The sequence below is a fragment of the Vibrio zhugei genome (assembly GCF_003716875.1).
Taxonomy (GTDB): Bacteria; Pseudomonadota; Gammaproteobacteria; order Enterobacterales; family Vibrionaceae; genus Vibrio; species Vibrio zhugei.
The window spans coordinates 1,903,160-2,018,502 of sequence record NZ_CP033078.1 but is presented as its reverse complement, the minus strand read 5'-3'; the positions used below and the strand labels follow the sequence as shown (position 1 = coordinate 2,018,502).

Annotated in this window: 103 protein-coding genes and 4 tRNA genes (2 of these 107 running past the window's edge); 42 read left to right on the top strand and 65 right to left on the bottom strand. The window is 46.3% G+C overall.

Annotated elements, in window-relative coordinates:
* The 3 genes from bamE to nadK all read right to left on the bottom strand — a co-directional run.
* On the bottom strand, window positions 1-280 hold the 5' portion of the coding sequence (gene bamE, locus EAE30_RS14630) for an outer membrane protein assembly factor BamE (RefSeq protein ID WP_123016587.1). The gene continues 80 nt to the left of window position 1, outside the view; 280 of the gene's 360 nt are visible here — the first part of the coding sequence; the start codon lies at window positions 278-280; its stop codon lies off the left edge, out of view.
* Between the two features lie 207 nt (window positions 281-487).
* Window positions 488-2,155 carry a DNA repair protein RecN gene (gene recN, locus EAE30_RS14625; RefSeq protein ID WP_123016586.1) on the bottom strand — a complete coding sequence of 556 codons (1,668 nt, stop codon included), beginning with the start codon at window positions 2,153-2,155 and terminating at the stop codon, window positions 488-490.
* Between the two features lie 118 nt (window positions 2,156-2,273).
* Window positions 2,274-3,158, bottom strand: coding sequence for an NAD(+) kinase (nadK, locus tag EAE30_RS14620; RefSeq protein ID WP_123016585.1), 885 nt, complete (start codon window positions 3,156-3,158; stop codon window positions 2,274-2,276).
* Window positions 3,159-3,302: 144 nt separating this feature from the next.
* On the opposite strand from nadK, the gene grpE reads away from it, so the two are divergent.
* The 3 genes from grpE to dnaJ all read left to right on the top strand — a co-directional run bounded on the left by grpE (window position 3,303) and on the right by dnaJ (window position 7,587).
* A complete protein-coding gene (grpE, locus tag EAE30_RS14615) occupies window positions 3,303-3,932 on the top strand; it encodes a nucleotide exchange factor GrpE (protein ID WP_123016584.1) in 630 nt (209 codons plus the stop codon).
* A 307-nt stretch (window positions 3,933-4,239) separates the two neighbouring features.
* Window positions 4,240-6,153 (top strand): molecular chaperone DnaK, encoded by a 1,914-nt coding sequence (gene dnaK / locus EAE30_RS14610; RefSeq protein ID WP_123016583.1) that lies wholly within the window; start codon window positions 4,240-4,242, stop codon window positions 6,151-6,153.
* A 279-nt stretch (window positions 6,154-6,432) separates the two neighbouring features.
* Window positions 6,433-7,587, top strand: a complete 1,155-nt coding sequence (gene dnaJ, locus EAE30_RS14600) for a molecular chaperone DnaJ (RefSeq protein WP_123016581.1) — start codon at window positions 6,433-6,435, stop codon at window positions 7,585-7,587.
* A gap of 94 nt (window positions 7,588-7,681) precedes the next feature.
* Here dnaJ and EAE30_RS14595 read toward each other — a convergent pair whose 3' ends face one another.
* Window positions 7,682-8,107, bottom strand: coding sequence for a type IV pilin protein (locus tag EAE30_RS14595; protein WP_123017391.1), 426 nt, complete (start codon window positions 8,105-8,107; stop codon window positions 7,682-7,684).
* An 82-nt stretch (window positions 8,108-8,189) separates the two neighbouring features.
* Between EAE30_RS14595 and EAE30_RS14590 the strand changes: the two genes are divergently transcribed.
* Genes EAE30_RS14590 through EAE30_RS14575 form a run of 4 tightly spaced genes read left to right on the top strand, consistent with a single transcriptional unit; the run spans window position 8,190 to window position 10,223 of the window.
* Complete coding sequence (locus EAE30_RS14590; protein WP_123016580.1) at window positions 8,190-8,702, top strand: pilus assembly FimT family protein; 513 nt, start codon at window positions 8,190-8,192, stop codon at window positions 8,700-8,702.
* Window positions 8,683-9,336 carry a prepilin-type N-terminal cleavage/methylation domain-containing protein gene (locus EAE30_RS14585; protein ID WP_123016579.1) on the top strand — a complete coding sequence of 218 codons (654 nt, stop codon included), beginning with the start codon at window positions 8,683-8,685 and terminating at the stop codon, window positions 9,334-9,336. The genes EAE30_RS14590 and EAE30_RS14585 overlap by 20 nt, the downstream gene beginning before the upstream one ends.
* Window positions 9,326-9,748, top strand: a complete 423-nt coding sequence (locus EAE30_RS14580) for a hypothetical protein (RefSeq protein WP_123016578.1) — start codon at window positions 9,326-9,328, stop codon at window positions 9,746-9,748. Before EAE30_RS14585 ends, EAE30_RS14580 begins: the two co-directional genes overlap by 11 nt.
* On the top strand, window positions 9,738-10,223 hold the full coding sequence (locus EAE30_RS14575; protein ID WP_123016577.1) for a type IV pilus modification PilV family protein: 486 nt from the start codon (window positions 9,738-9,740) through the stop codon (window positions 10,221-10,223). Before EAE30_RS14580 ends, EAE30_RS14575 begins: the two co-directional genes overlap by 11 nt.
* Here the strand turns inward: EAE30_RS14575 and fghA are convergent.
* Window positions 10,213-11,061, bottom strand: coding sequence for an S-formylglutathione hydrolase (gene fghA, locus EAE30_RS14570; RefSeq protein WP_123016576.1), 849 nt, complete (start codon window positions 11,059-11,061; stop codon window positions 10,213-10,215). The two genes, EAE30_RS14575 and fghA, sit on opposite strands and share 11 nt — an antisense overlap.
* A 46-nt stretch (window positions 11,062-11,107) precedes the next feature.
* Entirely contained in the window at window positions 11,108-12,235 is a 1,128-nt protein-coding gene (locus EAE30_RS14565; RefSeq protein WP_123016575.1) for an S-(hydroxymethyl)glutathione dehydrogenase/class III alcohol dehydrogenase, read from the bottom strand.
* Between the two features lie 127 nt (window positions 12,236-12,362).
* Here EAE30_RS14565 and EAE30_RS14560 point away from each other — a divergent pair, with 127 nt between their 5' ends.
* Both EAE30_RS14560 and tadA read left to right on the top strand, forming a co-directional pair.
* Window positions 12,363-13,235: a LysR family transcriptional regulator gene (locus EAE30_RS14560; protein ID WP_123016574.1), complete on the top strand. Its 873-nt coding sequence runs from the start codon at window positions 12,363-12,365 to the stop codon at window positions 13,233-13,235.
* Window positions 13,236-13,289: 54 nt separating this feature from the next.
* Window positions 13,290-13,835 carry a tRNA adenosine(34) deaminase TadA gene (gene tadA, locus EAE30_RS14555; RefSeq protein WP_123017390.1) on the top strand — a complete coding sequence of 182 codons (546 nt, stop codon included), beginning with the start codon at window positions 13,290-13,292 and terminating at the stop codon, window positions 13,833-13,835.
* 539 nt (window positions 13,836-14,374) lie between these two features.
* Here the strand turns inward: tadA and mltF are convergent.
* Window positions 14,375-15,928 (bottom strand): membrane-bound lytic murein transglycosylase MltF, encoded by a 1,554-nt coding sequence (gene mltF, locus EAE30_RS14550; RefSeq protein WP_123016573.1) that lies wholly within the window; start codon window positions 15,926-15,928, stop codon window positions 14,375-14,377.
* A gap of 471 nt (window positions 15,929-16,399) precedes the next feature.
* On the opposite strand from mltF, the gene purL reads away from it, so the two are divergent.
* Window positions 16,400-20,293, top strand: a complete 3,894-nt coding sequence (gene purL, locus EAE30_RS14545) for a phosphoribosylformylglycinamidine synthase (RefSeq protein ID WP_123016572.1) — start codon at window positions 16,400-16,402, stop codon at window positions 20,291-20,293.
* Window positions 20,294-20,665: 372 nt separating this feature from the next.
* Here the strand turns inward: purL and EAE30_RS14540 are convergent, their stop codons facing one another.
* From EAE30_RS14540 to EAE30_RS14515, 6 genes are all read right to left on the bottom strand, one after another.
* Window positions 20,666-20,857 carry a DUF4250 domain-containing protein gene (locus EAE30_RS14540; protein ID WP_123016571.1) on the bottom strand — a complete coding sequence of 64 codons (192 nt, stop codon included), beginning with the start codon at window positions 20,855-20,857 and terminating at the stop codon, window positions 20,666-20,668.
* Window positions 20,854-21,063: a YaeP family protein gene (locus tag EAE30_RS14535; RefSeq protein WP_123016570.1), complete on the bottom strand. Its 210-nt coding sequence runs from the start codon at window positions 21,061-21,063 to the stop codon at window positions 20,854-20,856. The genes EAE30_RS14540 and EAE30_RS14535 overlap by 4 nt, the downstream gene beginning before the upstream one ends.
* Before the next feature lie 187 nt (window positions 21,064-21,250).
* Window positions 21,251-22,966, bottom strand: a complete 1,716-nt coding sequence (locus tag EAE30_RS14530; protein WP_123016569.1) for a proline--tRNA ligase — start codon at window positions 22,964-22,966, stop codon at window positions 21,251-21,253.
* Window positions 22,967-23,067: 101 nt separating this feature from the next.
* The gene (tsaA, locus tag EAE30_RS14525; protein ID WP_123016568.1) at window positions 23,068-23,763 is read right to left on the bottom strand and encodes a tRNA (N6-threonylcarbamoyladenosine(37)-N6)-methyltransferase TrmO; all 696 of its coding nucleotides are present in this window, start codon (window positions 23,761-23,763) and stop codon (window positions 23,068-23,070) included.
* A gap of 151 nt (window positions 23,764-23,914) precedes the next feature.
* Entirely contained in the window at window positions 23,915-24,364 is a 450-nt protein-coding gene (locus EAE30_RS14520) for a YaiI/YqxD family protein (protein WP_123016567.1), read from the bottom strand.
* Window positions 24,361-24,651 carry a hypothetical protein gene (locus tag EAE30_RS14515; protein WP_123016566.1) on the bottom strand — a complete coding sequence of 97 codons (291 nt, stop codon included), beginning with the start codon at window positions 24,649-24,651 and terminating at the stop codon, window positions 24,361-24,363. The genes EAE30_RS14520 and EAE30_RS14515 overlap by 4 nt, the downstream gene beginning before the upstream one ends.
* Before the next feature lie 757 nt (window positions 24,652-25,408).
* On the opposite strand from EAE30_RS14515, the gene EAE30_RS14510 reads away from it, so the two are divergent.
* Window positions 25,409-25,957, top strand: a complete 549-nt coding sequence (locus tag EAE30_RS14510; RefSeq protein ID WP_164711870.1) for a GNAT family N-acetyltransferase — start codon at window positions 25,409-25,411, stop codon at window positions 25,955-25,957.
* Here the strand turns inward: EAE30_RS14510 and EAE30_RS14505 are convergent.
* Window positions 25,893-26,204: a DUF3301 domain-containing protein gene (locus EAE30_RS14505; RefSeq protein ID WP_123016564.1), complete on the bottom strand. Its 312-nt coding sequence runs from the start codon at window positions 26,202-26,204 to the stop codon at window positions 25,893-25,895. The genes EAE30_RS14510 and EAE30_RS14505 overlap by 65 nt on opposite strands.
* Before the next feature lie 19 nt (window positions 26,205-26,223).
* Window positions 26,224-27,261, bottom strand: a complete 1,038-nt coding sequence (locus EAE30_RS14500; protein ID WP_123016563.1) for a DUF3549 family protein — start codon at window positions 27,259-27,261, stop codon at window positions 26,224-26,226.
* A gap of 176 nt (window positions 27,262-27,437) precedes the next feature.
* Here EAE30_RS14500 and EAE30_RS14495 point away from each other — a divergent pair, with 176 nt between their 5' ends.
* Entirely contained in the window at window positions 27,438-27,752 is a 315-nt protein-coding gene (locus EAE30_RS14495; protein ID WP_123016562.1) for a YqcC family protein, read from the top strand.
* A 1-nt stretch (window position 27,753) separates the two neighbouring features.
* Entirely contained in the window at window positions 27,754-28,479 is a 726-nt protein-coding gene (truC, locus tag EAE30_RS14490; RefSeq protein WP_123016561.1) for a tRNA pseudouridine(65) synthase TruC, read from the top strand.
* A gap of 95 nt (window positions 28,480-28,574) precedes the next feature.
* Here the strand turns inward: truC and dxs are convergent, their stop codons facing one another.
* The 4 genes from dxs to EAE30_RS19195 all read right to left on the bottom strand — a co-directional run bounded on the left by dxs (window position 28,575) and on the right by EAE30_RS19195 (window position 32,205).
* On the bottom strand, window positions 28,575-30,440 hold the full coding sequence (dxs, locus tag EAE30_RS14485; protein ID WP_123016560.1) for a 1-deoxy-D-xylulose-5-phosphate synthase: 1,866 nt from the start codon (window positions 30,438-30,440) through the stop codon (window positions 28,575-28,577).
* 20 nt (window positions 30,441-30,460) lie between these two features.
* Window positions 30,461-31,345 (bottom strand): (2E,6E)-farnesyl diphosphate synthase, encoded by an 885-nt coding sequence (ispA, locus tag EAE30_RS14480; protein WP_123017389.1) that lies wholly within the window; start codon window positions 31,343-31,345, stop codon window positions 30,461-30,463.
* A gap of 17 nt (window positions 31,346-31,362) precedes the next feature.
* Window positions 31,363-31,605, bottom strand: a complete 243-nt coding sequence (xseB, locus tag EAE30_RS14475; protein ID WP_123016559.1) for an exodeoxyribonuclease VII small subunit — start codon at window positions 31,603-31,605, stop codon at window positions 31,363-31,365.
* 387 nt (window positions 31,606-31,992) lie between these two features.
* A complete protein-coding gene (locus EAE30_RS19195) occupies window positions 31,993-32,205 on the bottom strand; it encodes a hypothetical protein (protein ID WP_390258080.1) in 213 nt (70 codons plus the stop codon).
* Here EAE30_RS19195 and pomA point away from each other — a divergent pair.
* The 7 genes from pomA to rlmM all read left to right on the top strand — a co-directional run bounded on the left by pomA (window position 32,117) and on the right by rlmM (window position 38,893).
* Window positions 32,117-32,830: a flagellar motor protein PomA gene (pomA, locus tag EAE30_RS14470; protein WP_315972109.1), complete on the top strand. Its 714-nt coding sequence runs from the start codon at window positions 32,117-32,119 to the stop codon at window positions 32,828-32,830. The genes EAE30_RS19195 and pomA overlap by 89 nt on opposite strands.
* Before the next feature lie 11 nt (window positions 32,831-32,841).
* Window positions 32,842-33,819, top strand: coding sequence for a flagellar motor protein MotB (locus tag EAE30_RS14465; RefSeq protein ID WP_123016557.1), 978 nt, complete (start codon window positions 32,842-32,844; stop codon window positions 33,817-33,819).
* A gap of 185 nt (window positions 33,820-34,004) precedes the next feature.
* A complete protein-coding gene (gene thiI, locus EAE30_RS14460) occupies window positions 34,005-35,453 on the top strand; it encodes a tRNA uracil 4-sulfurtransferase ThiI (RefSeq protein WP_123016556.1) in 1,449 nt (482 codons plus the stop codon).
* A 433-nt stretch (window positions 35,454-35,886) separates the two neighbouring features.
* Entirely contained in the window at window positions 35,887-36,795 is a 909-nt protein-coding gene (locus EAE30_RS14455; RefSeq protein ID WP_123016555.1) for a transcriptional regulator GcvA, read from the top strand.
* Window positions 36,788-37,414, top strand: coding sequence for an alpha/beta fold hydrolase (locus EAE30_RS14450; protein WP_123016554.1), 627 nt, complete (start codon window positions 36,788-36,790; stop codon window positions 37,412-37,414). Before EAE30_RS14455 ends, EAE30_RS14450 begins: the two co-directional genes overlap by 8 nt.
* A complete protein-coding gene (locus EAE30_RS14445; RefSeq protein WP_123016553.1) occupies window positions 37,404-37,805 on the top strand; it encodes a DUF423 domain-containing protein in 402 nt (133 codons plus the stop codon). The genes EAE30_RS14450 and EAE30_RS14445 overlap by 11 nt, the downstream gene beginning before the upstream one ends.
* Window positions 37,802-38,893 (top strand): 23S rRNA (cytidine(2498)-2'-O)-methyltransferase RlmM, encoded by a 1,092-nt coding sequence (gene rlmM, locus EAE30_RS14440; protein ID WP_123016552.1) that lies wholly within the window; start codon window positions 37,802-37,804, stop codon window positions 38,891-38,893. The genes EAE30_RS14445 and rlmM overlap by 4 nt, the downstream gene beginning before the upstream one ends.
* Before the next feature lie 75 nt (window positions 38,894-38,968).
* Here the strand turns inward: rlmM and xni are convergent, their stop codons facing one another.
* The 5 genes from xni to queF form a co-directional block, all read right to left on the bottom strand.
* On the bottom strand, window positions 38,969-39,742 hold the full coding sequence (gene xni / locus EAE30_RS14435) for a flap endonuclease Xni (RefSeq protein WP_123016551.1): 774 nt from the start codon (window positions 39,740-39,742) through the stop codon (window positions 38,969-38,971).
* Between the two features lie 81 nt (window positions 39,743-39,823).
* Window positions 39,824-41,182: a nucleotide 5'-monophosphate nucleosidase PpnN gene (ppnN, locus tag EAE30_RS14430; RefSeq protein ID WP_123016550.1), complete on the bottom strand. Its 1,359-nt coding sequence runs from the start codon at window positions 41,180-41,182 to the stop codon at window positions 39,824-39,826.
* Between the two features lie 224 nt (window positions 41,183-41,406).
* Window positions 41,407-42,714, bottom strand: coding sequence for a GGDEF domain-containing protein (locus EAE30_RS14425; RefSeq protein ID WP_123016549.1), 1,308 nt, complete (start codon window positions 42,712-42,714; stop codon window positions 41,407-41,409).
* A 259-nt stretch (window positions 42,715-42,973) separates the two neighbouring features.
* A complete protein-coding gene (locus EAE30_RS14420; RefSeq protein WP_123016548.1) occupies window positions 42,974-45,238 on the bottom strand; it encodes a tetratricopeptide repeat protein in 2,265 nt (754 codons plus the stop codon).
* An 18-nt stretch (window positions 45,239-45,256) separates the two neighbouring features.
* Window positions 45,257-46,102, bottom strand: coding sequence for an NADPH-dependent 7-cyano-7-deazaguanine reductase QueF (queF, locus tag EAE30_RS14415; protein ID WP_123016547.1), 846 nt, complete (start codon window positions 46,100-46,102; stop codon window positions 45,257-45,259).
* 85 nt (window positions 46,103-46,187) lie between these two features.
* Between queF and syd the strand changes: the two genes are divergently transcribed.
* Both syd and EAE30_RS14405 read left to right on the top strand, forming a co-directional pair.
* A complete protein-coding gene (syd, locus tag EAE30_RS14410; protein WP_164711869.1) occupies window positions 46,188-46,742 on the top strand; it encodes a SecY-interacting protein in 555 nt (184 codons plus the stop codon).
* Between the two features lie 6 nt (window positions 46,743-46,748).
* Window positions 46,749-47,528, top strand: a complete 780-nt coding sequence (locus EAE30_RS14405) for a Zn-ribbon-containing protein (protein ID WP_123016545.1) — start codon at window positions 46,749-46,751, stop codon at window positions 47,526-47,528.
* Window positions 47,529-47,614: 86 nt separating this feature from the next.
* Here EAE30_RS14405 and EAE30_RS14400 read toward each other — a convergent pair whose 3' ends face one another.
* The 3 genes from EAE30_RS14400 to metN are packed head-to-tail and all read right to left on the bottom strand — an operon-like array spanning window position 47,615 to window position 50,162.
* On the bottom strand, window positions 47,615-48,424 hold the full coding sequence (locus tag EAE30_RS14400; protein ID WP_123016544.1) for a MetQ/NlpA family lipoprotein: 810 nt from the start codon (window positions 48,422-48,424) through the stop codon (window positions 47,615-47,617).
* A 36-nt stretch (window positions 48,425-48,460) separates the two neighbouring features.
* Entirely contained in the window at window positions 48,461-49,132 is a 672-nt protein-coding gene (locus tag EAE30_RS14395) for a methionine ABC transporter permease (protein ID WP_123016543.1), read from the bottom strand.
* On the bottom strand, window positions 49,125-50,162 hold the full coding sequence (gene metN / locus EAE30_RS14390) for a methionine ABC transporter ATP-binding protein MetN (RefSeq protein WP_123016542.1): 1,038 nt from the start codon (window positions 50,160-50,162) through the stop codon (window positions 49,125-49,127). Before metN ends, EAE30_RS14395 begins: the two co-directional genes overlap by 8 nt.
* 246 nt (window positions 50,163-50,408) lie before the next feature.
* Between metN and gmhB the strand changes: the two genes are divergently transcribed.
* On the top strand, window positions 50,409-50,960 hold the full coding sequence (gmhB, locus tag EAE30_RS14385; RefSeq protein WP_123016541.1) for a D-glycero-beta-D-manno-heptose 1,7-bisphosphate 7-phosphatase: 552 nt from the start codon (window positions 50,409-50,411) through the stop codon (window positions 50,958-50,960).
* A 118-nt stretch (window positions 50,961-51,078) separates the two neighbouring features.
* On the opposite strand, the gene EAE30_RS14380 is transcribed toward gmhB, so the two are convergent.
* The 4 genes from EAE30_RS14380 to EAE30_RS14365 all read right to left on the bottom strand — a co-directional run bounded on the left by EAE30_RS14380 (window position 51,079) and on the right by EAE30_RS14365 (window position 51,627).
* A tRNA-Tyr gene (locus tag EAE30_RS14380) sits at window positions 51,079-51,163 on the bottom strand.
* Window positions 51,164-51,233: 70 nt separating this feature from the next.
* Window positions 51,234-51,318: transfer RNA gene (locus tag EAE30_RS14375), tRNA-Tyr, on the bottom strand.
* A 69-nt stretch (window positions 51,319-51,387) separates the two neighbouring features.
* Window positions 51,388-51,472: transfer RNA gene (locus EAE30_RS14370), tRNA-Tyr, on the bottom strand.
* A gap of 70 nt (window positions 51,473-51,542) precedes the next feature.
* Window positions 51,543-51,627 (bottom strand) — tRNA-Tyr (locus EAE30_RS14365).
* Between the two features lie 599 nt (window positions 51,628-52,226).
* Between EAE30_RS14365 and glyA the strand changes: the two genes are divergently transcribed.
* Entirely contained in the window at window positions 52,227-53,477 is a 1,251-nt protein-coding gene (gene glyA / locus EAE30_RS14360) for a serine hydroxymethyltransferase (protein WP_123016540.1), read from the top strand.
* 50 nt (window positions 53,478-53,527) lie between these two features.
* Here the strand turns inward: glyA and EAE30_RS14355 are convergent, their stop codons facing one another.
* The 14 genes from EAE30_RS14355 to leuS form a co-directional block, all read right to left on the bottom strand.
* Entirely contained in the window at window positions 53,528-54,718 is a 1,191-nt protein-coding gene (locus EAE30_RS14355) for an ISL3 family transposase (RefSeq protein ID WP_123016684.1), read from the bottom strand.
* 137 nt (window positions 54,719-54,855) lie between these two features.
* On the bottom strand, window positions 54,856-55,185 hold the full coding sequence (locus EAE30_RS14350; RefSeq protein ID WP_123017388.1) for a hypothetical protein: 330 nt from the start codon (window positions 55,183-55,185) through the stop codon (window positions 54,856-54,858).
* A 151-nt stretch (window positions 55,186-55,336) separates the two neighbouring features.
* The gene (gene lipA, locus EAE30_RS14345) at window positions 55,337-56,302 is read right to left on the bottom strand and encodes a lipoyl synthase (protein WP_123016539.1); all 966 of its coding nucleotides are present in this window, start codon (window positions 56,300-56,302) and stop codon (window positions 55,337-55,339) included.
* The gene (gene lipB / locus EAE30_RS14340; RefSeq protein ID WP_123016538.1) at window positions 56,295-56,948 is read right to left on the bottom strand and encodes a lipoyl(octanoyl) transferase LipB; all 654 of its coding nucleotides are present in this window, start codon (window positions 56,946-56,948) and stop codon (window positions 56,295-56,297) included. Before lipB ends, lipA begins: the two co-directional genes overlap by 8 nt.
* A 181-nt stretch (window positions 56,949-57,129) precedes the next feature.
* Window positions 57,130-57,408, bottom strand: a complete 279-nt coding sequence (ybeD, locus tag EAE30_RS14335; RefSeq protein WP_123016537.1) for a DUF493 family protein YbeD — start codon at window positions 57,406-57,408, stop codon at window positions 57,130-57,132.
* A gap of 117 nt (window positions 57,409-57,525) precedes the next feature.
* A complete protein-coding gene (locus EAE30_RS14330) occupies window positions 57,526-58,701 on the bottom strand; it encodes a serine hydrolase (RefSeq protein WP_123016536.1) in 1,176 nt (391 codons plus the stop codon).
* A gap of 97 nt (window positions 58,702-58,798) precedes the next feature.
* A complete protein-coding gene (locus EAE30_RS14325; protein ID WP_123016535.1) occupies window positions 58,799-59,587 on the bottom strand; it encodes a septal ring lytic transglycosylase RlpA family protein in 789 nt (262 codons plus the stop codon).
* On the bottom strand, window positions 59,587-60,705 hold the full coding sequence (rodA, locus tag EAE30_RS14320) for a rod shape-determining protein RodA (protein WP_123016534.1): 1,119 nt from the start codon (window positions 60,703-60,705) through the stop codon (window positions 59,587-59,589). Before rodA ends, EAE30_RS14325 begins: the two co-directional genes overlap by 1 nt.
* Entirely contained in the window at window positions 60,705-62,588 is a 1,884-nt protein-coding gene (mrdA, locus tag EAE30_RS14315) for a penicillin-binding protein 2 (RefSeq protein WP_123016533.1), read from the bottom strand. Before mrdA ends, rodA begins: the two co-directional genes overlap by 1 nt.
* A gap of 6 nt (window positions 62,589-62,594) precedes the next feature.
* Entirely contained in the window at window positions 62,595-63,065 is a 471-nt protein-coding gene (gene rlmH, locus EAE30_RS14310; RefSeq protein WP_123016532.1) for a 23S rRNA (pseudouridine(1915)-N(3))-methyltransferase RlmH, read from the bottom strand.
* A gap of 4 nt (window positions 63,066-63,069) precedes the next feature.
* Window positions 63,070-63,387 carry a ribosome silencing factor gene (gene rsfS, locus EAE30_RS14305; protein ID WP_199287056.1) on the bottom strand — a complete coding sequence of 106 codons (318 nt, stop codon included), beginning with the start codon at window positions 63,385-63,387 and terminating at the stop codon, window positions 63,070-63,072.
* A 62-nt stretch (window positions 63,388-63,449) separates the two neighbouring features.
* The gene (gene holA, locus EAE30_RS14300) at window positions 63,450-64,469 is read right to left on the bottom strand and encodes a DNA polymerase III subunit delta (protein WP_123016530.1); all 1,020 of its coding nucleotides are present in this window, start codon (window positions 64,467-64,469) and stop codon (window positions 63,450-63,452) included.
* A 21-nt stretch (window positions 64,470-64,490) separates the two neighbouring features.
* The gene (locus EAE30_RS14295) at window positions 64,491-65,126 is read right to left on the bottom strand and encodes an LPS-assembly lipoprotein LptE (protein ID WP_123016529.1); all 636 of its coding nucleotides are present in this window, start codon (window positions 65,124-65,126) and stop codon (window positions 64,491-64,493) included.
* 150 nt (window positions 65,127-65,276) lie between these two features.
* Window positions 65,277-67,853, bottom strand: a complete 2,577-nt coding sequence (leuS, locus tag EAE30_RS14290) for a leucine--tRNA ligase (RefSeq protein ID WP_123016528.1) — start codon at window positions 67,851-67,853, stop codon at window positions 65,277-65,279.
* A gap of 122 nt (window positions 67,854-67,975) precedes the next feature.
* Here leuS and EAE30_RS14285 point away from each other — a divergent pair, with 122 nt between their 5' ends.
* Complete coding sequence (locus EAE30_RS14285) at window positions 67,976-68,449, top strand: zinc ribbon-containing protein (RefSeq protein ID WP_123016527.1); 474 nt, start codon at window positions 67,976-67,978, stop codon at window positions 68,447-68,449.
* 40 nt (window positions 68,450-68,489) lie between these two features.
* Here EAE30_RS14285 and lnt read toward each other — a convergent pair whose 3' ends face one another.
* The 5 genes from lnt to miaB all read right to left on the bottom strand — a co-directional run bounded on the left by lnt (window position 68,490) and on the right by miaB (window position 74,090).
* Window positions 68,490-70,031, bottom strand: coding sequence for an apolipoprotein N-acyltransferase (gene lnt / locus EAE30_RS14280; RefSeq protein ID WP_123016526.1), 1,542 nt, complete (start codon window positions 70,029-70,031; stop codon window positions 68,490-68,492).
* A 39-nt stretch (window positions 70,032-70,070) separates the two neighbouring features.
* The gene (gene corC, locus EAE30_RS14275) at window positions 70,071-70,946 is read right to left on the bottom strand and encodes a CNNM family magnesium/cobalt transport protein CorC (protein ID WP_123016525.1); all 876 of its coding nucleotides are present in this window, start codon (window positions 70,944-70,946) and stop codon (window positions 70,071-70,073) included.
* A gap of 57 nt (window positions 70,947-71,003) precedes the next feature.
* A complete protein-coding gene (gene ybeY / locus EAE30_RS14270) occupies window positions 71,004-71,480 on the bottom strand; it encodes an rRNA maturation RNase YbeY (protein ID WP_123016524.1) in 477 nt (158 codons plus the stop codon).
* Window positions 71,477-72,595: a PhoH family protein gene (locus tag EAE30_RS14265; protein ID WP_123016523.1), complete on the bottom strand. Its 1,119-nt coding sequence runs from the start codon at window positions 72,593-72,595 to the stop codon at window positions 71,477-71,479. Before EAE30_RS14265 ends, ybeY begins: the two co-directional genes overlap by 4 nt.
* Window positions 72,596-72,665: 70 nt before the next feature.
* A complete protein-coding gene (gene miaB, locus EAE30_RS14260) occupies window positions 72,666-74,090 on the bottom strand; it encodes a tRNA (N6-isopentenyl adenosine(37)-C2)-methylthiotransferase MiaB (protein ID WP_123016522.1) in 1,425 nt (474 codons plus the stop codon).
* A gap of 298 nt (window positions 74,091-74,388) precedes the next feature.
* On the opposite strand from miaB, the gene EAE30_RS14255 reads away from it, so the two are divergent.
* The gene (locus EAE30_RS14255; RefSeq protein ID WP_123016521.1) at window positions 74,389-75,558 is read left to right on the top strand and encodes a 2-octaprenyl-3-methyl-6-methoxy-1,4-benzoquinol hydroxylase; all 1,170 of its coding nucleotides are present in this window, start codon (window positions 74,389-74,391) and stop codon (window positions 75,556-75,558) included.
* 81 nt (window positions 75,559-75,639) lie between these two features.
* On the opposite strand, the gene crr is transcribed toward EAE30_RS14255, so the two are convergent.
* The 5 genes from crr to cysZ all read right to left on the bottom strand — a co-directional run bounded on the left by crr (window position 75,640) and on the right by cysZ (window position 80,521).
* Window positions 75,640-76,149, bottom strand: coding sequence for a PTS glucose transporter subunit IIA (gene crr, locus EAE30_RS14250; RefSeq protein ID WP_123016520.1), 510 nt, complete (start codon window positions 76,147-76,149; stop codon window positions 75,640-75,642).
* Between the two features lie 110 nt (window positions 76,150-76,259).
* Complete coding sequence (gene ptsI / locus EAE30_RS14245) at window positions 76,260-77,984, bottom strand: phosphoenolpyruvate-protein phosphotransferase PtsI (RefSeq protein WP_123016519.1); 1,725 nt, start codon at window positions 77,982-77,984, stop codon at window positions 76,260-76,262.
* A 133-nt stretch (window positions 77,985-78,117) separates the two neighbouring features.
* A complete protein-coding gene (locus tag EAE30_RS14240; protein WP_123016518.1) occupies window positions 78,118-78,375 on the bottom strand; it encodes an HPr family phosphocarrier protein in 258 nt (85 codons plus the stop codon).
* Window positions 78,376-78,663: 288 nt separating this feature from the next.
* Window positions 78,664-79,629 (bottom strand): cysteine synthase A, encoded by a 966-nt coding sequence (gene cysK, locus EAE30_RS14235; RefSeq protein WP_123016517.1) that lies wholly within the window; start codon window positions 79,627-79,629, stop codon window positions 78,664-78,666.
* Between the two features lie 136 nt (window positions 79,630-79,765).
* Window positions 79,766-80,521, bottom strand: a complete 756-nt coding sequence (gene cysZ, locus EAE30_RS14230; protein WP_123016516.1) for a sulfate transporter CysZ — start codon at window positions 80,519-80,521, stop codon at window positions 79,766-79,768.
* Window positions 80,522-80,763: 242 nt separating this feature from the next.
* On the opposite strand from cysZ, the gene zipA reads away from it, so the two are divergent.
* The 3 genes from zipA (at window position 80,764) to cueR (ending at window position 84,141) form a co-directional block, all read left to right on the top strand.
* Window positions 80,764-81,627, top strand: a complete 864-nt coding sequence (gene zipA / locus EAE30_RS14225; RefSeq protein WP_123016515.1) for a cell division protein ZipA — start codon at window positions 80,764-80,766, stop codon at window positions 81,625-81,627.
* A 64-nt stretch (window positions 81,628-81,691) separates the two neighbouring features.
* Window positions 81,692-83,704, top strand: a complete 2,013-nt coding sequence (ligA, locus tag EAE30_RS14220; RefSeq protein WP_123016514.1) for an NAD-dependent DNA ligase LigA — start codon at window positions 81,692-81,694, stop codon at window positions 83,702-83,704.
* 47 nt (window positions 83,705-83,751) lie between these two features.
* Window positions 83,752-84,141, top strand: coding sequence for a Cu(I)-responsive transcriptional regulator (cueR, locus tag EAE30_RS14215; RefSeq protein ID WP_123016513.1), 390 nt, complete (start codon window positions 83,752-83,754; stop codon window positions 84,139-84,141).
* Window positions 84,142-84,231: 90 nt separating this feature from the next.
* On the opposite strand, the gene EAE30_RS14210 is transcribed toward cueR, so the two are convergent.
* The 5 genes from EAE30_RS14210 to EAE30_RS14190 all read right to left on the bottom strand — a co-directional run bounded on the left by EAE30_RS14210 (window position 84,232) and on the right by EAE30_RS14190 (window position 88,866).
* Window positions 84,232-85,086, bottom strand: a complete 855-nt coding sequence (locus tag EAE30_RS14210; protein ID WP_123016512.1) for a co-chaperone YbbN — start codon at window positions 85,084-85,086, stop codon at window positions 84,232-84,234.
* A gap of 308 nt (window positions 85,087-85,394) precedes the next feature.
* On the bottom strand, window positions 85,395-86,222 hold the full coding sequence (locus EAE30_RS14205) for an SDR family oxidoreductase (RefSeq protein WP_123016511.1): 828 nt from the start codon (window positions 86,220-86,222) through the stop codon (window positions 85,395-85,397).
* A gap of 25 nt (window positions 86,223-86,247) precedes the next feature.
* Entirely contained in the window at window positions 86,248-87,162 is a 915-nt protein-coding gene (locus EAE30_RS14200; protein WP_123016510.1) for a TIGR01777 family oxidoreductase, read from the bottom strand.
* A 266-nt stretch (window positions 87,163-87,428) separates the two neighbouring features.
* A complete protein-coding gene (locus tag EAE30_RS14195) occupies window positions 87,429-87,938 on the bottom strand; it encodes a regulatory protein ToxS (protein WP_123016509.1) in 510 nt (169 codons plus the stop codon).
* A 16-nt stretch (window positions 87,939-87,954) separates the two neighbouring features.
* Window positions 87,955-88,866 carry a winged helix-turn-helix domain-containing protein gene (locus EAE30_RS14190; RefSeq protein WP_123016508.1) on the bottom strand — a complete coding sequence of 304 codons (912 nt, stop codon included), beginning with the start codon at window positions 88,864-88,866 and terminating at the stop codon, window positions 87,955-87,957.
* Between the two features lie 273 nt (window positions 88,867-89,139).
* Here EAE30_RS14190 and htpG point away from each other — a divergent pair, with 273 nt between their 5' ends.
* The 3 genes from htpG (at window position 89,140) to hemH (ending at window position 93,043) form a co-directional block, all read left to right on the top strand.
* Window positions 89,140-91,041, top strand: a complete 1,902-nt coding sequence (gene htpG / locus EAE30_RS14185; RefSeq protein ID WP_123016507.1) for a molecular chaperone HtpG — start codon at window positions 89,140-89,142, stop codon at window positions 91,039-91,041.
* Window positions 91,042-91,315: 274 nt separating this feature from the next.
* Entirely contained in the window at window positions 91,316-91,960 is a 645-nt protein-coding gene (adk, locus tag EAE30_RS14180) for an adenylate kinase (RefSeq protein WP_123016506.1), read from the top strand.
* 111 nt (window positions 91,961-92,071) lie between these two features.
* Window positions 92,072-93,043 (top strand): ferrochelatase, encoded by a 972-nt coding sequence (gene hemH / locus EAE30_RS14175; RefSeq protein ID WP_123016505.1) that lies wholly within the window; start codon window positions 92,072-92,074, stop codon window positions 93,041-93,043.
* An 87-nt stretch (window positions 93,044-93,130) separates the two neighbouring features.
* On the opposite strand, the gene dtpA is transcribed toward hemH, so the two are convergent.
* Complete coding sequence (dtpA, locus tag EAE30_RS14170; protein ID WP_123016504.1) at window positions 93,131-94,618, bottom strand: dipeptide/tripeptide permease DtpA; 1,488 nt, start codon at window positions 94,616-94,618, stop codon at window positions 93,131-93,133.
* Window positions 94,619-95,042: 424 nt separating this feature from the next.
* Between dtpA and rfaH the strand changes: the two genes are divergently transcribed.
* Complete coding sequence (rfaH, locus tag EAE30_RS14165; protein WP_123016503.1) at window positions 95,043-95,549, top strand: transcription/translation regulatory transformer protein RfaH; 507 nt, start codon at window positions 95,043-95,045, stop codon at window positions 95,547-95,549.
* A 71-nt stretch (window positions 95,550-95,620) separates the two neighbouring features.
* On the opposite strand, the gene asnB is transcribed toward rfaH, so the two are convergent.
* From asnB to nagA, 4 genes are all read right to left on the bottom strand, one after another.
* Complete coding sequence (asnB, locus tag EAE30_RS14160; protein WP_123016502.1) at window positions 95,621-97,285, bottom strand: asparagine synthase B; 1,665 nt, start codon at window positions 97,283-97,285, stop codon at window positions 95,621-95,623.
* A 266-nt stretch (window positions 97,286-97,551) separates the two neighbouring features.
* Window positions 97,552-99,141 (bottom strand): cation:proton antiporter family protein, encoded by a 1,590-nt coding sequence (locus EAE30_RS14155; protein ID WP_123016501.1) that lies wholly within the window; start codon window positions 99,139-99,141, stop codon window positions 97,552-97,554.
* Between the two features lie 103 nt (window positions 99,142-99,244).
* Entirely contained in the window at window positions 99,245-100,462 is a 1,218-nt protein-coding gene (locus tag EAE30_RS14150; RefSeq protein WP_123016500.1) for an ROK family protein, read from the bottom strand.
* 2 nt (window positions 100,463-100,464) lie between these two features.
* A complete protein-coding gene (gene nagA, locus EAE30_RS14145) occupies window positions 100,465-101,604 on the bottom strand; it encodes an N-acetylglucosamine-6-phosphate deacetylase (protein ID WP_123016499.1) in 1,140 nt (379 codons plus the stop codon).
* Between the two features lie 382 nt (window positions 101,605-101,986).
* Here nagA and nagE point away from each other — a divergent pair, with 382 nt between their 5' ends.
* From nagE to purF, 9 genes are all read left to right on the top strand, one after another.
* Window positions 101,987-103,576 carry an N-acetylglucosamine-specific PTS transporter subunit IIBC gene (gene nagE / locus EAE30_RS14140; protein WP_123016498.1) on the top strand — a complete coding sequence of 530 codons (1,590 nt, stop codon included), beginning with the start codon at window positions 101,987-101,989 and terminating at the stop codon, window positions 103,574-103,576.
* 239 nt (window positions 103,577-103,815) lie between these two features.
* Window positions 103,816-105,486 carry a glutamine--tRNA ligase gene (glnS, locus tag EAE30_RS14135; protein WP_123016497.1) on the top strand — a complete coding sequence of 557 codons (1,671 nt, stop codon included), beginning with the start codon at window positions 103,816-103,818 and terminating at the stop codon, window positions 105,484-105,486.
* Window positions 105,487-105,717: 231 nt separating this feature from the next.
* The gene (locus EAE30_RS14130; protein WP_123016496.1) at window positions 105,718-110,415 is read left to right on the top strand and encodes a FimV/HubP family polar landmark protein; all 4,698 of its coding nucleotides are present in this window, start codon (window positions 105,718-105,720) and stop codon (window positions 110,413-110,415) included.
* 100 nt (window positions 110,416-110,515) lie between these two features.
* A complete protein-coding gene (truA, locus tag EAE30_RS14125) occupies window positions 110,516-111,316 on the top strand; it encodes a tRNA pseudouridine(38-40) synthase TruA (RefSeq protein WP_123016495.1) in 801 nt (266 codons plus the stop codon).
* A gap of 173 nt (window positions 111,317-111,489) precedes the next feature.
* Window positions 111,490-112,410, top strand: a complete 921-nt coding sequence (gene accD, locus EAE30_RS14120; protein WP_123016494.1) for an acetyl-CoA carboxylase, carboxyltransferase subunit beta — start codon at window positions 111,490-111,492, stop codon at window positions 112,408-112,410.
* A gap of 44 nt (window positions 112,411-112,454) precedes the next feature.
* Window positions 112,455-113,732, top strand: a complete 1,278-nt coding sequence (gene folC / locus EAE30_RS14115; RefSeq protein WP_123016493.1) for a bifunctional tetrahydrofolate synthase/dihydrofolate synthase — start codon at window positions 112,455-112,457, stop codon at window positions 113,730-113,732.
* On the top strand, window positions 113,733-114,317 hold the full coding sequence (locus EAE30_RS14110; RefSeq protein ID WP_123016492.1) for an SPOR domain-containing protein: 585 nt from the start codon (window positions 113,733-113,735) through the stop codon (window positions 114,315-114,317).
* A 63-nt stretch (window positions 114,318-114,380) separates the two neighbouring features.
* On the top strand, window positions 114,381-114,872 hold the full coding sequence (locus EAE30_RS14105; RefSeq protein WP_123016491.1) for a CvpA family protein: 492 nt from the start codon (window positions 114,381-114,383) through the stop codon (window positions 114,870-114,872).
* A gap of 33 nt (window positions 114,873-114,905) precedes the next feature.
* On the top strand, window positions 114,906-115,343 hold the beginning of the coding sequence (gene purF, locus EAE30_RS14100; protein WP_123016490.1) for an amidophosphoribosyltransferase. The gene runs 1,074 nt beyond the window's last position; only the first 438 of its 1,512 coding nucleotides appear in the window; its start codon is at window positions 114,906-114,908; the stop codon falls past the right edge of the window.

The following is a 115,343-nucleotide window of genomic DNA, read 5'->3' as shown; positions in this document are numbered from 1 at the left end:
TCACGATTAAGTCTTTCTGTATGTTTTTTTCGTGCCCATGGGTATGAGAATAGATGTAGTACCAAGTATTGGGATAGCCATTTTCGACGAGCATAGGAGTGCCTAGCACATAGCGGACTTGGTCTTTAGACATACCAAACTTGAGTTGGTTGATGTCTTTTTGGTCGATATAGTTTCCTTGATTAATATCTATTCTATATACCAAACGTTCAACAACGGAGCAGCCTGAGAGGACTGTTAGGGCTAAGGGGAGGGCGATCAGCCACTTGGTTAACTGCATATTCAAATATTCTGTACTTATATAGTAATGGGCTCAAAAACTCGACTGATAATAAACAAGCTCAGAGCAGAAGTAAAAACATCATCTTCTTCCTGAGCTTATTAAGACTACGAATTTTGAATTTGGTTGCAAACTTACGCTAAAAAATCATTTCCTAGCGTAAGTGATACGCGATTCTCATCCATTCGCGCGCGCTTCGCAACTCATTTATGCCGCAATTAATAGCTCTTTTGCATTTGCCAATGTGGTTGAGGTGATTTCACTGCCGCCAAGCAGGCGTGCTAATTCTTCAATGCGCTCGTCATGAGAGAGCTTGACCATCTGTGTCTCGGTCATACCTGATTTGGTTTGTTTGGCCACGAACATTTGGTTGTGGCCACAGCCTGCGACTTGCGGTAAATGGGTAACACACAGCACCTGTGTGGACTCTCCCAATTTGCGTAACATTTTACCGACCACGGCCGCAGTTGGACCGGAAATTCCCACATCCACTTCATCGAAGATCAGGCTTGGCGTGTCCACTTTCTGTGCGGTGATCACTTGAATGGCCAGTGACATACGGGACAGTTCACCGCCAGAGGCGACTTTAGCAATCGGCTGTAAAGGTTGCCCTGGGTTGGTTGAAACCAAGAAAGTCACGGCATCAAAGCCCAGTGGCGATGGGTGCTCTTGAGCGTTGATTTCAATTTTGAATTGCGCTTTTTCCATGCTGAGTTCATGCATGCTTTGTGAGATCAGTTTATCGAGCTCTTTTGCGTAGCGATGGCGTGATTTCCGCAGTTTTTCTGCAATGGTTACTAAACGTTGATATTTTTCGGCCACATCTGCTTCGTATTCCGCCATTTTTTCATCTGAGCAATCGAGTTGTTCAATTTGCAGCAACAAACCTTGGTGATGGCTATACAGCTCATCGGGTTGAACTTGGTGTTTGCGTGCTAATGACATGATTTTGGAATAACGAGATTCGACATACGCCATGCGCTCAGGATCCACATCGATGCCATCCAAATAGGCGCGTAATTCACTGTTCGCTTCTTCAAGCTGAATCATCGCATCGGCGATCATATTCGGTAAGCTGGCGAGTTTTTCATCCAACTCGGCTAAATCGACCAGAGTATTACTGGCGGTTTGTAGCATGCCGATAGCATTGACTTCGTCCCCTTCATACAGAATGTCGATGGCTTTTTGACAATTGATCGCTAACTCACCGCTGTTGGATAAGCGTTTGAATTCATTTTCGAGATCCGCAAATTCGTCTTCACCAATCGCCAGTTCATTCAGTTCTTTAATTTGGTATTCAAGCAACTGAAGCTGGGCTTGGTTGTGTTGGCTGTTTTCTTGCAGTTGGCGTAATTGATTGTTGGCTTGGCGCCAGTTTTGATAGGCAATACGCGTTTTTTTCAAAAGCTCAGAGTGGCCGGCATACTGATCCAGCATCGCCAGTTGATGCTCGTTTTTCATTAGCTGTTGATGAGCATGTTGGCCGTGAATGTTAATCAGCAGTTGGCCTAGTGATTTGAGCTGGGAAAGAGGGACAGGACTGCCGTTAATAAAGGCGCGTGAACGGCCTTCTTTGGTAATCGTGCGGCGCAATATACAGTCTTTATCATTGCCATCCATAAGATCGTTGTCTTCCAACCACCGGATTGCATTGACGTTGTTGTCCAAAATGAATGTGGCACAGACTTCGGTTTTTTGCTCGCCTTGACGGACAATGCCCGCTTCAGAACGCCCACCTAAACAAAGACTTAATGCATCAATGGCAATGGATTTACCTGCGCCAGTTTCACCGGTAATGGTGGTCATGCCAGCGGCAAGATCGAGTTGAAGGGATTTAACAATAGCAAAATTATTGATACTTAAATTAGCCAGCATATTCCTGCACCTGTATAAACAAACAACACTGTATAGGTGAACAGTATATACTGTTCACCTATACAGTAAAGTTATACAGGCATTTTCTTTTTAAAAGACGACAAATTGTGATCGATCTCTAAAAGAGTTTGCTGGACCAACCGAGTTTATTTCGCAAAATACGGTAGTAGTTGTAATCCTTGGGGTGAATCAGTTTCAGTGCGTTAGGGCTTTGATAGATGTGCACTTCATCTCCGGGGCTGACGGGGAGGGTGACTTGACCGTCACAGCTGACTTCCTGATTTTGCATATTATTCGGAGAGACGACTAACTTTATGCGCCGTTTGCTGTCTACCACTAAAGGACGGCTAGATAAGGTGTGCGGAAACATCGGGACGAGCGTAATGGCATCGAGCCCCGGTGATAAAATCGGCCCACCCCCGGATAATGAATAGGCGGTAGAACCGGTCGGAGTTGAGACGATTAAGCCATCAGAGCGCTGTGAAAACGCGAAGTTATCGTCGATGTACACTTCAAATTCGGTCATGCGTGCCACTTGACCAGGATGAAGCACGGCTTCATTCAATGCCGAATTGTGACTTTTTATTTGTCCATGGCGGTGCACTTCGGCTTGCAGAAGGAAGCGTTGTTCTTCGATGTAGTTGCCTTCAAGCACTTGTGTTAACCCTTCACACACCTCGTCCGGTTTTAAATCGGTCAGAAAGCCGAGGTTGCCGCGGTTAACACCGATGACGGAAATATCAAAGCGAGAAAGAACGCGTGCCGCGCCGAGCATGTTACCGTCACCGCCGACGACAATGGCAAGGTCGGCTTTTTGGCCTAATTCGAGTAATGAGGCAAACTGTGTGTCGGGAATATCGGGTAAAATCTCAGCAAGGCGTTCATCCACGAACACTGGATAGTTGAGTGAAGTAAGCCAATAGTAAAGCTCGTTATGAGTTTGAATGGCATGTTTGTCACGAGGTTTACCTATGATAGCGATCACTTCAAATGGTTTTTTCATATGCTTTCCAACCGAATAGGGCTTGAATCAGAAATCTTCATCCCCATAATAAAGGCAAGTCATACTTTTATGCGAATTTTTGTGTCACGAAACAGACGAGAATTCGATTCCTAACCACATAGAGAGTGGAATTCTGGAGATATCATGAGCAACGAAGAAAACAAAATCCAAGAAGAAGAGCTACAACAAGAAACGACCGTTGAAAATGTTGAAGCTGAAGCGGTTGGCACAGACGCCGATGTTGATTGGAATGAAACCGTCATCAATGAAGATGGTGAGGTTCTGGAAGAAGAAAGCCAAGAAACCAAAATTGCTCAGCTAGAAGCGGCGTTGCACGCGAGCCAAGAGCAATTAAAAGAGCAGAAAGATGCGGTACTGCGTGCGAAAGCCGATGTTGAAAACATGCGTCGTCGCTCTGAGCAAGAAGTCGACAAAGCGCGTAAATATGCGTTGAGTCGTTTTGCCGAAGAGTTGTTACCCGTCATTGATAATCTTGAGCGCACCATGCAAGCGGCCGATGCTGAGAACGAAGCGGTCAAACCTTTGTTTGAAGGTGTTGAGCTGACTCATAAAACCTTCGTTGATACGATTGAAAAATTCGGTTTAACCCCAATTAATCCAGAAGGCGAAGCATTTAATCCTGAATTACATCAGGCGATGTCCATTCAAGAAAGCCCCGATCATGAACCGAATATGGTGATGTTTGTGATGCAAAAAGGCTACTTGTTGAATGGTCGTGTGGTACGTCCTGCCATGGTTATGGTGTCGAAATAAGTGCCTCGTTCACTCTTTGAGTGAAGACAGTTGAAGTAAAAAGTCGGTCGGTACCGGCTTTTTTTATTGGTATTTCTGGGTTTCGTTCAGTTAAGGCCTTGAATCGGTCTTAAGAACTGAAAAAAATCGAGAAATTTGAATTTTTTTTCTGTGGTTCCCTTGAAAAGGATATTTACGCCCTTATCTATGGGTCATAGAGAAGCAAACTTGATACGTTTAGTTTGTGAATCGGGTGAAAAACCCATTCTCAGTTCCCCCACTTTGGGGATATAACCAAACGAACATAGAATTATTCGGAGATAGCTCGATGGGTAAAATCATTGGTATTGACTTAGGTACTACAAACTCTTGTCTTGCAGTGCTAGATGGTGATCAACCACGCGTCATTGAAAACGCAGAAGGTGAACGTACAACTCCTTCCATTGTCGCTTATACAGACGGCGAAACATTGGTTGGTCAACCGGCTAAACGTCAAGCGGTTACTAACCCTGAAAACACGCTATTTGCTATTAAGCGTCTAATCGGTCGTCGTTTCGAAGACGAAGAAGTTCAGCGCGATATTTCAATCATGCCTTACAAAATCGTGAAAGCGGATAACGGCGACGCATGGGTTGAAGCGCGTGGCGAGAAAATGGCGGCACCGCAAGTTTCTGCTGAAATTCTGAAGAAAATGAAGAAAACAGCAGAAGATTACCTAGGCGAAGAAGTGACTGGCGCAGTTATCACTGTTCCTGCTTACTTTAACGACTCTCAACGTCAAGCAACAAAAGATGCTGGTCGTATCGCAGGTCTAGATGTAAAACGTATTATCAACGAACCAACAGCAGCAGCATTGGCGTACGGCCTTGATAAAAAAGGCGGCGACCGCACTATCGCTGTGTATGACCTTGGTGGTGGTACGTTCGATATTTCTATCATCGAAATTGATGAAGTTGATGGCGAAAAAACTTTCGAAGTATTGTCAACCAACGGTGACACTCACTTAGGTGGTGAAGACTTCGATACTCGTCTAATCAACTACTTGGTTGAGCAGTTCCAAAACGAACAAGGCATCAACTTAAAACAAGATCCGCTTGCCATGCAGCGTCTAAAAGAAGCCGCAGAAAAAGCGAAAATCGAACTGTCTTCAGCGACTCAAACTGACGTAAACCTACCTTACGTTACGGCTGATGCGACAGGTCCTAAACACATGAACATCAAAGTGACTCGTGCGAAACTTGAGTCATTGGTTGAAGACCTAGTACAACGTTCACTTGAGCCAATGAAAGTGGCTCTAGCGGATGCTGACCTATCGGTAAGCGAAGTGACTGACGTTATCCTTGTGGGTGGTCAAACACGTATGCCAATGGTAAGCAAAGCGGTTGCAGACTTCTTTGGTAAAGAAGCGCGTCGTGACGTGAACCCAGATGAAGCGGTTGCGATTGGTGCAGCAGTTCAAGGTGGTGTTCTTGCGGGTGATGTGAAAGACGTTCTTCTTCTTGACGTGACTCCTCTGTCATTTGGTATCGAAACCATGGGCGGTGTGATGACGAAATTGATCGAGAAGAACACAACGATCCCAACAAAAGCGAACCAAGTGTTCTCAACAGCGGAAGATAACCAAAGCGCAGTAACCATTCACGTACTGCAAGGTGAACGTAAGCAAGCGACATACAACAAGTCTCTTGGTCAGTTCAACCTAGAAGGTATCAACCCTGCGCCACGTGGTGTGCCACAAATTGATGTGACTTTCGATTTGGACGCGGACGGTATTCTTAATGTGTCAGCGAAAGACAAGACCACAGGTAAAGAACAGAAGATTACTATCCAAGCTTCTGGTGGTCTAAGCGACGAAGAAATCGAGAAAATGGTTCAAGAAGCAGAAGCGAACAAAGAAGCGGACAAAAAGTTCGAAGAGTTAGCGACTGCACGTAACCAAGCGGACCAAATGATCCACGGTACTCGTAAGCAAATGGAAGAAGCAGGTGATGCACTTCCAGCAGACGACAAAGAAAAAATTGAAGCGGCAATCAAAGAACTAGAAACAGCACGTAACGGCGAAGATAAAGCTGAAATTGATGCAAAAGTTCAAGCGCTTATGACAGCATCTCAAAAACTGATGGAAATTGCTCAACAGAAAGCTCAAGCACAACAAGGTGCTGAAGACGGCGAGCAAGCTCAATCAGCAGACGATGACGTTGTTGATGCAGAATTCGAAGAAGTGAACGACGATAAAAAATAATCGTTGGTAAACGCTAGATTCAATTGAGGATGTGTCGACGCAGACTGGATTGAATGAAAGCTTCGAATTGGCTTACGATTCCCTTTAACGAGGGAATCATAAGTAAGATACGGGCGTTTGAGGTGACTCTAACGCCCGTATGCTGTCCACATAGTGTGGCTATAGATAAGGCGAAAGGATACGGTGAGCAAGCTCTTTTCAGAGTTTCGAGCTTTATCTATATCGATACAAACACCAAGCGGGTTTACCCGTTTGTAGTAACAATTGGTGATCAAGAACATGTCAAAACGTGATTTTTACGAAGTATTAGGCGTGAGCCGCGATGCCTCAGAGCGCGACCTGAAGAAGGCTTATAAGCGCCTTGCAATGAAATACCACCCAGACCGTAATCCTGGTGATGATGAGTCTGCCGTGAAGTTTAAAGAAGTAAAAGAAGCGTACGAAATCTTGACGGATCCGCAGAAAAAAGCGGCGTATGATCAATACGGTCATGCGGCCTTTGAACAAGGCGGTGGCGCAGGTGGATTCGGCGGCGGCTTTGGCGGCGGCGGTGCTGACTTTGGCGATATTTTCGGTGATGTGTTTGGTGACATTTTTGGTGGCGGTCGTCGTGGCGGCGGTGGTGGCTACCGACCTCAACGTGGTTCGGATTTACGTTACAACATGGAACTGACGCTTGAAGAAGCGGTTCGTGGTTGTGATAAAGAAATTGAAATTCCAACGCTGGTTGATTGTGAAGTCTGTGATGGTTCTGGCGCGAAGAAAGGGTCTAAACCTGAAACGTGTTCAACCTGTCATGGCCACGGTCAAGTACAGATGCGTCAAGGTTTCTTTGCGGTACAACAAACCTGTCCTACCTGTGGTGGTAAAGGGTCAATTATTAAAGATCCTTGTCACTCTTGTCATGGTGAAGGCCGTAAGCAGAAAACAAAATCACTGCACGTGAAGATCCCTGCCGGTGTTGATACGGGTGACCGTATTCGTCTTTCTGGTGAAGGGGAAGCGGGTGAGCACGGTGCGCCAGCCGGTGACTTGTATGTTCAAGTTCAAATTAGAGATCATGCTATTTTTGAACGTGACGGCAATAACCTACGTTGCGAAGTGCCAATTAGCTTTGGATTAGCCGCACTGGGTGGTGAAGTCGAAGTCCCCACACTGGATGGTCGCTTGAATCTGAAAGTGCCGGAAGAAACGCAAACTGGCCGTATGTTCCGTTTACGCGGTAAAGGTGTGAAAGGCGTTCGTGGTGGCCCAGTGGGTGACTTGATCGTTAAACTGGTTGTTGAAACGCCAGTCAAACTAGGCGCTGAGCAAAAAGCGTTACTGCGTCAACTAGAAGAATCGTTTGGTGGCGAAACTGGCACGAAACACAAGCCTAAATCTGATGGCTTCTTCAAAGGCGTGAAAAAGTTCTTTGATGACCTAACCAGCTAAGCAGATTGAACATGCTGATTGATGAAAAACCAACGCCTTGGCGTTGGTTTTTTTATGCCTGTTATCTTGGCCAAAAGCCGTGTTGTGTGATGAATTACCAACAGGATTTGGGCTCATGCTCTCCATTACTTCGTACGATCAGAGCGTCATAGTCATCAGCATGACAGGTATCGTGTCGCTGGCGACCTTGCGGGGAGGCGGTAATCGAGTAGCTAGACGGGTGCGCGGTAATGTGGATGATATACTGGCTGCTCGGCGTATTGCAGAATTTGGTGCATTGCCCTTGTTCGGTAATGCTCGCAATGGCTTGTGATACAGACGCGTGACCATCAATGTATAACTGAATTCTGGCCATATCGAGCAGCGCTTGGCGGCGATGGCTGCTTAACACATGCTCTTGATACGTTGGATAGGCCAGCGCACTGAGCAGCGCAATGATGCTCAGCACTATCAGAATTTCGATCAACGTCATACCATGGCGATGATGATAAGCACGCTGACGTTTTATATTTCGATGCATTTCCCACCTCCCGGCTCAGACTCAGCGATGTCCCGCTTGTACTTGCTATTCTCGTGACTTTACGGAGTTTGAGGAAAGGCCTATGCGTTTTTTTCGGGAGTTATCTCGCGGAATGACCTTGATTGAAGTCGCGATCGTCTTAGCGATTATGGGCGGGACATTGTGTTTGTGTTTTCCCTCCATACAGCAAAGTAAACAATCACTGAGTGCCTCCGCTCTGGCGGATGAGTTGGTGATGTTTATTTCTTCAGCGCAGCAGCTTGCTAACCAGCGACACCAGGATTTAGTGATACAGAAATTACCAGTAAACGGCGCAGGCTCATCCACTTGGCAATTGCAAGTGAGTCCTCAAACGCCCTCAATGGACACGCCTTTACTAGTGCTCGAAGGGGATCTGTTTCAGGGTGTGGAGGTATCACTGCACTACAGCGCGCAGCAATTATGGGTAGACGGTTTTCGCCATAAGCTCAGTAACGGGCATATTCGTATTGTCGACCGAGAGGGACGCTCCCTATTACGAGTGGTGACCTCCTACGCAACCGGAAGGATTCGCGTTTGCGCACAGGAGGCGAGCCGTGCTTATCCGCAGTGTTAACTGTCATGGTTTCACGTTACTTGAACTCATGATTGCATTGGCGTTAGGCAGTATGGTCATCGGCAGTCTTGGTGCTTTTTTCGTTCAGTTAGAACGTAGCACTCAGTCACAGCAACGACAGTTACAGCTTCATCAACAAACCCAGTCTATTTTGACCACCATCAGTCAGGAGTTAGGACGTGCTGGTTATCAAAGACATACCGGGGGAGTGGCGACATTTCTCGGATCTCAACGCAGTGTTAAGGTGAGCTCGCAGGGCGACGAGTTAGGTATCGTATATCAGTTACCTAACTCGCAATCGAGTCCAGACTATGTGCACTTGGTTTATCGTTATCAAGCCTCTGATCAGCAATTGGTCTTGTGTGATCATCTGGCTTCCTCAAGACTGTCGTTTCGTGATGTGCGGCGTTCGACGCGCTCAACCCCTTGTTATCAGGTTGTTGATACCCAGCAATATCGAATTACGCACTGGCAGGTCACCAGTCAGTTGTATCGCTCAGCGGTGGGGAGCGTCATACAACAAGTGGCGATCGAGACTACGCTTCAGGAGTCAGGCGATGATGGACGAACGGAATCGCAGCGTATGACTCGGCTGGTAATTAATGGAGGCAATGGAGGCAGCGATGAGCCGTAACGTGACACAGCAAGGGGCGGCGTTGCTGTTGATGGTGCTGGTCATCTTGGCACTGATGCTGCTGGTCAGTTTGGCGCACTACCGCGCCTTGTGGTATCACATTCAGCAGATACACAAACAGGTCGCCACTAGCCAGCAACGCTGGCAAGCGAGAGCAGGAGTCGAATGTGTCACCACGGCTGTGCTTAGGCGTTCCCAAGCAAGCGCAATGATCGCTAAGCAGGGGAAGAACGGGATGTCATCGGCTGACATTACGCGCTGTCAGTCTATCACTGGAAGTCGCATCACGGTGGAGTATGGCGCTGATCGCTGGCGGATCAGAAGTCAATCTGGCCAACAGCAGGTGATCAATAGTGTGGTCTTCGATGAGGTGCAAGCGCAGCGCTTAGCGGGCAGTTATTATGAAAGGTAATCATTCCTGTGCTGGGGTGACGTTACTGGAAGTGCTGATGGTGATGGCATTGATGACGACAGCAACATTGGGGTTACTCTCGCTGCATCAACAGATGAAGGTACAAGCGCATTTAGCGCAGCAATGGCAACAGGCAGAGCAACTGGCGAGTGAGCAGTTGACCTTATGGCAAAAAGACGCGCTGCTCCAAGGTACGGAGTTCGTCCAGCATTGGCACGATGGTGAGCAACATAATGGGGTATTTTCTTTATCTTGGACAATGACCGAGCCGCTAGTGCAGGGCATTTATGTCGTGCAGCTTGATGTGCGCTGGCAGGACAGTCAGCAGCAGCCTCATTTGTTGACATTTCGCATGGTGTACAGTGTTGCAGACTCGCCAGGACCGCCGCCGATAACGCGCATCAGAGGGGCAGAGATAAAAAAAAGCCTGCTTAGACCAAGCAGGCTAAAAAACAAACCATCAATTAATCTTTAAACAGTTGGCAGGCATGGAAAGCCAAATGCTCGTTGATAAAGGTTTGAATAAAAAAGTAACTGTGGTCGTAACCAGATTGCATTCGCAATTCCAGCGGGACATGATGCTCTCGTGCAGCGTGTTGTAATGCTTCTGGTTTAAGCTGCTCTTCCAAGAACCCATCTGCATCGCCTTGATCCACTAGAATCGGTGTGGTGACCTGATGAGTTTTGATGAGTTCAACCGCATCGTATTCTTGCCACGTTGTCTTATCTTCACCGAGATAGTGACGGAACGCTTTTTCGCCCCAAGGCACCACCGTTGGATGGCAAATCGGACTGAATGCAGAAATGGATACGTATTTGTCTGGGTTTTTGATACCAATGGTCAGCGCGCCATGTCCACCCATACTATGACCGGCAATCGAGCGCTGGCTCGTCACGGGGAAGTTTGCTTCCACAAGTTGCGGAAGTTCTTCAACAACGTACGAATACATTTGGTAATGCGTTTTCCAAGGCTCTTGTGTGGCATTGAGATAAAACCCAGCGCCTAAGCCAAAGTCATAACTTTTCTCTGCATCATCAGGGACTGATTCACCGCGAGGGCTGGTGTCGGGAGCGACAATCGCTATCCCCAGCTCTGCGGCTTTTTCAAATGCCGCCGCTTTTTGCATGAAATTTTCATCCGTGCAGGTTAACCCTGACAACCAATACAACACCGGTACGGGGTTCGCCGCAGATGCCGATGGCGGAAGAAAAATGGCAAAACGCATCTCGCAGTTTAATACTGAGGACGTATGCTGATATTGCTTGTGCCAACCGTCGTAGACTTTGGCTTGGCTTACATTAGTCAAATCCATGATAATTCCTCAGACGGCGCGCGAGGCGCCGCCGTGATGTGCACGATTAAAAGTGGACAACAGAACGAATGCTTTCGCCTTTATGCATCAGTTCAAAGGCGTCGTTGATGTCTTCGAGTTTCATGGTGTGGGTAATGAATTCTTGTAAGCCGAATTCACCCGCTAGATAGCGTTCCACAATGTCTGGTAGCTCAGAGCGGCCTTTGACGCCACCAAATGCGGAGCCACGCCATACTCGGCCAGTAACCAATTGGAATGGACGGGTGGAAATTTCTTTACCGTGCCCTGCAACACCAATGATGACCGATTCGCCCCAGCCTTTGTGGCAACATTCCAGCGCTTGACGCATGACGTCGACGTTACCGATACATTCAAAAGAGAATTCCACACCGCCGTCAGTCATCTCGACAATGACGTCTTGAATTGGCTTATCGAAGTTTTGTGGATTGATGCAGTCAGTGGCACCCAGTTTTTTCGCTAGGTCAAATTTACGTTCGTTAATATCGATGCCGATAATTTGTTTTGCGCCCGCCATACGAGCGCCAATGATGGCAGACAAGCCAATGCCGCCAAGACCAAAGATCGCCACGTTGTCACCTTTTTGCACGTTCGCGGTCTTCGTTACCGCGCCCATACCGGTGGTTACACCACAACCTAACAAGCAGACTTCTTCTAGTGGGGCCTCTTTACTGACTTTGGCCAGTGAAATTTCTGGTAGCACGGTGTACTCAGAGAAGGTTGAGCATCCCATGTAGTGGAAAATTGGCTCGCCGTCTTTGTAAAAACGCGTGGTACCATCAGGCATCAAGCCTTTACCTTGAGTCTCACGGACTGCTGAACATAGGTTGGTTTTGCCAGATAAACACATCTTACACTCACCACATTCTGCGGTGTAAAGAGGAATGACATGATCGCCCACTTCGACGTGAGTGACGCCTTCACCGACCATTTCAACAATACCGCCACCTTCATGACCGAGAATTGCTGGGAAAACACCTTCTGGATCGTCACCTGATAGGGTGAATGCATCAGTATGACAAACACCTGTCGCGACGATTTTAACCAATACCTCGCCTTTGCGTGGCAACATAACATCCACTTCTTCCATCTTAAGTGGCTGGTTTGGACCCCACGCAACCGCGGCGCGAGATTTAATAAATTTATCCTGTGACATTGATGTTTTCCTTATGAAGTAATGGTACTTAATCGGCTTTCACAATAGTAAAACAGTATAGTGGATTTCATTTAAAAGATAATTAGGGCAAAATAAGAATAACTTTTACAAAATTGTAATAATAAAAATGGCAAATTGGGAAGGGGTTAATGAATTTGTGACGGTGGCAGACACGGGAAGCTTTACTCAGGCCGCCTTGCGTCAATCGACCTCCGTGGCGAACATTAGTCGGCGTGTCAATGCATTAGAGCAGCGTTTAGGCGTCAAACTGTTATTAAGAACCACACGACGAGTGTCATTAACCGAAGCTGGGCAGTTGTATTATCAGCATTGCCGCTCATTGGTTGAAGGGCTGGCTGAAGCCGAATTAGCGGTGACACAAATGCAGGCCACGCCGAAAGGCAAAGTTAAGGTGACCGCGCCTGTTACCTTTGGTGAATGGAAAATTGCCTTACTGCTGCAGGATTTTTTGCAGTTGTATCCGGATCTGGAATTGGAACTGGTATTGACTAATCGTAAGTTAGATTTAGTCGCAGAACACGTCGATGTGGCGATTCGCTTGGGGCAGTTGGAAGACTCGAGTTTTATTGCGCGTAAATTGTGTGAACGGCAATTGTTTGTCTGCGCCACCCCAGACTATCTAGGACGTATGGGCGTGCCGCACACCTTATCCGAGCTGCAACATCATCAGTGCTTAGTCGGCACCCACGATCATTGGCGGTTTAACGTTAAAGGCAGTGATCGTACGATGAAAGTCAGTGGACGCTTGTCGTGTAATAGCGGCTTTGTGTTATTGAATGCGGCATTAAAAGGTATGGGCTTGGTGCAATTGCCGGATTACTATGTTCGCCCATATTTACGCTCGGGAGAGCTGGTGGAAGTGCTGGATGGTTTGAAAACCGACAGAGAAGGGGTATGGGCCCTGTATCCAGAAAACCGGCTGTTATCGCCGAAAGTGCGCTTGTTGATTGATTATCTCGCTGAGCATCTGGAGGTGTAGCTTTGTTGGAAATTGTTTATAATACGCGCCCCAATGATCAAGGCATTTTTCGACATGACTGACTCGCACGCCACATTTAGTCCACAAGATCACGTGTATATGCAACGTGCGATCGAGCTGGCTCATCAAGCTGAACTGGCTGGCGAAGTGCCGGTAGGAGCGGTATTGGTCAAAGACGGGACGATCATTGCTGAAGGGTGGAACCGCTCGATTGGCGATCACGATGCGACGGCGCATGCGGAAATTCAAGTGATCCGCAAAGCGGGGCAGGCGCTGAATAACTATCGGTTATTGGATACCACATTATATGTCACGTTGGAGCCTTGTCCGATGTGTGCCGGCGCGCTGCTGCATAGCCGCGTCAAACGGATTGTCTTTGGTGCGCCGGATTTAAAAGCGGGCGCAGCAGGAACCGTATTGAATTTGTTTGAGAATGAAGCCGCGTATCACTATGCGACCATTGAGTCTGGCTTATTAGCCGAGGAGTGCCGAGCCCAGTTACAGGCCTTCTTTAAACGTCGTCGCAAAGAAATTAAAGCGCGGAAACGCGAAGAGCGAGCCGCGTTTGTTGAGCCGCCTATCAATGGACAAGACAAATAACATAGGTGTGAAGTCTGGCTGAAGAGGGAAGCAAACGCCCACTGATGTGGGGGTTTGCTCTATGGAATTAACAGCTCATTTGTACATAAGAGTGGTGGCGCGCGAAGATTTTCCGTTTATTGTTGGTTTGCATTCTTCGGCGTCTGTTTGCTGCAATTGTCTGTTTTTTAAATAAATTTGATTGTTTACGTTTTAACATAAAACAACCTCCTGTACGTCTAATTCCAGTATGATTGTAATCTCGTCTTTCGTCATTGCGTGGCGCGATTGATGGGATCGGCTGAACAACCCCACCATGAGCGAATTGCTGACCGCATCACGGACTTAAGAGGTATAGGTTGGAACAACATATACCTTTGTCACATGAGTATGCGGCCATGCAAGCCTATCGATAAGATAAGAATTGAGATAAAGATTATCTGCGGTTAATCGTGTGTTCTTAGAAGGGGACAAACGCCCAATCATCACGAGAACTTCCTACTGTTTTAGGGTTTTTTAGTAGAAAGATCAAGTGATAATTTAATGACTGAAAGTCAGTCTCATGGTTTCTCTGTTGGGCTCACAGTTTCATTGGATGGCGTATCGTCGCTTTGGTCTACATCCGCACTGTCATCGTCCAGATCATCGGGCAATGGGGCCACATTAATGACTTTCAAATCATCGGTATTGCTGTCGCTTGGCGCGCTAGGGTGTTGCTCGAGATGACCGGCAATACTTTGATAATAGCGACGGATATTTTCAACGTAGGCAAGCGCCTCATCGCCGCGCGCATAACCATAGGTAGTATTGGCGAAATATTTTTTCTGGCGCAGCTGTGGTAAACGGTCTTTGACATCTCCCCATGAGTTTGGATCGCCACCTTGTTCACGCGTTAAGCGCCGTGCATCCATCATATGCCCATAGCCCACATTATACGAGGCGAGAGCAAACCAAATTTTTTCATGGCGCGATATGGAATCAGGGATACGACTGACCATGCGGTCAAGGTATTTGACGCCACCACGAATCGACTGCTCGGGGCTCAGACGATTGCGCACGCCCACGCTGCGCGCTGTTGGTAATGTCAGCATCATCATACCACGTACGCCAGTGGGGGATTTGGCTCGTGGGTTCCAGTGTGACTCTTGATAGGCCACCGCGGCAATTAAGCGCCAATCAAAATCGCCGGAATATTTCTTAAACAGGGGCGCCCATTTGGGAAGCCGACTGTCTAAAGCACGAATGAACGCACGGGTATCGACATAATCAAATGTGCCAATGTGACCGATATATTTCTCTTCTATCGATGCCAGATAGCCTGATTGTTTCAGATCCCCAAAAAATTCAATCATTAACGCATACAAACTTTCATCATCAGAGCGGCGCATAAACCATGATATCGGTTGATCTTCGGTCATTTCAAAGGCTACGGCGAGATCAGGATAAATACGTTGAGCAAGCGAGACTTGCACTGAATCTGCGACGGTAAAGGCCAAGCTGCCTTTTGACACTTGACGAAGTAAATCATTAATATCGTTATTATTATCGACTTTATAGTGAAAGTTAGGATAACGCTGCTGAATATCCGCTAATGTTTTTTCGAAGTGAGAATCTTTCACCACATGAATCAGCGATGCGGCTTGTTGGGCGCTATCAAGCTGGGTTTGATGGCTAATCAGTTGTTTGATATTGCGTGGGCGCCATTCCCCTTTTTGGTAGATCAACTGCTGGGACACATAATAGTAGGCGGGGCCGGCACGGAAGTGCTTTAAGCGTTGTTCCGATTGACTTAACCCCGCGGCAATAATATCGATTTCACCATTTTTCAGCGCAGGGAATAGGCTCGCCAGACGATAGGCGGGTTTGATTTCCAGTTTGACACCCAATTCGCGCGCAAACTCACGGGTGAGTTCATAGTCGAGTCCTGCGGGGCCATCGGTCCCGATATAGTAAGACAATTGATTGTTTAAGGTGCCGACACGTAATACGCCGCGTTCACGGATTTGATCCAATTCGCTTTTGGGTTCTGAGTCGATTTGGCAACCCGATAACGTGACTGCAACAAGAATTAAAGTGAGGCAGCGGGTGAAAGTGTCAGGGAAAAGCGTTGTCATGAATTTGAGATCTCTCGCAGCGGATAGGGACTTTATAGCAAAGTCGGCTCATTTGGCAAAGTTCTGACAATCCAATACGCCAGATATGTTCCCCATTATACCAATTCACTAAAATTTTTGTGATTTTCTCAAAGATTTTGTGCCAAGCCCCGTGAATAGGTAGCCTAACGCGTGATAACACGGGGTGTATTGCGTCACTGATGCTGTATTGCGCGAGGGAAAACCAAGTAGAAGACGTCAATTCTCAGTAAGAGAGAGCGTCACATCAACATGGGCGACATTCAAAATTCGAAAAAAAATGACGCAAACGGTTGCTTTTGGTGTTACGTCACAAAAAAAAATCCTCTATAATGCACTGCAATCAACGAGATGAAATCGGTTCTCAGTTTAATAAAAAGCAACAACCAACTGTTTTTTATTGAATTTATTAAAATTTCTATCACACTCACTAGTCAATAGAGACCTAAGCACATGAGAATTTTGCGTGGTTCCCCAGCTCTTTCTGAGTTTCGTGTACAAAAGTTACTTGAAACGTGTCGTGAATATCAACTCCCTGTCACCGATATTTATGCCGAGTTTATGCACTTTGCTGAGCTTAATATTGAGCTTGATGAACAAGAAGTTGAAAAATTAGCTCAGTTACTCACTTACGGCCCAACCATTCAAGAGCATGAACCACAAGGCTTATGCCTGCTTGTCACGCCTCGTCCCGGCACCATCTCTCCTTGGTCTTCTAAAGCTACTGATATTGCACACAACTGTGGATTGCAGGCGGTTGAACGTCTTGAGCGAGGCACGGCATACTATGTGACTTGTGACGCTGAGTTATCGGACGAGCAGTTGATGACGCTGCAAGGCTTACTGCATGATCGCATGATGGAAGTGGTGTTTACCGATTTCTCGCAAGCTGAAGCCTTGTTCGGTCACGCTGAACCGGCGCCAATGACCGCGGTTGATATCTTAAATGGCGGACGTCGTGCACTTGAAAAAGCAAACGTTTCCCTTGGTTTGGCGTTGGCGGAAGATGAAATTGACTACTTGGTCGAGAGCTTTACCAAGCTAGAGCGTAATCCCAACGATATTGAATTAATGATGTTCGCTCAGGCCAACTCGGAGCATTGCCGCCATAAGATTTTTAATGCCGATTGGACGATTGACGGTGAGAAGCAAGATAAGTCCTTGTTTAAAATGATTAAGAACACCATGGAGATGCATCCTGAATACGTGTTATCGGCTTACAAAGATAATGCGGCCGTGATGGAAGGCTCCAAGGTAGGGCGCTTTTTTGCCGACTCTACAACCGGTCAGTACGGATACCATCACGAAGACGCTCACATTTTGATGAAAGTCGAAACCCATAACCATCCAACAGCCATTTCACCGTGGCCTGGGGCATCAACTGGCTCCGGTGGCGAGATTCGTGATGAAGGTGCTACCGGAATTGGTGGGAAACCGAAAGCGGGATTGGTCGGTTTTACTGTGTCTAACTTACGCATTCCTAACTTTGAGCAGCCTTGGGAAAGTGACTTTGGTAAGCCAGGTCGCATCGTCAATGCTCTGGATATCATGTTAGAAGGGCCTTTGGGTGGTGCCGCCTTCAATAATGAATTCGGTCGTCCTAATCTATTAGGTTACTTTCGAACTTATGAAGAAAAAGTGACGTCTCATGCTGGCGAAGAAATACGCGGTTATCATAAACCTATTATGATCGCGGGTGGGATGGGCAACATTCGCGATGAGCATGTCCAAAAGAAAGAGATTCCTGTCGGTGCGAAACTGATCGTGCTTGGCGGACCTGCCATGAACATTGGCCTTGGTGGGGGCGCGGCCTCTTCGATGGCTTCGGGGCAATCGGCAGAAGATTTGGATTTTGCCTCGGTACAGCGTGAAAACCCAGAGATGGAACGTCGTTGTCAGGAAGTCATCGACCGTTGCTGGCAGATGGGTGAAGACAACCCCATTGCCTTTATTCACGATGTTGGTGCTGGTGGCATTTCGAATGCCTTACCGGAGTTAGTGGATGACGGCAACCGTGGTGGTCGTTTCCAATTGCGTGATGTCCCCAATGATGAGCCGGGTATGACACCACTTGAAATCTGGTGTAATGAATCTCAAGAACGTTATGTGATGGCGGTCGCGCCAGAGCACATGGCGTGTTTTGATGCCATCTGTAAGCGTGAACGTGCCCCTTATGCCGTGGTGGGTGAAGCGACGCAAGAGCGTCATTTGACGTTACAAGATACGCATTTTGACAATACCCCGATTGATATGCCTATGGACATTCTGTTGGGTAAAGCACCAAAAATGTCGCGTGATGTGACAACATTGAAAGTCACCAGTCCAGCCCTCAACCGAGATGGCATTGCGATGAATGACGCCATTGATCGCATTTTACGTTTACCTGCAGTCGCCGAGAAAACCTTCTTGATCACCATAGGTGACCGATCAGTGACTGGGTTGGTCGCTCGCGACCAAATGGTTGGGCCTTGGCAGGTGCCAGTCGCGAACTGTGCCGTGACTGCAGGAAGTTACGATACTTACCATGGTGAAGCAATGTCGATGGGAGAACGTACTCCAGTCGCACTGCTTGATTTTGGGGCTTCTGCGCGTTTGGCTGTCGGGGAATCACTCACAAACATCGCTGCGACCGCCATCGGTGATATCAAGCGTATTAAATTGTCGGCAAACTGGATGTCTCCGGCCGGACACCCCGGTGAAGACGCTGGCTTGTACGAAGCCGTGAAAGCCGTTGGTGAAGAACTCTGTCCGGCTTTGGGCTTGACGATCCCTGTTGGTAAAGACTCGATGTCGATGAAAACCACTTGGGAAGACAATGGTGAGAAAAAAGAAGTGACCTCGCCGTTATCGTTGGTGATGACCGCTTTCGCTCGCGTGGAAGATGTTCGTCAAACCGTTACTCCTCAGTTACGCACCGACAAAGGGGATTCGCACCTCATTGCCATCGATTTGGGGAATGGGAAAAACCGCTTAGGGGCGACAGCTCTTGCGCAAGTGTATAAACAGCTTGGGGATACGCCTGCGGATGTCGACAGCGCGGAACAATTGAAGGGCTTCTTTAACGCGATACAAGAGCTGGTCATTAACGAGCGTGTGGTCGCGTATCACGATAAGGGTGATGGCGGTTTATTTGTGACGTTAGCGGAGATGGCTTTCGCTGGACACTGCGGTATCAATGCAGATATTAGCGCATTGGGAGAGGATGCACTCGCAGCGTTATTTAACGAAGAGCTTGGCGCGGTGATTCAGGTTCTCGATACGCAATTGGATGAGGTGCGCGCCGTATTGGCACGCCATGGTCTGAGCGAATGTACGCACGTTATCGGTACGGTCAATGCATCGGATGATTTTGTCATTACCCAAGGTCATCACGTTGTGGTGGAACGTTCACGCACTGAACTGCGTAGCATCTGGGGCGAAACAACCTATGAGATGCAAGCGCTGCGTGATAATCCTGCCTGTGCGAAGCAAGAGTTTGACGCGAAGAAAGACAACTCGGATCCGGGACTGAATGTTGCGTTAACCTTTGATGTCAACGAGGATATTGCTGCCCCTTATATCGCTAAAGGCGCGAAGCCGCGGATGGCGGTACTACGTGAGCAAGGCGTTAACTCTCATGTAGAAATGGCTGCCGCGTTTGATCGTGCTGGGTTTGAGGCTCAGGATATCCACATGAGTGATATTTTAACTGGTCGTGCCGTGCTTGAGGACTATCAAGGCTTGGTTGCATGTGGCGGTTTCTCTTACGGTGACGTGTTGGGCGCTGGCGAAGGTTGGGCGAAGTCGGTATTATTCAATGCGCAAGCTCGTGAACAGTTCGAACGTTTCTTCCAGCGCGATGACACTCTGTCCTTAGGGGTATGTAATGGCTGTCAAATGCTGTCGAACCTGAAAGACTTGATCCCAGGTGCGCAGTTATGGCCACGCTTTGTGCGCAATGAGTCGGAGCGTTTTGAAGCCCGCTTCTCATTGGTGGAAGTTCAAAAATCCGATTCGATTTTCTTTGATGGTATGGCGGGATCACGTATGCCAATTGCGGTTTCCCACGGTGAAGGCCGAGTGGAAGTGCGCGATGCAGATCACCTGCAGGCGATTGAGCAATCGGGGACGGTTGCGTTGCGGTTTGTCGATAATTTAGGTAATGCGACACAGCAATATCCGAATAACCCGAATGGCTCACCTAATGCGATGACCGGTTTAACGACGCAAGATGGTCGCGTCACCATTATGATGCCACACCCAGAGCGCGTATTCCGTACTGTAGCGAACTCATGGCATCCTGATGACTGGGGTGAAAATAGTGCTTGGATGCGCATGTTCCAGAACGCTCGTAAGCAGCTGGGGTAATAGCACCGCGCCGATAAGAATGACAAAGCCCTGCCTGTGAAGCAGGGCTTTTTATTATAAACCGCGAATATCTTGGATGGACGGTGTGGCGATACGCCCAAAAAGGCCGGATGACAGCCAAGCATCAAGATAAAAAGCGGAGGCGATGTAGCATGTTATGACACGTATCAATGTTTATCGAGAAAGAAAGAGACACAATTGATTGAAGCACAGGGTAAATCCATAGAATGATAAACTGTGCACCATCTACCTATCCTAAGATGGGGGAGGCTCCGCCTGATGCTTAAGTAACGTATCAGGCGGTTTTTTTATGTGAGGCACGAAGAAGGTTCTCATTTCCCGTTATAGGGAAAAGCCCGCTGTGATACGGGGTTAGCGAAATTGCCCAACATCTGGTAGGTATTCAAACCCCGCACTGGAGAGCTTATCGAGTAAACGCTGGCGATCCATATCGTAAAAAGTGATGAGCTTTTCTAGGTCGCCATCAAAATCGTCACGTAGCTTAGTATTGACGAGACTGAAAAGCATGATTGGATCCATATTGGCATAGTTGTCTAGATTCATGACGCATCCTCAAAATCAGAAATGAGTAAATTGGCCGCAGCAAATGCCGCGCGCTCACGAGTGGCCTGATCCAGTGTCTCATCCGCTGCAATATCATTCAATGCCTTGAGGGCACAACCAATGGCTTGAGACACATAGCCTTGGTCACCACTACCGATTTGCGCGTAAAGCGCTCGAACTAAATCACAACAATCATACACTTGCATAAATTTTCTTCCTTAAAGGATAACCTATCTCGACTATACCTAAGCGTACGTTGAAGACAAGCCCAGTATATTGCGCTATCACAAACAATGACGTATTTGCATGAGCTCGCAAGCAAGTATGCTCTATTGGCAAAAGAATACAGACGAAAAAAAAGCCGACCATGTCGGCTTTTTATCACAATCACGGTTAGGCGATAACGGAGTGAATGTGTTCGATGATGCTGTCCATTGCCACGGGAGTTTTTTCTCCGGTGCGGCGGTGTTTATATTCGAAGTTACCCTCGTCCATACTACGATCACCGATGATAATGGTATGGGGAATACCAATCAGTTCCATATCTGAGAACATCACGCCAGGACGCTCTTTACGATCATCAAACAGGACGTCGATGCCGGCTGCGGTCAACTCCGCATACAGTTTCTCAGCGGCGGCTTTTACGCGTTCCGATTTATGCATGTTCATTGGCACGATAGCCACTTGGAAAGGCGCAATCGCATCTGGCCAGATGATGCCAAATTTATCGTGGTTTTGTTCGATAGCAGCAGCCACAACGCGTGTGATACCAATACCGTAACAACCCATTTGCATCACTTGGCTCTTACCATCAGGACCGAGCACGGTCGCTTTCATTTTCTCTGAGTAGTTGTCACCCAATTGGAAAATATGACCGACTTCGATACCACGTGTCAGTTGTAGCGTTCCGTGACCACATGGACTTGGATCGCCTTCCACCACATTACGGATATCGGCAACTTGTCCTAATTCAACATCACGGCCCCAGTTGATACCGAAGTAATGCTGACCATCGATATTGGCGCCAGCGCCAAAGTCACTCATGACCGCGACCGCGCGGTCAACGATTAATGGAACAGTCAAACCAATCGGTCCTAGTGAGCCTGGGCCTGCACCGACAATCGCACGAATTTCTTCTTCTTCCGCCATTTCAAGAGGGGAAGCAATTTCAGGTAAGTGTTCGGCTTTGACTTCGTTTAGTTCATGGTCACCACGAACCATTAACGCAACGATTGGCGCTTCCACTGCATCAGAGGCTTTGAAGAATAAGGTTTTTACCGTTTTCTCGATAGCGATACCGTGTTGGCTGACCAAGTCTGCAATGGTTTTAGCATTTGGCGTAGCGACTTGCGTCATTGTTTGTGTCGGAGCATCAGCTTGCGCTTGCGGGGCAACCGCTTCGGCTTTTTCGATGTTGGCCGCGTAGTCAGAGTCGGTGGAAGACGCGATCAAATCTTCGCCGCTTTGTGCCAATACATGGAACTCGTGAGAGCCGCTACCACCGATTGAGCCTGTATCAGCCAACACGGGACGGAAATCCAAGCCCATGCGGTTAAAGACGTTACAGTAAGCCTTGTGCATTTCTGCGTAGGTTTCTTGTAGGCTGGCTTTATCAAGGTGGAATGAGTACGCATCTTTCATGATGAATTCACGAGAGCGCATAACCCCAAAACGAGGACGAACTTCATCGCGGAATTTGGTTTGAATCTGAAACAGGTTCATTGGCAGCTGTTTGTACGATTTGACTTCGTTACGCACCATGTCTGTGATGACTTCTTCGTGCGTTGGACCCAGTACAAACGAGCGATCATGACGGTCAGCAATACGGAGAAGTTCGGGACCGAACTTATCCCAGCGTCCAGTTTCTTGCCATAGTTCAGAGGGCTGAACCACGGGCATCAGCGTTTCAACAGAGCCTGCATGGTTCATTTCTTCACGAACAATGTTTTCGACTTTACGCAAAACGCGCAGACCAGTAGGAAGCCAAGTATAAAGACCTGAAGCTAACTTACGGATCATACCTGCACGTAACATGAGCTGGTGGCTCGTGATCTCTGCGTCGTTTGGAGTCTCCTTCAGGGTAGAAAGAAGATATTTACTGGTACGCATTTATGGTATCCGTTTTTCAAAGTGGAATGGAATTGCCGCGATATGCATCGCCACAACAAATACAATTATTTTCCCCTAATAATATCAGTCAAATGCCATTGTCAAAAGGGCTCTATTGCGGTTACACGCACTAAGTTGTCGATAACCGTGAATTTAACATTAAAATTGTACAAATTTACCGCATATTCTTTGGCATCCGGTTTGTTTTTCTTATAAGCCGGCCTTGGATCTTGTGCGAGCACTTGTTCAATCACGTTTTGCACGACGTGTTTATCGGGGATCGATTGCAGCATCATCTGTGCACAATCACTGAACAACACTGGGAGTGTGTGGGGAGCTGAATCCGCGTAGCCACCTTGTGCATCAGGGATGGCATCGGAATAGGGAATGTAGGGTTTAATATCAATCACCGGCGTCGCATCGACAAGATCGACACTACCGACATCAAGATAATATTGATCGCCAATTTGGCTGATGCCTCTGAATTCAACGGCTGACATACCAATGCCATTCGGGCGAAATGTCGAACGTGACGCCAAGACACCAATCCGTTCATTGCCGCCTAGGCGCGGCGGCCGCACGGTAGGTTTCCAACCTTTTGCCAAATTTTGATCAAATAAAAACAGTAGCCAGAGATGACTAAATTGTTCGATACCACGAATGGCTTCTGCGCAATTGGTCTCGCCCAATAAACGAATACGCGCGGTTGCCGCGGGCACCAGACGGGGCTGGCGAGGCACGGCAAATTTTTCTTGGTATGGGCTTTCAACGAGACCGATAGGGGAGATAGTGTGCATACAGTTAGAATAACGACGTGATCAACAAGCGCTTAAAATAGCACAGTTGCGACAAGAGATCCTTGGCCTAAATAGTCAAAGCGTGGCGACCCGTGTCAGCAAGCAACCACGTCATACTATGCCTTTCATCGCAACACAGCCTTTAGCCGCATTAACGGTGGTGTTTGGCGAGAAAACGGTCCAGCTGGTTAGCGAATTCTCGCCGTTCGGTTTGCGAGAGGCCCGCTGGGCCACCTGTTTGGATACCACTTGAGCGCATGGTATCCATAAAATCACGGATATTGAGGCGCGCGCCAATGGTATCTTTCGTGTATAACTCGCCACGTGGGTTTAAGGCGTGGGCTCCCTTGGCCAATACTTCGGCGGCAAGCGGAATATCAGCGGTGATCACCAAGTCGCCGACGTCGCAGCGTTGCACAATTTCATCATCTGCGACGTCAAAGCCACTTTGCACTTGAAGCCGCTGAATATTATGTCGGTTGGGAAGTGGAATGGCATGGTTGGCGACAAAAGTGCAGACAACACCTGTCCGCTCCGCCGCACGAATTAACGTCTCGCGAATCACTTTAGGGCAGGCATCGGCGTCGATCCAAATTTTCATGATGAGTGTTCCATTTGTTGTTCTAGCTGGCTAAGACGCTGTGTTAAATCCGCCACTTGTTGTTCTAATTGGGTAATACGGGCATCGTCACTCGTAGGTTGTGCGCGCACCTCTACTTTTGGGAGGCTCGCGCTGCTCTTCCAGCGACGAACGGCGCTGATCAAGGCTGGCATCGGGACTGACGTGGTTAAGCGTGCCTTAAGTAATGCAACACTGGGCGTTTTTCCTTCTTGCTCTAATTGCGTAAAGACCTGTTGTAACTCGTCTGATACGTCTTTGGTCAGCATGAGAATTCCTTATGGTGATGAGACACCCTATGATAAATACAAATTGCGGCTAGCAAAAGTAGATTCTCATTGTAAGAGATCTCTCACTTTGCTTGTAAGAAAATAAGAATATAAACAGCTAGAGTAAAGACACGATAACATTATCCTTATGATTTATATTAGTATTTTTTTAGTCGTTGTAAAATAATCATAAAATAACGTTTCTACCCAGTTGTATCTATATCCTAAAGGGGTAAATTGGTTGCGTCGCAAGGGATTACGACATAAGACTGAACGCTTTGGATGAGCGGTTTTAGGATAAAGCGACAATGACGGAGCTCATTGTGCAAGGACATTTAGGAAAGGCGTACGGATTCGTTGATGGAGCAGGATGCCTCATCATAAAGGATTGAATCAGGACGATATGCAGGATGCTCGGACACCATCAGGATGATGGCAAGGACACCGCTCAAGGAACAAGTGATGGACGCGTCTCAGGAACGAGCCGCATGAAGGATTCTTAGGACACCGCTAAGCTGGCGATGTAGGGATTAGGCAAAGGGATAAGCCACTATTATGGATGATGCATGGAGCAATACATGCGGCCGGAATGCTGCGAGTGAGAATAAGGCCCCGATACGGTTGTGTCGGGGCTTTTCTTGATTATAAAAAAGGATGAAGCGAGCGTCAGTTACGCACGATTCATAGTAAAAACAACACTATAATGATGTGTTCGATAGGCTTTTGATGCCATCGTATTGAAGAACAAGGATTGTCCGTGACGGTAGTAACCCGCAGAATGCTTTTAGTGCCTTATATTGAGGCGTTAGAATCTGAGTTTCTATTATTAAATTGCTCTGAAAAAAATCGTGCGTTTATGAATGGGCCACTTACGGTCTCATTAGCACGGCAAGCCTTCCAACGGCTACTGTATGAAGTTGATACTCAAGCAATGGCTGTGCTCAATAACGTGACTCGCGAATACATGGGGCATATCGGCTTAGATATGGTCGATGATGAGGTCGCAAGATTAACGATTTTGTTTGATCATTCCCATTGGAATCATGGCTATGCCAGTGAGGCGATTACTGCGTTTTTACCGCATATTTGTCAGCAAAAACGCATTAAAACGGTGCTTATGAATGTTCCGGTTCTCCATACGGTTGGCCTACAACTGATGAAAAAGCTCGGATTCATGCAAAAAGCCCAGATCGCCGATGGCTTTCTGGGAGATTATTATCAATTCGAATGGCAATTTGTCGCTAGGTTGCAGGGGGCAAATGATGAGGCGGTATATAGACCTGTTGTGAACGAAAACCGTTCATAATTAAGCGACCTTGATAGCAATCATCACCTAAGGCTGAAAACTCAAAGAAATAGGTTGAGTGCCAGTGCCATTGGCCCGACGGCGTACGAAGTCGATGCTGGCCGAAGGCGACACTGACCACTTGCAAGTTCAACTGTGCACATTTTTGCTCAATGACGCGGCGCGCGATTTCCGATTGGCGCCGCTGTTGCCAAAAGATAAAACCGACCATCCCGATGAGTAGTAGTCCGAATAATCCTGTTCTCATCCGCTCTCTCTTTTTTAGATTAAGCTTTCGCTGCGCGTTGCAACTCAAGCAGTGCCGCGGAAAGCTCCGGTGACGGGCTCGTATGCAGTAACGGGAGTAAAACCATACGCAAGCTTGGTAGCATGACCAGATCGGCAAACAACTGATTAAATAACGGCTGATTACCGGTTTGTGCTAAACGGAGCAAGAAGCGTTGCGCTCGTCCTCCATCTGCGAGGACATGCCACGATCGGCCAGCCAATCCAATTAAGACTTCTTGGTGACTTAACTCGGTACGCGCTAATAGCGTGTCCGTCAGTGTGACTAATTCTTGATTGGGGGCGCCTGCTAGCGCACGCACGAGAGCGGCAATTAAGAAAATATCGGGCTCACCACTGTCGATGTGTTGCTGCGCTTGTTCGAGTAAACGTTGCGCCAATTTGTCAGGTAACTCAATGTGCTCTAAGGCCCCCAGTACGGCGTATAGCGGCTGAGAGGGTAAATGAGTGAGTGCTTTACGTAAGCTGACCCCATTGTTTTCTTGATGCAGCCGCGCGCACATATCGGTAATGCCTTGCAATCCGATCGTTTGCCAGTTTTCCCAACCTAAGCGACCAGAAAAATAGCATTGTGCGTGTTCATAATACTGGCTGCATGGCAGCGCCAATTGCGCACGGATGATGCTATGGAACATGGCCATCTTATCGTCATTGGGTTTGAAGGTGTACGGGTTGTTGGTCAGCTTTTCCTGTTGTTCGTCAGTGAGCTCGTTATCCAAACGTGCGCCCATTGCTTCCAAGACATATTCGATGAATTGCGTGACATGAGGCTGCTGAAGTAGGCCGCGTTCATCGAGTTCAAATTTTAAAAACCATATCCAGGGTTGGTGGCTGTTATCCCAATACGCGATGGCGAACTGAGCGCTACGTTGTACCGGATAAGGATAAGGCTGTCCTCCGGACTCAATTCGCTCAAATGTGGCATTATCGATGGCTTGAATACGTCGGCCGAGGTCAAAAATGGCGTATTGATTGCCGCTGGTTTGCAGCATTTTACTTAGCGTTTGGATGGTTTCCATGGATGTTTATGGTCCTACAGAGATGTACTGACGCCATAGTACCTGATCCAGAGGCGAGAACAAAATGATCTCCATCCATTGCATTTCTCGCCCAAACTCATACTATGCCCCTTCGCAAACGAACGTGAGGATAATTCGCGTTTTTGTCTCCTATACATATGTTATTTAGGTCGTGAATGAGTAACAACTTCGGTGAATTAACGTTATTACTGCAAGAGCTTCAGTTTGAATTAGAACGCACTGGATTGTGGCAGAGTACATCGCCATCGTCGCAAGCATTGCAAAGCACTCAGCCTTTTGCTGTGGATACCTTAGCGCCCCATGAATGGCTTCAATGGGTCTTTTTACCGCGCATGCAGGCGGCTTTAGCGCAAGAGCAAGTCCCTAGTGGTTTTGCGATTGCCCCGTACTTTGCCCAAGTATGGCAACAACAATACGAATATCGTTCGCTATTGCGTCTATTGAACTTGATTGATGAGGCGTGTCGCTGAGATGGAATTGGAAATATTATATCGTGATGAGGCCTTTATTGCGGTGAATAAGCCCTCGGGCATGTTGGTGCATCGCAGTTGGCTGGATCGTCATGAAACCGAATTTGTGATGCAGACATTACGCGATCAAATCGGTCAACATGTCTATCCTCTGCATCGACTAGACCGCCCCACGTCGGGTGTGTTGTTATTTGCTCTCTCGAGCGAGGTGGCCCGTGAGGTGATGCCGCTGTTTGCTGGCCATGAAATCCAAAAAACCTATCACGCGATTGTACGCGGTTGGATTAGCGAGGCCGGTGTTTTAGATTATCCGTTGAAAGAAGAGTTGGATAAAATTGCCGATAAGCATGCCGCTCAGGATAAAGAGCCGCAAGAGGCATTGACTCATTATCAGCCACTTGCGGAGGTGGAAGTGCCATTCTCTACGGGGCGGTTTGCGACGACGCGTTATGGATTGGTTGAGCTGAAACCCATGACAGGCAGAAAGCACCAGTTGCGCCGCCATATGGCGCACCTTCGCCATCCTATTATTGGTGACACTCGACATGGCGAAGGGCGTCATAATCGCTTATATCGCGAGCAATACAATGCCCACCGGTTGATGCTACATGCGACCCATTTGTCTTTTTGTCATCCGTATACCCAGCAAGCAATGACAATCACTGCAGGGTTTGATGATACATGGACACATTTGTGTTCGACCTTCGGTTGGCCATTGCCACAGTAGCGGCATAATCTTGCCTGTAGGCACTGAAAACAAAAAAAGCTCAGAGTATTCTGAGCTTTTTTACACGAGAGCGTGTCGTCATTATCTGCGCTTATTTACTGAGCAAGATAACGGCGAATCGAAGCTTCAATACCAGAGGCATCAAGACCAAGCTCTGCATACAGTTCTTGTTGCGTGCCTTGTGCAACAAAATGGTCTGGTAAGCCCAACGTCAGTACGGGTAACAGACGTTTTTCTTGCATCAAAAATTCAATGACGCCAGAACCGGCACCACCGGCAATGGTGTTTTCTTCCAGTGTGACAAACACATCGTATTGCTCGGATAGCTCGCGCAGTAAGGCTTCATCTAACGGCTTAGCAAAGCGCATATCCGCCACGGCCGCATTGAGGTTTTCCGCAGCTTTCATTGCTTCAGGTAGGAAGGTGCCGAAGTTCAAAATGGCGACTTTTTCTCCCTCTCGGATCCGGCGACCTTTGCCGATTTCTAGCTCGGTAAAGGTTTGTTCTATCGGGACACCCGCCCCAGAACCACGAGGATAGCGAACGGCACTCGGCCCTTGATGACGATGTCCTGTATACAACATTTGGAGACATTCATTTTCATCCGATGGTGTCATGATGGTCATGTTTGGAATACAACGCATAAAGCTGATATCAAACGCACCTTGGTGAGTTTGGCCATCCGCACCGACCAAACCCGCGCGGTCAATAGCAAACATTACCGGTAAGTTCATAATCGCCACATCGTGAATCAACTGATCATAACCACGCTGCAAAAAGGTGGAATAAATCGCGACGATAGGGTGGTAACCACCGATGGCCATGCCCGATGCCAAGGTGACGGAATGTTGCTCGGCAATGGCGACATCAAAATACTGTTTAGGGAACTCTTTTGAAAAACGTACCATGCCTGAGCCTTCGCGCATCGCGGGGGTGATCGCGAGTAACTTAGGATCTTGCGCCGCCATGTCACATAAGAAGTCACCAAAAATAGCAGAAAAAGTGGGTTTACTGGACGATGTCTTGGGCAGTGTTTCTTGATTCGGATCGAATTTTGGCACGCCATGATAGCCAATCGGATCTTTTTCCGCAGGCTCATAGCCTTTGCCTTTGGTGGTCATGACATGTAAGAACTGAGCGCCTTTCAAATCACGCATATTTTTCAGCGTTTTGATGAGTTCTAATACATCGTGGCCATCTACAGGGCCGATATAATTAAAGCCTAGCTCTTCAAATAATGTTCCGGGAACGACCATGCCTTTCAGGTGTTCTTCTGTACGACGTACCAACTCTTTAATCGGAGGCAGGCCGGACAGCACTTTCTTGCCGCCTTCACGCAGAGAGGTATACATATTTCCAGACAACAGTTGCGCAAGATGATTGTTCAACGCGCCGACGTTTTCTGAAATCGACATTTCATTGTCGTTAAGGACCACCAACATGTTGGGGTTGATGCCGCCTGCGTGGTTCATGGCTTCAAATGCCATACCTGCAGTAATGGCACCATCGCCGATCACACTGACGACTTTGCGATCTTTCCCTTCGTGTTCAGCCGCGATCGCCATGCCAAGACCGGCACTGATCGAGGTTGAGGAATGACCCACTGACAAAGTGTCATACTCACTTTCTTCGCGCCATGGAAACGGGTGTAACCCTTCTTTTTGGCGAATGGTGCTCATTTGCTCACGCCGACCGGTTAAAATCTTATGGGGATAAGCCTGATGGCCGACATCCCAAATCAGCTGATCGTTCGGGGTATCGTAGACATAGTGTAATGCAACGGTCAATTCAACGGTGCCTAAGCCGGAAGCAAGGTGCCCGCTGGATTGACTGACGGAATTTAATAAGTACGTACGTAGCTCATCACAAAGCTGAGGCAAGACCTCCTTTGGCAGGCCACGCAAGTCAGTCGGAGTGTTAACGAGAGCTAACGTTGGATATTTTGAAATATCAAGAGTCATAGTTATGCGCGCTTATAGTGTTAGTGTTTGCGCTCGATAACGTATCGGGCGAACGCTTCGAGATACTCTGTGTTATAAGGAATGGCTTCGAGTGCTTGAAGTGATTCCTCAAGGAGAGCTTGCGCTTTTTCAATGGCACCGTCCAAACCGAGTAATGCTGGATAGGTACTTTTGTGTAATTGCTGATCTGAACCCTGAGGTTTTCCTAGGGTTTGTGTATCACTGATGACGTCCAGAATATCATCCTGAACTTGAAAAGCGAGTCCCACGGCTTGAGCATAGGTATCGAGTTGCGGTAAGACGGCGAGGCCTTTCTCTCCGGCAGCCAATGCTCCTAAACGTACGGCACAACGAATTAATGCCCCTGTTTTATTGCGATGGATATGCTCCAGTTCATTCAGCGGAACAGCACGGTTTTCGGCGGCTAAGTCCAATGCTTGTCCAAGACACATGCCTTGGGCGCCCGAAGCTTGGGCAAGCATTTGAATCATCATCACCCGCTGGGGTTCACCCTGAGCGGATAACGTTCCCTCAGCAAGAATACTAAATGCGAGTGTTTGCAGCGCATCACCGGTTAAAATCGCGGTCGCTTCATCAAATTTGATATGGCATGTTGGCTGCCCACGACGTAGCTCATCATTATCCATCGCGGGTAAATCGTCATGGATTAATGAATACGCATGGATGCATTCAATCGCCGAGGCCGGAGTGTCTAATTCGCTCAGCTCGCAACCGAGCATTTGGCCCGTGGCGTAAACTAAAAAGGGGCGAACCCGTTTGCCACCCAGTAACAAACCATAATTCATTGCTTGTATTAGCGGTGAGTCGGCGTTGGAGAAGTGCTTTAGCCACTCGTCAAGCTGCTCATTATTTCTTTGCTGTAAAGAGGTTAATGCCTCATTCATCACGATGTTTACATCCATTATTCAGGCGAATCGGTAAAGTCACTCAGTGCCTCGGTGTCACTGTTATTAAGTAAGATACTGACGCGTTGTTCAGCACTATCTAATTTCGTTTGCCCGGAGCGAGCGAGTGCGATGCCACGTTCAAATTTTTTCAGCGCATCATCAAGTGCAAGCTCACCATTTTCGAGTTGATCGACCAATTGATCGAGTTCACTGATGGTGTCTTCAAAGGACATGTTTTCCGGTTTTTTGCTCGCCATAATCATTTTACCTTAGGAAAGATGCACGAAAGTTACCTTAGGGATAACTAAGGGTCAAATTTAACCGCATAATTGTGTCACAAATCCCTGCTATTCGTTAGCGTTCGCGGCAAGATTTTTTGACTTATCGATGTGAATCACGCAGTTTTTACTGTGTTCCATAGCAATCTGCCGCATTTATGTAATGCTTGCTAGGTAACTTATGTTTTTGTAAAAACCATCGGTACCGTCAACCATGGTATGATTATTGTATAACTTAGCGATCGCAATGGTCAGTATTGCTAACGTATGACGGGTCGTGGCGCCCGTTAATGTAAGGGTATTCACATTCACTGATGTAAAGTTGAAGTAATCACGATGCCGATGACAGGATCGAATAGAATTGATTTAAAGATTTGATAACTTTGCCGATACAGTAGAATCAATACTGGGGAATGAACAGTAGCATGAGGAGTGCTTCGTGGATTTAGCAACGCTATTAGGCCTGATTGGTGGCTTAGCTTTTGTAATTATGGCGATGATCTTAGGCGGAAGCATCATGATGTTCGTCGATGTCACGTCTGTACTTATCGTGGTTGGTGGGTCGGTTTTCGTGGTCATGATGAAGTTTACCATGGGACAGTTTTTTGGTGCCGCGAAAATCGCCGGTAAAGCATTCATGTTCAAAGCCGACAACCCAGAAGATTTAATTGCAAAAGTCGTTGAAATGGCCGATGCAGCCCGTAAAGGCGGCTTTCTAGCGTTAGAAGAAATGGAAATACCGAACGCGTTTATGCAAAAAGGGATTGATCTTCTGGTCGATGGTCATGATGCCGACGTTGTGAAAGCGACCATGCAAAAAGACATCGCATTAACCAATGAACGCCATGAGTCGGGAGCGAATGTGTTTCGTGCATTTGGCGATGTGGCCCCTGCGATGGGGATGATTGGTACTTTGGTTGGGCTTGTTGCGATGCTGTCCAACATGGATGACCCAAAATCAATTGGTCCGGCGATGGCGGTCGCGTTGTTGACCACGCTTTACGGTGCGATCTTATCGAACATGGTGTTCTTCCCCATAGCGGATAAACTGGGCCTACGCCGTGAGCAAGAAACGTTGAATCGCCGCTTGATTATGGATGGTGTGCTTGCCATCCAAGACGGACAAAACCCGCGCGTCATTGATAGTTACCTCAAAAACTACCTCAATGAAGGTAAGCGCAGTTTAGACGTCGATAACGAATAGTGGAGTGATGTATGGACGACGAAGAACAACCGTGTAAATGTCCTCCACCAGGGTTGCCGTTGTGGATGGGAACATTTGCTGACTTGATGTCATTGTTGATGTGCTTCTTTGTACTGCTTCTCTCGTTTTCTGAGATGGATGTACTGAAGTTCAAACAAATCGCCGGCTCAATGAAGTTTGCGTTTGGTGTGCAAAACCGTTTGGAAGTGAAAGACATTCCGAAAGGGACCAGCATTATTGCACAAGAGTTTCGTCCGGGACGACCTGAACCGACGCCGATCGATGTCATTATGCAGCAGACCATTGATATCACTCAGCAAACGCTAGAGTTTCAAGAGGGGGAGTCGGATCGTGCTGGTGGCGCACAGCGAGACGCTGGCAAGCTCGACGGTGGTCAGTCTCCCGAAACCGCCACTGAAAATAATCAAAACTCGGAATCTCAGCAACAGCAGCAACAATCGAAAGCCATGAGCGAAGAGGAAGTGGATGCGACAGTTGAGAAAATTAAGAAAGCGTTGCAACGGGAAATTGAGCAAGGCGCAATCGAAGTGGAAAACTTGGGGCAGCAGATTGTCATCCGCATTAAAGAGCAAGGCGCTTTTCCGGCAAGCTCCGCATTTTTACAACCCAAGTTTCGACCTCTAGTGCGTCAAATTGCCGAACTGGTGAAAGATGTGCCGGGAAAAATTCGAATTACTGGTCATACCGATAATCAACCGATCGACTCTGAGTTGTATCGTTCTTTATGGGATTTGTCTTCACAACGTGCGGTGTCCGTGGCGCAGGAGATGGAAAAAGTACAAGGCTTCGACCATGACCGGCTGCAAGTCCGTGGTTTAGCCGATACCGAGCCTCTGGTGCCAAATGATACGCCTGAACATCGTGCGGAAAACCGCCGAGTGGAAATCAGCATTATGCAAGGTGAGCCTTTATTTAGCGATCCGGTCTCCTCGGGGAATGCCAATAAGGCCGGTGCGACTACGCCATAACCCTCTGAGCCAGCAATAAAAAGCAGAACATAGGTTCTGCTTTTTTTATAACCTTTCATCATCTGCCCAATATCGTGTATAATGCCGCCCCCTTAGCGGTAGCGCTGGATGTATGTCTACTTTTGATGATAAAAGTAGCTACCTCGGCTGACCAAATGTCTAATCTATAATGCGAATACACACCTATGAAATTTATTGTTAAGCCTCATCCGGAAATTTATGTCAAAAGCGAATCTGTGCGTAAACGCTTCACAAAGATTCTAGAGAGTAATATTCGCATCATAGTCAAACGCTGTACTGAATCGGTGGCGGTGTTTAACCGTCGTGACCATATTGAAGTTGCGGCCGACAGCGATAAATATTACGCAGAAGTGCTACAAATACTGACCCATACTCCGGGGATCAACCACGTATTGGAAGTCAAGCAGACGGAGTTTACCTCGCTGCATGACATTTATGAGCATGTGTTAGAACAGAACAAAGACGCGCTTGAAAACAAGACGTTTGCGGTTCGCGCGAAACGCCGTGGTAAGCACGAATTTTCATCGATTGAGCTAGAGCGTTATGTGGGCGGTGGCCTCAACCAAGCGGTGGAAAGTGCAAAGGTTAAACTGAAAAATCCAGATATCACCATTAATATCGAAGTCCGCGATGAACTGTTAAATCAAGTGATTGCGCGTCACCAAGGGTTGGGCGGTTTCCCCATGGGCACTCAGGAAGATGTCTTGAGCTTGATCTCTGGTGGCTTTGATTCTGGTGTGTCGAGTTATCTGCATATCAAACGCGGCTCAAAAGTGCATTACTGTTTCTTCAATCTTGGTGGCCCCGCTCATGAGATTGGCGTGAAGCAAGTGGCACACTATTTGTGGAATAAATACGGTTCTTCCGCGAAAGTCCGTTTTCTTTCTATTGATTTCGAACCTGTTGTGGCCGAAATCCTTGAGAAAGTAGACGATGGACAGATGGGTGTCGTGCTTAAACGTATGTTCATGCGTGCCGCCGCGATGGTGGCTGAGAAGTTTGGTATTCAAGCTTTGGTGACAGGAGAAGCATTAGGTCAAGTATCGAGCCAAACGCTCACCAATTTGCGTTTGATTGATAATGTGACCGATACGTTGATCTTACGACCGTTGATTACTTGGGATAAGCAAGACATTATTAACGTGGCGCGTCAAATTGGTACGGAAGATTTTGCCAAAACCATGCCTGAATACTGTGGGGTTATTTCACGTAAGCCGACGGTAAAAGCAGTAAAAGGTCGCATTGAAGCGGAAGAAGCCAATTTTGACTTTAGCATTCTCGATGACGTGGTGTATAACGCCCGCCAAATGGATATCCGCGATATTGCCAAAGAGTCACAAGAAGCGGTGCCTGAAGTGGAGATGGTAACGGATATTAACGAGGCCGCTATCGTGCTGGATATTCGTAGCTCGGAAGAAGAAGAAGAGCACCCACTGGAGCTGGAAGGGGTCGAGGTGGCCCATATTCCGTTCTATAAGTTATCGACCAAGTTTGGTGATTTGGATCAGTCAAAAACCTACCTGCTCTATTGCACTCAGGGGGTGATGAGCCGTTTACAAGCCCTGTATCTGAAAGAGCAAGGGTTTGATAATGTCAAAGTCTATCGCCCATAACGCGAGCAGTTGGCAAGGTCGCTAACGTATTAACGCTGCTGACATGGTCCGCAGCGTTTTTTTATGTGCCATACGACGCTACGAGCCTAGAAATGGGTGATGACAAGACGGGGCGACGAAAGCATATACAGCAGATAAAAAAACACCGCCTGAGGAGGCGGTGAACAAAATTGACAGACAGGTCAAAATAAATACAGGAAGTATGTTTTGTACAGCGGATGACTGCACAGAACAGATTGGTAGAATCTACCTAAACTCGATAAAGTACGAGTTTGCAAACACAACATCGTAACAAATTCCAATTAATTTCAGAGAAATTAAGCCGTTCAGGTCTTTGCTACGCCGAGCAATATAGTTTTTCTCTGGCTGCTACGCAACGAACAATTTATAATGTTTCGAATAAGAAAAACTAATCCTTAATAAGGCGATAACTATGGGAAGACGTCTACCTCCGTTAAATTCTCTGAAAGTGTTTGAAGCGGCCGCTCGTCACTTGAGTTTTACGCGCGCCGCCGACGAGTTGTTTGTGACGCAAGCGGCGGTGAGCCATCAGATTAAAGCCCTCGAAGAGTTTTTAGGGTTAAAGTTATTCCGTCGTCGTAATCGCTCATTATTATTGACCGAAGAAGGGCAGGGGTATTTTGCCGATATCAAAGATATTTTTAGCTCGATTGGGGAAGCGACCGATAAGTTATTAGAACGCACCGAAAAAGGAGCGTTGACCATCAGCTTACCACCAAGTTTTGCGATTCAATGGCTCGTACCAAGGCTGGCTGATTTTAATCGTGAAGAGCCGGATATTGATGTACGGATTAAAGCGGTCGATTTGGAAGAAGGCTCGTTAACGGATGATGTGGATGTGGCCATTTATTATGGGCGAGGCAATTGGCCAGAATTACGCTGTGACTTGTTGTATCAAGAGTTTTTAATTCCCTTGTGTTCTCCCAGCGTTTTGCTTGGCGATAAACCACTCAATGAGTTACATGACTTATCCCAGCATGTGTTATTGCATGATACGTCACGTCAGCATTGGAAACAGTTTGCCAAACAAAATGGTATCGAAGGCGTGAATGTGAATCATGGGCCGATCTTTAGCCATACGACCATGGTATTGCAGGCCGCGATTCATGGACAAGGGATCGCGCTAGGTAACAATGTATTAGCGCAGCCAGAAATGGAAGCCGGGCGATTGGTGGCACCGTTTGACGCCGTGGTGATGACGCCCAATGCGTTTTATGTCGTGTGTGATGAAAAGCAAGCCGACATGGGGCGAATTGCCACATTCAGAGACTGGATGATTCGAACCGCAAGACGTGAGCAAGAGGAAGTATTAGATGAGTAATGAGTTTCAATGGGATGGGCCTCAAACAGGTCCTGTTTTTGTCTTTGCCCACGGCGCTGGCGCGGGTATGGATCACGCCTTCATGGCACAGGTTGCCAGTGGCTTGGCCGAGCATGGGATTCGTGTATTACGATTTAATTTTCCGTACATGATCCGCCGCTTAGAAGAAGGCACGAAGCGCCCACCCGATCGCGCCCCCAAACTCTTGACGGCGTTTTCTGAGATTATCGAGCAGCACTGTGATGGTCCTGTTGTCATTGGCGGGAAGTCCATGGGGGGACGCATGGCTTCTTGGTTAGGTGAGCATGAGCAAGTGGCCGGCATTGCCTGCCTTGGTTTTCCTTTTCACCCACCGGGCCGACCAGAGAAATTTAAAGGCGAACACCTTGCTACGTTGGCGAAACCGTGTTTGATATTGCAAGGTGAGCGTGACACCTTTGGTAAAAAAGAAGAGTTTGCGGATTTTGTCCTGAGTGAGCACATTCGTTATCAATTTATCCCGGATGGCGATCATGGATTTACACCACGCAAGCGATCGGGGTATACCGAAGCGGGCAATATCGCGCTTGCCGTTGAGACATTAAGTCAATTTATTCGAGAGATTTATAATGAAAAGTAAGCAGTTACTCACCATTGGTGGATTGTTTTCCGGTATTGGCGTGTGTGTGGGCGCCTTTGCCGCGCATGGGCTAAAAAAAATGATTACCCCTGATATGGTGGCGGTTTTTCAAACCGGAGTTCATTACCAATTTATTCATGCCGCGGCACTTTTAGTGTGTGGTGTCTTGTTGGCGTTACCGATAAATACCGTTTATTCACGAAAGTATTTTTGCCGAGCCGCAATTTGCTTTATCATCGGCATCTTTTGCTTTAGCGGCAGTCTGTATGCGCTGGCTTTAACCAGTGTGAGATGGTTTGGTCCCATTACGCCTCTTGGCGGGGTGTTTTTTATTGTGGGATGGATCTTCTTTGTATTGGCTGCTTTGAAAACTAATGAGGTAACGTCGTGAAACAGATCATGCTGTATTGCCGCTCTGGATTTGAGAAAGAGTGCGCCGGTGAAATACAGGATAAAGCTACTCAATTGGGTGTATTTGGCTTTCCTCGCCTAAAAACCAACACGGGATTTGTCTTATTTGAATGCTTTCAGGAAGGCGAGGCAGAAATATTGCTGGAGCGTCTTGATTTTCAAACGTTGATTTTTTCTCGTCAAATGTTCGCCGTGGCAGCTGAGTGTAGCGACTTACCGAAAGATGACCGCATTTCTCCATTGCTTATGAGCTTAGCAGAGCAAGAGAATTGGCCCGCCTGTGGTGAGCTGCGTGTGGAAACCCCCGATACCAACGAAGCGAAAGAGTTACTGAAATTCTGTCGTAAATTTACGGTGCCATTGCGTCAGGCAATGCGCGGTAAAGGGTTACTGCTCCCCAAAGAACACAGTAAAAAGCCTGTCTTGCATGTGTGTTTTGTCGCTCCTGGGCATTGTTACGCGGGGTATTCTTATCCGAATAATAACTCGCATTTCTACATGGGCATTCCGCGTCTTAAATTTCCTAGCGATGCGCCAAGTCGCTCGACGTTGAAGCTAGAAGAAGCCTTTCACGTGTTCATTCCGCGCGCTGAGTGGGATGAGCGTTTAGCCTCAGGCATGTGGGCAGTGGATTTAGGTGCTTGCCCGGGTGGATGGACCTATCAGTTAGTGAAACGCTCTATGTTCGTGCATGCCATTGATAATGGCATGATGGCGGAAAGCTTGATGGACACAGGACAAGTGACTCACCACATGGTGGACGGTTTTAAATTTGAGCCGCCGCGTAAAAATGTGACTTGGCTGGTTTGTGACATGATTGAAAAACCATCTCGAGTCGCGCAATTAATGGGTGAGTGGTTAATTCACGGTTGGGCGAAAGAAGCCTTGTTCAACTTGAAATTGCCAATGAAAGGTCGATACGATGAAGTTCTTGATGATATCGAAAACTTGAAGATCTTTTTGAAGCAGCACGATGTGAAGTTTCGTTTGCAAGCGAAGCACTTGTATCACGACCGTGAGGAAATCACGGTGCATGTGCAAGTATTAAAAACCATTTCGCCATGGTAATCATTGACTGATTGAATTGTCTGATTGCATTGACTGATTGTATAGAAAAAAGCGCCTGCATCTGCAGGCGCTTTTTTATTGGGGCGGAATATAGCGAATGTCTTGCAAGTTAAATCCGAGTTCGATATCGGTTTTTAGCATGGCGACTTGTTTGCATGTTCTGGCTGACTCAATGTGTTCATCGAGTTTTTTGCGGTATTTGGCCGCTAGAGCCTCGCTTTGATAGGCTTCTTCGATCGAGGTGAATTCGGTTAAAATCTCTTTTGCTGCTTTCGGCCCGATACCGGGAACGCCAGGAACTTGGCTTGAGCTGATGCCTGTTAGTCCCCAGTAGTCAGCGAGTTGCTCTGGGCGAACCCCAAATTCTTTATGGATGAAAGGGGCATCAAGCCAGCGGTGTTGAAAGTAGTCGCGAATTTGCAGGGTAGGTGACAATAATTGGCAGTAACCTTTGTCAGTCGAAATGATCGTGACCTTTTCATCATGTTCGGACACTTTACACGCCAAGGTCGCGACCAAGTCATCCGCTTCATCGCCACTGGATAATAGCGAGTCGATTCCCAAGGACCACCATGCGTCTTGAATGCGCTCTAAACCTTGCTGTAATGGTTCAGGCATGGGCTTGCGCCCCGCTTTGTAGCCGGGTAAGAGCTCTGCACGCCAGCCTCTGTCTTGTAAGTAATGATCGAATACCGCGATAATATGAGTCGGCTGTGACTCATCAATAATGCGCGCGAGCGTTCGGCTGGTGGTGTCGATAGTTCGCGCAATGTCACTGGGATCCGGTTGAACCGAATGATTGCGTCGAATGAGGTTTAAAGCGTCAATAATAACCAAGTGCAGTGACATAGAAATACAAAAATAGAGGCTGATAGCCTCTATTTTAATGATCTGACTTCAGATTACTACCAAAGGTAGAGCAGACCGTGATTATTGAACAATTTTGTAGCAAGGTTCATAAGCGGAACCGCCGGGCAGTTTCATGCGATCTTGTGCGACGAACGCTTGTAACAGAACGTCCATTTTTGCCATGAGTTCAGAGTCACCATGAATCTCGAACGGCCCATGTTTTTCAATTTCCTTGATCCCTTCCGCTTTGACGTTCCCAGCCACAATCCCGGAAAACGCACGGCGTAAATTCGCGGCAAGCGTTTGTTTTGGTTGGTCGAGATGCAAATCTAGGTTGGCCATGTTGTCATGCGTGGGTTCAAATGGCATTTGAAAGTCTGGCTCGATTTTCAACGACCAGTTAAAGCTGTAGGCGTCTTCAGTATCTTTGCGGTGCTGACGAACCAGCGGCATGGCTTTTTTCATGATGCGAGCGGCTTCGGCAGGATCACCAATGACGATTTGATAGAGACTTTGCGCTTCTTCGCCCAATGTATCACCGATAAACTGATGAATGGAATCGAAGTAAGCTTCACTTTCTTTTGGCCCCGTTAGCACAATAGGTAACGGCTGCTGCTTGTTCTCAGGATGCATCATGATGCCAAGAATATACAGTAATTCCTCAGCAGTTCCCGCGCCCCCAGGGAAAATGATAATGCCGTGTCCCATGCGCACAAACCCTTCCAGACGTTTTTCAATATCGGGCATTATAATCAGTTCGTTCACGATTGGGTTCGGCGGCTCTGCGGCAATAATTGATGGTTCGGTTAGGCCTAGGTATCGCGACTCGGTATAGCGCTGCTTAGCATGACCAATCGCGGCGCCTTTCATCGGCCCTTCCATGGCGCCCGGTCCACATCCGGTACATACGTTGAGTTCCCGTAACCCTAATTCGTTGCCCACTTCACGCGTGTATTGGTATTCGGTTGGGTTAATCGAGTGGCCGCCCCAACAGACGATCAGATTGGGGGTAATTCCGGGGATCAGTCCTTTGGCATTACGTAAGATGGCAAACACCAAGTTTGTGATATGAGCCGGATCATCGGAATGCTTGCGAGCCGTGTCGCCCATGTGGATATGGACGTAAACAATGTCTCGTAATACCGAAAACAAGTGTTCCTGAATTCCTTTAATGATTTGACCATCGACAAAAGCGTGCTCCGGAGGATTGGCCAATTCGAGCTTGATACCACGTTCCCGTCGTTTCACATTAATATCAAACGGACGATACTTATCGAGCAACTCTTTGGAATTATCGGTATGGCTACCGGAATTGAGAACCGCCAAGCTGCAATTTCGGTACAGTTGATAAAGTTCACTTGAAGCGGTGTTTTGTAGTTGTTCTACTTCCAGTTGCGACAACAAATCCATACTGCCTGCAGGACTGACTTGTGTGATCATTCTGGTCTCCTTAGGAAAGGATAAAAAAACCACCAGATTGGTTAACGCTAGGCGTCGGCGATAGATTAACGGAGTGGCGGCGAATAAGTTATTGATATAATGTACTTACAACAATTTAGTGTGCATTAGCGATGAAGGAGAATGAGCTTGAGGTCGAGGTGTGACGAGGCGCACACTTTTAGTGTGGGTTTGCTGGTTTTTTGAGCGATTTATTACGAGGGGCGTTACAGCCAGATTAATTGACTGGGCTTAACTTCATGCTTCGCGGTTAACGGATTACTCAGTTGCTCGATGATGGCTTCTGGAGTATCTCCTTGTTCAAACGCTTTGCTGGCGGCACTCAATGTGATTTTCAAGCTGCGATCTCGAAATTTAAACGGCAACGCTGCGACTCTGTCCTGAATGGCTTCGATGAGTTCTTTGGCCTGTTCATCACTGCGACTGGGGATCAGCAAAATAAACTCTTCACCGCTAAAACGGGCTAAAATGTCACTGCTCTTGAGTTCCTGATTGATCGCGCGTGAAATGATTTTTAGCGCTTTATCTCCCGCGGTGTAGCCGAAGTGATTATTGACATAACTAAAGTCATCGATATCAAAAAGAGCCATCCGCAGTGGGTGTTGATTACCGATCCAGCGGCGGTATTCTGTTTCTAACATTTCCATGAATGCGCTGCGATTATACACTTTGGTCAATGCGTCTCGGCGCAGCCGTTGGTTTTGTGCATCAATACGGCGTCGGTGTTCCTTCGTGGAATCATTGAGATTGTCAATTTGACGTTTCGCATAGGCCAGTTGCTCTAACAGAATTTGTTCGCGGGCTTCTGCAGAGGTATAGCGGTCGGACAGTTGTGAGAGCTCTGTCATCATCTTTGTGGTATGCAGGCGCAGTTTTTCTGGGTCTTGTTCGTCCGCCAGCGACACGTATTTATGCTTAATCAGCGTTCTCAGTTGATTGTTGATCTCTTTGCGCTGTATAAAGATATCACGTGACTTATCATTGATTTGTTCGGTATTAATACTGATGCGGCCAATATAGTCATAAGATTTTTCGAGAAACTGCTGTGCTATTTGCCGCTCTTGATCCGTCCCTAAAGCGACCAGCTTGAGGACATCTAAAGTCAGTTCAATTAACTCATCACCGCGAGTATCGAGCAAAAGCTTGGCTCGGATATCGACGAGACGCTCGCCATATTCGCCCTCAAAATCCAGCTCAGTGATCATGTTTTGCAAGGCTTCATTTAAACGGGCGACTTGCTCTTTACTGGCGCTTTTATGGGTCGACTCTAACGGTGCTTTTCCACCGTTTGCGAGCAGTATTTTTAGCGTAATTTCATAGATATGCAACAACCGCCGTGCTTTCTCGGCCGGTAACGAATGTTGTGCATTGGATGAAGTATGGATGGCAACTTGCTGAACATCTTTTCGGATGCGATCGGGAAGCGTTGGGGTGCTCAGTAACGCTTGGATGCTACGCTTAATTTGAACGTCAAGACTGGCGATATCGTTGCCTAGTGTCGAACTTTGTTGCATTAAAAGTGCTCCATTACAACATGATATATGAGCTATTTACCAATAGACTCATTGAATCAACGTCGCGATCGCGACCATAATTATCATTCAATCAACTCTTTTGATGGCCGTTATAAAACGAAGAGTTTGACTCACTCAAGTGTGATGAAAAACTGATAATGACATCAGTTAGCCTGCCCATTACTGCACGGAGTCAGGGGCGTATAATAACAAAAAAAAATTATTTTTCATCTTGTCAGTATTTCTTTATGAAAAAAAACTAAAATTTCATTATCTGTTTAAGGGATTGCTCATCTTTACAAGATGACTGGACTTTGACCAGCCCTTGCTGAATGGCATGTTGGCAAGCGCGACGCATATCACTGGCAGCAAAGCTGGCTGCTGGCGCATTATCAATGGCGCGGAAATACACCCACTGACTGTCTTCAGCTTGAGTGGTTATTTTTTGCGCGAGTTCGGTGGCCAATAACAAAATATCCAAGAGTTCTTTATCATTGATGGCGGTATAGGCGCGCGGTAAGAAGGGGTAGTCGGCGATACCGACGCTGATTTTTCGATTGATATCAAGGTCGGTATTAAATTCATTGATCCACCCTTGAATACGTTCCACAACGTCTTCGACAGGCTGATTCCTATCACTATTGCGCTCAATGTAGAGTAAGTTGGAATCGGAGAAATGGTAAAGGCGTTGATCATCCGCGAGCTTAGATTTTAAGAACGCGCCAAACTCATGCTCCATTTCTAACCCGCCGCTGTAGCCTTGCTGCAGGTACATACTGCCAAGGAAGGGGATATCAATCATGACAAAACGCAGGCGGTCATTGAGTGGCTCATCAATTAACTCGCCAATATGCCACTCTTCAAAGCTACGACTGCTTTTTTCCAATGAGGTGGCCAGCTTGGCATTGAGCATGCGTAGGTTGCGCAGGCGTGAGCGTGAATGCGTGAATAAGCTTGCGTTGAGTTCTTCAATTTCATCTTTTTGCCGTTGAATGACATGCCTGCGGCGTAACATAAATAACAGTAAAATCGACGCGGCAATGAATAAAGCAAACGCCAGTTTTTGAAATTTGCTGTACTCACGAGTGAGTGTTTTTAATTGCTGCTCTTGTCTTGCCATGTGCAATGTTTGTTCGACGAACTCTTTCTGTTGGCGGAAGGCATCTTCACTAATGCGATTCAGCTTTTCTTGATTCAGGCGTGAAAGACGATTGTGATACTTAATATTTTGCAATGCTTGTTGAAATTGACCTGATTGCTCATACCCACGTGAGAGTAATAAGTAGGCCTTACTTTCTAATGCGGTACTGTCGACACTGCGGCTGATTTCCAGTGCTTTACGAGCAAATTTGAGCGCATTTGGGGTGTTTTTTTCATGAAAGGCGAGGCCTGACTTGAGTAATGCCGCCTGTGCTTTTAAGAAGGCGGCGTTACTTGAGCGAAGCAGTTGCTCTGCTCGCTGCAAGTACTGGGCGGATAAGGGATAGTTATACAATTCTAAATAGGTATCCGCGAGCGCCAGACGGGTTTCGATGATGTGATTTGGGTTCTTATCACTGCTTTCATGGTCAATTGCATTAAAGTAATGCACTAACGCGAGGTTGTATTTGCCTTGCAAATAGTAAATATCACCCATGCGTTTGAGCACACTGCTGATGAGAGGGGATTGCTGATATTTACCGTAAAAGTCGGCGGATTGAGAATAGTAAATCAGGGCTTTATCGAGGACGCGACGTTCAAAAAACAAGCGGCCTAATAAGGAGTTGGTTTTCGCCAGTAGAGCGCCTGAGCTGTGTTCTACTGCTGTCCAATAGGCGCGCAACAATTCTGATAAGGCCATATTGTATTGCTCATGGTTAAGGTAGTGGCTCCCAACCGTGATGTAATACTGAATTTCAGTTCGAGGCGAGTGACTCTGCTCGATATAGTCTTTTTGCTGGGCAAACAGCGTATTGGCTTGCTTGATGAGTCCGGCATTGGAGGCGACTTCTGCTCTTAACATATGTATTTTATAGTTGATTGAGCGAGAGACATGATCGTGACTCTTGATGGCATCAAACGTCGTGGTGATGGCATTAAGACGTTGATTGGCGGCGGCGGCACTTTGTGTATGGCGCCAATGCAGGCGAGCGGCCAGCAATGCCACTTCCAATTTTTTATAAGGTAAATCAAACTCTTCAGCTAATTCGCGTGCCAGATGAATAGATCGAAATGCGCCTTTTAAATCTTGTAAATTAAACTGCGCTTCGGCGAGCACTTGTAGTGCATTGATGCTGTTTCTTGGCGTACGTACTTGAGTGTCCGATTCATCCCGAGCAATGGTGGTCGGGGTTTTATCTTGCGACTCGGTCAGCCGGCGTTGCGAGAGGTAATCGCTGACCAATGCCTTGGCTTGCACCGGGGACAGTTCTACCAATTTTTCGGCATCGCGTAATGGCTGGTAGGCCGAAATATCGGCCATTGCCCACTGTGATGTCATCAGTAAAAGAAGAGTAAGCCAAGGTTGCCAGCGAAAGTACCTCATGGGTAAACAGAGTCCTTATTATTGACGAGCAAGTCGCGAGTTGTGCGTCGGGCCAATATTGTGGGTTGAGCGGAAGGGATTAATATCTAATCCGCCACGGCGAGTATAACGCGCATAGACCGTCAGTGATTGCGGTTGGCAATAACGTTGAATATCGGTGAAAATACGCTCGACACATTGTTCGTGAAATTCGTTGTGTTCGCGGAAGGACACAATATAGCGCAGCAAGGCTTCACGGTCGATTTTCTTACCGGTGTAGCGAATTTCAACACTGCCCCAATCGGGTTGATTGGTAATCAAACAGTTCGATTTGAGTAGGTGACTATTCAGCCTTTCGGTTACAATCGTCTCACTGGTTGCGCCATCTAATAAGGTATCGTCAAATTCGTAACTGGTGATCTCAATATCCTGAGCGTCAATGTTTTCACCTTGCATATTCACAATCGGCTGATTGGTAAAATGCGTCACAGGGAAGACGTCTACCGCGACGGGTTCACCCGCACATGCCGATAGATCTTGGATTAAGGTTTGGCGTACATCTTCGACAGAATTAAATCGTGTTTGATTAAAACTGTTGAGGTAGAGTTTAAACGACTTAGACTCAATCAAATTTGGGCTGGTGGCGGGTAATGTTGCTTGCGCAACGGCCACTTGTGGTAAGCCTCGTGAGTTTAGCCAAGATAATTCATACAGGGTCCAGACATCACAGCCTTTAAAGGGAAGTTCTTCACCTAAATGAAGATCGTCACGGTTTAGGCTGCGTGGCACACCTTGTAACAATGTGGCATCGTATTGAGAGGTATAAGCGGTGCCTTTACCCAGTGTTAATCCAGTTAACTCTTTCGCGTCAGAATATTTACTCATTTTTTGTCGTTACTTCGATTAGAATACGGGGAATTTTACGCAATCCCGACGCCACTGTCATTATTCGCAATAGGGGAAATGAAATATGGAGAATACAATGGCTCAGCAAGCCAGTGCATTATACCACTTTAGTCAACGATACGTTGCACAATGCCAAGCTATGAATGATCAATTACCCAGCAATGATGACTTGATAGATTTACCTTCAGCGTGTGTACAACATCGCACACCGGATTGTGTGTATTGGACGCCGGTATTACGCGATACCATAGCGAGCTTCGCGAACGTAGAAAATGCTCTGGAGTTAACGCTGCACGCTGACGTGACGGAGTTCTATGGCACGCAATACGCCGCGGATATGCCTGCTTTGTGGGAGGGCAATCCTTTAACGCTTCTCCAAGTGTGGAATGATGAGGATTTTACTCGCTTGCAAGAAAATATAGTGGGGCACTTGGTTATGCAACGCCGTTTGAAACAAACACCGACGGTCTTTATTGCCTCTACCGATGACGACATGCAGGTCGTTTCCATCTGTAATCTTAGCGGAAACGTGGTGTTGGAAACACTCGGTGACAACACTCGCCGTCCGTTAGCGGAAAACCTCACTGAATTTTTAGCTCACCTACAACCGGTTGTTTAAACGTCTATGTATGTTGTTGAATTAGAATTTGAATGCTTTGCGGATACCACGATCACGGCGGTTGATAAAGCCATAAACGGCCTTATGGAAGCGCTGCGCTATAATGGGCAAGTCTTGGGACGTGAATTTCCGATGATTATGGGCGAGGGCGAATTTTCGGTGCGCGCTGTGTGTCCCGAGCAAGACAGTTTGCATTCGAAATACCATTCAGATTTTGTGAACACGTGTTTGCAGCGGCTGCATGATGCTTGTCTTGTGGGGCCAAAAGTCCGTTTGTTGGGGCGTGACTTGAATTCTGAGCAAGCTGCCGAATCTGACGTACCCAATTGGCAAGTGCTGTATACCACGTATGTGCATACTTGTTCTCCCTTGCGCAGTGGTGAGACTTTATTACCGATTCCACTGTATCGACAAGCTCCGACGTTTAATGGCGACCACAAATCGGTCGTAAAGTGGCAGACGGAATGGCAAGCATGTGATGAGTTGCAAATGGCGGGCAGTTGTCAGGCAGAATATGCGGCATTACATGAAATCTGCGATACGGACAGTGATTTGTTCATTCGTGGTTGGGATATTCGCGGGCGAATCGAGTATTTATCTCAGGTGCCAACGTATTACTATTTGTATCGTGTGGGGGGCAGCAGCTTGGCTGAGGAAAAAGCGCGTTGCTGTCCTAAGTGTGGCGGAGCGTGGTTACTAGAAGAACCATTGCACGATATTTTTCATTTTAAATGCGATTCATGTCGTCTTGTGTCGAATATTTCTTGGGATCATCTCAAGTCTTAATGTTTTGGCCAATGAGGCGTGAAAAAAAGGTTGGCGTTATGCCAACCTTTTTTATTTGTGTATCACGCTGATGATTAGGGAGGTAATTACCAGCCCTTAACCACGCCACCTTTGAATTGTTTTTGTGCCGCTTGGTACACTTCATCCGTTTGGTAGGCTTTCACAAACTCTTTCACTTTTTTGCTATCAACATTGTCTTTACGTGCCACGATAAGGTTCACGTAAGGCGACTCTTTACTTTCCACAAATAGACCGTCTTTTTGTGGAGTTAGGTCGATCGAGCTAGCAAATGTATTATTGATGATCGCAATGGTCACATCGTCCAAAGAGCGGGGTAACTGAGAGGCATCAAGCTCAACAATTTTCAGGTGCTTTGGATTAGAGACGATATCACGGACGGTGGCTTCTAGGCCTGAACCATCACGTAATTTAATCAACCCTTGTTTTTGCAGCAGCAGTAATGAACGGCCAAGGTTAGTTGGGTCGTTTGGCACTGCAATACGATCCCCGTCTTTGACTTCATCAACGGATTTGATGGTTTTAGAGTAGCCTGCAATAGGGTAAACAAAGGTATTACCTGCAATTGCTAGCTTGTAACCACGGCTTTTGATTTGTTGATCCAGATACGGTTTGTGTTGGAACGCGTTGACATCAACGGAACCGTCTGCCAATGCAGCATTGGGCGTAATGTAATCCGTAAACGTGACCAATTTTACGTTTAAATCGTATTTTTCTTTGGCGACTTTTTTCGCAACTTCAGCTACTTGTGCTTCCGCACCCGCAATAACGCCAACTTTGATGGTTTGATTGTCCGACGAGTCTTGACCACAACCCGCGAGCACTAACGTTGATGCAGTGACTGCAACTGCAAGCAATGCTTTAACATTAAATGTCATATTTATCTCCTGTAAAAATCCAATTTTTATTATGTTTTATCGGTGATCGACTCTGCGGACGATAGCATCACCTAATGATTGTATCATTTGTACTAATATCACTAACATCACAACAGTGACGGCCATAACAACGACGTCGTATCGATAGTAACCATAACGAATCGCGACATCACCGAGGCCACCGCCACCGACCGTCCCGGCCATTGCGGAGTAGCTGACCAGTGTGACTAAGGTTACCGTCACGGTATTAATAATACTCGGCATCGCCTCAGGTAACAGCACTTTGTAGATAATTTGCAGTTGGCTTGCGCCCATTGATTGTGCGGCTTCAATTAACCCAGATGGGACTTCCATCAAGGCACCTTCGATCAAGCGTGCAACGAAAGGAATCGCTCCAATTGTCAGTGGAACAATCGTCGCCGTGGTGCCGATAAACGTTCCGACAAGCAATTTGGTCAAAGGAATGATGGCGACCATTAAAACAAGAAATGGCACCGAGCGACCGACATTGACGATGGCCCCTAACACACGGTTCACTTGAGGATTCTCAAGTAAGCCATTTTGTTTTGTTGTATGTAGAACCACACCAAGTGGAATGCCGACGACAAAACCGATGATGCCTGAGGCCAAGACCATGTAAATGGTTTCCCAGGTGGCAGTTAAAATGAGTTCACTGTTTTGTGACACCCATGATACGAGTTCATGCATTGAGGTACCCCAGTACTTCTACTTTCACTTTGTTGTTGCGAATAAATTGAATGGCGGCTTCTGTGTTGTCTTTATCACCTTGAATTTCAGCTAACATCATGCCGAACTTCACGCCTCCGGTGTAATCCAGATCTGAGTTCAAAATACTCACATCGATATTAAATTCTCTGGAAACCTGAGAGACGACAGGGGCATCAACACTTGCGCCAGTAAACTCTAAACGCACGAGTGGATGTGCGCCATGATGCGCTGTTTGACGAAGACGTTCAGCAATGTCTTCGGGCAAAGAGAGATCCAATGTCGAGCGAATGAATTGGTGAGCCAATTCGGTTTTTGGATAAGCAAAAATGTCCCCGACGGTGCCTTTCTCAACCAGCTCACCACCACCAATAATGGCCACTTCATGACAGATACTTTTTACCACATCCATTTCATGAGTAATCAATAAGATAGTAATATTTAAGCGACGATTAATTTCTTTTAGCAACGCGAGAATCGATTGTGTGGTCGCCGGATCAAGGGCACTGGTCGCTTCATCACACAATAGGACTTTCGGATCAGACGCTAGGGCCCGAGCAATGGCCACTCGCTGCTTTTGTCCGCCGCTTAGATTGGCAGGATACGTGTCACGCTTATCCGCCAAGCCGACTAAATCAAGGAGTTCGACCACTTTTTTATTGATTTCTTCGTCACTTTTTTTCGCTAACTCTAGCGGCAGTGCCACGTTACCAAACACGGTGCGTGACGATAATAAGTTAAAGTGCTGAAATATCATGCCGATGTTGCGGCGAGCATTGGATAGCTGTTGTGAGCTTAATTGGGTCAGATCCGTACCATCGACAATGACCGAACCTGTTGTTGGTCGCTCTAGCATATTGACACAGCGTATCAGAGTACTTTTCCCTGCACCTGAAGAGCCGATGACACCAAAAATGGTGCCTTGTGATATGGTGAGGTTAATGTCTACTAAGGCAGGAATCTCCGTATCACCTTGGTAGAAAATCTTATTAACATTCTTTATTTCAATCATGTAAAAACCTGTGCAGGGAGTTGAACAACCCGATATTAACTGCGATATCGTTTCACAGAATATTATGCTGTATTGCGTGAAGCCAGATAGAATCCTATGAGTTATAACTAGTCAAGTCAATAGATATTTTTACGTCTAGACGGCTAAAATATCTTAATCCGCGTTTATTCATTATTTGATGGTGATGAAAGAAAAGAGCTGTGCAATAATTATGATTATTCTTAACGCTCAATTGAGAGAGTCATTTTGGCTAAACCAGCAGTATTTTTAGACCGTGACGGTGTGATCAACGTTGATCACGGTTATGTCCACGATGAACATGATTTCGAGTTTATTGATGGTGTGTTTGATGCAACACGTGAATTGCAAGCCAAGGGATATTTGCTGGTATTGGTGACCAACCAATCTGGTATTGCTCGTGGCAAATTCAGTGAAGATCGCTTTTTATCACTGACTCAGTGGATGGATTGGAACTTCGAAGATAATGGCGTGGCATTTGATGGCATTTATTACTGTCCTCATCATGCTGAGTTTGGCCTCGGTGAATACAAACAAGAATGTGATTGTCGTAAGCCAAAACCCGGAATGTTCTTATCTGCCCGCGATTTCTTAGAGATTGATATGTCGAAGTCTGTGATGGTCGGGGATAAAACCGAGGATCTCATGGCCGCCGCTGCCGCTGGTGTTGGTACTAAAATTTTGGTACGAACAGGTAAGCCTGTCACTGCGGAAGGTGAAGCTTTGGCCGATGTGGTGTTAGACAGTATTGCGCAAGTCCCCGCGTACTTAGAACGATAAAGCGCAGACGCGCGAGTGTTTATCGAGCGGTAGGCCACTTTTCGGTGGCCTTTTTATTTGGCCGTCATACATAAGACATAAAAAAACCAGCTCAATGAGCTGGTTTTTTTATTCAATATGGTGGAGGAGGACGGATTCGAACCATCGAAGGCGGAGCCGGCAGATTTACAGTCTGCTCCCTTTGGCCACTCGGGAACTCCTCCAGGAGGTTTTTATACTTAACGGATGTTTTCCCAACACAATCAATCAAGTGCTCTTCTTACGAAGAAAATATGGTGGAGGAGGACGGATTCGAACCATCGAAGGCGGAGCCGGCAGATTTACAGTCTGCTCCCTTTGGCCACTCGGGAACTCCTCCAGGAGATTTTTATACTTAACGGATGTTTTCCCAACACAATCAATCAAGTGCTCTTCTTACGAAGAAATATGGTGGAGGAGGACGGATTCGAACCATCGAAGGCGGAGCCGGCAGATTTACAGTCTGCTCCCTTTGGCCACTCGGGAACTCCTCCAGGAGGTTTTTATACTTAACTGACGTTTTCCCAACACAATCAATCAAGTGCTCTTCTTACGAAGAAAATATGGTGGAGGAGGACGGATTCGAACCATCGAAGGCGGAGCCGGCAGATTTACAGTCTGCTCCCTTTGGCCACTCGGGAACTCCTCCAGGAGATTTTTATACTTAAACGATGTCTTCCCAACTCATCCCTCAAGTGCGGAGCGAATCATAGCAAACTGTTTGAAGCTGTAAACCCTTTTTTTAGTTTTTCGCGCCAAACGCTGTCTTTTTGGACAAAGCTGTGCGTTATTGATCAACTTTTCAGCGAGAGCGTCTGTGGTCAATCAGAAAGGTGAGCAGAATCAGACAATAACTCACGGTTAGATGAGCAGATAAACCGACATAGAATGAGAATTTCATGCAGGAATGGCGCGTCTTGTTATTGGTCTATCAGGGAGTTAAAGAGGCCATGCATCGTTTTTAGCCAATTAAGCAAATTGAGTCTTATTTAAAGCAAGGTAATGGTTGTACTCGGAAGGGCAAAGCGCTAATTTATCCCCAAGGATTCTCACGCACCCATATTCTTATTGTGAATAATAGAGGTGGATTTCATTGATAGAGCATGGCGTCATTATTTCGGTAATTAGTGCTTTATGATAAACATCAATTTATGTAGAATACCAGCCATTACGGTGACGAAAACGTTTGCGTAGCGTCATTGTCCGACTTTACATCAACTTTCAGTTAATCTGAATCAGGAGATACAGATGCTTAAACGTGATATGAACATCGCTGATTATGATCCGGAGCTATACGCTGCGATTGAAGAAGAAACTCTTCGCCAAGAAGAGCATATTGAACTTATTGCTTCAGAAAACTACACCAGTCCACGCGTGATGGAAGCACAAGGTTCTCAATTAACCAACAAATATGCGGAAGGCTATCCAGGCAAACGGTATTACGGTGGTTGTGAGTTTGTTGATAAAGCGGAAGTGTTAGCCATTGAGCGTGCATGCCAACTCTTTGATTGTGGTTACGCCAATGTGCAGCCTCACTCTGGCTCGCAAGCAAACAGTGCCGTATATATGGCATTATTAAATACAGGCGATACTGTACTAGGCATGAGCTTGGCTCATGGCGGTCACCTAACACATGGCTCACCGGTTAACTTTTCTGGTAAGCAGTACAATATTGTCCCTTATGGCATCGATGAGTCAGGTCAGATTGATTACGATGAAATGGAAGCGTTAGCCGAGAAACATCAGCCAAAAATGATCATTGGCGGGTTTTCTGCGTACTCACAAGTCGTGGATTGGAAACGCATGCGTGACATCGCAGACAAAGTCAATGCGTACTTGTTTGTTGATATGGCTCATGTGGCTGGTTTGGTGGCCGCAGGGGTTTATCCAAGCCCATTACCTTATGCCGATGTGGTTACCACCACAACACATAAAACACTGGCTGGCCCTCGTGGTGGCTTAATTCTTTCGAATGCAGGTGAAGAGATTTATAAGAAATTGAATTCAGCAGTATTCCCTGGTGGTCAGGGTGGGCCTTTGATGCATGTTATCGCTGCGAAAGCGGTGGCGTTCAAAGAAGCAATGGAACCTGAATTCAAAGCCTACCAAGAAAATGTCGTGAAAAATGCGAAAGTCATGGTCGCTCAATTTCAAGAGCGTGGTTACAACATCGTATCCAATGGCACAGAAAACCATTTGTTCTTGGTTGACCTAATTAATAAAGACATCACCGGTAAAGAAGCGGATGCAGCGTTAGGCGCAGCGAATATTACGGTGAATAAGAACTCAGTGCCAAACGACCCTCGTAGCCCATTTGTGACTTCTGGTATTCGTATCGGTACTCCATCGATTACTCGTCGAGGCTTTACTGCTGACGATGCCAAAGAGTTGGCAAACTGGATTTGTGATGTGCTTGATAACATCAACGATTCTGCTGTGATTGAAGCAACAAAACAAAAAGTATTGGCCATTTGTAAACGTCTACCTGTTTACGCTTAATCAGCGATACCATAAGAAAAAGCCTGCATTGATGCAGGCTTTTTTATGGTTCATCGCGGCTTTCCGGGGAAAGCCGCTTTTATCTTTAAAAAGAAGTAATCAGTATCTCGATAGCCGTAACCCATTCGCTTGATTAACTTTATCTTGTTGTTTATGCCCTCGAGCGTACAGGTATTGAGTGGATAGCATGCAGAAGCAACGATGCCATGAAGATAAGGTTTGAGCTTTCTTGCGAAGTCCATAAGCGGCTTGATCCCGCTTTCTTGAACTTGCCCCCACCATACGTCCCATAAGTCTCTCGCTTCGCTTTCTGACTGGCATCGCCATAACTCTTTAAGCTGAGAGCCAAGTAAATACGTCACCATTAAGTCCTTGTTCATACTCAGTATCTCACTTAGGTAGCTCTCCTGCTTACTGTCTAAGTTGCCTCTGTTTTTAAGGAGAATCCAGCGAGAGCGCTTAATCCATTGGCGTGCTTTCTTGTCTTGTTTGAGTTGATTCGCTTGATCAACTCTGACTCTATCCATCACTTCCCGACCAAATTTGGCGACCACATGAAATAAGTCGTACACAATGCGAGCGTTGGGGCAATGTTGCTGCACTTCGAGGTCGAAAGCCGTATTCATATCCATCGCAACCGCCTCTATGTTCTGGCAATACTGACCAAGTAACTCAAAGAAGGGACGGATATCTTGTCGACTTCGTCCAACGCCTATCCACAGCACTTGATGCGTCTTAGCATCCGCGATAACGGTGGCATAACGATGTCCCTTAAAGAGCGCAAACTCATCCATGACCAGTTGTTTCAGCTCGGCCCAGTTGACCTCTGGCACCCCATTTTTTAGTCGGCGCTTATCTATCTCCTTAATCGTGTGCCAATGAACGCCCGTCATCTGGGAAATATGCTTAATAGGAAGAAGAGGCAGCAACTGTTCAATATAACTACGTAAGCGGTTAGTTAGGCGCGCAAAAGGTTCAAGCCAAGAAATAGATTCGGTTTTGATACCACAGTCAGGGCACTTGATACGCCTTGTTTGTACGGATAGTTCGACAGGTACGCCGAGCATCATCGCTTCCTTAATCGTTCGCCACTGATAATCATGTATGGCTTGAACATATTGCCCACATGAACACCGAGCGGTTGTGCTGGGTTTGAGAGTAATGGTGATAAGAGAAGACGTTTGAGCAGACTTTACGACATGAAAGCCTTCCCAAAAAGAGGATAGAAAAGTATGATTCATCATGAAAACGGTAGTTTGTGTATGATTTTTGTTTGGCGACTAAACCATATCACTTTCTACCGTTTTTGTTTTAAATTCCCACTAATCCGCGATGAACCTTTTTTATTGGGAACAAGGTTCAACGATGCGAACAGACGTTATTTAGAAATGCTAATGAGCGTTCCCGATTTACATTTGAACATGTAATATTTGCGGGTCTCATTGAACTGTCCTAAGCCTTCGCCACTGCAATAGTTGACGTTGATGTCTCGCATTGTTTCTAGCGTACTTTCGCTGGCAAGCGAAAATTTTGATTGGTCAGCGCAGACAATACGAACTTGGCCGTCATCACTCACCGAATAAATTTTGACATCCGTATTGCACAGTTCAAAAGACGCTTCTTGATAATTATCTCGTTGTTCATTCGATGCACAACCCGTTAACAGTGCGCTCACTGCCATCATGGTTACGAGTCCAAGCTTATACATGACACCATCCTTTTTGAATTGCTTATCATCATTGTAGTCAATATGAACAAACAGGGTAAGAAACTTCTGATATAACAGCAAGCGCTTAATCACGAAAAAAGCCGATATGTAACGCATATCGGCTTTTATTCATGATTAAATGGCTATTATATTATTTAACTTCCATTCCTTGTGCTTGTAAATCCGCATGGTAAGAAGATCTTACGAAAGGTCCACAAGCGGCATGGGTAAAGCCAAGCTCCAAGGCGATTTCTTTCAATTCTTCAAACTCTGCGGGCGGCACGTAGCGGGCAACAGGTAAGTGGTGACGGCTTGGCGCTAGATACTGACCTAACGTCAACATGGTGACACCATGGCTGCGTAAATCTTTCAATACTTCAACCATTTCTTCTTTTGTTTCACCTAAACCCATCATCAATCCAGACTTGGTCGGGATATCTGGGTGCTGCTCTTTAAAGCGGCGCAGTAGTTCGAGTGACCATTTGTAGTTCGCACCTGGACGTGCCTTGCGATACAAACGTGGAATAGTTTCTAGGTTATGGTTAAAGACATCGGGTGGGTTATCTTTTAATAACTCTAGTGCAGTATCCATACGACCACGGAAGTCAGGAACCAAGGTCTCAATGCGGATATTGGGGTTTTGCTCACGAATCGCTTGGTTACAGGCTGCGAAATGTTGGGCACCGCCATCGCGTAAATCGTCCCGATCGACGGAGGTGATAACAACGTATTTGAGCTTCATATCCTTGATGGTTTTAGCCAGCTTGGTAGGCTCTTCTGCATCAGGTGTTAATGGTCGGCCATGAGCCACATCGCAGAAAGGGCAACGACGAGTACAGATAGCACCCAAAATCATGAACGTTGCTGTACCGTGAGTGAAACACTCTGACAGGTTAGGGCATGAAGCTTCTTCACACACTGAATGCAGATCATTTTTGCGCATGGCGTCTTTGATATCACGAATACGTTGCGTATCTCGTGGCAATTTGATCTTCATCCACTCGGGTTTACGCAAGATTTCAACGTCTTCATTCGGCATGTTTTTTACTGGGATCAGAGCCATTTTATCCGCATCGCGGTATTTGACCCCTTTTTCCATTTGAATAGGTTTACTCATGATTATAGGCTTCTGTACTAAATTCGACTTTATTGTATTTCAATAGGTTTACGAGCTCTTTTATTAAGATAGGTTCGACGTCATGCAAGGTGGTTGACGGAATAATATCACTTAACTGTATCATTTCTAACCCGGCATAACCGCACGGATTGATTCGTAAAAATGGGGATAGATCCATATCAATGTTGAGTGCAAGACCATGAAAAGAGCACCCATGACGAATACGCAATCCAAGCGAGCAAATTTTCTTGTTGTCCACATACACGCCGGGCGCATCAGGTCTGGCAGACGAATCAATACCATACTGAGAGAGGGTATTGATCACGATATTTTCGATATGAGAAACCAATTGACGAACGTTGATCGACTTACGACGTAGGTTGACGAGGAAGTAGACGACCAATTGACCCGGCCCATGATAAGTGACTTGTCCACCACGATCACTTTGGACGACAGGAATGTCTCCGGTATTAATCAGGTGTTCTGGCTTACCTGTTTGACCTTGCGTAAACACAGGAAAGTGTTCCACGAGCCAGACTTCATCTTGAGTGTCACTGTCACGATGATTGGTAAAATCCTGCATGGCTTGCCAAACGGATTGATAATCCTGTTTACCTAACTGTCTAACAATCAGCTTACTACTCATTTTATTATCCAGTGGTGTAAAAATGCCGGTTATTATAAACCTCATAAGCGCGACTCACTATGCTTATAGAGAATTTTTTTAACAAACATTAAACACTTAATTTTTAACTATATGATAAATAATGAAAAAGCAGCTTTACGCTGCTTAAAAAAAAGTGTGTAACTTTAAACAATAGTTTAAGTTATAGAACCATGCGGACGATCTCTATGTCACCCAGTTCTTTATATAGCGTTTCAACTTGTTCAATTGATGTGGCATTGATAGTGACAGACACCGCATGATAATTGCCTTTAGCACTTGGCTTTACTTTTGGACTGTAGTTACCAGGCGCGTGACGTTGAATGACTTCTAAAACCAAATCCGGAAGCTCGGGCTTTGCATAGCCCATGACTTTATAGGTAAAGGAACAGGGAAATTCCAACAGGTCTTTTAATTTGGCATCAGAATTAATGGTCAGCATAAAGCGCTCCAAAGTGACAGAAAGTTAAGCAGCCCAGAATAGTACAGTCATTCATAGCGGATCTCAAGTAAACAAAAAGCCGCACAAGGCGGCTTTTTGTATCACAATGACAAGGGCTTAAAATAAGCCATTGAACATTAGAATAATGTAGTCCCAAAGACGGCTAAATAGGCCACCTTCTTTGACATTTTCTAGGGCAATCAGTGGGTATTGCGCCACATCCTTACCGTCGACTTTGTAGTACAGTTTACCGACCACATCGCCTTTTTGAATTGGCGCTTTCAGTTTTTTGTCTAATACAAAGCTTGCCGTAAGATCTTTGGATTTACCACGAGGCAATGTCACGTAAGTATCTTTATTAACGCCCAGCGCGACTTTATCTTTGTCACCCATCCAGACGCGTTCTTTAACAAACGTTTCGCCTTTTTTGTTCGGTTCCACTGTTTCGAAGAAACGGAAACCATAGCCCAGAAGTTTTTTACTTTCAGCTTGGCGAGCGTTAGCGCTTTTCGTTCCCATTACTACGCTGATCAAGCGCATTTTACCTTCTGTCGCAGAGGTCACTAGGTTATAGCCAGCATGGCTTGTGTGGCCGGTTTTCATACCATCCACGTTCATGCTTTTATCCCACAACAGCCCATTACGGTTGTATTGTGTAATGCCGTTAAAGGTGAATTTCTTCTCTGAATAGATTTTGTATTCGTTTGGCACATCGCGGATGATCGCTTGCGCTAGGATGGCAAGGTCATGCGGTGTGGTATACAGGTTATCGTTATCCAAGCCATGCACGTTCGCATAGTGAGTGTCTTTCATGCCGAGGGTGTTAGCCCAAGCATTCATTAAATCGACGAACGCATCCGTTGAGCCAGCAATGTGCTCTGCCATTGCAACACATGCATCATTACCCGAATCGATGATAATGCCTTTGTTGAGCAGACCAACTTTCACGGTTGTGCCCACTTCAATGAACATTTTTGATGATTCGGGGAAGTTTTTCGCCCATGCATTACGACTAATCACCACATCGTCATCGCGGCTGATGTTGCCACGTTTGATTTCTTGACCGATAACGTAACTTGTCATCATTTTGGTTAAACTGGCGGGAGGAAGCTTCTCGTTCATGTTTTTTTGCGCCAAAATTTTGCCAGAATGGAAATCCATTAAAACATAACCTTTAGCGGCAACTTGAGGAGCATCGGGAACGACAACAGGAGACGCAAATGCGTTACCTGAAAGACTAGCTGAAAGCGTAACAGTCGACGCTAGAACAGTATTTAAAATGGCTTTTTTCATGATGAGTATGACTTATTTTCTTAATTGTCCGTTATCTTATCAGAAATGATATTTAAAACAGCCCCCAGAGATGACTTTCGGGGGCAGTTATTAGCTATCAATGCGTATTGATGTAATTTTTAACGAATGCGGTCTTATGTCCCAAGGATTTTACTCTGGTAAGAGTATCTTGAGTCAGCGTATAGTCAACAAAGGGACCTAAAAAAACGCGATAGCTTCCAGTTGTGCTATCGATAAAACTGCGCACTGATAATTTTTGACTCATATTCTTCGCTAAAGTTCGCGCATTTTTTTCATTTTTTGAAGATGACAGCTGAATGTAATATTTCTGTGCATATTTTGCTGGCTTTTTAGGCTCGCTTGTTCCGGGGGTAATAACGTCTAAACGCACATTGGCTGTGCCCGTTTTAAGTACCCCTAATTTGAAGGCTGCCGCATAACTTAAATCAATAATGCGGCCGGTATGGAACGGGCCTCTATCATTGACCCGTACAATGGCCGTCTTACCATTGTCGGTATTGGTTACTCTTACAAAGGAGGGAAGTGGCAGCGTTTTATGAGCCGCCGTCATGGAATACATATCATAGACTTCACCATTTGAGGTGCGGTGACCATGAAATTTAGAGCCATACCAAGACGCTTTCCCCGTTTGGGTAAAGCCCTTTGGATCTTTGATAATATGGTATCGCTTATTATCGAGCGTATAGTCTTTATTACCACCAAGGCTGTAAGCTTCGCGTTGTGGATGGGCGTCTTCGATATGCTCAACCGAAATCGGCGCGTTAGGAGCAACATCACTGCTCATCGAGTAGCGTCCTGCTGGAGTAGAGCTACACCCAGCTAAAATTAGTGCGAAGCATGCCAATGGCCAGAGTCGTTTTGTCATTAGCTTGCCTTTGAAAATGCTTTTCTGTGTGTGTGAATGGACATCAAAATCCCAAATCCTGCTAGTAGTGTCACCATAGATGTACCACCATAACTGATTAACGGCAGCGGAACGCCAACAACAGGTAAAATTCCACTCACCATACCGATATTGACAAACACATACACAAAAAAGCTTAGCACAATACTGCCTGCCATCATGCGCCCAAAAGCGGTTTGTGAGTTATTTGCCAGTATGAGGCCGCGTGCAATAATGAAGAGATAGACACTAAGTAATACCAATACGCCGATGAGCCCCCATTCTTCTGCGATCACCGCGAAGATAAAGTCAGTATGACGCTCAGGTAGGAATTCCAATTGAGATTGAGTGCCATGGAGCCAACCTTTACCCAGTAAACCGCCAGAGCCAATCGCGATTTTACTTTGGATAATATGATAGCCCGCCCCCAGTGGATCCGATTCCGGATTGAATAAGGTGCGCACTCGGGTTTTTTGGTATTCGTGCATCAAGAAAAACCACAGCACTGGGATAAACCCCCCAACGGCCATTGCGGCAGCAATAATGATTTTCCAACTGATGCCAGCAAGGAAAATCACAAAGATGCCTGAGGCGGCGATTAAGATCGAGGTGCCCAAATCCGGTTGCTTGGCGATCAAAATGGTGGGCACAAACACCATGGCCAACGAAATAAACAAGGTTTGCCAATTTGGCGGCAATTGGCGAGCACCGATATACCGTGCCACCATTAAAGGAACCGCCAATTTCAATAGTTCCGAAGGCTGAAAACGAACCACGCCGAGGTCGAGCCAGCGTTGCGCCCCTTTAGAGATCTCCCCAAACAGCAACACCCCCACCAAGAGAATGACCCCTACGGTGAAGAGTAATGGTGCCATGCGCTCGTAAGTGCGAGGGGGAATTTGTGCGGTCAGAATCATGATGGCGAGTGCCATCACCATGCGCATCCCTTGGCGTTCCATCATTGCCATGTTTTGGCCACTGGCACTGTACATGATGACCAAGCCAAAAAACATTAAGACAATCACCGCCAGCAACAGCGGTAAATCAATGTGTATACGATTGAAGAAAGAGCGACTTTCAGTCGTGGGATCCATATTCATTACTTATCGCCTTTGTTGTTCTTAATGAGTAAGCGGTCAAAAATCTTACGAGCCACCGGCGCGCCGTGGCTTGAACCACCGCCAGCGTTTTCAAGCACCACTGTGACAATGGCTTTCGGATTTTTTACCGGGGCAAATGAGGTATATAACGCGTGATCACGAAGGTGTTCGGCGAGTTCATCGGCATTATAAGATTGACCTTCCGCCAGACCAAAGACTTGAGCCGTTCCTGATTTCCCTGCACTGGTGTAAGGGGCGCCATGGAACGCTCGTCGTGCGGTACCACGTCGACCATTGTTGACCAAATACATACCATTAATCGCAATGTCCCAATATTTTTCAGGAACATGTTTGATCGGTGGGTAGGTGACGATTTCCGCATCTTTACGGGTTGAAAATGCGTTACCATTATTGATCGTGGATCGCAGTAGATGCGGCGCAATCACTTCACCGTGATGCACTAACACGGAGGTTGCCTTGGCAAGCTGCAATGGTGTTGCGGTCCAGTACCCCTGACCGATGCCAACAGGAATGGTATCGCCCTGATACCAAGGCTTATGGAAACGGGCTTGTTTCCACTCACGTGTTGGCATATTGGCTTTACTTTCTTCGTAGATATCAATGCCCGTATAGTCACCAAAGCCAAATTTCTTCATCCACGTTGAAATGCGATCAATCCCCATATCATAAGCGACTTGATAGAAGAACGTATCCACTGATTCTTCCAATGCTTTTGTGACATTGACGGTACCATGCCCCCAACGCAGCCAATCGCGGAATGGACGTGTGTGGGAATTAGGAATACGCCACCACCCTGGATCATTACGTGTGGTTTGCGGTGTAATGACGCCTTCGGTCAGTGCGGAAACCGCCATAAAGGGTTTAACCGTTGAACCCGGAGGGTAAATCCCAAGGGTCGAACGATTGACCAGTGGACGATCTTTATCATGGAGTAAGTGATTGTATGCTTTGCTTGATATGCCGTGCACAAAGGCGTTGGGATCGTAGCTCGGGCTTGATACCATCGCCAGTACCCCGTTATCTTTGGCATCCAATACAATGGCTGAGCCTCGGCGCCCATCCAGCAATTTAGAGACGTACAATTGCAAGTTGATATCGAGATTGAGCACAATATCTTTGCCCGGTGTAGGGGGCACATATTTTAACGTACGAATGACTCGGCCGCGGCTGTTTACTTCGACTTCTTGGTAACCCGCCGTGCCATGTAGGATGTCTTCGTAATACCGCTCTACGCCCAGCTTGCCAATATCATGGGTGGCTTTGTAGTTAGCGCGTTTACCTTCTCGAGACAAACGGGCAATGTCTCGGTCATTAATGCGAGAGACATAGCCGAGTACATGGGTAAGGACTGAGCCATAAGGGTAATACCGTTTCAGTGCCGCCGTGACTTGTACGCCAGGAAATTCGTATTGGTGGACGGAGAAAACCGCTACTTGTTTTTCGGTCAACTGAGACAGTATTGGCACCGATTCAAAACGGCGGGTATGACGTCGTTCTTTGTTGAAATCCTGTATATCGTCATCAGTGATCGGCAAGATACGTTGTAGACGCGCGATGGTCTTATCCATATCTTTGATTTTTTCTGGAATGATCTCGAGGCTATAAACGGGGCGGTTTTCCGCGAGCAAGTGCCCATTGCGATCGTAAATTAAGCCGCGGTTGGGTGATATGGGGACGATTTTAATACGGTTATCGTTGGAGCGTGTTTTGTAATCCTGATAGTCATTCACCTGAATGTTATATAGGTTACCTATCAACACGCCAATCAGGATGATAATGCCTAAGAATGAGACGACAGCACGGTTGCGAAACAACCGCGCTTCAGCTTTATAATCTCGAAATTGGCTACGTTTACGTAACATGAAGGCCTATTCTCGGTGATAAGGATGGTTAGCGGTAATACTCCAAGCTCGATAGAGACTTTCAGCCATCACGACACGAACCAGTGGATGAGGTAGTGTGAGTGGCGATAAAGACCAAGATTGCTCGGCGGCTTGTTTGCACGCTGGGGATAAGCCTTCGGGCCCGCCAATAAGAATGGAAACATCACGAGCGTCGAGCTTCCAGCTTTCTAATTGACCTGCGAGTTGCTCTGTGTCCCAGCGTTTACCGGGAATATCCAGCGTGACAATGCGGTTGCCTTTCGGCACAGACGATAGCATCGCTTCGCCTTCTTTTTGTAAAATTCGCGCAATATCGGCATTTTTCCCACGTTTACCCGCCGGAATTTCAATCAATTCTAATGGCATGTCGTGTGGGAAACGGCGTCGATATTCCTCGAAGCCCTCCGTTATCCACTTAGGCATTTTATTGCCAACCGCGATAAGTTGTATTTTCAATGGATCAGCTCCAAAGCTTTTCTAATTGATACATTTCGCGTTGTTCTTCTTGCATGATATGCAGCATGGTATCGCCAAGATCCACCACAACCCATTCACCTTCGTCTTCGCCATCAATACCCAATAGGCGGATACCTTGTTGGTTGGCTTGCTCGGCCACGTGGTCGGCAATGGATGACACATGGCGTTTGGACGTGCCAGTACAGACAATCATCACATCAGTAATACTGGATTTTTCACGAACATCGAGAGTGATGATATTTTCAGCTTTCATATCATCGGCTTTGTCAGCAAGAAATGCGGTTAAATCGTTGCGTTGCAAATTAGTATCCTCAAACATCAATCAGGAATAGAAAAGGTCGAACAGTATACCATGTCTTGTTATTAAGACGGTATGTTCACATGAGTCAGACAACACTCTAAGGAGATTTGTTGCAATCGTGGCCATACCGACTGTTCATATTGAGTTTTTGTCAGTATTTCGCATTGAGCAAGTAATTTTACCAATTGGCGTAATTTTTGCGCGTTGAGACGCTGGAGGGCCGCCGAATAAATCGGGCGTTTGTTATTCCAGACACGAAAACTTTCCATCACCGTACTGATGGATTGGTGAGTCAGCGCATGTTGCATCTTTATGAGCTGGAGCAGTTCTTTTTGTAAGGTTCGTAATAAAATGATGGGTTCTGCGTCTTCCGATTGCAGTTGCGCCAAAATACGCTGGGCACGTTGCGCTTTCCCTTCCAGTAACGCATCCGTCCAGTGAAAGGGGGTGTAATGATTATGCCTGCTGAGAGAAGCCTCAAGTCGCGCTGCAGTAAGTTGGCCGTCTGGGTAATTGAGGGCAAGTTTTTCTAAACTTTGCACTAAGGCCAGTAAATTCCCCTCATGCCATTGGGCGAGCATCTGCAGCGCATCCCGATCAGCAACAAGATTGAGCTGGCGACAGCGAGCAGAAACAAATTGTGGCAAGCGACTCATGTCTGGAGTTAAGCAATTCACCAAGCAGCCATTCACTAGTAACGCTTTACACCACGCTGCATTTTCTTGGGCGCGTGTGATTTTAGGACCACTCACGAGCAAGATGATGTCAGGGTTGAGTGCGTCAGCCAATGATTGGAAGGCTTTGGTTATCGTGGCATTGAGTCCAGATTCAGGCAAGGTTAATTCAATCAGTTGTCGGCTAGAGAATAAACTCATCGCGTGACAGCAATCAAGCACGTCATTCCAGTCGAGATTGGCGTCGACATTGAAGCGATGTACTTCATCAAACCCTTGCTGCTTGGCACAGGATTCAATCGCCGCTTTAGACTCTTGTAGCAGGAGAGGTTCGTTACCAAACAGCAGGTAACACCCATAGAGCTGTTTGGATAACGAATCGGCCAGTTTATCGGCGTAAATCTTCATAAATCGGATTACTTACGTCGTTTAATTGATTTCATCAGAGTTGGATAAGTCAGAGGCGGCTTTTTTCTGACGTTTCTCTTGTAGGCGTTGTTGCTCAATTTCGTCTTTTGTCAAAGTATGGCCGTTTTTATCAAGCTCCATGGTGCCCGCTTGGATATTGGCTTTTAAACGTGCCATCTGGCGGATAATTTGGTTAGCCGCAGTATGACGCATTTCGTTTTCAAGTTTGTCTTGTTCTACAGATTTCGCTAACGCACTCAGTGGGTTATCAAGGTAGCTGCGAGTCACGCTGGTGGTAAATTTGCGATCGCCAATATCCGGAATGGTCACGGTATAGTTCACTTGATAGGTTAATTCGCGTTCCGCTGTACGAGTATTTTGATAAAGAGAGAGTGTACGTTCAGTTGTGCTCTCACTGTCGAGGTTCAAGTTAGGCACATCCGTCGCAGGCGGCACGATGTCAATAGAATTCATGCGCAGTTGACGATGGACAATTCGTGTCAGCGTGCTGTATTCATCATAACTGGTAAACGACATCGTACTAAGCGCGTCGGGGACATCATAGTCGCCACGTAAGTGGAAGCCACAAGCGCTGAGCAAGGTGGTTAGGACTAAAACAAGCGACAGTTTGATTGGAGTAGAGTGTGTTAAACGCATTGGTTATTGGTTCTCTATTATCGAAAGACTTATCTTAATATATTGTGCAATACATAAAGATAAAACTCCCGTAGGACAAAATAAAGTGGCCCTAGGGCCACTCTTCATAGGCGCCGTCTTGCTACGCACATAACAAGACGGCACTCGTGCTTAGTTCGCCACGATATTCAGCAATTTACCCGGTACGTAAATAATTTTACGAATGGTTTTCCCTTCGATAAATTTATTCACGTTTTCATCGCTTAGGCCAAGTTCTTCAACTTGTTCTTTCGTTGCATCAGCGGCGATGGTCATCTTACTGCGTAGCTTACCATTAACTTGTAAAATAATAAGCTTTTCATCTTCGACTAATGCGTCTTCATCAAAGGTTGGCCAAGTTGCATGATCGATATCCGACTCACCAAGTGCTTCCCACATTTCAAAACAGATATGCGGTGTGATTGGCGCAAGCATGCGCACAATCGCTTTGAGTGCTTCGTCCATAATCGCGCGGTCTTGCTCATCCGCTTGCGGCGCTTTAGTGAGCTTGTTCATGAGCTCCATAATCGCGGCAATGGCGGTGTTGAAAGTCTGGCGACGGTCGATATCATCACTGACTTTCGCTATCGTTTTATGCACATCACGACGCAAGGCTTTCTGGTCATTGCTCAAGGCTGACTTGTCTACCACGCTGGCTTGGCCATGTTGCGTATGCTCATGCACTAATTTCCATACGCGGCGCAAGAAGCGGTTCGCCCCTTCCACCCCAGATTCTTGCCATTCAAGCGTCATATCCGCTGGAGAAGCAAACATCATGAATAAGCGAACGGTATCCGCTCCGTATTTATTGACCATTTCTTGCGGGTCGATGCCATTGTTTTTCGACTTAGACATCTTGATCATGCCGGAGTGTTCTACTGATCGGCCTTGATTATCAACGGCTTTCGTAATGTGTCCTTTACCGTCACGTTCCACTTCAACGTCAGTTGGCGATACCCATTCTTTGGTGCCTTTTTCATTCACGTAGTAGAACGCGTCCGCTAATACCATGCCTTGGCACAGCAGTTTTTTGAACGGCTCGTCACTGGTCACATAACCCGCATCACGCAATAATTTATGGAAGAAGCGTGAGTAGAGTAGGTGCATACAGGCATGTTCAATACCACCAATGTATTGATCGGCCGGCAGCCAGTAGTTGGCTTTCTCTGGATCAAGAATGTCGTCTGCATGCGGTGAACAGTAACGCGCGTAATACCAAGACGATTCCATGAAGGTATCAAAGGTATCGGTTTCACGGATAGCAGGTTGACCGTTAAATGTGGTCTCGTACCAGTTTTTATCCGCTTTTATTGGGCTGGTCACACCGTCCATCACGACATCTTCAGGAAGCACCACTGGCAACTGCTCTGCGGGTACTGGGTGAACTTCGCCATCTTCGGTGGTCACCATTGGAATTGGCGCGCCCCAGTAACGCTGACGAGATACGCCCCAGTCACGGAGACGGAAGTTGACGGTTTTCTTACCTTTACCTTCGCTTTCAAGTTTTTGCGCGATGGCATCAAAAGCTGCGGTGAAGTCTAAGCCATCAAATTCGCCCGAGTTAAACAGAGGCCCTTTTTCTGTATAAGCAGCCTCCGAGGTGTCTGGCGCTTGGCCTTCCTCGTTAAGAATGACAGCTTGAATATCGAGACCGTATTTAGTGGCGAATTCGAAGTCACGTTGATCGTGTGCAGGAACGGCCATCACGGCACCCGTTCCGTAATCCATCAATACAAAGTTCGCGACATACACCGGCACTTCACGTCCATTTAATGGGTGAATCGCGGTGAAGCCCGTTGCCATGCCTTTTTTCTCCATGGTCGCCAGCTCGGCTTCGGCCACTTTGGTATTTCGGCACTCGTCGATGAAGGCGGCAAGCTCTGGATTGTTTTCAGCCGCTTTGGTTGCCAGAGGGTGACCTGCCGCAATGCCAACGTACGTTACGCCCATGAGGGTATCTGGACGGGTAGTGTACACTTCGAGATTTTGCTCATGATCTTTGACAGCAAACGAAAGCTCGACGCCTTCGGAGCGACCAATCCAGTTACGCTGCATGGTTTTCACCATTTCAGGCCAACCGTCCAGATTATCGAGGTCATCGATCAATTCTTGTGCGTAAGCGGTGATTTTGATGAACCACTGTGGAATTTCTTTTTGTTCTACCGGAGTATCACAACGCCAGCAGCAACCATCTTCCACTTGCTCGTTGGCAAGAACGGTTTGGTCATGTGGGCACCAGTTTACTGACGAGGTCTTTTTGTATACCAAGCCTTTTTCATACAACTTAGTGAAAAACTCTTGTTCCCAACGGTAGTACTCTGGGGTACAGGTTGCGAATTCTCGGTTCCAATCATAACCAAAACCTAACAGCTTAAGTTGGTTTTTCATGTATTCGATATTTTCGTACGTCCAAGGTGCTGGCGCGGTTTTGTTTTTCACGGCCGCATTTTCAGCTGGCAAACCGAACGCATCCCAACCAATTGGTTGCAGGACGTTCTTGCCTTGTAAACGTTGGAAGCGAGAAATTACGTCACCGATGGTGTAGTTACGCACGTGTCCCATGTGGAGTCGACCACTTGGGTAGGGGAACATTGAGAGACAATAGAATTTTTCTTTGTTAGGGTCTTCATGAGCGATGAATGTTTCATTGCTTTCCCAGTGCTGTTGAACTTTTTGTTCAATATCTTGCGGGTTATATTGATCTTGCATCGATGATATCCGGTTATCTTGGAAATTGTGAGTTCAATTAGAATAGTAACTGATAGATCGTCATAGAATACCTAAAGGACGTCAGTACAACAATAGCCAATCCACTTTCAAAGGGGTGACTTATGCCAAAACACAAGAGTGAATACGAAACACTGATGAAAAATGTGGTGGACTCATTGAAAAAAAGCCCCACAGAACTGCATCAAATCATCGAAACGTCCAAGGAAGTGATGCATGCCGCCTCTGACATGACCAAAGACGAATGGGCATTATTGTCCGCTTATGTGGAATCCGATATCAAAGAGTTTGCCGAATCGTTTGAAGAAAGTAAAAGTGGCCCGTTCTATCTGACGGTCACCAATTCGATTTGGCAAGGGCTAATGGATATTACTGATACCACCAAGGTTGAGTGGTTAGAATTGACCCATGAGCTCGAAAAGCGTGGGTTGTATGAAGAAGGGGACATGATCAGCTTAGGCGTGCTCGTGTGTGAAAAATGTGGTCAGCGCACCGAATATACGCATCCTTCACAAGTGATTGCCTGTACGGCGTGTGGCAATCGAGCCTTTCATCGCCAATCTCTCACCACAGAATAAAAAAAGCCCCCTCACCATAGATGGAGAGGGGGCCTTACGTTTATGCTTCGTCCGAAGAACGTGGGGTGGGACGTTTTTTACGACGTTGCCAAGCCCAAATCACACTGATGAGTACCCACAGATACAGAGGCCAAGAGCCCCAGATATAGTAAGGGGTTTCCCCTTCTGTTGGATGGATGGTGGCGGTTAAGACACCTGTCTCGAACTGCGGTAGCTCGTGGGTGATTTGACCCAAATAATTGGTAATCGCGGTCACACCATTATTGGTCGAGCGGATCAGCGGTTTCCCCAGTTCCAAAGCCCGCATTTGTGCAATTTGCATGTGTTGCAAAGGTCCAATGGAGTGACCAAACCACGCATCGTTCGATAACGTCAGCAAAAAGTCCGTGGTGTCATCAACGTTTGCCCGTACTTGATTGCCAAAAATGATCTCGTAGCACAGTGCTGGCGCAAACGAAAATCCGTTCGCAATAATGTTCGGCTGCACGTAAGCCCCTGCGGTAAACGAAGACATGGGTAAATTAAACAGTGGCGCTAATGGGCGCAAAATGCTTTCAAACGGTACAAACTCGCCAAATGGTAGAAGGTGATGTTTGTGATAGCGAGCATCAATATCATAACGGTAGCCATCGCTTGGCGTTTTACCGAGCGTTAGAATACTATTATAAAAACGTTTCTGGTCATCATAGTTGATGACACCAGTGATGATACTGCTGCCTTTGATATTTGTCACATGGTCTAAATTACGCAGAAATGGCTTAACATCGCGCTCAATCGCAGGAATGGCGGCTTCAGGCCAAATGATGACGTCGGCATCCCAGTTTTGGCGAGAGAGATCAACATATTTATCAATCGTCGGCCAGCGGTGGTCTGGTTGCCATTTGACAGCTTGGTCAATATTGCCTTGAACTAACGCGATTTTTGCCGAGCGATCGTGATCTGGGGTGACCCAGTGCGCGGACTTAAGACCAAAGCCGGCGGCAAAAATGACCACAGGGATCAAGGTGTATGACCAAGCTTTACGCAGCCAAGCGCTACTCAAAGCCGCCGCACACACAAGCAGTAATAGTGTCAGTAGCTCAACACCGCCGACGGGGGCGAAGTAAGCGAGGGGGCTGTCTGTTTGACTGTAGCCCAACCATAGCCATGGAAACCCCGTGAACACCCAGCCGCGCAGCCAATCACAGATCAACCAAAGAGCAGGGGCGGCAAGAAATAAGCGAGTATGATGGCGACGGGCAAAGAAACGATTCAATCCCCAAGCAAATAATGCAGGATAGATCGCAAGATAGGCCGCGAGCAGCGCGGTTAGGGCAAAGCTGGCGATTTTGGGGACGCCACCAAAGGTATCGATACTGACATGAACCCAACTGATACCTGTGCCAAATTGTCCTAAGCCCCAAAAGAAGCCAAGCCAACCCGCCTGTTTGGCGGTTTTATTATCAAGCAGTATCAGTAGCAGGCATGGGCTTATCAGTGCGAAAAGCCACATATGAAATGGAGCGAAAGCTAGGGTGGTGCAAGCGCCGATCAAAGCGGCCACAAAGGGCCACTTTAGGCGATAAAGACTCTGTTTTATCATCTGAAATTGCTCTAGGCTCGGTCACAAGCCAGGGTTAGATTACTCTTCGGTCGATTCCGGTTGCGGTGAACTATCGGGGATGGTGACATGAATCTGTATCACGCGGCGGTTGTCAGCCGAGGTCACTTTAAAATTATAGTGCTCGATTTCAACCACTTCTCCTCGATTAGGTAAATGACCAAAGGCGGTAGTAACTAGCCCACCAACGGTATCGACTTCGTCATCATTGAAGTTGGCAGCAAACGCTTCATTAAAATCTTCAATGGTCGTTAATGCATTGATAGCGTAGGTATGCTTGCTGAGCTTGCGGATGTCTTGTTGTTCTTCTTCATCGAATTCATCTTCAATGTCGCCAACAATTTCTTCCAATACATCTTCAATGGTCACCAAGCCAGATACGCCACCAAACTCATCTACGACAATGGCCATGTGATAACGTTCCTCTTGGAATTCCTTTAAGAGGCGATCAACCCTTTTACTTTCTGGCACAACGACGGCCGGGCGTAAGACTTCTTCGATGTTAAATGGTGAGCAGCTAGATCCTAAGTACTTGAGTAAGTCCTTCGCGAGCAGTAGGCCTTCGACATGATCTTTGTCTTCGCTAATGACTGGGTAGCGTGAGTGTTGTGCGTCGGTAATCAACGCAACAATGTTATCCAGAATTTCATGACGCTCAATGGTCACCATCTGGGAGCGAGGAATCATAATGTCCCGCACACGCATATCAGAAATTTGCATAACGCCTTCAAGCATTCCACGCGTATCATGATCAATCAGATCATTAATTTCGGAATCTCGAATGACATCGACCAGTTCTTGCCGATCTTTCGGGTCACCCTGAAAAAATTGGCCTAAACGCTCAAAGAAGGACTTTCTACTCGGACCTTCAGAACTTTGCGAGTTATCTTCGTTCATTGTTTCTCTGTTAACTAATGCTATCAGACGTGTGATAGCGCACATGATACTCCCGCACTATTCAGGGAGTGACGTTTTCTCAGCAGCATAAGGGTCATCATAGCCCATGTGTTGCATAATATCAGTTTCGAGAGACTCCATGATTTCGGCTTCGTCGTCTTCGATATGATCATAACCTAGCAGATGTAGACTACCGTGTACAACCATATGCGCCCAGTGTGCGTCCAGAGGGGTATTTTGCTCTTTTGCTTCACGCTCAACGACTTGACGACAAATAACGAGATCCCCTAACAAATCTATCTCGAAACCTGGGGGCGCTTCAAAGGGAAAAGACAGGACGTTGGTGGACTTGTCTTTGCCTCGATAATCCAAATTCAGTTGATGACTTTCTTGCTCATCAACAATGCGAATGGTCACTTCCGCTTGCTCTTTGAAGCGGCTGACAGCGTGAGTTAACCAGCGAGAATACTCCGTCTCGCTGGGTAATTGGTCGGCGCTATCACAAGCAATTTGCAAGTCTAATTCAATGCTCATGATTGGTCAGATTCCTTTAAGGCAGCGCGCATGGCTTCTATTTCGGCTTTTTGTGTTTCAAGTCGTTTCTCTTCGCGCTCTTCACGGCGACGCTTTTCAAACTCTTTGCGCTCTTTTTGATCTTCCGTTTCCCATTTTTCGTAAGCATTGACGATACGAGCAACGACTGGGTGGCGTACCACGTCGTCAGCTTGGAAAAAGTTGAAGCTAATATCTTCCACATCGTTGAGAACTTCGATGGCATGGCGTAAGCCGGAACGCGCTCCACGAGGTAAATCGATTTGCGTGACGTCGCCCGTAATGATGGCTCGTGAGTTAAAGCCGATACGGGTCAGGAACATCTTCATTTGTTCGACCGTGGTGTTCTGGCTCTCATCTAAGATAACGAAAGCGTCATTGAGAGTACGACCACGCATGTAGGCGAGGGGAGCAATCTCTATCACATTGCGTTCGATGAGTTTTTCCACTCGCTCAAAGCCCAGCATTTCAAACAGCGCATCATAAAGCGGGCGCAAGTAAGGATCGACTTTTTGGCTAAGGTCACCGGGTAAAAAGCCCAGTTTTTCACCCGCTTCTACCGCAGGACGAGTCAATAAAATACGACGAACTTCTTGGCGTTCCAGCGCGTCAACGGCTGCGGCGACCGCCAAATAGGTTTTACCGGTACCCGCGGGACCAATACCAAAATTGATGTCATGGGTGACCATGTTCATCAAGTAATGCGCTTGATTGGGTGTCCGAGGTTTGATGATACCTTTTTTGGTCTTAATGACGACTTCTTTGCCGTATTTGATCGACGATTCAGCCTCTTCAGGGTTTTGCTCTAACACGCCCGATTCTTTTATGGCTAAATGGATCTGATCAGGTTCGATATCTTGCTGATGACCGCGCACTGGGGCGGTATCGACATATAACGTTTTAAGAATATTCGCAGCCGCTTCAGCAGTATGGGGTTTGCCGACGACAGTGAAAAGATTATTACGGTGATTGATTTCGACACCCAAACGACGTTCTATCTGTTTGATATTATCGTCGAAAGGACCGCATAAGCTGGCTAGACGTTGGTTGTCTGATGGTTCGAGATTGATTTCTACGGTTACTGTTTTATTGCTCAAATTAGCCTCTCATTGTGTCATGGAAAAGGGCCCGATTACGACCGGGCACCTAATGACAATTTATACGAGCTTATGGAGTAAAAGTCGATACCCCTAGCTCATCTTCGCGACGTGTCTTCGCTTTCATCTCTGATGGCGAGACGATACTGCGAAGACCCATTTCTTTTTCGGTACGGATCAACTCACCACGAAGGGAGTTGGTGAAAACATCGACAATCTTCACATCAACAAATTGGCCGATAAGATCCGCGGAACCTTCAAAGTTCACCACACGGTTGTTTTCAGTACGGCCACGCAATTCCATCAAGTTTTTCTTCGATGGACCTTCTACCAAAATACGCTGCTCTGTGTCCATCATGAGACGAGAGTAGCGCATGGCTTGCGCGTTGATTTGTTGTTGCAGTTCTTGTAAACGGGCTTTTTTCTCTTCTTCAGAAACGTCACATGGATAGTCTGCGGCTGGCGTACCAGGACGTGCTGAGAAAATAAAGCTAAAGCTCATATCAAAATCGACATCACGAATGAGTTTCATGGTGTCTTGGAAATCTTTATCAGATTCCCCTGGGAAGCCAACAATAAAGTCTGAGCTGATTTGAATATCAGGACGGGCTTTACGTAGCTTACGAATAATCGATTTATATTCAAGACCGGTATGAGGACGTTTCATCATGGTTAAGATGCGATCGCTACCACTTTGTACCGGTAAGTGTAAAAAGCTCACTAATTCAGGCGTATCTTTATACACTTCAATAATATCGTCACCAAACTCGAGTGGGTGACTGGTGGTAAAGCGAATACGGTCAATACCATCGATAGAGGCAACTAAACGCAGCAGCTCTGCGAATGAGCAAATATCGCCATCATGAGTCGGACCACGATACGCGTTCACGTTTTGGCCGAGTAGGTTAACTTCACGGACACCTTGCTCTGCCAATTGGGCGATTTCAAATAAGACATCATCCATCGGACGACTGACTTCTTCACCACGTGTGTAGGGAACAACGCAGTATGTACAGTATTTAGAACAGCCTTCCATGATGGATACGAACGCCGTCGCCCCTTCAGCACGAGGCTCAGGTAGACGATCGAATTTTTCAATCTCAGGGAATGAAATATCCATAACCGGCGCAGAGTCGCCTTGCGACTGTTTGATCATTTCAGGCAAACGGTGCAGTGTTTGCGGACCAAAAATAACGTCTACATAGGGTGCACGTTGTCGAATGTGGTCACCTTCTTGCGTTGCAACACAACCACCCACACCGATCACAACCCCTGGTTTCTTGTCTTTTAAATTCTTCCAGCGACCAAGCTGGTGAAAGACTTTCTCCTGGGCTTTTTCTCGAATGGAGCAGGTGTTCAGTAGTAGGACGTCTGCTTCCGCTGGGTCTTCTGTTAACTCATAGCCATTTGCCGCGTTCATCAGATCTGCCATTTTTGATGAATCGTACTCATTCATCTGGCAGCCCCAGGTTTTTATTAGCAGTTTCTTACTCATCTCACTTTCGCTCGTTTAATAGTTCATCTGTTTAATTATACCTAAGCTACCTTTTTGCAGTATAGCTGGGCAAAGAAGCTTAGGTATGGTGTGTAATCTTACCAGCCTAGCTTTAGTAAGCGGCGTATTGTACTTCTTTCAAAAGGCACTGACTAGTCATGAAGCAAAATCTCTTGTACGCCTTGGTAATCCTCGCTTTTAGCCACAAAATGAGTGTGGAAAAGTGAGAAAATCAGTCGCAAAATTTATCCGTAGACGTACAATGGAATGGTCGTAATCACTTGCAAGAAAGTAGCGTATGAAAAAGTTTGATGTGGCAGTTATCGGTGGAGGCATGGTCGGTGCTGCAGTGGCGTTAGGATGGGCCAAACAAGGGCGTCGAGTTGCGCTGGTGGAAGGCGTGGCTGCAACCCCATTCTCAAAAGAACAACCGATGGATGTGCGCATTTCGGCCATTTCACAAAACTCCGTGTCCTTGCTAGCCTCACTCGGGGCATGGGAGGCGATTCAAGCGATGCGTGTGTGTCCTTATCGCGGCTTGGAAACGTGGGAGCAACCTCATTGCCGTACGCGATTTCATAGTGACGATTTGGGGCTGTCAGAGCTCGGTTTCATGGTCGAAAATCGCGTGATTCAACTGGGTTTGTGGGCACAATTTGCACCGTTAGAAGCCTCTGGGCACCTTGAGGTTTATTGTCCGGATACCTTAACCAGTATGACGTTAACCGACGAGTGTGATGGTCGTTTATTGTCTTTGGAGTCAGGGGAAGTGATTGAAGCGCAATGGGTGGTCGGAGCCGATGGCGCCAATTCACGGGTACGTATGGCGGCTGGGATCGGGATTACGGCTTGGGATTATCGCCAAGACTGTATGTTGATCAATGTTGAGACAGCGACGCCACAGCAAGACATTACTTGGCAGCAATTTTTCCCCACAGGTCCACGTTCTTTGTTGCCATTGGCGGGGCATCAGGCATCCTTGGTCTGGTATGACAGTCCATCGCGCATTCGTCAGTTGAGTCACATGACGCCGACTCAGCTTGGCCGAGAAATTATGACGCATTTCCCTGATGAACTGGGCGAGGTGACGGTACTTAATCATGGCAGTTTTCCTCTAACTCGCCGTCACGCACAAAGCTACGTTAAAAATCGTTGTGTGTTAGTTGGAGATTCGGCGCATACCATTAACCCATTAGCGGGCCAAGGGGTTAACTTGGGCTTTAAAGACGTGGCGACCTTGTTAGCGCAAACGGAAGAGGGCGATAAGCTGACTGAGAGCGTATTGCGCGGTTACGAGCGTCGGCGTCGTCCAGATAATCTTTTGATGCAATCTGGGATGGACTTCTTTTATAAAACGTTCAGTAATTCTTTACCGCCGTTAAAGCTCGCTCGTAATGCGATGCTGAAAGTCGCTGAGCACAGTGGCCCGATTAAGCAGCAGCTGTTGCGTTACGCACTCGGTTTGTAAACCGGGTGTGGGTCATACGCGAGTAAACAGGCATAAAAAAACGCTGCTCTGAGCAGCGTTTTTATTGACACGATAAATCGGTTATTTAGTGACGCGTAGAACCGGCGTTTCACCAACAACGACTGAACCTGATAGTTTGTTCAGCTCTTTGATTTCATCCATGTTCGAAATCACAACAGGCGTCAATGTTGATTTTGCTTTTTCTTGTAGAGTCGCAAGATCAAATTCGATGACTGTGTCACCCGCTTTCACTGTTTGGCCTTCTTCAGCGATACGTGTAAAACCTTCGCCTTTCAGTTCAACTGTGTCGATACCGAAGTGAACAAATAGCTCTACACCATCGTCAGACTCAATTGAGAATGCGTGGTTAGTTTCAAAAATTTTACCGATAGTACCGTTCACAGGAGCAACCATCTTTTCGCCTGATGGTTTGATTGCGATACCGTCGCCAACAATTTTCTCTGCGAATACCACATCTGGCACGTCTTCGATGTTGACGATTTCTCCAGAAAGAGGTGCGATGATTTCAATTGCACCTGCATCAGCGCTGTCGTCAGAGACCAGCTTTTTAAGTTTATCAAACAGACCCATTGTGTCGTGCTCCTAACGTTTTAAAAATAAGTGTCTATCGGAGTATAGTATACCAATGAAAGACATTAGACGACTAGTTTTCATCATCTAATGTCTTGGTATCACTTTAATTATTGTGAGTTTTGGTCGATAAATTGTTGTACACACTCATCGATTTCGGCCGCCGTTGCTAATGAAAGTGCTTTATCAGCCATTGCTTTCACATCAGCAAAGTTGGTATTGCGAATGATTTTCTTCACTTTCGGGATAGAAATACCACTCATTGAAAACTCATCAAGACCCATGCCGAGGAGGAGGAGTGTTGCGCGTTCATCACCCGCTAACTCACCACACATACCTGTCCATTTCCCTTCCGCATGAGAAGCATCAATGACTTGTTTGATGACGTTCAGTACGGCTGGAGACAGTGGGTTATATAGGTGTGAAATCATCTCGTTACCACGGTCAACGGCCAGAGTATACTGGGTTAAGTCGTTGGTACCGATAGAGAAGAAAGACACTTCTTTGGCAAGATGATGAGCAACTGCCGCTGCGGCTGGTGTTTCTACCATCACGCCGATCTCAATGTTCTCATCAAACGAGTAACCTTCGCTGCGCAATTCGGCTTTGTATTCTTCGAGTGCGGCTTTCAACTCACGAATTTCTTCAACGGAAATGATCATCGGGAACATGATACGCAGTTTGCCGTGAGCGGATGCGCGTAGAATACCACGTAGCTGTGCACGTAGAATTTCACGACGATCTAAGCTGATACGAATAGCACGCCATCCAAGAAATGGGTTCAACTCTTTTGGTAGATCCATATATGGCAGGTCTTTATCGCCACCAATATCCATAGTACGGATGATGACAGAATGACCAGACATGGTTTCTGCCACTTCTTTATAGGCTTCGTATTGCTCTTGCTCGGTTGGCAGAGAGGTACGGTCCATAAATAAAAATTCAGTACGGTATAAACCGACGCCTTCACCGCCGTTACGCTCAATACCGACACAATCTTTCACGGTACCGATGTTGCCGCACAGTTCGACGGTGTGTCCATCAGTGGTTTCTGCAGGAAGATCTTTTAACTTCGCTAATTCTTCTTTTTCTGCGAAGAAATCTTCTTGTGCTTTTTTCGCTTCGGCCAATTGTTCATCGCTTGGATTGACGATGATCTTGTTATTGATGGCATCAAGAACCAGCATATCGCCAGATTTCACTTTCGATGTGATGTCATTGGTACCGACCACTGCAGGCAGTTCAAGTGAACGCGCCATGATAGAGGTGTGTGATGTACGGCCGCCGATATCACAAGCAAAACCTAGGACGTAATCTAGGTTGATTTGGGCTGTTTCAGAAGGCGTTAGATCGTAAGCCACAACGATGACTTCTTCGTTGACTTCACTCAGTGAGACGATATTGATACCAAGCGCATTTTTAACAAAACGATTACCGATATCACGGATATCGCTGGCACGTTCTTTAAGGTATTCATCATCGAGTGATTCTAGTGCAGACGCTTGTTCTTCAATGACGGTGTGAATCGCGTTATCCGCGTGCATTTTATCGTCTTTGATTAGGGCGAGGATTTCTTCTTCCAGCTCTTCATCTTCCAAAAGCATGATGTGGCCTTCAAAGATGGCTTCTTTTTCTTCACCGAACGTTTCAAGCGCTTTTTGTTTAACGACTTCTAGCTGTTGCGCTGATTTATTACGAGCGTCATAAAAACGCTGAACTTCTGATTCGACTTGGTCGTCAGAAATGGTGTGAGTATTGAGGACAATGTCATCTTCTTGAAGTAGTAGTGCTTTACCAATAGCAATACCAGGAGATGCTAGGATGCCTGAAATCATAGCCTTACCTTAAACTGGTGATGTGTAAATTTGAAATGTCTGCATATTTTCCAATATTGGGAAAAATATGGAGTAGTGTTTTCATAAAGGCCACCCATTAAACCGGGTGGCCCTTTAATGAATGAATCGCGAATTAATGCAATTGATCCATTAGTGCAACAAGATGATCAACCGCTTCTTGAGCTTGAGCACCTTCTGCAGAGATAGTCACTACAGTGCCTTTTACTAGGCCAAGTGTTTGTAATTTGAATAGGCTTTTTGCGCTAGCGCTTTTACCGTTTGATGATACGGTAATGTCAGCGTCAAACGCTTTCGCTTCTTTAACGAACTGCGCCGCTGGACGAGTGTGAAGACCATTTTCAGCAGTGATTTCTACTTGCTTCTCGTACATGTGATATACCCCGGTTACATTATTTTTTTGTATGAGTGTTAACCTGTATAGCTTACCCTGATAGACATCAATGTGCCAGCGACAGCTGCACGCAAAACTATCAAACGTAGTAGGTTACTGTAAACGCCAACGTTATTGAGGTTGGTCATGAACATAACACTGTTGTTTCGCCTCTTTATTTTGAAGCGGAAAATAAAACAGCCCCGATATTACCAAAGGGTGAAGCATAATCAACAAAAAAGCCCCGAGTCGGGGCTTTTTTGAGTCAAAATTTGATTTAGATGCGCATTATTCGCCATTTTCTTTTTCAGAGAATATGCCCGCAAATAAGGCGGTAGACAAGTAACGTTCGCCAGAGCTAGGTAGGATGGTGACGATGGTTTTCCCTTCATATTCAGGCAGTTCTGCAAGTCTATTCGCTGCAACGACGGCCGCGCCTGATGAAATCCCAGCGAGAATACCTTCTTCTTCCATCAGGCGTCGAGCCATGGCAATGGCATCATCAGAAGTCACGGTTTCGACGCGATCGATGAGAGATAAATCTAAGTTTGCAGGAATGAAGCCTGCGCCGATGCCCTGAATTTTATGAGGGCCTGGTTGAATGTTTTCTCCGGCCATCGCTTGAGTGATGACAGGGGATTCAGAGGGTTCCACCGCGACGGAAGTGATGTTTCTGCCTTGCGCTTTGAGATAACGAGAGGTCCCCGTTAACGTACCGCCAGTACCAACCCCTGCTACAAACACATCGACTTCACCGTCAGTCGCTTCCCAAATTTCTGGGCCGGTGGTTTTCTCATGGATAGCTGGGTTTGCTGGGTTATCAAATTGCTGCAACATGAGGTATTTTTCAGGGTTGCTCGCGACAATTTCTTCTGCTTTGGCAATCGCGGCTTTCATGCCACCGGCAGCAGGCGTTAATTCGAGATTCGCGCCTAACGCTTTGAGTAACTTACGGCGCTCTAGGCTCATGGATTCAGGCATCGTCAATGTCAGTGAGTAGCCACGAGCTGCGGCAACAAAAGCCAGTGCTATACCGGTGTTACCACTGGTCGGCTCCACCAATTCGATACCGGGTTTTAGCGTCCCTTTTTGCTCGGCGTCCCAAATCATGTTGGAACCGATACGACATTTCACGCTGAAGCTTGGGTTACGTGATTCAACTTTAACCAGTACATTGCCTTTACTGACTTTATTCAAACGTACCAGTGGTGTTTGGCCAATGGTCAGGGAGTTATCTTCGTAGATTTTACTCATAATGACGATCCTTCATTTCACATTGTGATGTGCTTGTTCTGTTGACGCGAGTATCGCACTAGGATAGGCACTTCAACATAAGGGTAAAAGATTTAAAAGTTATATGATATACGGTTGGTTTACTGGCATAGGCATCTCACACCATAGGTTTGTCTTTGTATTGGTGGCGAAATTCGTTAACCCACATATCGGTAGCACCGCAAACCGCAGCCGGTACGACGAATAAATTGACGACCGGAATGGAGGTTAGAAGAGAGACAATGATGCCAAAACCGTAAGCTTTTCCTTGTTTTTGCTTCATGCTCATACGCATAGAATTGAAATCGATTTTATGATTATCAAATGGATAGTCGCAATACTGTATGGATAAGGTCCAAGATGTAAACAAGAACCATGCGATTGGACCAACGGTTTGACCTATCGCTGGAATGAACAAAAGAATGAATAAACCAATGGCTTTGGGGAGCACATACATGAGTTTGCGCCATTCTCGCGCCATGATGCGGGGAATGTCTTTAATGATATCAAGAAGTCCTTCATCGTTAAGCGGTTGATTGGTCAGTTTGAGTTCTACTTTTTCCGCTAACAGGCCATTGAATGGGGCGGCAATAAAATTAGCGATGGTTGAGAAAAAATACGAAAAAGTCGCTAATATCGTAATGGCGATCAATGGCCACAACAAATACGATAGCCAAGATAAAAAATCTGGAAGGTAGGACATCCATTGGTCAATCCATCCGCCGAGATGTTCAAATAAGAAGTACAGTGAGCCGCCGAGTAAGATCAGGTTGGCCAAGAGAGGCAAAATAACGAAGCGGCGAATACCGGGGGAAAAAGCGATTTCAATACCGTGAAAAAAATAGCCAATACCAGTGCGTTGTTTTGTTTCCATTGCGGTTTTCCGAAGATGAATTTAACGAGTTTAAGGTGAGATTGTATTGTATATCAGTCGTTGAGTCATAAAACCACGATAAAAATGGCGTTTTCATAGGAACTTCTTACATTAAGTTGTTCTAAATGGGAGGCGAGTTTTGGTAAAGTAGTCAAAATCAACTGACAAGCCTATCTTGCTCAACCACGTTCAAATACAGGCACTAAGCTCAGAACCCAAAATCGAGAAACTGAGAGTTAAAAATGCAGGAATTGCGAACCGTACTCATCTTTGTCGGCGTGCTAGCGATAGCCGCGTTATTATTTCATGGTCTATGGACGTCAAAAAAAGAAGGTAAATCCAAATTTGGCGAGCGTCCTTTAGGGAAAATTGATGTAGAGGAAGACGCCAAGACGGGACGGAAGACATCCCATGCCGTGACGCAAAGTGACGAATCTAAGACGCCCGGTTTTTCTTCGATGGAGTCGGAGGCAGAGATTGACCCATTAATCTCCAGTGAGCCTGATATTGATGACATGCCATCACCCGCGCCATCGGTTGAGGTTGAGCCTGAGTTGACCAGCGCACCCCAGCACGATACGCCTCCAGTTTGGGATGACAATACCCGTATTGATGAGATGCCGTCGGCGGAGCCTGCGACTGAGACAGAGACTCAAGCGACCCAGCCAGATACCGCTGATGATGGGATGCCAGAGGTGTTGGTACTGAATGTGCATTGTGCTGGCAACGAACCGTTTGTCGGGACACGCCTTTTTGATAGTATGCAGCAAAACGGCTTACTGTATGGTGAAATGAATATTTTCCATCGCCATGCCGATTTATCCGGCACTGGGAAAGTTCTGTTTAGTGTGGCGGATATGATGCAACCTGGTACGTTGGAGCACGATGATCCAGATACCTTTACCACGAAAGGCATTTCTTTCTTTATGACGTTACCGTGTTTTGGCGACCCTGAGCATAATTTTAAGTTGATGCTAAGAACCGCACAACAAATTGCTGATGACATGGGAGGTAACGTGTTAGACGATGGCCGTAATCTCATGACGCCTGATCGCCTAGAAAAATACCGTCAACAAATCAAAAACTTTAAACACAACAACGCCTAAGATTAAATCTAGAAGAAGGCTCCTGTTACGGAGCCTTTTTTCATCATTCGAGAGAATAATTACGATGCAGACTGTCGAACAACGACTTGAAGAATTACGCCATTCCCTGAACTACCATGCAGTCCGTTATTATGTAGAAGATGCCCCGAGTATTGCGGATGCGGAATATGATCGGATGATGCGAGAATTATTAGAGATAGAAGCGCAGCACCCTGAATGGATCACGCCAGACTCACCCAGTCAACGTGTCGGTGGGCAACCGCTGGACGGATTTGAGCCTGTTGCTCATGAAATTCCCATGCTATCGCTGGATAATGTGTTTGACGACGAAGAACTGGACCGATTTTTCCAACGTATCGCGGATCGATTACCCTCGGCAAAAGGCGCTAAAGTGTGTTGTGAACCGAAGTTGGATGGGTTAGCGGTCAGTCTTTTATATGAGGACGGTCGTCTCGTTCGCGCGGCAACGCGAGGTGACGGTGCAACGGGTGAAAACATCACGGAAAATGTCCGTACGATCAAATCGATTCCATTAAAATTATCCGGTGAGGGATGGCCGACACGCATTGAAGTGCGTGGTGAAGTCTTTATGCCGAAAGCCGGGTTTGAACAATTAAATGCCTTAGCGGATAAGCGTGGTGAGAAGCGTTTTGTTAATCCGCGTAATGCGGCGGCGGGCAGTTTACGCCAATTGGACTCGCGGGTAACCGCAAAGCGTCCACTCGCCTTTTATGCCTACAGCGTCGGTGTGATTGAAGGCGGTGAGCTGGTGGGCAGTCATTATGAGCGTTTCTTGCAGCTTAAAGGCTGGGGACTGCCTATGAGTCCAGAAACCAAGCGAGTTGACTCAATTGCTGAGGTTAAAGCTTTCTATCAAGATATTATGGCACGCCGTGCCGAGTTGTCTTACGAAATTGATGGCGTCGTGATGAAAATCGATGACATTGAGTTACAACAGGCATTAGGGTTTGTGGCACGAGCGCCGCGTTGGGCCATCGCCTATAAATTTCCAGCTCAAGAAGAAACCACAGTACTGAATGATGTTGAGTTTCAAGTTGGACGTACGGGGGCCATTACGCCCGTCGCCAAGTTAGAACCTGTATTTGTCGGTGGGGTGACGGTCAGCAATGCCACGCTGCATAACGCCGATGAGATTGCTCGTCTTGGGGTGATGATTGGGGATACGGTTATTATTCGCCGCGCCGGCGATGTGATTCCACAGATTGTGTCTGTCGCACTTGAACGACGTCCCGAGCATGCTCGAGCGATTGTGTTTCCGGATGCTTGCCCAGTATGCCAATCGGAAGTGGAACGAGTGGAAGGGGAAGCCGTTGCACGATGCACTGGCGGGCTGGTCTGCCAAGCACAACGCAAAGAGGCATTGAAGCACTTTGTGTCACGTAAAGCTTTAGATGTGGACGGGTTAGGCGATAAAGTCATTGAACAACTCGTTGATAAAGAAATGGTGAAAACACCAGCGGATTTATTTACCTTATCGGCAGGACGCCTAACGGTACTTGAGCGTATGGGCCCTAAATCGGCGCAAAATGTTATGGATGCGCTTGAGGTTTCCAAGTCGACGACCTTACCTCGTTTTCTCTATTCATTGGGCATTCGTGAAGTCGGTGAAGCAACGGCCTTAAACTTGTCGCTGCATTTTAAAACCTTATCTGCTGTCATGGCGGCGACGGTTGAGCAACTCATTGAAGTTCAAGATGTGGGTCACATTGTTGCTTCCCATGTGCATACGTTTTTTGAGCAAGAGAGTAACCAAGCGGTTATTCATCAGTTGCAATCGTTAGGCGTGCATTGGGATGAGCAGACAGACATGGCGAACGATGAGACGGAGCAACCACTGGCGGGAAAAACCGTGGTACTCACCGGCAGTTTATCGCAATTAACACGAGATGAAGCGAAAGCGGCTTTGCAATCACTCGGAGCGAAAGTGACTGGCAGTGTGTCGAAGAAAACGGATATCTTATTTGCCGGTGAAGCCGCAGGTTCGAAATTGACGAAAGCACAAGAGCTCGGTGTTGAAGTGCGGTCAGAGCAAGATCTGATTGATCTGTTAGGGTAATGAGTTTGTTAGTGTGGTATTAGACTGCTGCGGGAGTAATCGTTGTGATGACCATCAGTGATGTGGCGAAAAAGACGGGATTAACGGCTAAGTCAATTCGTCTTTATGAAGAAAAAGGCTTGATCACCCCTCCAGCGCGTTCTGAGAGCGGTTATCGCGTTTATCACGCGCAGGAGGTCGCCGATTTACAGTTGATCGCTCGGTGCAAGCGCGTGGGATTCAGTTTGGATGAATGCAAGCACATGGTGATGTTGGCCAATGATCCGCACCGCCAAAGTCGTTTCGTTAAAGAGCAAGCGCAAGAGAAGCAGCGCCAAGTCGCGAAGAAGATTGCTGAGCTGCAAGAAATTCATGCCCAGTTGAGTGAATGGATTCACGCCTGTCCCGGCGACGATCACAGTGCTTGTCCGATCATTGACAACCTCAAGGGGCAATGAACACTGACACCATAACGAAAAAGATCCAATAGCGAAAAAGCCCCATGAGAGGGGCTTTTTTATTGCTAGCGCTATTCTGGTTGGTTTTGATCAGTAGAGACGCGAATACAACTGGCGACGATAGCGACTGGCGAGAGGGTTCCCTTGACCTAGAGCACTTAAGATATCCATGAAGGTTTTTTTCATATCACCGTCTAGTGTATTGAGATCGTTTTGTAAAAATCCCCAAAGTAATTGGAGAGCGTCTTCATCACGTGAAACTTCGTGATAAGAGATCGCAAGCTTGTTCGCAAGCTGTGCATCGTGTGGCTTTTCTGCATAAGACGCTTCTAAAGCCTGCAATTCAGGGCTGTTAGCGGCATTTTGATGAAGTTCTAACTTCGCACATAGTTCGTTATAGTAACTGTCTTGGTATTGCAGCGGAATGTCTGCCAGTAAGCTGGCTGCTTGCTTGAATGACTGAGACGCAAGGTAACAATCCGCGAAAGCCAGTTTTATGTCACCACGCTGTTGCCATTCATCGGGAAGGCTCTGCAATAAACCCAGTGCTTGGGTATGTTGGTCTTCTGCGATGAATTGCAGGGCTTGTTTGGCATTGCGCTCATCTTGACTTGGCAAATGGCGTGCGAGCATTGCTTCAATGGCATTGAGCGGTTGTGGCCCAGAGAGACCGTCAACAGGTTGACCATTAACGAATAAAGCAATGGTGGGGAGTGCCTGAATACCAAATTGGGCAGCAATGGTTTGTTCTTCTTGGCAATTCAAAATAGCGAGTTGCACAGCGCCCGCGTAGTTTTGACTCAGTTGCTGAATATGAGGCAATAACTCTTCACTTTCTTGGCTCATTGGTGCCCAAAAGTAAAAGAGAATAGGGGTCGTAGCAGAACTTTGGATCACTTCGTGAAAGTTCTGTTGATTAACTTGAATAACTTGAGGTGCTTGCATGACAAATCCTTATAACTCGACGCATGTCCTATACATGGGGGAAGGCCGAGTGAAATTCAAGTTAATCATCGATGTCATAGGGTGAAATGAGAACCTTGCTTCCTTAATCGACTCAGGAAGCAGTGGGTTCAGGGCGCTTGGTCATCAGAAGGCGATGAATAATACGACAACGACGACGACACCAAGCCAATTACATTGATTGAATGTCATAAACCGTACTCAGTTAAGTGGAACTTACTCATCACTTTCCTTGTGATAGAGCCCTATTATGAGGCGAGTTTATGAACGCTTAATGACAATTTACATGCTTAGGACGCTTTTTGTACGATTTTATCGATCATTTTTCCAGATAAGAGACGTTTAAGTAGCGCTATTATCTTGGTCGGACGAGTAATGCGATAGCGCAATTTGGGGTGATTGGATTCGAGTGCGTCGAGCAAAGGGGGTAAACAGGCTTCAGGAGGCAATGCTTGAGCACTCTTCGACTTGCGGCTGGACAGGCGAGCGATCTGCTGCTGATAGGCTTGAGCATGAACACTGTTGTTCGCATCAATCCAGCGTTGGAATGCTCGTAAACAGTTGGCTCGAAACTGCGTTTCGATGGCACCGGGTTCCAATAAGGCGACACGAATCCCCGTATTTGCAAGTTCTAAGCGTAAAGTATCGGTCCAACCTTCAATGGCAAATTTGGAGCTATTGTATGCGCCGCGGTAACTCATGGCGACGAATCCCAATACAGAGCTGTTTTGCACGATGCGAGCATCGTCAAACTGACGAAAGTGTGGAATCAATGCTGTGGTCAGGTGATGCCAACCAAAAAAGTTTGTCTCAAATTGTTCCCTGAGCCCGTCAGTGGGCAAATCTTCTAACGCGCCAGCTAAGCCATAGGCGCCATTATTAAATAAGGCATTCAAGCGCCCTTCGGTTAGTGTGAGCGCTTGTTGTATGCCATTGTCAATACTGGCTGTATTCGCAAGATCGAGCTGAATACAAGTTAACCCTTCGGCTTGTAAGCGCGTGACATCGTCTAACTGGCGGCACGAAGCGATGACTTCATAGCCTCGTTTTTGAAGGGCATGAGCCGCAGTATAACCAATCCCAGTGGAGCAGCCAGTAATGAGTATTGAATGAGGCATAGATGTGAAGAGTCCTTACCAGACGTTAGTGTGTTTGATGAATCAGGTGTTTGAGCGCGGGTTCAAGGCGACAAAAGTGAAATTGAAACCCGAGGTCGATGAGCTTTTTGGGTTTGACCCGCAGGCTGTCTAACAAGAGTTCCGAGGATTGTCCCATCACCAGTTTAATCGCAGATGTTGGCGTAAAGAGAATATGCGGTCGCTTGAGAGTGTGCGCTAGGCATTGACTGAACGCTTTGTTGGTCACTGGGTGTGGCGCTGACATGTTAAAAGGACCACTCGCGCTTGGGTGTTCCAGTAAATATACAATCGCACGAACCATATCGATCATATGTATCCAAGGAAAGTATTGGCGTCCACGCCCGATAGGCCCACCCAGTCCCAGCTGATAAGGAAGTAACATCTTTTTCAACGCGCCGCCTTCGGGAGAGAGTACGACGCCAGTGCGCAGTAGACAGACTCGCGTTTTATCACTCTGTGCCCCTAAAGCAATTTTTTCCCAATTTGAACAAACGTAATGGGAAAAACTATTGTTATGACCTTCAACCGTCTCGTCAATCACATCGTTTTTATGATCGCCATAGTAGCCAACTGCTGAACCGCTGATAAAGGTATGAGGGGGATGTTCGCTGGCTTGAATTAACGTCACTATCTGTTGAGTGATTGCCCAGCGGCTATCACAAATACGACGTTTCTGTTGTTTAGACCAGCGTTTGTCGGCAATCGGTTCGCCCGCTAAATTGATGACCGCATCAAAGTCATCAAGAGAGCGATACGCATCCAATGATTCGATGAAATTCAGATTGGCTGAATGGATATGTGAGAGTTGATGTTGGGCCGCGACTGGATCGCGTGTTAGCACCACTAAGTGATGAGTCATGATAAGTTTCAGTAACTCTTTACCAATTAGGCCTGTTCCTCCCGTTATGAGAATCTTCATTGTCTCTCCCTATCTATCAGTTGTATGCCCAAACGAAATCTCTATAGAAATCATACTCTACTTATGAGGTTCTCGCTAAGATTCTGACAGGATGTTTCCATAAAAGTGCGGCTGAATTAAGGTGTTCGTGATTCATTGCTGATACATCATCACAGCAAGGCATCAAAAAGAGAGACAGTAACCCATTACATATGCACAATCACGCCGTCAGTAAGAGGGCGATGTGAGTATGACGCTATCGATATGTTTTTTTATTGAGTCACGTGTTAGTGACTGAATAAAATTTGCGAACCATGACTTAAGCTGGTTAGCAGTATGGTTTTGTCATTAATAATATCGATCCGGCGACTTTGCTCGGCATCCATCTTGAAAAACTGCGTGATTAGCTTCACTTGTTCAGTGGTGAAATCACGGTTTTGGCTATTCGACACGTCTTTAAATTGTTTGGGTGTGACTAACAAATAGTTATCGCTAACATCCCAATTACCCGTTTCTGAAATATTAATGATGCTATCTGGGGTCGTCTTTTTCCCAGCGTATAACGACATCACCGATACCCGTAAGTAAGTACCATTGGGTAAGTATTTCATATTTGAGGTGACATCCACGCGTGTCAGTGGGCCAACGGTGCGTTCTTTTTCTAAGCGAGTCACGATGTGGGCTTGCCATTCTCGTGAGGACAACAACTGCTCTACTTTTAAATCGCTATCGAAGTACAGCCAAGCTGAAAAGGCATAGAAGAGAAACAGAATGAAAAGTACGAATTTTTTCGTCATTGAATTAGGCCTCTGACTACTGACAAATCTGAGATAAATCGTGCTGGTCAGCTAAGATCTTAACAGTAAAATTTTGTGATGAATGCTTAGGTTGATGGATGTAATTCAACACCAATATATTATCGTTTCCGCCGGTGGCGATCACTTCAATCGGTTGATATTCACCGGAATGATTTTTACTGTAAGTGTCCACACAATGTCGGATTGAAGGTAACCAACTGCTTAACTCTGGTTGATTGATCGGTGCGTTAACTTTAATGCCATCGATATCCGTGATGTGTCTTAACTTGGCCTTTGTGGGGCTGACTAATATCAGAGCGAAAATAGGAACAAGAATGGCAATGATTAACGCAATTTTCGCTAACGGGCTGACTGGCTTATTATTGTCATTTTTATCACTAGAGTGTTCGTGGTGATGGCTACTGACGAACTCATGATCGGAGTCGAGATAGTCCTCTACGACCGATTCACCTTCGTGAGGAGCGTCAAGTGAGACGACGGATGTCGTATCATAAAGCGCATCAGTGTCTGCACTCTCGTGCGCAAGTGAGTCGGTTAATTCTAATTGATCGTCAGTATGTTCGGATAATATTGCGACATTACAAATTAATTGATAACCACGTTTAGGGACGGTTTTGACGAATCTTGGCGATTTAGTCGAATCGTGTAGATTTTTTCGTAAGGTCGAAATGGCTTGAGTTAAGCTTGAATCATCGACTTCAAATCCCTGCTCCCGCCAAACAAAATCATGCAATTCGTTTCGAGAAATGACTTCATTCGGATGTTGTGACAGCATGAGCAAGATACGACTTTCATTACTACCTAAACGAACCATTTCGTCTTCGGCTTCTTTATCAACTAATGAGTTACTCGTCGGGTGAAAGATAAATCTATCTTCGAGAATGAACTTTGGACCTATGCTACTCATCGATATCTTCTTTTATAAGTATTAGATTTTTTGACTTTTATCCTGAGGGGATAATCCCTGTCAATGAGTTAATTAAGAGTTAAGACTATAGCATTTTTTAGCTTCCTTTATAAAAAATTATACAAAAACTTATCGTTTCCAAATAAATTTTTCTGATTTTTTAATCGCTAGGCTTGAATTTATAGCGTTAAGCCTCATCTATAAAAGCAGTCCTTAACCTGCTGTGTTCTTCGGTGGAATACAGCAATGTGTTTATGAAGTAATGGAGCAATTATGAGCGACACTGCAACAGCAAATAAAGAAACACGTGGCTTTCAGTCAGAAGTAAAACAGTTACTTCATCTCATGATTCACTCTTTGTATTCAAACAAAGAGATCTTTTTGCGTGAATTGATTTCGAACGCGTCTGATGCCGCTGACAAATTACGCTTTCGTGCCTTATCGAATACTGAACTTTATCAGGGCGATGCAGATTTAGGGGTCAAACTGTCATTTGATACTGACTCTAATACCATCACCGTCTCCGATAATGGTATCGGGATGAGCCGCGAAGATGTGATTGAAAACTTAGGTACGATTGCCAAGTCTGGTACGGCTGACTTTTTCGAAAAATTGTCGGAAGAGCAAAACAAAGACTCACAATTGATCGGTCAATTTGGTGTTGGTTTCTATTCTGCCTTTATTGTTGCTGATAGTGTCACTGTACGTACGCGTGCCGCGGGTACCGATGCGAGTGAAGGGGTTGAATGGCACTCTGAAGGTGAGGGTGAATACACCATTGCAACCGTGAACAAAGAATCTCGTGGTACCGACATCATTTTACACCTTCGTGAAGAAGGCAAAGAATTCCTTTCTGAGTGGCGTTTACGTGACGTGATTTCGAAATACTCTGATCACATTAGCATTCCTGTTTACCTGCAAACCGCCGAGAAAGATGAAGAAGGCAAAGAAACAGGCGAAACCAAATGGGAACAAGTCAATAAAGCACAAGCTTTGTGGACACGCTCGAAATCAGACGTAACGGATGAAGAATACCAAGAGTTTTATAAACACATTAGTAACGATTTTGCCGATCCGTTAACTTGGAGCCACAACAAGGTAGAAGGTAAAAACGATTACACCAGCTTATTGTATATTCCATCGAAAGCCCCTTGGGATATGTTTAACCGTGAACATAAGCACGGCCTAAAATTATACGTACAACGCGTCTTTATTATGGACGATGCGTCGCAATTCATGCCGTCTTACTTGCGCTTTGTCCGTGGTTTAATCGATTCAAATGATTTGCCATTGAACGTGTCACGCGAATTATTGCAAGACAACAAAGTGACGCAATCGCTGCGCAGTGCGTGTACGAAACGCGTGCTAACCATGTTAGAGCGTTTAGCGAAAAATGACGAAGAGAAATATCAAGCGTTCTGGAAAGAGTTTGGCTTAGTCATTAAAGAAGGCCCAGCGGAAGATTTCTCAAATAAAGAGAAAATCGCCAACTTGCTGCGCTTTGCTACGACGCATACTGAGACCAATGAGCAAACGGTCTCTTTAGCCGATTATGTGTCTCGAATGAAAGAAGGCCAAGATAAGATCTATTACCTAACGGCAGATAGCTACACGGCAGCGAAACACAGCCCGCACTTGGAGCAATTCAAGTCGAAAGGTATTGAAGTTGTCTTGATGTATGACCGTATCGATGAATTCTTGATGAACTATCTCAATGAATTCGATGGTAAGCAGTTCCAATCGATTACAAAAGCCGGTTTAGATCTGAGCCAGTTCGAAGATAAAGAAGAGCAGGAAAAGCGTAAAGAAACTCAAGAAGAGTTCAAAAATGTCGTTGAGCGCGTGCAAACCTATTTAGGCGACCGTGTTAAAGAAGTTCGCACCACCTTCAAGTTGGCGAATACACCAGCCGTTGTGGTCACCGATGACATGGAAATGGGGACGCAAATGGCGAAACTGCTAGAAGCGGCTGGTCAAGCGGCGCCTGAGGTGAAGTACATCCTAGAACTGAACCCTGAGCATGCCATGGTGACACGTATGGCCGATGAGCCAGACGAAGAAGCCTTCGGTCGTTGGGTTGAGGTCTTGCTTGGGCAAGCGATGCTAGCAGAGCGAGGCTCAATGGAGGATCCGTCACAGTTCCTCACCGCAGTAAACCAACTTCTGGGTAAATAATTGGCCCAACAGTCAAGAAAAAAGCTCGCGATATCGCGAGCTTTTTTATGTCAACTATCAGTAATAATAGTGAGAATTCAGCGCAGTTGGTCGGTTTTTTCTATGAGACGCCTCATTTTCAGGTGTTTTCTATGATAGAATCACGGCCCAAACGTTCATGATGAACCCGTGTGTCCGAACACACGGCTAAGAGCGGAGTTCTTTTTATACCGAAGTTTATCGTATAAACCAGTGAGCTTCGGTATAACTCGTTAGTTTATTAAGAGGATCAAACATGCGCATCATTCTTTTAGGTGCTCCAGGTGCCGGTAAAGGTACTCAAGCCCAATTTATCCAAGAGAAATTTGGTGTTCCACAAATCTCTACGGGCGATATGTTACGTGGCGCGATTAAAGCCGGAACGGAATTAGGTAAAAAAGCGAAAGCGGTTATCGATGCAGGTCAATTGGTGTCTGATGATATCATCTTAGGTCTTATCAAAGAGCGTATCGCTCAACCTGATTGTGAACAAGGTTTCCTATTGGATGGTTTCCCTCGTACGATTCCTCAAGCTGATGGCTTGAAAGAAATGGGCATCAACATCGATTACGTGATTGAATTTGATGTCGCCGATGATGTGATTGTTGAGCGCATGGCGGGTCGTCGTGCCCACTTACCATCAGGCCGTACATATCATGCGATTTACAATCCACCGAAAGTGGAAGGTAAAGACGATGTCACTGGTGAAGATTTAGTCGTTCGTGATGATGACAAAGAAGAAACCGTTCGTGCGCGCTTGAATGTATACCACACACAAACTGCACCGTTGATTGAGTACTACAGTAAAGAAGCAGAAGCTGGCAATACTCAGTACTTGAAATTTGACGGTACGAAAGCCGTGGCTGACGTTAGCGCTGATATTGAAAAAGCACTATCTTAAGCACAGCAATCAATGTGTTAGTTTAAAAGCGACCTTAGGTCGCTTTTTTTATACGTGTATAGTGAGGTAATATATACGTTCACTTGTATTGAACCAGCGTAGAAGGACAATATGGATAACAATAAAAAAGTCGGTGTTTTGCTGGTGAATTTAGGCACACCTGATGAGCCTACTGGGCCAGCTGTAAAACGTTTTTTAGGAGAATTTCTTCACGACAAGCGGGTTGTGGATTTAACCCGTTGGTTATGGTGCCCTCTATTACATGGCATCATATTGCCCATTCGCTCCCCGCGTGTGGCTAAGTTGTATCAATCCATTTGGATGGATGAAGGCTCACCCCTTATGGTGTATTCCAGACGGCAACGTTCTAAGCTGCAAGAGCGGTTATCGATACCTGTGGCACTTGGTATGAACTATGGTCAACCAAGCATCAAGCATGGTATTCAAGAGCTGCAAGGACAAGGTGTCGAACGTATCATTGTTCTCCCTTTGTACCCACAATATTCTTCATCCACCAATGCGGCGGTGTTTGACCGCATGGCAAAAAGCCTGAAATCGATTCCCGTTTTACCGGACATTACCTTTATTCGCGATTATCACGATCATCCTGCTTATATTAAGGCATTAGCGGATCAGGTGCGTGAGACTTGGAAAACGCAAGGTAAAGGAGAGGTTTTATTATGTTCGTTCCACGGCATTCCTAAGCGCTATGCCGACAATGGTGATGTGTATCCTTTCCATTGTTTGCGAACCACCGAATTGCTCAAAGAAGAGTTAGGTTTAGATGCTGAATCCATCATGATGACGTATCAATCTCGCTTTGGGCGTGAAGAGTGGTTACAGCCGTACACGGATAAGACTTTAGAAAAACTCCCCTTGCAAGATCGCAAGGATATCGATGTTTTCTGTCCTGGGTTTTCATCGGATTGTTTAGAAACACTTGAAGAGATTCAGGAGCAGAATAAAGAGATCTTTATGAATGCGGGCGGGCAGCAGTTCCGTTATATCCCTTGCTTAAATGACAGCGACTCTCACATTGATATGATGTCTGCAATCGTTCGTCCTTATTTGTTGCAGAACTGATGGTGTGTCACACATTGTCTCTTTAATAAAAAACCTCGCTACGGCGAGGTTTTTTTGAATGGATTGCGATATTCGCGGGCGAGTGACTTAAGACGCCGTGGCTTCTTGCATCGCCTGCGCATTATTACCGCGAGTGATTTTCGTCAGTTTCGGAGCAATGATGAAGGTAAACACCGCGATCGCCGCTGTGGTGTAACCAATTTTACCGAAGATATCGCTATAGATAACCAATGATGCGTGCGCATCCTCAATACCTTTCGGTGCAGAGGTTAAACTTGCAACCCAACCTGCGATTACCGCCGCTGTGGCTGAGGTTAAAAACCACATGCCCATCGCAAAGCCCATCATGCGTTGTGGCACTAATTGGGCAACCATGGCTAATCCTAGTCCAGAGACAAGCAGTTCACCGATGGATTGGAAGAAGTAGCTTGCAACCAGCCAATTTGAACTGATGATGCCTTGCTCATTTGCAAAGTTGCTGCCCCAAGAAAGCACAAGGAATGACAGAGCACACAGCACCATACCTGTTGCAAATTTATAAGGCATGGACAAACGCTCACCGACTTTACCGTAAATGATGGCAAGTACTGGGCTGGCCACCATAATCCAAAACGGGTTCAAGGCTTGGAATTGTTCAGGCTCGGCAGAGAAACCCAGCAGAGAGTGGCTCACGTTGTGGATTGCAAAGAAGTTCAGTGATGTCGGCATTTGGAAATAAAGAACAAAGAATACGACACCTTGAAGCATCAGAATAAACGCGACGAGCATTTTTTGACGTTCAATCCCTGTAAGGGCAAAGGCTTCTTTAAAGTAGAAAAACAAAATGCTTAAACCCGCAATCACCAGAATACCATGTGCGAGCGTCAAGTGTTGCAGTAGGTAGGCACACACAAAACTTGCGATTACCGATCCAACGATGACAATCATCAGGTTACGTTTTTTCACAGGAGCGAGGTCTGCAGGAGAACCGACTGATTTCAGCATTTTCAAACACGCGATAAAGTTTAGCGCGGTGATCAGAAGGCCAACGGCACTCATACCAAACGCCAGTCCGTACCCCAATTTTTGTGCAACCAATGGGCTGAGAATCATCGAAATCAAAGAGCCGACATTGATTGCCATGTAGTAAAGAGTAAATGCACCATCAAGGCGGGGATCATTTTCGTCGTAGACTTTGGCGAGAAGGCTGGATGGATTGGCTTTAAACAGTCCATTGCCCACAGTAATAAAGCCCATGGCGATATAAATGAGGGTTGGTCCACCGATATCTTGTCCAGCGGTCGATAAACCCAGTAAGGTATAGCCGAGCATCATGACAATGGCACCGAGTGTAATGGCGCGTTTCGTCCCAATGACTTTATCGCCAATCCAGCCTCCTGCGGCAACGAAACCGTAGATAAGCGCTGAAAAAGCACCGAACAGAACGAAAGAGGTGGATTCGTCCATGCCCATGATTTTTACTAAATAAACGGTAAGGATGGCTTGCATCCCATAAAAACCAAAGCGTTCCCAAAATTCGATAGAGAAAATGAGGTAGAACGACTTAGGTTGCTTGAATACATTCAAGTCAGACATATGAAAATTCCTGTAAAGACCCTCGGAAGGGGAGGTGTAACGCACTAAACATAGGCACCCTCAAGTTGAGCGATAGTCCCTAAAATTTACTTTAGAATAGTGTCACTGTTTTAGTGTAATTATAAGTTTATTATTCCAATGATATATATACAGAATAGTTTTTTAAGCCGCAATGATTTTAGTTGCTGGAATTTTAATCTATACCGTTTTTTATTACCATAATCAGGAAGTTATAAAATTTTACAAATTAGTGTGATGACTAGCAAATTTAAATTGCAAAAATAAAATGTTTACATTGATATTCTGTGAGAGGTATTGACCGAGATTGTCGTCTTGGCGATATCGAATCATGCCATGTATGGTTGTGATATCGCATCGTTAAAGAGATGTGTTAGGATCTTAAAAAAACGTAATGGTTAGGTATATGAAATCTTGGTATCTTTTATATTGTAAGCGTGGCGAGCAGCTCAGGGCTAAAGGAAACCTAGAGAATCAAGGGGTAGAGTGCTATTACCCTGAGGTAATGGTGGAGAAAGTGCTCAGAAATAAACGGAAGACGGTGAAAGAGCCATTATTTCCTTCTTACGTTTTTATCTGTTTTGATGTGGATCTAGGCCCGAGTTTTACCTCTATCCGTTCGACACGAGGTGTGGTTGATTTTGTCCGATTTGGCGCTCATCCCAAGTGCATTAACGAGCAAATGGTGAATGATTTGAAATCGCTTGAAGAGCAAGAGCTGCTGGTCGTGAAAAAACAGGTGCCACAGAAAGGTGAACCGATGGTTGTCACGGGTGGACAGTTCTCAGGTATTGAAGCGGTCTATCAAGAGCCTGATGGGGAAACCCGCTCTATTATGTTGGTTAAAATGCTCAATCAGAATGTTGAGTTGAGCATCGAGAATAAAGATCTGAAGCCAATTAGAGACTTATAGACAGTGTGATGTCGTATAGGTCATGAAAAAAAAGGGGCGATATCGCCCCTTTTTTATTAACGTACATCACGTTAATACGCTTCGTTATGTACGTTTTGCACAGCACGACCAGACGGGTCAATGCAGTTCTTGAAGGATTCATCCCACTCGATAGCTTTCGCACTCGAGCACGCTACTGATGGCCCCCCCGGCACACAGTGAGCGGCTGATTCTAGTGGGAATAACTCTTCAAAAATTTCACGATATAAGTAGCCTTCTTTGGTGGTTGGCGTGTTATATGGGAACCGGAATGCGGCCGCTTCCATTTTTTGGTCGGAGACTTTTTCTTCTGCTTGCGCTTTGAGTGCGTCAATCCAGCCATAACCGACACCATCCGAGAATTGCTCTTTTTGACGCCATGCGATAGAGGCTGGCAAATAGTCTTCAAAACATTCCCGTAAGATGTGTTTTTCGATTTTGCCGTTGCCGCACATCTTATCTTTTGGATTTAATCGCATCGCTACATCAATGAATTCTTTATCTAAAAACGGTACGCGGCCTTCAACGCCCCAAGCGGCTAATGATTTGTTAGCTCGCGCGCAATCAAATAAGTTCAAGGCGAGCAGCTTACGTACCGTTTCCTCATGAAACTCTTGAGTGTTCGGTGCTTTGTGGAAGTAAAGATATCCGCCGAACAGTTCATCCGCCCCTTCACCAGAAAGCACCATTTTGATGCCCATGGCTTTGATTTTTCGTCCCATTAAAAACATCGGCGTTGAAGCGCGAATGGTCGTTACATCATAGGTTTCAATGTGGTAGATCACATCACGAATCGCATCCAAGCCTTCTTGAATGGTGTAGGTCATTTCGTGATGCACGGTACCGATTTGATCGGCAACTTCTTGTGCTGCTTTTAAGTCCGGAGCGCCTTCAAGTCCTACCGCGAATGAGTGTAGCTGTGGCCACCAGGCTGTGGATTGTTCGTCATCTTCGATACGCATGGCTGCAAATCGTTTGGCAATTGCAGAAGTAATCGAAGAATCTAAGCCACCAGACAGTAAGACGCCATATGGAACATCGGTCATTAATTGGCGCTTGACGGCCGCTTCGAGGGCTTCTTTCAGTTCTGCTTTGTCTGAGGCATTATCTTGCACTGCGCTGTATTCAAACCAGTCACGTTCGTAGTAACGTTGTGGGGCGCTATCTCCTGAACGGTAAAAATGACCGGGAGGGAATTCACTGATGGTTTTACACACAGAGGTTAAGGCTTTCATTTCTGAGGCGACATAGTAGTTACCCAATTCATCATAGCCTTGATATAGAGGAATAATACCAATGTGATCACGCCCAACCAGAAACTGATCGTTGTCTTCATCGTAAAGGACAAAAGCGAAAATGCCGTTTAACTCTTCCATTAAGTCTGCGCCTTTATCTTGATAGAGCGCGAGGATGACTTCACAATCTGATTCGGTTTGAAAATCGTACACGCCTTCGTAACGAGCGCGGATCTCTTTATGATTGTAAATCTCACCGTTGACGGCAAGGACAAGTTTTCTATCTGGGCTATATAACGGCTGTGCTCCGCTATTTAAACCAACAATAGCAAGGCGTTCGTGCGCAAGAATGGCATGATCGGCGGTGTATATACCTGACCAATCCGGCCCACGATGTCGGAGTTTTTTCGACATTTGCAGAGCTAATGGACGCAGCGCTTCTGCATCGCTTTTAATATCTAAGATCCCAAAGATAGAACACATACCACTTTCCTTTTTGAATACCACTTCATCTCATGTATTCAATTTGCCACTTTGATTAAAAAAAGCAACTTATTATTGTGGTTAAATTTATGAAATAGAACATAAGGTGAATAGCATTTAATAATAATTGGTTTTAATTAAATAATTTCTATTGTCTGGTGGTAAATGCAACGGATTGCGTGAAAAAAAACGTAAGAAAGTGAATGGGTCGGTGGAATAAAACGGCGGATGAGAGGCACATGTCGCACCTCTCATCGACAGACAGGTTAAGAGTGGGCCGCAAATTCAGTCTTGAGCTCATCACATACGTGACGTGCAAATCCAGTTCCTGCTTCGTTATAGACGTTGTAAGCGGCATGCGCACCTGCTTCGATCAACTCATTTTTCTGGTCGTTATACTCCGCGATAGCGGCGATATTACCTTTGAAGTGATGAGCTTTGAGAAGATCCAAAGCGATTCTATTGGCTTGGTTATGTGGCATGGCGAGTAAAACGAGTTTGACGCTATCTTTGACCAAAATACGTTCCCAAAAATCTGGGTCGGTCGCATCGCCGGTAATCACATTACGGCCTTCTATTTGATGTTTGGCTGATGCATCAGGTGTTAACTCGATGCCGAGACAGATATTGCCATAACGCTGATGCAATTCATCGTATGCCCCTGAGCCGATCCGGCCCATACCCAAAATTAACACTTGAGCATTCCCCGGGTTGATGATGCCATCTTTAGGGTTGAGCCTGTCAACACTCTGCGGTTTCACCCAGTGTGAGGTTTTTTGATAGAGCGCATGTCCTTGACGACCCAAAGGCGCCGCCAAAATAAAGGAGAGGGGGACCGCGATCGCGATGGTGACCATAATGTCATTGGGTAGCCAACCTAATTTAAATGCGATGCCTGCGACAATCAGTCCAAATTCACTGTAGTTAAATAAACTTAGAGAAGCGAGCAGAGACGTGCGTACGCGCAAGCGATGGGTGTGGAGAACCCAAAAGTAAAGTGCGCCTTTTAATGGCAGTAACAGTAGCAATAATAGAGCCAGCAATAAGCCTGTCAGAGTTGGGTCGGCAGATAAACCAATGTTTAAGAAAAAGCAGACTAAGAACATTTCTTTTAAGTTAAAGAGTGATTTAGCCAGTTCTGATGTCTTGGCATGGTCTGACAGCAGCATACCGAGAATGATCGCGCCTAAATCTGGTTTTAGTCCAGCCCATTGGAATAAGCCTCCCCCGAGAACGAGCGCGGCAAAAAAGCCAAATAACACCAGCATTTCACCATGACCAACCCAATCCATCACTTTGTGCAAGAGCGGCCTTGCCAAAGGCAGTAAAAATAAGAAGACCGCATACCATTCAGGCAGTTTTCCCGTGGATGCTGACAAGAAAATCACGGCAAAGATGTCCTGCATGACGAGAATACCAATGGCAATGGTGCCGTAAATGGCGTTCATTTCCCCTTTTTCTTGGAGTGATTTTACCGCAAACACGGTGCTCGAAAATGACAGAGCAAAGCCGATCAATACCAGTTGGCCAAGGCCGAGTTCGGCGATGGATCTGAGACCCAAAAACTGCAACGCCAATAAACCCAACGTAAACATTAAGGTCGACAGCAGGTTGTGTAAGGTTGCACTTAGCCAAATTTCTTTAGAGATTAAGGTTTTGATATCCAGCTTTAAGCCGATGGAGAAAAGTAACAGTGTCACCCCTAAGTCAGCGAGTTGATTGATGGTGTCATTCGATTCATAACCATAGGCATGCAGTGCAAACCCGGTAATTAAGAACCCAACCAGTGGGGGGAGGTGGCACTTAACGACCACCAAACCGGCGATGAACGCCGCGAAGATAAAGATCAATTCCATAATAGTTTCGACGAGTATTAACGCTGCATGGATAGGATAATGAATAGCTTAGACTATAGATCACTGTGCTTGAACATGTCTGACTTTCATAACACAGATGGGATTAATCTAATAATTTTTGCAGTAAATCACCATTTAGCATCGCCCGTTTAATGAGAGCAAAGGCATTCAGTGCCGGATGGTCATCAATACTGGATGGCACGATGGTGAGTTGCTCACGGAATGCGTGTAAAGATTGATGAGAAATATTGCGTTGTAGAGCCGGGTAGACAATGCTTTCGGCTAAATTAATTTTTCCTGCAATGACAATCTTTTGTGGGTTAAACATATTGACGGTCATCGCAATCGCTTTTCCTAAGTCATTGGCAGCTTGGGTAAGTGCCATTGTAGCCAGTTCATCGCCATTATTGGCATGGTGACAAATGGTGTCTATATTGAGCAATTCATTATGCGGTAACGACGACGGATAACCTTGTTCCAAGCGTCGGCGAATGTGTTGAATGATGGCTGGCTCTGAAGCGATGGTTTCTAAACAGCCAAAATTGCCACACTGGCAACGTTCACCCAGTGGATTGACCTGAATATGGCCTATTTCTCCCACATTCCGGTTATGCCCTAAAAATACTTGCCCGTTGACGATGATGCCGGCTCCGACACCATGATGGACGCTGACGACAATCGAATCATAACTGTCTTTACTGGCGCCAAAATAATGCTCGGCTAAGGCGAGGGAGCGTACGTCATTTCCGACAAAACAACTGATTTTAAAATGGTTTTCGAGGATGCCGACGAGAAATAATTTCTCGTCTTCAATATTAATATTGGGCATGTATTCAATCACCCCATCTTCTGGGTTAATGAGCCCAGGGAGGACGATGCTGATGGCGATGAGTTGCGCGATTTGGTGTGCGTGACGATGTTTAAAATCGTCGATAAAGCGTATTAATCCACTGACCAATTCTTCTTGCATGGTATAGGCAAAAAATTGTCGTTCGAGGATTTTTTCTTTTCCTGATAAATCGTATAAACCCAGATAGATGTAGTCGCGGCCTACTCGCACAGCAATCGAGTGGAATGGCGCCACTTCAGTTGTGAGGGAAATCGCGCGGCGTCCGCCCGTAGAGGCTTGTTGAGCCACCTCTTTAATCAAGCCGCGTTCGAGCAGCTGGCGAGTAATTTTAGTCACGCTCGCCGGAGCAAGCTGACTAACGTCGGCAATTTGAATCCTTGAAATAGGACCTTGTTGATCAATTAAACGATAGACAATTGCGCTGTTTAATTGTTTTACTAAATCTACATTACCGATTTGTCCGCCAGTCATTCTTAGTGTTTTCCATATTGTCCGTTTACTACTGTGGCGTCTACATTCAAGTCACAGTCAAAAATTGCAAGATTGGCGATATATCCCGGTGCAATACGACCGAATTGTTTATCTATACCAATGGATTGCGCTGGGTATAGTGTAGCCATACGTAGCGCTTCATCCAGTTCTATCCCCACATATTTGACGGAATTTTTGATTGCCTGATTCATGGTCAGCGCCGAGCCACCCAGAGTGCCATTTTCATCAATGCACTTACCATCTTTGTAATATACTGTTTTACCGACAAAAATAAAGGACTCTATATCAGCACCAGCAGGGGCGGTTGCATCAGTCACTAAGAGTAACTTGTCTTTTTTGAGGTGTTTGGCTATCCGAATATTCGCGAAATCCACATGGAACCCGTCGGCGATGATCCCGGCATAAACACTGGGAGTATCATAAACCGCACCCACAGCACCAGGTTCACGCCCAGTGATAGAGGACATCGCATTAAAAAGATGAGTGGCGGAGGTCATTCCTGCCGCAAAGCCCGCTTTGGCTTGCTTATAAGAGCAGTTAGTATGACCTAAAGATACCGTAATTCCGGCCTGTGCAAGTTGACGGATATGGGCGGCATCGTTCATTTCTGGCGCCATAGTCAGTTGTGCAATCACATCGTGATTCTGACACATGAAATCCACCATGGATTGGTTCGATTGACGAATAAAGTCAATATTATGAATGCCTTTTTTCTCTGGGTTGAGGTAAGGACCCTCTAAGTGCAGACCAAGCACATGATGAGGATGTTGATGCATATAATCACGCGCGACGGCTACCGCCTGTTGCATATTTTCATCCGAGGACGTTATCAAGGTTGGAAGAAAGTTGGTACAGCCGGACAGCAAATTGGCGCGGTGCATGGTGTGCAATGTCGCGGTGCTGATCTCGTCATTGAACATCACGCCGCCACAGCCATTTAATTGTAAGTCGATAAATCCAGGTGAGATATTTGCACCATTCACATCGATGACCGGCATAGTTTCTGGAAGTGCATGACGAGGAATAATGTCATGGATGATGTGATCGCTAATGATGAGGCCATGATCTGTCAAAATAGATTCGCCAGTAAAAATTGTGCCATTAACTAACGCATATTTCATTTTTATTCCTTCACTTCTCTAATTTTGATGATGTTGCCATGCTTGCAACAGTGGCCAATGATAAGGCCGATCGTTAAGCAGTGTGATATCTAACGATAAATAGTCACCAGACAGTTAACATAAGGATTAATTATTCTGTCAGTTTCATATACTATCGTCATTTTTATCATACCGCGAAGTATTCATATTTTACACAAAAAAATAAGTTGTGGTAGTTAACCGAATTGTAAGATTTTATTTGCGCTTTATGGTGATCATTGTCACGTTATCATGAGTATTTTGTTTATGTTTTCGTACATCTGCCTACACTATGCGTAACTAAATTGAGCAAGTAAAAAAAGTAACTGACTGAGATACGGACATCTAACTGGAGAATTATGACGTGAACATTTTAGGATATGCACAAAAGCTAGGTAGAGCTCTTATGTTACCTATCGCGACGCTTCCAGTCGCAGCGTTGCTGCTGAGACTGGGACAAGGTGATTTACTCGATATTCCTTTTATGGCCAATGCTGGGGGGGCAATTTTCGACCACCTACCGTTGCTATTTGGGTTGGGGATCGCCGTTGGATTATCGATCGATGGCGCTGGTGCGGCAGGTATTGCTGGTGCGGCAGGTATTGCTGGTGCGGCAGGTATTGCTGGTGCGGTCGCGTACTTTGTTCTCACTGCGACAGCGAAAACCATTAACGCAGAGAATGATATGTCTTTCTTTGGCGGGATTTTCGCCGGAATCATTGCGGGCCATTCGTACAATGCCTTTTATAAAACCAGTTTACCGCAATGGTTGGCTTTTTTCTCCGGTCGTCGTTTAGTGCCTATTATGGCGGGGCTTTTCTCTTTAATCGCTGGTGGTCTGTTAGGCTTTGTGTGGCCTTACGTGCAGTCTGCGTTAGATGCGTTAGCTCACGGTATTTCTTCTTCTGGGTCTTTGGGAGAATTTGTCTACGGTGTTCTCAACCGAGCGCTCATTCCGGTGGGATTACATCACGTACTTAACTCGTATTTCTGGTTTGGTATGGGGACCTGTCAGGAAATCATCGTCTCTAATGCGCATGCCGCCGCGAATGCATTAACAAACATCACCAAGTTATGTGTCGCGCCGGATATTGCGAAGTCTTTGGTGGTTGGGAATGAACATACTTTCCATTTTGTCAATTCGGTGACACCGGATGTAACCGCTGTGGTTAACTCGGTCACGGATACCATAAAAACAGGCGACTTGAACCGCTTCTTTGGTGGTGATTTAAGTGCTGGTCGCTTTATGAATGGTTTCTTCCCTGTGATGATGTTCGGTCTGCCGGGCGCAGCGCTAGCCATGTATCTGTGTGCGCCAACAGAAAAGCGTGCGCAAGTCGGTGGTATGTTATTCTCCGTTGCATTTTGTGCTTTTTTAACTGGTATTACGGAACCTTTAGAGTTTTTATTCGTGTTCTTAGCGCCAGCGTTGTACGCGATTCATGCGGTCTTCACTGGGCTTTCAATGGTGATCGCCAATGCGTTTGGTACGCTTGATGGCTTTGGATTCTCTGCGGGTTTACTCGATTTTGTCTTAAACTGGGGACTGGCAACCAAACCACTAACACTCTTGTTCATTGGTTTTGGGTTCTTTTTCCTCTACTTCATCACGTTCTATGTGGCCATACGCGCCTTCAACCTTAAATCACCGGGCCGTGAGGACGATGTTGCCTTAGGAACACAGCAAGGTAAGCCACAAGGTTCAACCAGCAACCAAGAGTTAGCTAAGCAGTATCTGGCTGTGTTAGGTGGCCATGACAACGTCGATAATATCGATGCGTGTATTACACGTCTACGGCTAACAGTGAAAGATAGCGGCTCCATCGATGAAAGTGAGTTGAAAGCGTTAGGGGCGATGGGCGTGGTCAAACTCAATAAAACCAGTATCCAAGTGATCCTAGGTCCAATGGTGGAAATCATTGCGGGTGAGATGAAAGATATCGAGCAAGACTAGTGTGACTTGTGCTGACTACTATCGACAAAAAGCCCTTGTTTAAGGGCTTTTTTTGATGAACGCGCAGCTTTTAAACAGCCACTAAAGAAATAATTGCAAGAAACGCATAGTTTCTATTGTGCATCTGTAGAGAATTGTGGATCATTACTGGCATCATCGTCATTGTTGACCCAGCGCCGCTAGGCGATAAGTGAACGATACATTTTCTGACAATACTAAATAAAATTGAGGTGCTATAGATGAGTGAAGCTGAGGCTCGTCCATCGAACTTCATTCGCCAAATCATTGATAAAGATTTAGCGGATGGTAAACACACTAGCGTGCATACTCGTTTTCCGCCAGAGCCAAATGGTTATCTGCATATCGGGCACGCAAAGTCGATCTGTTTGAACTTTGGTATTGCTCAGGACTATCAGGGACAGTGTAATTTACGCTTTGATGATACCAACCCTGAAAAAGAAGATCTCGAATACGTTGAGTCGATTAAGAAAGACGTCAAATGGTTAGGCTTTCAGTGGGCAGGAGATATTCACTATTCTTCTGATAACTTCGATAAGCTTTACGAATATGCAGTCGAACTGATTAACAAAGGCTTAGCGTATGTTGAAGAGCTAAGTCCAGAGCAGATTCGTGAATACCGCGGAACGCTAACCGCGCCGGGTAAGCACAGCCCTTATCGTGATCGTCCAGTTGAAGAGAATTTGGCGTTGTTTGAAAAAATGCGTCAAGGCGAGTTTGCGGAAGGTACTGCGTGCTTACGTGCAAAAATCGATATGTCATCATCATTTATGGTGCTGCGTGATCCTGTGTTATATCGGGTACGTTTTGCCTCTCACCATCAAACCGGTGATAAATGGTGCATTTATCCGATGTACGATTTTACCCATTGTATTTCTGATGCGTTGGAAGGCATTACGCATTCTATCTGTACGCTTGAGTTCCAAGATAACCGTCGTTTGTACGATTGGGTACTCGAAAATATTACGGTGGACTGTGTCCCGCACCAATACGAGTTTAGCCGCTTAAACTTAGAATATACCGTAATGTCCAAGCGTAAACTCAATCAATTAGTGACTGAAAAGTTAGTGGATGGTTGGGATGATCCACGTATGCCTACGATTTCAGGTTTACGTCGCCGCGGTTTTACCCCAGGCTCGATTCGTGAATTCTGTCAACGTATTGGTGTGACTAAGCAAGAGAACTTAATTGAGTTTGGTTCGTTAGAGTCGTGCATTCGTGATGACCTAAATGAACATGCGCCACGGGCAATGGCGGTCTTGGATCCTGTGAAAGTCGTGATTGAAAACTACGACGCTGATCAAGTCGAAACGTTGGTTTTACAGAATCACCCGAACAAACCAGAAATGGGGACTCGTGACGTACCATTTACGCGCGAGGTCTTGATTGAGCGTGAAGATTTCCGTGAAGAAGCGAATAAGAAATACAAACGTTTAGTCCTCGGTAAAGAAGTGCGTTTACGTGGTGCGTATGTCATCAAAGCCGAGCGTATTGAAAAAGACGCGCAAGGCAATATTACGACGATTTACTGTACGTACGACAATGAAACCTTGGGTAAAAATCCAGCAGACGGCCGTAAGGTGAAGGGTGTGATTCACTGGGTTTCGGCGTCTCATGGTTTGCCAGCTGAAATTCGTTTGTATGATCGTTTGTTTAACGTGCCTAATCCTAGCGCGGCTAATAACTTTGCTGAGACGATTAATCACGATTCTCTGATTGTGAAGAACGGGGTTGTTGAACCCAGTCTTCAATCAGCAGAAGCGGAATTTGGGTATCAATTTGAACGTTTAGGCTATTTCTGTGCTGATAACAAAGACTCATCACCGCAGGCGTTAGTCTTTAACCGTACTGTCGGTTTGCGTGATACTTGGGCAAAGATTGAAGCTAAGTAACGTGTTACACTCATAAGTGTTAAAGCCAGCCAAGTGCTGGCTTTATTTTTGCCTCATGATTCAGGGATAATGGCAGACTACGAAATGAGAAAAACTCATAATAGTGTGAGGCCTATACGATAATTGAGCGACTAAATAATTTTTTATGCGTATTTCTATAGTTTTACCCCATTATTCCGATATATTAAGTAGATCGGTATTTATTTTTTAAAGCACATAGCTGAGCCTTATATGCGTCAACTTCTTAAACGTTTGCTAATGCCCTTGGCAATAGCCGCCGTGACTCAGATTTCTTTTGTACGTGCTGAAGGGATTCGTTTAATTGGTCCAAGCGGCCAAGTTCAGTCTTCTCCCCAGTTCAGTACTAATGTGGAGCGCAACTCCGCATCGGCAGAGAGTCAACCTGCGAAATTTTTTGGACCCACGACGTCAAGCGAAACGCTTTGGTCGATCGCAACGAAATTGCGTCCTTCAAATCAAGTAACGGTTCAGCAAACGTTACTGGCTATCTATCGTTTAAATCCGCAAGCGTTTGAAAATCAAAACATCCACAGCTTATTGCCTGGCAGTACGTTACGTATCCCGTCATTAACACAAGTGAAAAGCGCCACAACCGCTGAGGCGGTGCGTATTATGCGTGCTCACAAAGCACGGCTGGCGAGTGAATCTCGCGTCGCTCAGAAGCCTGCGAAGACGCGTCAATCTCCAGCATCGTCATCCTCTGTTGCCAAAAGTAACTCGGCTGTTGAGAATCAAGCGAAGACCGTCGAAAAAGAATTGAATCGTTCCCAAAGTGAGTTGTCGGCACTTGAGGAGCGCAATCATCGGTTACGTTTACTGTTGTCTGACGTGCAGCAGGAAGTCAAAGGACTGAAAGAAAAGCTCAATGATGATAGTCGAATTCGCACCGAATTTGAAAAGCTACAAGCGGAGCAGCAAACCAAACAACAAAGCGATCCAAAGCTAAAAGAAAGCACATGGGATCAAGTATCTTCAAGTCCTTGGCTATTGGCGTTACTCGCATTAATTCCTGGTTTGCTCATTGGTTTACTGGCCGTATGGTTATTGGGACGTCGTAAGAAAGAGGAACCGGTCGCTGAAGAAGCGGTGGTGCCAGAGAGTGAAGAACCGTCGTTGGTGATGATCGATGATTTATTGGTCATGGAAGATGATGATCTCAAACTCGATGATGATTTATTTGGTGAATCGTCAGGCGAAGAAGACGCTTTATTTGCTGATGATACGGATGTTGAAACCAGTGAAGACGATTTATTCTCTGAACTGGCAAGTAGTGATATTGACTTTGACCTTGATGATGAAAACGATGATGAAGATTTATTCGCGGGTATCGCCGATGACGGTGATTTGAAGAGCGAAGATAATCAACCTTCTGAGCAACCACAAATCTCCCAAGATGATATTGAGTCCTTATTGGAGGCCGATGAGCCTTCGGAAGATTTAGGTAGCAATAATCTTGACCAATCAATGCTCGATGAGCTGTTCAATGAGTCAGAGCCAGAAGAAGAGCTGGACCCTCTCGACCTTGGTTTGCCTGAAGATTTGGATTTAAGTAGCAGTGTCGCATCAGACGAAGAACTGGATGAACTCTTCAATAGCATTTCTGAAGAGCCCGATTTAGAAACATTAGAAAACGAAGCGCAATCAGCAGACAGTGTTCCAGGTACCGAGTCCGATGCTGCGTTATTGGATGAGTTACTCGATGAGGCGCAGACAGATACCGCCTCGACACGTGAGGAAGACGATACTCCGACGACGGCTGATGAAACCGCCCTGCTTGACGAATTGTTGGATGAGGACGATGAGGGCGATGACTTCACACTAGAAGATGATAGTGTTGCATTACTCGATGAGCTCATGGAAGGGGCTGATGAAGAGGAAGGTGACGATTCAGAGCTATTGAGCCAGCTAGAGTCGAGCGATCAAATGCTCGATGAGTTGCTCGGTGACAGTGATGAAGAGACGCCGGAATTTGATGCCAACAGCGCAGACTTGCTTGATGAAGTCTTAGGCGACGATATTTCTGATGTAACCTCATGGAAAAGCGATCCTGAACTAGAAGAACTGGCGAAGAGTGATCCTGATGATGACGATGGTACTGAACTCTTCGATGAACTTTTAGAAATTGAAAAAAGCGCACAGGAAGAAGCGGACAGCGAGTTATTTGATAGTGAGCACTTCATAGATGATCTCATTAGTAATGTGCCTGAAAAAGATCCGTTATTAGACAGTGTCGAATTTGAATCTGAAGCCGAGTTTGAGCCTGAATTACTCTCGGAAGAAGACGTGAATAATCCAGAAGAAACCTTTGATTTTCAGCCAGAAATAGAGGGACAATCTGAAGAGCCAGAGCCAGAGCCAGAGCCAGAGCCAGAGCCAGAGCCAGAGCCAGAGCCAGAGCCAGAGCCAGAGCCAAATGAGTTTGGTACGCCACAAGATGACGATTGGAGTATCGATGACGATGAGCCTTTGCCATCTCAAATGCTAAACGCTGAATCGTCAACGCCATATAATCGTGAAGATACGACACCAAGCGTCAATGAGCTCGAAACGGTCACGTCTGCGGCAGAGCTTGATCAAGGGGATCATTCGGCTGTGTCGCCGGAAGAAGACATTGAAGAAGAATCGATTCTCGCGAGCCAAACTGTCTCTGATGATGAATTGAGCTTTGATCTCGATGACACCGATATTCTGGGCGACGATATCTTTGATGACGCTTCAGAGTCGGCAGAAGCGACGGATGCAGCAGTCGATGATCCGTCTTCAGCGCAACCCGAGCCAACTGAGGCGGCGGAACCTGAAGTCGCGCCTGAGCCGCAATCGGACAACGATGAGCTTGATTTCGTACTTGATGACGAGTTATTGCCAGAGTTTGACGAAGACGATGCGCTTGCGGCATTGCAAGACAGTGACGAGGGTTCGGCACCTGAGTCAGAGCAACCCGTAGAAGCGGTTACCGAGCCAGAGCTGTCACAGGATGACGTGTCGGTGGATGCACCAGCGACGGATGCACCAGTTGATGAACCGTCTTCAGTGCAACCCGAGTCAACTGAGGCGGCGGAGCCTGAAGTCGCGCCTGAGCCGGAATCGGACAACGATGAGCTCGATTTCGTACTTGATGACGAGTTATTGCCAGAGTTTGACGAAGACGATGCGCTTGCGGCATTGCAAGACAGTGACGAGGGTTCGGCACCTGAGTCAGAGCAACCCGTAGAAGCGGTTACCGAGCCAGAGCCGTCACAGGATGACGTGTCGGTGGATGCACCAGCGACGGATGCACCAGTTGATGAACCGTCTTCAGTGCAACCCGAGTCAACTGAGGCGGCGGAGCCTGAAGTCGCGCCTGAGCTGGAGTTGGACGACGATGAGCTCGATTTCGTACTTGATGACGAGTTATTGCCAGAGTTTGACGAAGACGATGCGCTTGCCGCATTGCAAGGCAGTGACGAGGGTTCGGCACCTGAGTCAGAGCAACCCGTAGAAGCGGTTACCGAGCCAGAGCCGTCACAGGATGACGTGTCGGTGGATGCACAAGCGACCGATGCACCAGTTGATGAGCCGTCTTCAGCGCAACCCGAGCCAACTGAGGCGGCGGAACCTGAGATCGCGCCTGAGCCGGAATCGGACGACGATGAGCTTGATTTCGTACTTGATGACGAGTTATTGCCAGAGTTTGACGAAGACGATGCGCTTGCGGCATTGCAAGGCAGTGACGAGGGTTCGGCACCTGAGTCAGAGCAACCCGTAGAAGCGGTTACCGAGCCAGAGCTGTCACAGGATGACGTGTCGGTGGATGCACAAGCGACAGATACACCAGTGGTTGATGAGCCGTCTTCAGCGCAATCTGAAGCAAATGAGGCGGCGGAACCTGAGGTCGCGACTGAGCCGGAATTAGACGACGATGAGCTCGATCTCGCGCTTGATGATGACGATGACTTTTCGATTAATCTAGACGAAGAGTATGCGGAGTTTACTGAGCAAGATGCGCTGGAAAATGCAGAAGGGGAGTTAGACCCTGAACCCATTGACGATCCGGTGGGTTTTAGCGAAGAAGAACTTGAACGGGAATTGGCGGATGGTAATTTCCCAGAATTTACTGAAGAAGATGCATTAAATCAGTCGGATAAAGCAGCCATATCAACAGGCTTTGCGGAAGAGGCACCGGCGGATACTATGCCGTCTGAGCAAACCTCACAACATTCGCAAGCGCCGTCAGAGAACCGGGAAGAGACCAACGAATCGTCCCCAACTAGCGCAGCCGGTCCCGATTTATCTTTTGATGAAGCGTCCTTAAGCAATTGGCTAGACGACTCGCCTGAGCATAATGATTTTCGTTTTGATCAGCCAATCGATGCCGATACCATTGATAGTGCGGGTATGGATTTAGAAGCCATGCTTGATGTGGGAGGCGAAGATTGGAATGGCTTTAATTTAACGCCAGAACAGAAGTCGCAAATATCCGATGATGTGCCAGAGGATTTGGCCGATATTTGGAGTAATGAGAGTCAAACGCCGGCGCCTCAAATTGAAGATGAAAACTGGGGTGAACAAGAAACACTAGAGGATGTGCCGCCAGGAGCCGATCCGAGTCAGTTTATGACGATTGATGAGCTGATGGCACAAGTTGAGAATGAAGAAAATCAGGCCAATAGTGCGGCGTCTTTGGATGAACAAGAGCTGCAGCTTGATGTCGGGTTAAATGAATTCCCTGACGTACTGGGCGATATTTCTGAAGTCGATGTTGATCTGAATGCCGCAGCAGCGGGAAAACTTGATTTGGCTAAAATGTACATTGAAATGAATGATGCCAAAGGGGCAATTAAGTTGCTGGAGGAGTCGATCGTCGATGGTGATGATGATATTCGTCAAGAGGCGAAGCGCTTAATTGATAGCTTGCAAGGACGGAGTTAGACAAAAAAGGCGGGATTTTTCTCGCCTTTTTGTCGCTTGATTAGAAATTTCGTTGAATTGCGATTATACTTCTTGCCCCATTTTCAACGAGAATAACATCATGAGAATCGCTTTAGGTATTGAGTATGATGGTGCTCGTTACTACGGCTGGCAACGCCAGCGCGACGTAAAAAGCGTTCAAGAAGCGTTAGAAAAAGCTTTGACTATCGTCGCTAATCATCCGGTTGAGGTTCAGTGTGCAGGTCGTACGGACGCAGGTGTTCATGGGACTGGCCAAGTGGTCCACTTTGATACAACCGCTGATCGGAAAATGGTGGCGTGGACGATGGGAGCCAATGCCAACATGCCCAAAGATATTGCGGTAAGATGGGCGAAACCCGTTCCCGAGGAATTTCATGCTCGCTTTAGTGCGACAGCACGACGTTATCGGTATGTGATCTATAATCACGCATATCGGCCAGCCATTCTGGCGAGTGGCGTGAGTCATTATCATGGAGAACTCGATGTTGCTTTGATGCATCAAGCTGGGCAATATTTGCTAGGCGAAAATGATTTTACTTCATTTCGTGCAGCCCATTGCCAGTCTAGGAGTCCATGGCGTAATATTATGCATATTAACGTTAGCCGCCATAATCATTATGTGGTGGTAGATATTAAAGCCAATGCATTTGTTCATCATATGGTTAGGAACATTGTTGGCAGCTTATTGGTTGTTGGCAAAAAGGAAAAGCCACCGGAATGGATTGAATGGTTATTGCAGGCTAAAGATAGGAATTTAGCGGGTGCAACAGCCAAGGCGGCAGGGTTGTATTTAGTTGACGTAGATTACCCACAAGAATTTGAATTGCCGATTGTTCCCATCGGCCCGCTGTTTTTACCTGATGAGCTAAGTCGCTTATAGTAGGAACGATGAGTAAAATTCTACCTAAGTTATGCGTGATGGTTGCAGAGAAAAAATAGGTACAACCAGTTTTTTGTCTACAGCACGTTATTTATGTGATTTAATCGCACGCATTTGTTTCTGTTTTATATCTTTCGCGATGGTGCGGGAGAGTTGAGAGTAAAAGGTCTTCCATGAGTTGGCTCGAAAAGATTTTAGACAAAACCCATATTGTAACTGCTCGTAAAGCCAATATCCCTGAAGGGGTATGGACGAAGTGTTCTTCATGCGATCAGGTTCTGTATTATGCAGAGTTAGAGAGAAACCTAGAAGTTTGTCCTAAATGTGATCACCACATGCGCATGAGCGCTCGTCGTCGTTTAGAAACTTTCCTTGACCCTGACAGCGGCGTAGAAATTGGTGCTGAACTTGAACCTCAAGATAAACTTAAGTTCAAAGACTCGAAGCGTTATAAAGATCGCCTGAGTGCAGCACAAAAGAAAAGCGGTGAGAAAGACGCGCTGATCGTGATGAAAGGTGAAGTCATGAACGTGCCTGTTGTGGCGTGTGCGTTTGAATTTGCTTTTATGGGCGGTTCCATGGGCTCAGTCGTCGGGGCGCGTTTTGTCAAAGCCGTTAATGCTGCGATGGAAAATAACTGCGGTTTGGTGTGTTATTCTGCAAGCGGCGGTGCACGCATGCAAGAAGCGTTGATGTCTTTGATGCAAATGGCCAAAACCAGTGCCGCGCTTGAGCGTTTATCGAAAAAAGGTCTGCCATTTATTTCGGTACTGACGGATCCGACCATGGGCGGTGTATCAGCCAGTTTAGCCATGCTAGGGGATATCAATATTGGTGAACCGAAGGCGCTGATCGGCTTTGCTGGACGTCGTGTTATTGAGCAGACAGTACGTGAAGACTTACCAGAAGGCTTCCAACGTAGTGAGTTCTTACTTGAACATGGTGCGATCGATATGATCGTTGACCGTCGTGATATGCGTAAGCGCTTGTCTGGCTTATTGGCGAAGATGACAAACCATGAATCGACTCAAGTTGAAGAAGTTAACGACGATCAAGAGTCATATTCAGTACCAGAAGCGGATAAAAAAGGGTAAAGTAGACGCTAACTAAACCACTCAATTAATTGGTTATACGTTAGATGAAACAGAACCTGACACCTCAAGCCACTACGCCAATGAGCGAGTGGCTTGATTATTTAACTCATATTCATTCCTCCTCCATCGATTTAGGTTTGGAGCGAGTCTCACAAGTTGCCATTCGCGCAGCGCTTACCAAGCCCGCACCAACGGTTATCACCGTGGCCGGTACCAACGGCAAAGGCTCGACGTGTGCCTTGATGGAAGCGATTTTACTCGATGCTGGCTACCGCGTTGGCGTATACTCTTCTCCCCACTTAATTCAATACAACGAACGTGTCCGTATCAATGGCCAAGTGCTGGATGATACAAAGCATACCGAGGCTTTCTCTTTCATTGAACAGCAACGTAGCGATATTTCGCTGAGCTTTTTTGAGTTTGGTACGTTAGCCGCCTTACGACTTTTTCAAACAGAACAGGTCGACGTGGTGTTGTTAGAAGTCGGCTTAGGTGGTCGTTTGGACGCAACGAATGTGGTTGATCATGATGTGTCCATCATCACCAGCTTAGCCGTAGACCATGTCGATTGGTTAGGCGATGACATCAATGTCATCGGCTTTGAAAAAGCAGGGATATTTCGTCGTGGTAAACCGGCTATTTGTGGTCAGCCGAAAGCGCCAGCTACCGTAGCGGCTCATGCGGATGATATTGCGGCGCAATTCCATCAGGTCGGTATTCAATTTGATTATGAGCGTACTGGTGCTCACTCATGGCGCTGGTGGAGTGGAAGCTTTGATTTAACTGATTTGCCTTTGCCATGTCTGCCCCTGCCCAATGCGGCTACAGCTTTGATGGCGCTTGGTGTCTCTGAGTTAGCGATCTCGGATGTCAATATCGCTAACGGTCTTAAAAAGGCCCAATTGCCAGGACGGATGCAGCAACTCTCTCAAAAGCCCACCATACTATTGGATGTGGCACACAACCCGCATTCGGCGCAGTATTTAATGAATGAGTTGCAGCAGCGTTATCCTGAGGCGTCATTCCATATTGTGATTGGGATGTTGCATGATAAGGACATAGCGGCCACCGTGGCTACGTTAGCGCCGAAAGTGGCTGCTTGGTATCCCGCATCCTTAACCGGTCCCAGAGCCGCCACTGCCGATGAGCTTTGTGCGGCGATTCGTCCCTATACGACCCAGACGTTGACCGAATTTGCCAGTCCAGTGATGGCATTTGAAGCCGCCTTGACACAAGTCTCAGAGCAGGATGTCATAGTGGTGGTAGGTTCATTTCACACTGTTGGCGAAGTCTTGTCGCATTGGCAAAATAGAGGAGCATAAATGGCCAGTAAATTTCAATGCCGTTTAGTAGGAACCATTGTATTGGTTGCCATTGGGGTTATCGTATTGCCAGATATTCTTGATGGAAAGAAAAGTCATTATGAAGATGATGTGGCAAGTATTCCGATCAAGCCTCAGACTGATGAGCAAAAGGGATCGTTTGATGTCATAGAACCGGATAACGATAAGGCAACGTTGCCAGACGCACCCGTGAAAGCCGTGACGACTCAGACTCGCTCATCGCAAGCGAATGAGTCTGCCGATTCTGATGCTTCATCTACCTCACCCGAGAGTACCGATGAGGTGGAAACCCAAATCACGTCACAACCCGAGAAAAACGATTATCGAGATAGTGCGTGGCTCATTCAGTTAATGGCACTGAAAAATGCGAGTAACGCGAAGAAAGTCGTGGCAGACTTACAAAAACGTGGTTACCAAGCCCATACGAAGGAAGAGAACGGTTTTACCCGAGTGATTATTGGTCCGGATGTTTCGAAGAGTAAACTAGAGCGTCAGCTTGATGAATTGCAGAAAATAACCGGTGCTAAAGGTCGATTGCTCAAATTTAAACCACTAAATCCATAAGAAAACGTTTGCGTCGCGTATTTTTCTGTTAAAATGCGCGCCAACTTAAGATGTAAATAATATATGAATTGGTTAGATATCGTCATTTTAAGTGTGATCGGCCTGTCTGCGTTGATTAGCTTAGTTCGAGGTTTCGCAAGAGAAGCCGTGTCTTTGGTGATTTGGTTTGGGGCATTTTTTATTGCGTCTCACTATTACGCCAAACTAGCGGTGTACTTTACTAACATCCAAGATCCGGTGTTTCGCAATGGTGCTGCAATTGCCGCATTGTTTGTCGCAACATTGATTGTCGGGGCGATTGTGAACTACGTGATTGCGCAGCTGGTGCAAAAGACAGGATTGTCTGGTACAGATCGAGTTCTGGGGGTGGTGTTTGGTGCGCTGCGAGGGGTATTAATTGTGTCTGCTGTCTTGTTTTTTCTGGATGCCTTTACGGCATTACCAGCAACAGTATGGTGGAAAAACTCGCAATTAGTACCTCAGTTTAGTCATATTATTTCACCATTTTTTGAGCACTTACAGGCAACATCAAGTTTTCTATCTGGCGCTAATTAGCGTCAGATAGAGTCGAAAATCGAGGATTAGCACATGTGTGGTATTGTTGGAATCGTGGGCGCAACCCCTGTAAACCAGTCTATTTATGACGCCTTAACGGTATTGCAGCATCGTGGCCAAGATGCTGCGGGTATTTGTACCATAGAAAGCAATCGTTTTCGTCTGCGTAAGGCGAATGGATTGGTCAAAGATGTATTTGAAGCAAGACACATGCAACGCTTGCAAGGGACCGTGGGAATAGGTCATGTTCGTTACCCCACTGCAGGAAGCTCCAGCGCTTCAGAAGCTCAACCTTTCTATGTTAACTCGCCTTTTGGTATTACGCTTGCGCACAATGGTAATTTGACCAATGCCAAAGAAGTTCGTGAACGTGTGTTTGAGAAAGACCGCCGTCATGTCAACACCACATCGGACTCGGAAGTGCTACTGAACGTATTGGCCCATGAAGTCGATACGGTTCGAGGCATGATT

Excerpts from the sequence above, each read along its gene's own strand:
- EAE30_RS14355 (WP_123016684.1), bottom strand. The coding sequence starts at position 54,718 with ATGAATCATACTTTTCTATCCTCTTTTTGGGAAGGCTTTCATGTCGTA.
- lipA (WP_123016539.1), bottom strand. The coding sequence starts at position 56,302 with ATGAGTAAACCTATTCAAATGGAAAAAGGGGTCAAATACCGCGATGCG.
- truC (WP_123016561.1), top strand. The coding sequence starts at position 27,754 with ATGGAATTGGAAATATTATATCGTGATGAGGCCTTTATTGCGGTGAAT.
- grpE (WP_123016584.1), top strand. The coding sequence starts at position 3,303 with ATGAGCAACGAAGAAAACAAAATCCAAGAAGAAGAGCTACAACAAGAA.
- EAE30_RS14105 (WP_123016491.1), top strand. The coding sequence starts at position 114,381 with ATGAATTGGTTAGATATCGTCATTTTAAGTGTGATCGGCCTGTCTGCG.
- xni (WP_123016551.1), bottom strand. The coding sequence starts at position 39,742 with ATGTCACTGCACTTGGTTATTATTGACGCTTTAAACCTCATTCGACGC.
- EAE30_RS14200 (WP_123016510.1), bottom strand. The coding sequence starts at position 87,162 with ATGAAGATTCTCATAACGGGAGGAACAGGCCTAATTGGTAAAGAGTTA.
- dnaK (WP_123016583.1), top strand. The coding sequence starts at position 4,240 with ATGGGTAAAATCATTGGTATTGACTTAGGTACTACAAACTCTTGTCTT.
- htpG (WP_123016507.1), top strand. The coding sequence starts at position 89,140 with ATGAGCGACACTGCAACAGCAAATAAAGAAACACGTGGCTTTCAGTCA.
- rfaH (WP_123016503.1), top strand. The coding sequence starts at position 95,043 with ATGAAATCTTGGTATCTTTTATATTGTAAGCGTGGCGAGCAGCTCAGG.
- EAE30_RS14295 (WP_123016529.1), bottom strand. The coding sequence starts at position 65,126 with ATGCGTTTAACACACTCTACTCCAATCAAACTGTCGCTTGTTTTAGTC.
- EAE30_RS14405 (WP_123016545.1), top strand. The coding sequence starts at position 46,749 with ATGTATGTTGTTGAATTAGAATTTGAATGCTTTGCGGATACCACGATC.
- EAE30_RS14455 (WP_123016555.1), top strand. The coding sequence starts at position 35,887 with ATGGGAAGACGTCTACCTCCGTTAAATTCTCTGAAAGTGTTTGAAGCG.
- EAE30_RS14325 (WP_123016535.1), bottom strand. The coding sequence starts at position 59,587 with ATGACAAAACGACTCTGGCCATTGGCATGCTTCGCACTAATTTTAGCT.
- purL (WP_123016572.1), top strand. The coding sequence starts at position 16,400 with ATGAGAATTTTGCGTGGTTCCCCAGCTCTTTCTGAGTTTCGTGTACAA.
- glyA (WP_123016540.1), top strand. The coding sequence starts at position 52,227 with ATGCTTAAACGTGATATGAACATCGCTGATTATGATCCGGAGCTATAC.
- hemH (WP_123016505.1), top strand. The coding sequence starts at position 92,072 with ATGGATAACAATAAAAAAGTCGGTGTTTTGCTGGTGAATTTAGGCACA.
- EAE30_RS14515 (WP_123016566.1), bottom strand. The coding sequence starts at position 24,651 with ATGCTGACCAAAGACGTATCAGACGAGTTACAACAGGTCTTTACGCAA.
- EAE30_RS14590 (WP_123016580.1), top strand. The coding sequence starts at position 8,190 with ATGCGTTTTTTTCGGGAGTTATCTCGCGGAATGACCTTGATTGAAGTC.
- holA (WP_123016530.1), bottom strand. The coding sequence starts at position 64,469 with ATGAAGATTTACGCCGATAAACTGGCCGATTCGTTATCCAAACAGCTC.
- EAE30_RS14420 (WP_123016548.1), bottom strand. The coding sequence starts at position 45,238 with ATGAGGTACTTTCGCTGGCAACCTTGGCTTACTCTTCTTTTACTGATG.
- EAE30_RS14240 (WP_123016518.1), bottom strand. The coding sequence starts at position 78,375 with ATGTACGAGAAGCAAGTAGAAATCACTGCTGAAAATGGTCTTCACACT.
- EAE30_RS14520 (WP_123016567.1), bottom strand. The coding sequence starts at position 24,364 with ATGAAAATTTGGATCGACGCCGATGCCTGCCCTAAAGTGATTCGCGAG.
- cueR (WP_123016513.1), top strand. The coding sequence starts at position 83,752 with ATGACCATCAGTGATGTGGCGAAAAAGACGGGATTAACGGCTAAGTCA.
- EAE30_RS14540 (WP_123016571.1), bottom strand. The coding sequence starts at position 20,857 with ATGAATCTAGACAACTATGCCAATATGGATCCAATCATGCTTTTCAGT.
- EAE30_RS14500 (WP_123016563.1), bottom strand. The coding sequence starts at position 27,261 with ATGGAAACCATCCAAACGCTAAGTAAAATGCTGCAAACCAGCGGCAAT.
- ppnN (WP_123016550.1), bottom strand. The coding sequence starts at position 41,182 with ATGATCACACAAGTCAGTCCTGCAGGCAGTATGGATTTGTTGTCGCAA.
- tadA (WP_123017390.1), top strand. The coding sequence starts at position 13,290 with ATGACTGACTCGCACGCCACATTTAGTCCACAAGATCACGTGTATATG.
- EAE30_RS14400 (WP_123016544.1), bottom strand. The coding sequence starts at position 48,424 with ATGACATTTAATGTTAAAGCATTGCTTGCAGTTGCAGTCACTGCATCA.
- EAE30_RS14110 (WP_123016492.1), top strand. The coding sequence starts at position 113,733 with ATGGCCAGTAAATTTCAATGCCGTTTAGTAGGAACCATTGTATTGGTT.
- dxs (WP_123016560.1), bottom strand. The coding sequence starts at position 30,440 with ATGACTCTTGATATTTCAAAATATCCAACGTTAGCTCTCGTTAACACT.
- EAE30_RS14505 (WP_123016564.1), bottom strand. The coding sequence starts at position 26,204 with ATGAGAACAGGATTATTCGGACTACTACTCATCGGGATGGTCGGTTTT.
- EAE30_RS14560 (WP_123016574.1), top strand. The coding sequence starts at position 12,363 with ATGGCAAATTGGGAAGGGGTTAATGAATTTGTGACGGTGGCAGACACG.
- EAE30_RS14130 (WP_123016496.1), top strand. The coding sequence starts at position 105,718 with ATGCGTCAACTTCTTAAACGTTTGCTAATGCCCTTGGCAATAGCCGCC.
- EAE30_RS14495 (WP_123016562.1), top strand. The coding sequence starts at position 27,438 with ATGAGTAACAACTTCGGTGAATTAACGTTATTACTGCAAGAGCTTCAG.
- EAE30_RS14450 (WP_123016554.1), top strand. The coding sequence starts at position 36,788 with ATGAGTAATGAGTTTCAATGGGATGGGCCTCAAACAGGTCCTGTTTTT.
- dtpA (WP_123016504.1), bottom strand. The coding sequence starts at position 94,618 with ATGTCTGACTTGAATGTATTCAAGCAACCTAAGTCGTTCTACCTCATT.
- leuS (WP_123016528.1), bottom strand. The coding sequence starts at position 67,853 with ATGCAAGATCAATATAACCCGCAAGATATTGAACAAAAAGTTCAACAG.
- cysK (WP_123016517.1), bottom strand. The coding sequence starts at position 79,629 with ATGAGTAAAATCTACGAAGATAACTCCCTGACCATTGGCCAAACACCA.
- folC (WP_123016493.1), top strand. The coding sequence starts at position 112,455 with ATGAAACAGAACCTGACACCTCAAGCCACTACGCCAATGAGCGAGTGG.
- EAE30_RS14580 (WP_123016578.1), top strand. The coding sequence starts at position 9,326 with ATGAGCCGTAACGTGACACAGCAAGGGGCGGCGTTGCTGTTGATGGTG.
- recN (WP_123016586.1), bottom strand. The coding sequence starts at position 2,155 with ATGCTGGCTAATTTAAGTATCAATAATTTTGCTATTGTTAAATCCCTT.
- EAE30_RS14530 (WP_123016569.1), bottom strand. The coding sequence starts at position 22,966 with ATGCGTACCAGTAAATATCTTCTTTCTACCCTGAAGGAGACTCCAAAC.
- pomA (WP_315972109.1), top strand. The coding sequence starts at position 32,117 with ATGGCGATGATCTTAGGCGGAAGCATCATGATGTTCGTCGATGTCACG.
- EAE30_RS14330 (WP_123016536.1), bottom strand. The coding sequence starts at position 58,701 with ATGAAAAAAGCCATTTTAAATACTGTTCTAGCGTCGACTGTTACGCTT.
- EAE30_RS14155 (WP_123016501.1), bottom strand. The coding sequence starts at position 99,141 with ATGGAATTGATCTTTATCTTCGCGGCGTTCATCGCCGGTTTGGTGGTC.
- EAE30_RS14445 (WP_123016553.1), top strand. The coding sequence starts at position 37,404 with ATGAAAAGTAAGCAGTTACTCACCATTGGTGGATTGTTTTCCGGTATT.
- EAE30_RS14575 (WP_123016577.1), top strand. The coding sequence starts at position 9,738 with ATGAAAGGTAATCATTCCTGTGCTGGGGTGACGTTACTGGAAGTGCTG.
- lipB (WP_123016538.1), bottom strand. The coding sequence starts at position 56,948 with ATGAGTAGTAAGCTGATTGTTAGACAGTTAGGTAAACAGGATTATCAA.
- zipA (WP_123016515.1), top strand. The coding sequence starts at position 80,764 with ATGCAGGAATTGCGAACCGTACTCATCTTTGTCGGCGTGCTAGCGATA.
- EAE30_RS14255 (WP_123016521.1), top strand. The coding sequence starts at position 74,389 with ATGAAAAAGTTTGATGTGGCAGTTATCGGTGGAGGCATGGTCGGTGCT.
- adk (WP_123016506.1), top strand. The coding sequence starts at position 91,316 with ATGCGCATCATTCTTTTAGGTGCTCCAGGTGCCGGTAAAGGTACTCAA.
- metN (WP_123016542.1), bottom strand. The coding sequence starts at position 50,162 with ATGATTGAAATAAAGAATGTTAATAAGATTTTCTACCAAGGTGATACG.
- EAE30_RS14150 (WP_123016500.1), bottom strand. The coding sequence starts at position 100,462 with ATGACTGGCGGACAAATCGGTAATGTAGATTTAGTAAAACAATTAAAC.
- corC (WP_123016525.1), bottom strand. The coding sequence starts at position 70,946 with ATGAACGAAGATAACTCGCAAAGTTCTGAAGGTCCGAGTAGAAAGTCC.
- EAE30_RS14465 (WP_123016557.1), top strand. The coding sequence starts at position 32,842 with ATGGACGACGAAGAACAACCGTGTAAATGTCCTCCACCAGGGTTGCCG.
- EAE30_RS14190 (WP_123016508.1), bottom strand. The coding sequence starts at position 88,866 with ATGAGTAGCATAGGTCCAAAGTTCATTCTCGAAGATAGATTTATCTTT.
- ligA (WP_123016514.1), top strand. The coding sequence starts at position 81,692 with ATGCAGACTGTCGAACAACGACTTGAAGAATTACGCCATTCCCTGAAC.
- glnS (WP_123016497.1), top strand. The coding sequence starts at position 103,816 with ATGAGTGAAGCTGAGGCTCGTCCATCGAACTTCATTCGCCAAATCATT.
- dnaJ (WP_123016581.1), top strand. The coding sequence starts at position 6,433 with ATGTCAAAACGTGATTTTTACGAAGTATTAGGCGTGAGCCGCGATGCC.
- syd (WP_164711869.1), top strand. The coding sequence starts at position 46,188 with ATGGAGAATACAATGGCTCAGCAAGCCAGTGCATTATACCACTTTAGT.
- truA (WP_123016495.1), top strand. The coding sequence starts at position 110,516 with ATGAGAATCGCTTTAGGTATTGAGTATGATGGTGCTCGTTACTACGGC.
- EAE30_RS19195 (WP_390258080.1), bottom strand. The coding sequence starts at position 32,205 with ATGACCACGAAAACCGACCCACCAACCACGATAAGTACAGACGTGACA.
- queF (WP_123016547.1), bottom strand. The coding sequence starts at position 46,102 with ATGAGTAAATATTCTGACGCGAAAGAGTTAACTGGATTAACACTGGGT.
- ybeD (WP_123016537.1), bottom strand. The coding sequence starts at position 57,408 with ATGCTGACCATTAATTCTGATGCCAAATTAAAAGACCTGTTGGAATTT.
- mrdA (WP_123016533.1), bottom strand. The coding sequence starts at position 62,588 with ATGTTACGTAAACGTAGCCAATTTCGAGATTATAAAGCTGAAGCGCGG.
- EAE30_RS14350 (WP_123017388.1), bottom strand. The coding sequence starts at position 55,185 with ATGTATAAGCTTGGACTCGTAACCATGATGGCAGTGAGCGCACTGTTA.
- EAE30_RS14595 (WP_123017391.1), bottom strand. The coding sequence starts at position 8,107 with ATGCATCGAAATATAAAACGTCAGCGTGCTTATCATCATCGCCATGGT.
- rodA (WP_123016534.1), bottom strand. The coding sequence starts at position 60,705 with ATGAATATGGATCCCACGACTGAAAGTCGCTCTTTCTTCAATCGTATA.
- crr (WP_123016520.1), bottom strand. The coding sequence starts at position 76,149 with ATGGGTCTGTTTGATAAACTTAAAAAGCTGGTCTCTGACGACAGCGCT.
- miaB (WP_123016522.1), bottom strand. The coding sequence starts at position 74,090 with ATGAGTAAGAAACTGCTAATAAAAACCTGGGGCTGCCAGATGAATGAG.
- tsaA (WP_123016568.1), bottom strand. The coding sequence starts at position 23,763 with ATGCACACTATCTCCCCTATCGGTCTCGTTGAAAGCCCATACCAAGAA.
- ispA (WP_123017389.1), bottom strand. The coding sequence starts at position 31,345 with ATGAATGAGGCATTAACCTCTTTACAGCAAAGAAATAATGAGCAGCTT.
- thiI (WP_123016556.1), top strand. The coding sequence starts at position 34,005 with ATGAAATTTATTGTTAAGCCTCATCCGGAAATTTATGTCAAAAGCGAA.
- ybeY (WP_123016524.1), bottom strand. The coding sequence starts at position 71,480 with ATGAGCATTGAATTAGACTTGCAAATTGCTTGTGATAGCGCCGACCAA.
- asnB (WP_123016502.1), bottom strand. The coding sequence starts at position 97,285 with ATGTGTTCTATCTTTGGGATCTTAGATATTAAAAGCGATGCAGAAGCG.
- lnt (WP_123016526.1), bottom strand. The coding sequence starts at position 70,031 with ATGATAAAACAGAGTCTTTATCGCCTAAAGTGGCCCTTTGTGGCCGCT.
- EAE30_RS14565 (WP_123016575.1), bottom strand. The coding sequence starts at position 12,235 with ATGTCACAGGATAAATTTATTAAATCTCGCGCCGCGGTTGCGTGGGGT.
- EAE30_RS14210 (WP_123016512.1), bottom strand. The coding sequence starts at position 85,086 with ATGCAAGCACCTCAAGTTATTCAAGTTAATCAACAGAACTTTCACGAA.
- EAE30_RS14425 (WP_123016549.1), bottom strand. The coding sequence starts at position 42,714 with ATGCAACAAAGTTCGACACTAGGCAACGATATCGCCAGTCTTGACGTT.
- ptsI (WP_123016519.1), bottom strand. The coding sequence starts at position 77,984 with ATGATTTCAGGCATCCTAGCATCTCCTGGTATTGCTATTGGTAAAGCA.
- EAE30_RS14285 (WP_123016527.1), top strand. The coding sequence starts at position 67,976 with ATGCCAAAACACAAGAGTGAATACGAAACACTGATGAAAAATGTGGTG.
- EAE30_RS14205 (WP_123016511.1), bottom strand. The coding sequence starts at position 86,222 with ATGCCTCATTCAATACTCATTACTGGCTGCTCCACTGGGATTGGTTAT.
- nadK (WP_123016585.1), bottom strand. The coding sequence starts at position 3,158 with ATGAAAAAACCATTTGAAGTGATCGCTATCATAGGTAAACCTCGTGAC.
- mltF (WP_123016573.1), bottom strand. The coding sequence starts at position 15,928 with ATGACAACGCTTTTCCCTGACACTTTCACCCGCTGCCTCACTTTAATT.
- nagA (WP_123016499.1), bottom strand. The coding sequence starts at position 101,604 with ATGAAATATGCGTTAGTTAATGGCACAATTTTTACTGGCGAATCTATT.
- EAE30_RS14535 (WP_123016570.1), bottom strand. The coding sequence starts at position 21,063 with ATGCAAGTGTATGATTGTTGTGATTTAGTTCGAGCGCTTTACGCGCAA.
- EAE30_RS14195 (WP_123016509.1), bottom strand. The coding sequence starts at position 87,938 with ATGACGAAAAAATTCGTACTTTTCATTCTGTTTCTCTTCTATGCCTTT.
- EAE30_RS14395 (WP_123016543.1), bottom strand. The coding sequence starts at position 49,132 with ATGCATGAACTCGTATCATGGGTGTCACAAAACAGTGAACTCATTTTA.
- xseB (WP_123016559.1), bottom strand. The coding sequence starts at position 31,605 with ATGGCGAGCAAAAAACCGGAAAACATGTCCTTTGAAGACACCATCAGT.
- accD (WP_123016494.1), top strand. The coding sequence starts at position 111,490 with ATGAGTTGGCTCGAAAAGATTTTAGACAAAACCCATATTGTAACTGCT.
- cysZ (WP_123016516.1), bottom strand. The coding sequence starts at position 80,521 with ATGGAAACAAAACAACGCACTGGTATTGGCTATTTTTTTCACGGTATT.
- fghA (WP_123016576.1), bottom strand. The coding sequence starts at position 11,061 with ATGGATTTGACTAATGTAAGCCAAGCCAAAGTCTACGACGGTTGGCAC.